102 protein-coding genes and 1 pseudogene (1 of these 103 only partly in view) are annotated in these 114210 nt (G+C 69.6%); 38 read left to right on the top strand and 65 right to left on the bottom strand.

The features are described 5' to 3' along the window. A partial coding sequence (locus ACWEQQ_RS09920) for a DUF222 domain-containing protein (protein WP_452347959.1) occupies positions 1 to 905 on the bottom strand: 905 nt, incomplete at its 3' end. 28 nt (positions 906 to 933) lie between these two features. Continuing rightward, positions 934 to 1548 (bottom strand): TetR/AcrR family transcriptional regulator, encoded by a 615-nt coding sequence (locus tag ACWEQQ_RS09925; RefSeq protein ID WP_452347960.1) that lies wholly within the window; start codon positions 1546 to 1548, stop codon positions 934 to 936. 53 nt (positions 1549 to 1601) lie between these two features. On the opposite strand from ACWEQQ_RS09925, the gene ACWEQQ_RS09930 reads away from it, so the two are divergent. Then, positions 1602 to 2450, top strand: a complete 849-nt coding sequence (locus ACWEQQ_RS09930; RefSeq protein WP_452347961.1) for an alpha/beta fold hydrolase — start codon at positions 1602 to 1604, stop codon at positions 2448 to 2450. Positions 2451 to 2510: 60 nt separating this feature from the next. Beyond that, complete coding sequence (locus tag ACWEQQ_RS09935) at positions 2511 to 3428, top strand: alpha/beta hydrolase fold domain-containing protein (protein ID WP_452347962.1); 918 nt, start codon at positions 2511 to 2513, stop codon at positions 3426 to 3428. A 3-nt stretch (positions 3429 to 3431) separates the two neighbouring features. On the opposite strand, the gene ACWEQQ_RS09940 is transcribed toward ACWEQQ_RS09935, so the two are convergent. Next, positions 3432 to 3812: a hypothetical protein gene (locus ACWEQQ_RS09940; protein ID WP_452338772.1), complete on the bottom strand. Its 381-nt coding sequence runs from the start codon at positions 3810 to 3812 to the stop codon at positions 3432 to 3434. 156 nt (positions 3813 to 3968) lie between these two features. Between ACWEQQ_RS09940 and ACWEQQ_RS09945 the strand changes: the two genes are divergently transcribed. Then, positions 3969 to 6272: a LuxR C-terminal-related transcriptional regulator gene (locus ACWEQQ_RS09945; protein WP_452347963.1), complete on the top strand. Its 2304-nt coding sequence runs from the start codon at positions 3969 to 3971 to the stop codon at positions 6270 to 6272. A gap of 76 nt (positions 6273 to 6348) precedes the next feature. Here the strand turns inward: ACWEQQ_RS09945 and ACWEQQ_RS09950 are convergent, their stop codons facing one another. The 6 genes from ACWEQQ_RS09950 to ACWEQQ_RS09975 all read right to left on the bottom strand — a co-directional run bounded on the left by ACWEQQ_RS09950 (position 6349) and on the right by ACWEQQ_RS09975 (position 14143). Further along, positions 6349 to 6873, bottom strand: coding sequence for a DinB family protein (locus ACWEQQ_RS09950; protein WP_452338616.1), 525 nt, complete (start codon positions 6871 to 6873; stop codon positions 6349 to 6351). Between the two features lie 83 nt (positions 6874 to 6956). Beyond that, positions 6957 to 7811 carry an alpha/beta fold hydrolase gene (locus tag ACWEQQ_RS09955; RefSeq protein ID WP_452347964.1) on the bottom strand — a complete coding sequence of 285 codons (855 nt, stop codon included), beginning with the start codon at positions 7809 to 7811 and terminating at the stop codon, positions 6957 to 6959. After that, positions 7811 to 8971, bottom strand: coding sequence for a 3-hydroxy-9,10-secoandrosta-1,3,5(10)-triene-9,17-dione monooxygenase oxygenase subunit (gene hsaA / locus ACWEQQ_RS09960; RefSeq protein WP_452338614.1), 1161 nt, complete (start codon positions 8969 to 8971; stop codon positions 7811 to 7813). Before hsaA ends, ACWEQQ_RS09955 begins: the two co-directional genes overlap by 1 nt. Before the next feature lie 129 nt (positions 8972 to 9100). Beyond that, a complete protein-coding gene (locus ACWEQQ_RS09965; protein WP_452347965.1) occupies positions 9101 to 11242 on the bottom strand; it encodes an alpha/beta hydrolase in 2142 nt (713 codons plus the stop codon). A 115-nt stretch (positions 11243 to 11357) separates the two neighbouring features. Beyond that, positions 11358 to 12308: a LysR substrate-binding domain-containing protein gene (locus ACWEQQ_RS09970; protein WP_452338612.1), complete on the bottom strand. Its 951-nt coding sequence runs from the start codon at positions 12306 to 12308 to the stop codon at positions 11358 to 11360. Between the two features lie 326 nt (positions 12309 to 12634). Then, positions 12635 to 14143 carry an FAD-dependent oxidoreductase gene (locus ACWEQQ_RS09975; RefSeq protein ID WP_452347966.1) on the bottom strand — a complete coding sequence of 503 codons (1509 nt, stop codon included), beginning with the start codon at positions 14141 to 14143 and terminating at the stop codon, positions 12635 to 12637. A gap of 166 nt (positions 14144 to 14309) precedes the next feature. Between ACWEQQ_RS09975 and ACWEQQ_RS09980 the strand changes: the two genes are divergently transcribed. From ACWEQQ_RS09980 to xylB, 5 genes are all read left to right on the top strand, one after another. Next, the gene (locus ACWEQQ_RS09980) at positions 14310 to 16700 is read left to right on the top strand and encodes a PEP-utilizing enzyme (RefSeq protein WP_452347967.1); all 2391 of its coding nucleotides are present in this window, start codon (positions 14310 to 14312) and stop codon (positions 16698 to 16700) included. Positions 16701 to 16869: 169 nt separating this feature from the next. Further along, complete coding sequence (locus ACWEQQ_RS09985) at positions 16870 to 17784, top strand: tyrosine-protein phosphatase (RefSeq protein WP_354834944.1); 915 nt, start codon at positions 16870 to 16872, stop codon at positions 17782 to 17784. 121 nt (positions 17785 to 17905) lie between these two features. Then, positions 17906 to 18910, top strand: coding sequence for a glycoside hydrolase family 172 protein (locus tag ACWEQQ_RS09990; RefSeq protein WP_452347968.1), 1005 nt, complete (start codon positions 17906 to 17908; stop codon positions 18908 to 18910). A gap of 103 nt (positions 18911 to 19013) precedes the next feature. Then, positions 19014 to 20024, top strand: a complete 1011-nt coding sequence (locus tag ACWEQQ_RS09995) for a zinc-dependent alcohol dehydrogenase family protein (protein WP_452347969.1) — start codon at positions 19014 to 19016, stop codon at positions 20022 to 20024. 17 nt (positions 20025 to 20041) lie between these two features. Continuing rightward, entirely contained in the window at positions 20042 to 21430 is a 1389-nt protein-coding gene (gene xylB / locus ACWEQQ_RS10000; protein ID WP_452338608.1) for a xylulokinase, read from the top strand. On the opposite strand, the gene ACWEQQ_RS10005 is transcribed toward xylB, so the two are convergent. Next, positions 21421 to 21591, bottom strand: a complete 171-nt coding sequence (locus ACWEQQ_RS10005) for a ribbon-helix-helix protein, CopG family (protein WP_379382431.1) — start codon at positions 21589 to 21591, stop codon at positions 21421 to 21423. The genes xylB and ACWEQQ_RS10005 overlap by 10 nt on opposite strands. Positions 21592 to 21758: 167 nt before the next feature. On the opposite strand from ACWEQQ_RS10005, the pseudogene ACWEQQ_RS10010 reads away from it, so the two are divergent. Together ACWEQQ_RS10010 and ACWEQQ_RS10015 are read left to right on the top strand one after the other, a co-directional pair. Further along, positions 21759 to 22276 (top strand): annotated as a pseudogene (locus ACWEQQ_RS10010) (OsmC family protein). 30 nt (positions 22277 to 22306) lie between these two features. Continuing rightward, positions 22307 to 23614, top strand: a complete 1308-nt coding sequence (locus tag ACWEQQ_RS10015) for a bifunctional o-acetylhomoserine/o-acetylserine sulfhydrylase (RefSeq protein ID WP_452347970.1) — start codon at positions 22307 to 22309, stop codon at positions 23612 to 23614. Between the two features lie 3 nt (positions 23615 to 23617). Here ACWEQQ_RS10015 and ACWEQQ_RS10020 read toward each other — a convergent pair whose 3' ends face one another. The 4 genes from ACWEQQ_RS10020 to ACWEQQ_RS10035 all read right to left on the bottom strand — a co-directional run bounded on the left by ACWEQQ_RS10020 (position 23618) and on the right by ACWEQQ_RS10035 (position 28159). Next, a complete protein-coding gene (locus ACWEQQ_RS10020; protein WP_379382436.1) occupies positions 23618 to 24277 on the bottom strand; it encodes a TMEM175 family protein in 660 nt (219 codons plus the stop codon). Positions 24278 to 24312: 35 nt separating this feature from the next. Beyond that, a complete protein-coding gene (locus ACWEQQ_RS10025) occupies positions 24313 to 25788 on the bottom strand; it encodes an FGGY-family carbohydrate kinase (RefSeq protein WP_452347971.1) in 1476 nt (491 codons plus the stop codon). A 1-nt stretch (position 25789) separates the two neighbouring features. Continuing rightward, positions 25790 to 27208, bottom strand: a complete 1419-nt coding sequence (locus tag ACWEQQ_RS10030) for an L-fucose/L-arabinose isomerase family protein (RefSeq protein WP_452338603.1) — start codon at positions 27206 to 27208, stop codon at positions 25790 to 25792. 111 nt (positions 27209 to 27319) lie between these two features. Beyond that, positions 27320 to 28159, bottom strand: a complete 840-nt coding sequence (locus ACWEQQ_RS10035; protein WP_452338602.1) for a glycosyl hydrolase family 32 — start codon at positions 28157 to 28159, stop codon at positions 27320 to 27322. 53 nt (positions 28160 to 28212) lie between these two features. Between ACWEQQ_RS10035 and ACWEQQ_RS10040 the strand changes: the two genes are divergently transcribed. Next, on the top strand, positions 28213 to 28710 hold the full coding sequence (locus ACWEQQ_RS10040; protein WP_452347972.1) for a DNA glycosylase AlkZ-like family protein: 498 nt from the start codon (positions 28213 to 28215) through the stop codon (positions 28708 to 28710). 32 nt (positions 28711 to 28742) lie between these two features. On the opposite strand, the gene ACWEQQ_RS10045 is transcribed toward ACWEQQ_RS10040, so the two are convergent. The 7 genes from ACWEQQ_RS10045 to ACWEQQ_RS10075 form a co-directional block, all read right to left on the bottom strand. Then, entirely contained in the window at positions 28743 to 29486 is a 744-nt protein-coding gene (locus ACWEQQ_RS10045) for a succinate dehydrogenase/fumarate reductase iron-sulfur subunit (protein ID WP_452338600.1), read from the bottom strand. A gap of 14 nt (positions 29487 to 29500) precedes the next feature. Beyond that, complete coding sequence (locus ACWEQQ_RS10050; protein WP_452347973.1) at positions 29501 to 31435, bottom strand: fumarate reductase/succinate dehydrogenase flavoprotein subunit; 1935 nt, start codon at positions 31433 to 31435, stop codon at positions 29501 to 29503. A gap of 2 nt (positions 31436 to 31437) precedes the next feature. Then, entirely contained in the window at positions 31438 to 31908 is a 471-nt protein-coding gene (locus ACWEQQ_RS10055; protein WP_452347974.1) for a succinate dehydrogenase, read from the bottom strand. Between the two features lie 54 nt (positions 31909 to 31962). Further along, a complete protein-coding gene (locus tag ACWEQQ_RS10060) occupies positions 31963 to 32118 on the bottom strand; it encodes a hypothetical protein (protein ID WP_452347975.1) in 156 nt (51 codons plus the stop codon). A 203-nt stretch (positions 32119 to 32321) separates the two neighbouring features. Then, positions 32322 to 32657, bottom strand: a complete 336-nt coding sequence (locus ACWEQQ_RS10065; protein WP_452338597.1) for a BP74-related protein — start codon at positions 32655 to 32657, stop codon at positions 32322 to 32324. Positions 32658 to 32819: 162 nt separating this feature from the next. Then, positions 32820 to 33851 (bottom strand): MauE/DoxX family redox-associated membrane protein, encoded by a 1032-nt coding sequence (locus ACWEQQ_RS10070; protein WP_452338596.1) that lies wholly within the window; start codon positions 33849 to 33851, stop codon positions 32820 to 32822. Positions 33852 to 34100: 249 nt separating this feature from the next. After that, on the bottom strand, positions 34101 to 34496 hold the full coding sequence (locus tag ACWEQQ_RS10075; RefSeq protein WP_452338595.1) for a phage tail protein: 396 nt from the start codon (positions 34494 to 34496) through the stop codon (positions 34101 to 34103). A gap of 245 nt (positions 34497 to 34741) precedes the next feature. On the opposite strand from ACWEQQ_RS10075, the gene ACWEQQ_RS10080 reads away from it, so the two are divergent. Then, the gene (locus tag ACWEQQ_RS10080) at positions 34742 to 35713 is read left to right on the top strand and encodes a LysR family transcriptional regulator (protein WP_379382471.1); all 972 of its coding nucleotides are present in this window, start codon (positions 34742 to 34744) and stop codon (positions 35711 to 35713) included. 22 nt (positions 35714 to 35735) lie between these two features. On the opposite strand, the gene ACWEQQ_RS10085 is transcribed toward ACWEQQ_RS10080, so the two are convergent. Both ACWEQQ_RS10085 and ACWEQQ_RS10090 read right to left on the bottom strand, forming a co-directional pair. Further along, positions 35736 to 36500, bottom strand: a complete 765-nt coding sequence (locus ACWEQQ_RS10085) for a tyrosine-protein phosphatase (protein WP_452338593.1) — start codon at positions 36498 to 36500, stop codon at positions 35736 to 35738. A gap of 7 nt (positions 36501 to 36507) precedes the next feature. Beyond that, the gene (locus ACWEQQ_RS10090) at positions 36508 to 38688 is read right to left on the bottom strand and encodes a pyruvate, phosphate dikinase (protein WP_452347976.1); all 2181 of its coding nucleotides are present in this window, start codon (positions 38686 to 38688) and stop codon (positions 36508 to 36510) included. A 384-nt stretch (positions 38689 to 39072) separates the two neighbouring features. On the opposite strand from ACWEQQ_RS10090, the gene ACWEQQ_RS10095 reads away from it, so the two are divergent. After that, positions 39073 to 40683, top strand: coding sequence for a FadD3 family acyl-CoA ligase (locus ACWEQQ_RS10095; protein ID WP_452347977.1), 1611 nt, complete (start codon positions 39073 to 39075; stop codon positions 40681 to 40683). A gap of 22 nt (positions 40684 to 40705) precedes the next feature. Here ACWEQQ_RS10095 and ACWEQQ_RS10100 read toward each other — a convergent pair whose 3' ends face one another. The 7 genes from ACWEQQ_RS10100 to ACWEQQ_RS10130 all read right to left on the bottom strand — a co-directional run bounded on the left by ACWEQQ_RS10100 (position 40706) and on the right by ACWEQQ_RS10130 (position 46933). After that, on the bottom strand, positions 40706 to 41308 hold the full coding sequence (locus ACWEQQ_RS10100; RefSeq protein WP_452347978.1) for a Dabb family protein: 603 nt from the start codon (positions 41306 to 41308) through the stop codon (positions 40706 to 40708). Next, positions 41305 to 41631 (bottom strand): hypothetical protein, encoded by a 327-nt coding sequence (locus ACWEQQ_RS10105; protein WP_452338589.1) that lies wholly within the window; start codon positions 41629 to 41631, stop codon positions 41305 to 41307. The genes ACWEQQ_RS10100 and ACWEQQ_RS10105 overlap by 4 nt, the downstream gene beginning before the upstream one ends. After that, the gene (locus tag ACWEQQ_RS10110) at positions 41628 to 42530 is read right to left on the bottom strand and encodes an LLM class F420-dependent oxidoreductase (RefSeq protein WP_379382483.1); all 903 of its coding nucleotides are present in this window, start codon (positions 42528 to 42530) and stop codon (positions 41628 to 41630) included. The genes ACWEQQ_RS10105 and ACWEQQ_RS10110 overlap by 4 nt, the downstream gene beginning before the upstream one ends. Before the next feature lie 368 nt (positions 42531 to 42898). Further along, positions 42899 to 43714, bottom strand: a complete 816-nt coding sequence (locus ACWEQQ_RS10115; RefSeq protein ID WP_379382484.1) for an SDR family NAD(P)-dependent oxidoreductase — start codon at positions 43712 to 43714, stop codon at positions 42899 to 42901. A 29-nt stretch (positions 43715 to 43743) separates the two neighbouring features. Continuing rightward, positions 43744 to 44475 (bottom strand): glucose 1-dehydrogenase, encoded by a 732-nt coding sequence (locus tag ACWEQQ_RS10120; RefSeq protein ID WP_354834892.1) that lies wholly within the window; start codon positions 44473 to 44475, stop codon positions 43744 to 43746. 1 nt (position 44476) lies between these two features. After that, entirely contained in the window at positions 44477 to 46156 is a 1680-nt protein-coding gene (kstD, locus tag ACWEQQ_RS10125) for a 3-oxosteroid 1-dehydrogenase (protein WP_452338587.1), read from the bottom strand. 12 nt (positions 46157 to 46168) lie between these two features. Continuing rightward, positions 46169 to 46933, bottom strand: a complete 765-nt coding sequence (locus tag ACWEQQ_RS10130; RefSeq protein ID WP_452338586.1) for a glucose 1-dehydrogenase — start codon at positions 46931 to 46933, stop codon at positions 46169 to 46171. A 167-nt stretch (positions 46934 to 47100) separates the two neighbouring features. On the opposite strand from ACWEQQ_RS10130, the gene ACWEQQ_RS10135 reads away from it, so the two are divergent. The 4 genes from ACWEQQ_RS10135 to ACWEQQ_RS10150 all read left to right on the top strand — a co-directional run bounded on the left by ACWEQQ_RS10135 (position 47101) and on the right by ACWEQQ_RS10150 (position 50522). Continuing rightward, complete coding sequence (locus ACWEQQ_RS10135; protein WP_452338585.1) at positions 47101 to 48228, top strand: LLM class flavin-dependent oxidoreductase; 1128 nt, start codon at positions 47101 to 47103, stop codon at positions 48226 to 48228. A 35-nt stretch (positions 48229 to 48263) separates the two neighbouring features. Beyond that, positions 48264 to 49019 carry an SDR family NAD(P)-dependent oxidoreductase gene (locus ACWEQQ_RS10140; protein ID WP_354834881.1) on the top strand — a complete coding sequence of 252 codons (756 nt, stop codon included), beginning with the start codon at positions 48264 to 48266 and terminating at the stop codon, positions 49017 to 49019. A gap of 26 nt (positions 49020 to 49045) precedes the next feature. Then, entirely contained in the window at positions 49046 to 49999 is a 954-nt protein-coding gene (locus ACWEQQ_RS10145) for an alpha/beta hydrolase (protein WP_452347979.1), read from the top strand. A 73-nt stretch (positions 50000 to 50072) separates the two neighbouring features. Then, the gene (locus ACWEQQ_RS10150) at positions 50073 to 50522 is read left to right on the top strand and encodes a DUF4189 domain-containing protein (protein ID WP_452338583.1); all 450 of its coding nucleotides are present in this window, start codon (positions 50073 to 50075) and stop codon (positions 50520 to 50522) included. A 16-nt stretch (positions 50523 to 50538) separates the two neighbouring features. On the opposite strand, the gene ACWEQQ_RS10155 is transcribed toward ACWEQQ_RS10150, so the two are convergent. From ACWEQQ_RS10155 to ACWEQQ_RS10165, 3 genes are all read right to left on the bottom strand, one after another. Next, positions 50539 to 50907: a DUF5313 family protein gene (locus tag ACWEQQ_RS10155; RefSeq protein WP_354834872.1), complete on the bottom strand. Its 369-nt coding sequence runs from the start codon at positions 50905 to 50907 to the stop codon at positions 50539 to 50541. Further along, entirely contained in the window at positions 50904 to 51389 is a 486-nt protein-coding gene (locus ACWEQQ_RS10160; RefSeq protein ID WP_379399025.1) for a MarR family winged helix-turn-helix transcriptional regulator, read from the bottom strand. The genes ACWEQQ_RS10155 and ACWEQQ_RS10160 overlap by 4 nt, the downstream gene beginning before the upstream one ends. 99 nt (positions 51390 to 51488) lie before the next feature. Further along, complete coding sequence (locus ACWEQQ_RS10165) at positions 51489 to 51914, bottom strand: nuclear transport factor 2 family protein (RefSeq protein WP_452338582.1); 426 nt, start codon at positions 51912 to 51914, stop codon at positions 51489 to 51491. A gap of 84 nt (positions 51915 to 51998) precedes the next feature. Here ACWEQQ_RS10165 and ACWEQQ_RS10170 point away from each other — a divergent pair, with 84 nt between their 5' ends. The 3 genes from ACWEQQ_RS10170 (at position 51999) to ACWEQQ_RS10180 (ending at position 55324) form a co-directional block, all read left to right on the top strand. Next, on the top strand, positions 51999 to 52556 hold the full coding sequence (locus ACWEQQ_RS10170) for a TetR/AcrR family transcriptional regulator (protein WP_452338581.1): 558 nt from the start codon (positions 51999 to 52001) through the stop codon (positions 52554 to 52556). Between the two features lie 245 nt (positions 52557 to 52801). Further along, positions 52802 to 54025 carry a glutamate ABC transporter substrate-binding protein gene (locus ACWEQQ_RS10175; RefSeq protein WP_452347980.1) on the top strand — a complete coding sequence of 408 codons (1224 nt, stop codon included), beginning with the start codon at positions 52802 to 52804 and terminating at the stop codon, positions 54023 to 54025. A gap of 75 nt (positions 54026 to 54100) precedes the next feature. Further along, entirely contained in the window at positions 54101 to 55324 is a 1224-nt protein-coding gene (locus ACWEQQ_RS10180) for an RtcB family protein (protein ID WP_452347981.1), read from the top strand. A 6-nt stretch (positions 55325 to 55330) separates the two neighbouring features. Here the strand turns inward: ACWEQQ_RS10180 and ACWEQQ_RS10185 are convergent, their stop codons facing one another. After that, positions 55331 to 55729, bottom strand: coding sequence for a hypothetical protein (locus ACWEQQ_RS10185; protein WP_452338578.1), 399 nt, complete (start codon positions 55727 to 55729; stop codon positions 55331 to 55333). Between the two features lie 284 nt (positions 55730 to 56013). Between ACWEQQ_RS10185 and ACWEQQ_RS10190 the strand changes: the two genes are divergently transcribed. Then, on the top strand, positions 56014 to 56199 hold the full coding sequence (locus ACWEQQ_RS10190; protein ID WP_452347982.1) for a hypothetical protein: 186 nt from the start codon (positions 56014 to 56016) through the stop codon (positions 56197 to 56199). 114 nt (positions 56200 to 56313) lie between these two features. Beyond that, complete coding sequence (locus ACWEQQ_RS10195) at positions 56314 to 58536, top strand: RecQ family ATP-dependent DNA helicase (RefSeq protein WP_452348129.1); 2223 nt, start codon at positions 56314 to 56316, stop codon at positions 58534 to 58536. A gap of 13 nt (positions 58537 to 58549) precedes the next feature. Here the strand turns inward: ACWEQQ_RS10195 and ACWEQQ_RS10200 are convergent, their stop codons facing one another. After that, complete coding sequence (locus ACWEQQ_RS10200; protein WP_452338577.1) at positions 58550 to 59056, bottom strand: MarR family winged helix-turn-helix transcriptional regulator; 507 nt, start codon at positions 59054 to 59056, stop codon at positions 58550 to 58552. A gap of 111 nt (positions 59057 to 59167) precedes the next feature. Here ACWEQQ_RS10200 and ACWEQQ_RS10205 point away from each other — a divergent pair, with 111 nt between their 5' ends. After that, complete coding sequence (locus ACWEQQ_RS10205; protein WP_452338576.1) at positions 59168 to 60010, top strand: SDR family oxidoreductase; 843 nt, start codon at positions 59168 to 59170, stop codon at positions 60008 to 60010. Positions 60011 to 60123: 113 nt separating this feature from the next. Beyond that, a complete protein-coding gene (locus ACWEQQ_RS10210) occupies positions 60124 to 61224 on the top strand; it encodes a methyltransferase (protein WP_452347983.1) in 1101 nt (366 codons plus the stop codon). 110 nt (positions 61225 to 61334) lie between these two features. Here ACWEQQ_RS10210 and ACWEQQ_RS10215 read toward each other — a convergent pair whose 3' ends face one another. The 10 genes from ACWEQQ_RS10215 to ACWEQQ_RS10260 all read right to left on the bottom strand — a co-directional run bounded on the left by ACWEQQ_RS10215 (position 61335) and on the right by ACWEQQ_RS10260 (position 74930). Continuing rightward, complete coding sequence (locus tag ACWEQQ_RS10215; protein WP_452347984.1) at positions 61335 to 61838, bottom strand: DUF4254 domain-containing protein; 504 nt, start codon at positions 61836 to 61838, stop codon at positions 61335 to 61337. Between the two features lie 322 nt (positions 61839 to 62160). Then, positions 62161 to 63240, bottom strand: coding sequence for a glutamate 5-kinase (proB, locus tag ACWEQQ_RS10220; protein WP_379382837.1), 1080 nt, complete (start codon positions 63238 to 63240; stop codon positions 62161 to 62163). A 202-nt stretch (positions 63241 to 63442) separates the two neighbouring features. Continuing rightward, positions 63443 to 64897: a GTPase ObgE gene (gene obgE, locus ACWEQQ_RS10225; RefSeq protein WP_452338573.1), complete on the bottom strand. Its 1455-nt coding sequence runs from the start codon at positions 64895 to 64897 to the stop codon at positions 63443 to 63445. 211 nt (positions 64898 to 65108) lie between these two features. Next, positions 65109 to 65375 (bottom strand): 50S ribosomal protein L27, encoded by a 267-nt coding sequence (gene rpmA, locus ACWEQQ_RS10230; protein WP_067828966.1) that lies wholly within the window; start codon positions 65373 to 65375, stop codon positions 65109 to 65111. Between the two features lie 40 nt (positions 65376 to 65415). After that, positions 65416 to 65727 carry a 50S ribosomal protein L21 gene (gene rplU / locus ACWEQQ_RS10235; protein ID WP_030512746.1) on the bottom strand — a complete coding sequence of 104 codons (312 nt, stop codon included), beginning with the start codon at positions 65725 to 65727 and terminating at the stop codon, positions 65416 to 65418. A gap of 339 nt (positions 65728 to 66066) precedes the next feature. Further along, the gene (locus ACWEQQ_RS10240) at positions 66067 to 69255 is read right to left on the bottom strand and encodes a translation initiation factor IF-2 N-terminal domain-containing protein (protein ID WP_452347985.1); all 3189 of its coding nucleotides are present in this window, start codon (positions 69253 to 69255) and stop codon (positions 66067 to 66069) included. A gap of 550 nt (positions 69256 to 69805) precedes the next feature. Beyond that, positions 69806 to 70222 carry a nucleoside-diphosphate kinase gene (ndk, locus tag ACWEQQ_RS10245; protein ID WP_354834836.1) on the bottom strand — a complete coding sequence of 139 codons (417 nt, stop codon included), beginning with the start codon at positions 70220 to 70222 and terminating at the stop codon, positions 69806 to 69808. A 159-nt stretch (positions 70223 to 70381) separates the two neighbouring features. Then, positions 70382 to 70789: a DUF4233 domain-containing protein gene (locus tag ACWEQQ_RS10250; protein WP_452347986.1), complete on the bottom strand. Its 408-nt coding sequence runs from the start codon at positions 70787 to 70789 to the stop codon at positions 70382 to 70384. Then, positions 70786 to 72234, bottom strand: a complete 1449-nt coding sequence (gene folC / locus ACWEQQ_RS10255) for a bifunctional tetrahydrofolate synthase/dihydrofolate synthase (RefSeq protein WP_452338570.1) — start codon at positions 72232 to 72234, stop codon at positions 70786 to 70788. The genes ACWEQQ_RS10250 and folC overlap by 4 nt, the downstream gene beginning before the upstream one ends. Further along, on the bottom strand, positions 72231 to 74930 hold the full coding sequence (locus ACWEQQ_RS10260; RefSeq protein WP_452338569.1) for a valine--tRNA ligase: 2700 nt from the start codon (positions 74928 to 74930) through the stop codon (positions 72231 to 72233). Before ACWEQQ_RS10260 ends, folC begins: the two co-directional genes overlap by 4 nt. 324 nt (positions 74931 to 75254) lie before the next feature. Here ACWEQQ_RS10260 and ACWEQQ_RS10265 point away from each other — a divergent pair, with 324 nt between their 5' ends. Next, entirely contained in the window at positions 75255 to 75890 is a 636-nt protein-coding gene (locus ACWEQQ_RS10265; protein WP_452338568.1) for a class I SAM-dependent methyltransferase, read from the top strand. Positions 75891 to 76103: 213 nt separating this feature from the next. Next, positions 76104 to 76472, top strand: a complete 369-nt coding sequence (locus tag ACWEQQ_RS10270) for a hypothetical protein (RefSeq protein ID WP_452338567.1) — start codon at positions 76104 to 76106, stop codon at positions 76470 to 76472. Positions 76473 to 76586: 114 nt separating this feature from the next. Here ACWEQQ_RS10270 and ACWEQQ_RS10275 read toward each other — a convergent pair whose 3' ends face one another. Both ACWEQQ_RS10275 and ACWEQQ_RS10280 read right to left on the bottom strand, forming a co-directional pair. Further along, positions 76587 to 77513: a diacylglycerol/lipid kinase family protein gene (locus tag ACWEQQ_RS10275; protein WP_452347987.1), complete on the bottom strand. Its 927-nt coding sequence runs from the start codon at positions 77511 to 77513 to the stop codon at positions 76587 to 76589. Further along, on the bottom strand, positions 77510 to 79087 hold the full coding sequence (locus tag ACWEQQ_RS10280; protein WP_452338769.1) for an FAD-binding oxidoreductase: 1578 nt from the start codon (positions 79085 to 79087) through the stop codon (positions 77510 to 77512). Before ACWEQQ_RS10280 ends, ACWEQQ_RS10275 begins: the two co-directional genes overlap by 4 nt. Before the next feature lie 131 nt (positions 79088 to 79218). On the opposite strand from ACWEQQ_RS10280, the gene ACWEQQ_RS10285 reads away from it, so the two are divergent. Further along, positions 79219 to 79821, top strand: a complete 603-nt coding sequence (locus ACWEQQ_RS10285) for a TetR/AcrR family transcriptional regulator (protein WP_452338565.1) — start codon at positions 79219 to 79221, stop codon at positions 79819 to 79821. Positions 79822 to 79869: 48 nt separating this feature from the next. Continuing rightward, the gene (locus ACWEQQ_RS10290; RefSeq protein WP_452338564.1) at positions 79870 to 81408 is read left to right on the top strand and encodes a glycerol-3-phosphate dehydrogenase/oxidase; all 1539 of its coding nucleotides are present in this window, start codon (positions 79870 to 79872) and stop codon (positions 81406 to 81408) included. Between the two features lie 68 nt (positions 81409 to 81476). Here ACWEQQ_RS10290 and ACWEQQ_RS10295 read toward each other — a convergent pair whose 3' ends face one another. Next, positions 81477 to 81890, bottom strand: a complete 414-nt coding sequence (locus ACWEQQ_RS10295) for a hypothetical protein (RefSeq protein WP_452338563.1) — start codon at positions 81888 to 81890, stop codon at positions 81477 to 81479. Positions 81891 to 82096: 206 nt separating this feature from the next. Between ACWEQQ_RS10295 and ACWEQQ_RS10300 the strand changes: the two genes are divergently transcribed. Beyond that, a complete protein-coding gene (locus tag ACWEQQ_RS10300) occupies positions 82097 to 83392 on the top strand; it encodes an FHA domain-containing protein (protein WP_452347988.1) in 1296 nt (431 codons plus the stop codon). A gap of 45 nt (positions 83393 to 83437) precedes the next feature. Here ACWEQQ_RS10300 and ACWEQQ_RS10305 read toward each other — a convergent pair whose 3' ends face one another. The 4 genes from ACWEQQ_RS10305 to ACWEQQ_RS10320 all read right to left on the bottom strand — a co-directional run bounded on the left by ACWEQQ_RS10305 (position 83438) and on the right by ACWEQQ_RS10320 (position 90861). After that, a complete protein-coding gene (locus tag ACWEQQ_RS10305) occupies positions 83438 to 86530 on the bottom strand; it encodes an FAD-dependent oxidoreductase (protein WP_452347989.1) in 3093 nt (1030 codons plus the stop codon). Positions 86531 to 86627: 97 nt separating this feature from the next. After that, positions 86628 to 88883, bottom strand: a complete 2256-nt coding sequence (locus ACWEQQ_RS10310) for a protein kinase domain-containing protein (RefSeq protein ID WP_452347990.1) — start codon at positions 88881 to 88883, stop codon at positions 86628 to 86630. Next, positions 88880 to 90586: a hypothetical protein gene (locus tag ACWEQQ_RS10315; protein WP_452347991.1), complete on the bottom strand. Its 1707-nt coding sequence runs from the start codon at positions 90584 to 90586 to the stop codon at positions 88880 to 88882. The genes ACWEQQ_RS10310 and ACWEQQ_RS10315 overlap by 4 nt, the downstream gene beginning before the upstream one ends. After that, positions 90583 to 90861, bottom strand: coding sequence for a hypothetical protein (locus tag ACWEQQ_RS10320; RefSeq protein ID WP_452347992.1), 279 nt, complete (start codon positions 90859 to 90861; stop codon positions 90583 to 90585). Before ACWEQQ_RS10320 ends, ACWEQQ_RS10315 begins: the two co-directional genes overlap by 4 nt. Position 90862: 1 nt before the next feature. Here ACWEQQ_RS10320 and ACWEQQ_RS10325 point away from each other — a divergent pair, with 1 nt between their 5' ends. The 6 genes from ACWEQQ_RS10325 (at position 90863) to ACWEQQ_RS10350 (ending at position 96379) form a co-directional block, all read left to right on the top strand. Further along, on the top strand, positions 90863 to 91087 hold the full coding sequence (locus ACWEQQ_RS10325) for a hypothetical protein (protein WP_452347993.1): 225 nt from the start codon (positions 90863 to 90865) through the stop codon (positions 91085 to 91087). A 36-nt stretch (positions 91088 to 91123) separates the two neighbouring features. Then, positions 91124 to 91723 (top strand): hypothetical protein, encoded by a 600-nt coding sequence (locus ACWEQQ_RS10330; protein WP_452347994.1) that lies wholly within the window; start codon positions 91124 to 91126, stop codon positions 91721 to 91723. 472 nt (positions 91724 to 92195) lie between these two features. Next, positions 92196 to 94499 (top strand): FdhF/YdeP family oxidoreductase, encoded by a 2304-nt coding sequence (locus tag ACWEQQ_RS10335; RefSeq protein WP_452347995.1) that lies wholly within the window; start codon positions 92196 to 92198, stop codon positions 94497 to 94499. Continuing rightward, positions 94496 to 95308 (top strand): formate dehydrogenase accessory sulfurtransferase FdhD, encoded by an 813-nt coding sequence (fdhD, locus tag ACWEQQ_RS10340; protein WP_452338556.1) that lies wholly within the window; start codon positions 94496 to 94498, stop codon positions 95306 to 95308. The genes ACWEQQ_RS10335 and fdhD overlap by 4 nt, the downstream gene beginning before the upstream one ends. A 101-nt stretch (positions 95309 to 95409) precedes the next feature. Further along, the gene (locus ACWEQQ_RS10345) at positions 95410 to 95781 is read left to right on the top strand and encodes a nuclear transport factor 2 family protein (protein WP_433565210.1); all 372 of its coding nucleotides are present in this window, start codon (positions 95410 to 95412) and stop codon (positions 95779 to 95781) included. A gap of 73 nt (positions 95782 to 95854) precedes the next feature. After that, positions 95855 to 96379 (top strand): hypothetical protein, encoded by a 525-nt coding sequence (locus ACWEQQ_RS10350; RefSeq protein WP_452347996.1) that lies wholly within the window; start codon positions 95855 to 95857, stop codon positions 96377 to 96379. A 407-nt stretch (positions 96380 to 96786) separates the two neighbouring features. Here the strand turns inward: ACWEQQ_RS10350 and clpX are convergent, their stop codons facing one another. The 6 genes from clpX to ACWEQQ_RS10380 all read right to left on the bottom strand — a co-directional run bounded on the left by clpX (position 96787) and on the right by ACWEQQ_RS10380 (position 103437). Next, positions 96787 to 98067, bottom strand: a complete 1281-nt coding sequence (gene clpX / locus ACWEQQ_RS10355; RefSeq protein WP_357006134.1) for an ATP-dependent Clp protease ATP-binding subunit ClpX — start codon at positions 98065 to 98067, stop codon at positions 96787 to 96789. 328 nt (positions 98068 to 98395) lie between these two features. Beyond that, entirely contained in the window at positions 98396 to 99070 is a 675-nt protein-coding gene (locus tag ACWEQQ_RS10360) for an ATP-dependent Clp protease proteolytic subunit (protein ID WP_452338554.1), read from the bottom strand. A gap of 38 nt (positions 99071 to 99108) precedes the next feature. Next, entirely contained in the window at positions 99109 to 99693 is a 585-nt protein-coding gene (locus tag ACWEQQ_RS10365) for an ATP-dependent Clp protease proteolytic subunit (protein ID WP_452338553.1), read from the bottom strand. A gap of 231 nt (positions 99694 to 99924) precedes the next feature. Continuing rightward, complete coding sequence (gene tig, locus ACWEQQ_RS10370; protein WP_452347997.1) at positions 99925 to 101340, bottom strand: trigger factor; 1416 nt, start codon at positions 101338 to 101340, stop codon at positions 99925 to 99927. 162 nt (positions 101341 to 101502) lie between these two features. After that, positions 101503 to 102072: an FKBP-type peptidyl-prolyl cis-trans isomerase gene (locus tag ACWEQQ_RS10375; RefSeq protein WP_452347998.1), complete on the bottom strand. Its 570-nt coding sequence runs from the start codon at positions 102070 to 102072 to the stop codon at positions 101503 to 101505. 126 nt (positions 102073 to 102198) lie between these two features. Further along, positions 102199 to 103437: a DUF7373 family lipoprotein gene (locus ACWEQQ_RS10380; RefSeq protein WP_452347999.1), complete on the bottom strand. Its 1239-nt coding sequence runs from the start codon at positions 103435 to 103437 to the stop codon at positions 102199 to 102201. A gap of 253 nt (positions 103438 to 103690) precedes the next feature. Here ACWEQQ_RS10380 and ACWEQQ_RS10385 point away from each other — a divergent pair, with 253 nt between their 5' ends. Both ACWEQQ_RS10385 and ACWEQQ_RS10390 read left to right on the top strand, forming a co-directional pair. Then, entirely contained in the window at positions 103691 to 105325 is a 1635-nt protein-coding gene (locus ACWEQQ_RS10385; protein WP_452348000.1) for a 3' terminal RNA ribose 2'-O-methyltransferase Hen1, read from the top strand. Next, positions 105325 to 107904, top strand: a complete 2580-nt coding sequence (locus ACWEQQ_RS10390; protein ID WP_452348001.1) for a polynucleotide kinase-phosphatase — start codon at positions 105325 to 105327, stop codon at positions 107902 to 107904. The genes ACWEQQ_RS10385 and ACWEQQ_RS10390 overlap by 1 nt, the downstream gene beginning before the upstream one ends. Before the next feature lie 21 nt (positions 107905 to 107925). Here the strand turns inward: ACWEQQ_RS10390 and ACWEQQ_RS10395 are convergent, their stop codons facing one another. The 6 genes from ACWEQQ_RS10395 to ACWEQQ_RS10420 form a co-directional block, all read right to left on the bottom strand. Then, positions 107926 to 108600: a response regulator gene (locus ACWEQQ_RS10395; RefSeq protein WP_452338548.1), complete on the bottom strand. Its 675-nt coding sequence runs from the start codon at positions 108598 to 108600 to the stop codon at positions 107926 to 107928. Then, positions 108597 to 109769 (bottom strand): sensor histidine kinase, encoded by a 1173-nt coding sequence (locus ACWEQQ_RS10400; RefSeq protein ID WP_452348130.1) that lies wholly within the window; start codon positions 109767 to 109769, stop codon positions 108597 to 108599. Before ACWEQQ_RS10400 ends, ACWEQQ_RS10395 begins: the two co-directional genes overlap by 4 nt. Before the next feature lie 19 nt (positions 109770 to 109788). Beyond that, on the bottom strand, positions 109789 to 110985 hold the full coding sequence (locus ACWEQQ_RS10405) for an NAD(P)/FAD-dependent oxidoreductase (protein WP_452348002.1): 1197 nt from the start codon (positions 110983 to 110985) through the stop codon (positions 109789 to 109791). After that, positions 110985 to 111179, bottom strand: coding sequence for a ferredoxin (locus tag ACWEQQ_RS10410; RefSeq protein WP_364617128.1), 195 nt, complete (start codon positions 111177 to 111179; stop codon positions 110985 to 110987). Before ACWEQQ_RS10410 ends, ACWEQQ_RS10405 begins: the two co-directional genes overlap by 1 nt. Positions 111180 to 111194: 15 nt before the next feature. Then, entirely contained in the window at positions 111195 to 112385 is a 1191-nt protein-coding gene (locus ACWEQQ_RS10415; protein WP_452348003.1) for a cytochrome P450, read from the bottom strand. A 123-nt stretch (positions 112386 to 112508) separates the two neighbouring features. After that, positions 112509 to 112988 carry an NUDIX domain-containing protein gene (locus tag ACWEQQ_RS10420; protein ID WP_452348004.1) on the bottom strand — a complete coding sequence of 160 codons (480 nt, stop codon included), beginning with the start codon at positions 112986 to 112988 and terminating at the stop codon, positions 112509 to 112511. 211 nt (positions 112989 to 113199) lie between these two features. Here ACWEQQ_RS10420 and ACWEQQ_RS10425 point away from each other — a divergent pair, with 211 nt between their 5' ends. Continuing rightward, positions 113200 to 113952: a hypothetical protein gene (locus ACWEQQ_RS10425; RefSeq protein ID WP_452348005.1), complete on the top strand. Its 753-nt coding sequence runs from the start codon at positions 113200 to 113202 to the stop codon at positions 113950 to 113952. A gap of 26 nt (positions 113953 to 113978) precedes the next feature. Here ACWEQQ_RS10425 and ACWEQQ_RS10430 read toward each other — a convergent pair whose 3' ends face one another. After that, positions 113979 to 114210: the 3' end of a GAF domain-containing sensor histidine kinase gene (locus tag ACWEQQ_RS10430; RefSeq protein WP_452348006.1), read on the bottom strand. It continues 980 nt past the right edge of the window; 232 of the gene's 1212 nt are visible here — the last part of the coding sequence; its start codon lies beyond the right edge, outside the window — the gene reads right to left on this strand; the stop codon is at positions 113979 to 113981.

Here is a 114210-nt window from a genome sequence, read left to right on the forward strand (position 1 = left end):
TGTACCGGCAGGCCGCGGTGTGAGCCGAGCTTGGCGGGGTCGACACCGGGCTGCAGCAGCGCGAACAGGGCGTCGTGGGTGCGCTGACCGGCATCACGACGGTCCCGACGCGCGGCCGCCTCCAACACCGTCGAATCGACCACCTTGACGGTGGCGGCAACGCTGTCGGCGTCGTCGATGTTGCACCTACCCGGACGCGCCAACTTGGCGAACACCGCATCCAACAGGGCCCGCAGTTCCGGAGTGATCCAGCCCTCGATCCACGACATCCCGTCCACCCCGGGACGGCCGAGGATCAAGCCGCGGCGGCGACGGCGGTCGGTGTCGGAGACGACCTTGCCGTCGGGGTCGATGCGGGCGAGGATGTCGCGACCGATCTTGGGCAGGTCATCAGGCCAGCCGACCCGCGAGTGGCCGACCAGAATGTCCTCGGCCTCGGCACGGGTCTCGGCGGGAATGTCAGCAGGCAGGTGGTTCATCACGTCGATGATGTTGCGGACATGATCACGCGAGATATCCCCTGCCTCAAAGGCTTCGGCGGTCCCGGCCAACACGGCCGGGCGCAGATGACCGGTGGGCTCGAAGAATTCTCCGCACTGGCGGGTGATCTTCACCCGCACCGACGCGTCGTATTTCGACAATCCCAGTGTCTGGCGCAGGAACGGCACCAGGTCCCCGGCTCCGCTGGTTTGAGGCAGGGAGCGATTCGCAGCCTCGATGATCAGGCGTGAATCCAGGGCGGACAGTTGGCGTTTGCAGGTTTCCAGGCGCTGCATCAGCTCCACGACATTACCGTCGGAGAACGGGGTGAGGTTGCCGTGGAGGACGGAATTCGACAGGGTTTCGACGGCGGTCGCCAGGTCGGCGATGCCGCATGCGTCGAGTGTCACCCCCGTCGAATTCATGCATTGATTTTACCGCTATAGCAACAACCTAGGAACCCGAAATGTCCAGTATCCCTTGTCTTTTCACAATTTCTGAGACACGGGCACCCATCGTTTTACCGGCGGACAAAAGCGGTTCTGTCGATCGCAGGGTCCGACTGAGAATGAAAGCTCCTTCCAGCGCACCGAGAATCGCAATCATCAGTTCCCGGGCGTCGGCCGCTTCCAGGCCACGGCGGATGAAATAGCTTGTGCCGTCGTCGATCCAGGAGTTCATGACTTCCGCTGCCACGTCGCGGATTCCGGGTTCGCTGTCGGCGACTTCCCCGGCCACGGTGCCGACCGGGCACATGTTCATCCAGCCGGCCTGCTCGATGGTTTCCGCGGCGGCGGTGAAGGCGGCCGGGACTGCTACGCGGAGGTCGTCGTGGACGTCCATCAGGAGCGGCAGCAGCTGGATGTAGGCGGCGCCCGAGACGCGGAGGGCTTCGGCGGCGATGGCCGACTTTCCGGCGGGGAAGTGGTGGTAGAGCGAACCCATCGGGGCGCCCGACGCCGAGGTGATCTGTTTGACGGTGATCGCGCTGTAGCCCTGGACACGCATGAGTTCGGCGACGGCGGTGACCAGGCGATCCCGGGTGGTGGTTGACAGCTTCTCGCTCACCCGTCCAGACTAGAGCAAACGCACTAGAGCGTGCGCTCTAGAGGGGAGATATCATGCCGGCTGTCGAACTGAGTGCGGGACGGGTGCACTACGCCGAGCGGGGCGAGGGGCCACCGGTGGTGCTGTTGCACGGGCTGCTGATGAACCACACGGTGTGGGACGAGGTGATCGGCAAGCTGCCCGAGGGCTTCCGGTATGTGTTGCCGGATCTGCCGCTCGGATCGCATCCGGAGCCCTTGCGTGAGGGCACGGATCTGACCTTGCGCGGGCTCAATCAGCTGATCGCGGATTTCCTTGCCGCCCTGGACCTGCGCGACGTCACGCTGGTGCACAGCGACTGGGGCGGCGGGCTCTTCCTCACCGCTTACGGCCTCGACGAGCGCGTCGGCCGGTTCATCGTGCTGCCCTGCGAGGCCTTCGCCAACTTCCCACCCGGCCTGCCGGGCAAGACGGCCATCGTGGGCGCGGCGCTGCCCGGCGGAATCACGATGGCGCTCAAGCAGTTACGCATCCGGTGGCTGCGCTCCTCACCGCTGCTGTTCGGCTGGATGGCACGCTATCCGCTCAGCGACGAGATTATCCGCGGCTGGACCGATCCCGGCCTGCGGGACAAGCGGATTCAGCGCGATCTGCTCGCCTACGCCCGATCCCGCCGCAACAAGGCCGAGCTCATCGCGAATACCGAAGCGCTGCGCGACTTCCGGGGCGAGGCCCTGATCCTGTGGTCGTCGGCCGGCAAGGTGATGCCGCGCGAGCACGGCCGCCGCCTGGCCGAACTGATTCCCGAGGCGCGCCTGGTGGAGATCGACGACGCCTACGTCCTGTCGATGCTCGATCAGCCGGATGCCGTCGCCGCCGCCATGTCCGCCTTCCTGACCGGCGCGGTCATCGAACACAGCTAGGGCATTGGTCCGATTCGGTATGGTCGAGGCCGCAGACGGACTATCGCACGGGAGGCGCTGATGCCCAGCTTGCTCAGTCGGGCGGTGCCCGCGTATCTGCGGGTCGTCCGGGCCAATCGGCCGTTCATCAGCGCCGAGGGTGCACGCGAGCACATTCGGGAGCGCAGCCTCCGGCCCCAGGCGTACGGCCCGCCGCGCCTGTTGCGTGCGGATGTGACCATCGAGGTGCGCCGGGAGAACGGCTGGCCGATCTACACCCTCACGCCCCGATCCGGGCGCGCCCGAGGCAATGTCGTGTACTGCCACGGCGGCGGCTGGGTCAATGAGGTCGCCCGGCAGCATTGGCAGCTGGCCGCCGATATCGCGGCCGAGGCGGGCACCACGGTCACGGTGCCGATCTATCCGCTCATCCCCTACGGCACCGCCGATGAGGTGATCCCCGCCTTCGCGAATCTTGTTCGCGCCAATCGAGAAAAGTACGGCGAGGTCTGCCTGGCGGGGGATTCGGCGGGCGGCCAGATCGCGTTGTCCACGGCGGTCCTGCTCCGCGACGAGCAGCAACCGGCAGTGCCTCGGACAGTGCTGATTTCACCCGCCCTGGACCTGAGCCTGAGCAATCCGGAGATCCTGACCGTCCAGGCCGACGATCCCTGGCTCGGACGCGATGGCGGCCTGGTCCTCGGCGACCACTGGCGCGGCCCGCTCTCGATCACCGACCCGCGGGTCAGCCCGCTGTTCGCCGACTTCACCGGCCTCGGCCCGCTCACCGTCTTTTGCGGCACCCGCGACATCCTCGTGCCCGACACCCGGATCATGGTGGGCAAGGCCCGGGCCGCCGGCGTCGAGGTCGACTATCACGAGGCGCCCGAACTGGTCCACGTCTATCCCCTGACACCGACTCCCGAAGGTACCGAGGCGCGCAAGCTGATCATCGACGCCCTGCGCGGCGCACTGACCCCGGCGGCCTCCCCGGCCTGAGCCTCAGCCGGATTTGCCTGTCCCCGGCGCGTTTTCGGCCAGCCACCGTCGCGCCCTGGCCGCCGAGGCGCGCGAAAGCCAGGCGTCCTGCACGACCTCGGTGAGCTCCTGCAGGCCGAGTTCGGGAATTCGACTGCCGCGCACCAGGACCGAGAGATGCCCCTGGAAGTGCGGGGTCGTGAAGAACGGTGAATCCGGGTCCTGGGCGAGGGCCAGCTTGTCGTCCTCCGACGGCACCCAGAAGATGATGACGTCGTCGTACCGCTCCCCGGTCACCGGGTCGGCGGCGTCGGGGCGCGGGGTCCGGAAGTAGACGAAGGACTTGCGGCCGACCTGGTAGACCGGGTTGCCCGCGGGCCCGTGCTCGATGGTCACGTGCGGCATACCGGCCGCCAATTCGTGGACGTCCGCCAGGCGGGCTCGGCGCGTTCGGCTCGGCACCCGGTCGAGTGTATCGCCGCACACATCAGCAGCGGCCGCGAGCTGCGTTTATGCGAACCTGCTGGCACAGAATGCGGCAAATCACATAGGTTTGACGCCATGGCGCGGCGTGTCAATGGAAACCTCCCCGAAGAGGTAACTAGCTTCGTCGGCCGCCGCGACGAGCTGGCTACTGCGAAGCGCCTGCTGCCCACCACCCGGGTGCTCACCCTGCTGGGTCCCGGCGGCATGGGAAAGACCCGCCTGTCACGACAGATCGGGCACCTCGTCGCGCGCGCGTTCCCCGACGGCGTATGGCTGGTCGAGCTGGCCGATGTGCAGGATCCAGCGCTGGTCACCCTGAGTGTCACCGAGGCGTTGAACCTGCGCGACGAATCCACCGCGCCGCTGCCCCGGCTCACCGAATTCCTGGCCGACAAGCGGCTGCTGCTCATTCTGGACAACTGTGAGCATCTGATCGAGGCGTGCGCCGCGCTGGTCGGCCGGATCATCGCCACCACACCGGATGTGCGGGTGCTGGCCACCAGCCGCGAGGTGCTCGGGATACCGGGCGAACAGGTCATGCCGGTGCCGCCGCTGACCGTGGCCCAGACCGCCGGCGAGGACAGCGACGCGCTGCAGCTGTTCATCGAGCGCGCCAGCGCCGCCAACCCGGGCTTCCAGGCCACCGCCGGCAACCGGCCGGTGCTGGCGGAGATCTGCCGCCGCCTCGAGGGCATGCCGCTCGCGCTGGAGCTGGCGGCGCTGCGGCTGCGCATGTTCACGCCGGAGCAGATTCTGGACCGTCTCGACGACACCATCGGGCTGCTCAGCGCCGGACCGCGCACCGCGCCGCAGCGCCAGCAGACCATCGAGGGCGCGATCCGCTGGAGCTACGACCTGTGCACCGCGGCGGAACAGGCCTTGTGGGAACAGCTTTCGGTGTTCGCGGGCGGTTTCGACATCGATGCCGCGGAGGCGGTGTGCGAGCTGGGGTCCGCGTCGCTGATGGAGGCGCTGACCGGGCTGGTGGACAAGTCGGTGGTGATGCTGCGCTTCGACGGGGATGTCGCCCGGTACTCGATGCTGGAGCCGATCCGTCAGTTCGCCGCCGACCGGCTCGCCGAGCGCCGCACGGACCAGGAGGTCCGGGCGCGGCACCGCGAGCACTACCGGCAGTTGGCCATGCGCGGGCAGACCGCGTACTGGACCGCGGAGGACGTGGCGTGGTTCCGGGAGCTGAGCCGCGAGCACGCGAATCTGCGTGCCGCCCTGCGCACGGGGCTGGAGGACGAGCCGCTGCGCACCATGGCCACGGTGACCGTGCTGCGCCCGTTCTGGGAGCACAACCGCTTCCTGTCCGAGGGCTACCGCTGGCTCACCGATTCGCTGGCCCGGAATCCGGAGCGGACCGCCGAGCGGGCCAAGGCGCTGTCCTCGGCCGCCTCGCTGGCCGCCCTGCTGGGTGATCAGGAGTCGGCGGCGCGGCTGGTGAGCGAGTGCATGGAATTGGCTGCCGCCCTGGGTGATACCGACATCATGGCCGAGGTGGCGCTGGACCGGTCGCTGCTGGCCTTCGCCGCCAGCGACCGCGAACGCTCACTGGAGCTGGGCCGCAGCGCCATCGAGCTGGCGGCCACACACGGCCAGCACGCCATCGAAATGGACTCGCACGCCTTCTCTTTCATGGCGGCCATGGTGCTGGAGGCGCCGGGGCGCACCGAATTGGCCCAGCGCTTCCTGGAACTCACCACCGACAGCGGTTCGCACCTGCTGGGCGGGCTGGCGCTGTGGACGGTCGGGATCGACCACTGGCGGCGCGGCGAACTCGAGGCCGCCGCCGAATTCCACGGCCGCGCCATCGAGGAGCTGGCCCTGTTCGAGCGCTGCATTTGGCTGTCGTCGGCCTTCGAGGGGCTGGCCTGGACGGTCTCCGCGGACGGCGACCACGAGCGGGCCGCCCGCCTGCTCGGTGCGGCGGAATCCCTGCAGCGCAGCACGATTCGGCTGGCCCACACCATCACCGTCGCGGTCGGTGAGAAGGAGCGGCTCAAGGTCCGGGACGCGCTGGGCGAGGAGGCGTTCCGCACCGCGTTCGGCGCGGGCGCGAGCCTGCCGCTGGAGGAGGCCATCGACTACGCCCTCGGCCGCACCGCCGCCGAGCCGGAACCCGTTGCGCCGCCGCCCGCCCTGAAGCGCGCTCCGCGGGCGGCCACCGCGACCCTGTCGGAAACCAGTGTGCTGACCCGCCGTCAGAAGGACGTCGCCCGCCTGGTCGCGGCCGGTCACAGCAACAAGCGCATCGCCGCCGACCTGGTCATCTCGGTCCGCACGGCCGAGACCCACGTCGAGCACATCCTCACCAAGCTCGGGCTCACCTCCCGCACGCAGCTGGCCGCCTGGGCGCACGAACACAATCTGTAGATCCGCCGGCTACGCGACCTGAATCTGTCACGGCCGAAGGCACATTCGGATCGTGCGCGTGTCGGGGAAAAGCGGGCTACTGGTAGCCGGTGGCCCCGTCGATGCGTTCGCGCAGCAGATCGGCATGGCCGGCATGACGGCCGTACTCCTCGATCATGTGCAGGTAGATCCAGCGCAGGGAGAGGTCGGTCCCGGTGCGCGGATGGGTGACGGTGTGGTCGAGAGGAAGATCGGCTATGGCCTTGTCGCACACGGCGATTTCCTCGAGGAATCGGGCGTAGTCGGCCTCGGCCTGCTCGGGAATGGTGTCGTCGAAGTCGGCGTCCTGGCTGGTATCGCTGGAGTAGAGGTAGCCGACCGACTCCCCCGCGGCCCGCATCCGGAACCAGCCGCGTTCGACCTCGGTCATGTGCCGGATCAGGCCCAGCAGGGACATGGTGGACGGCTCCACGCTGCGGGTCGCGAGCTGGGCGCCGGTGAGCCCCTGGCATTTCCAGAGCAGGATCTCGCGGCCGCGGGTGAGCAGAGAGTGCAGCATGGCCCGCTCGTCGCCGACGAGCACCTGGGCGGATCGGGTGATGTCCGGGGCTGTCCACGTCATGCTCGGACTGTAGCGCCGGGCCGAAACCGGGAAAACGAGTTCGGGGGTGGGAAATCCCACCCCCGAACATCGGAAACCGCTTGCTACAGGCCGTTGTTCAGGAAGTCGATCACGGACCGCTCGAAGGCGTCCTTGCGCTCCACCATGACCCAGTGGCCGCAGCGGGCGAAGGTGCGCAGGTCCGCGTTCGGCAGCTGCCGGGCGGCGAAGAGCGAGCCCTCCACCGGCGTGACCCGGTCATCGCGGCCCCACAGGATGAGCACCTCCTGCGTGATGCCCTTCAACCGTGCCCACAGCGGGACCGGTTCGGCCAGCTTGGGGTTGTAGAAGGTGGCGTAGGCGTCGCGCAGGGCGGCCTGGGCCTTGGGATCAGCCGCGGCCTTCAGGCGCTTGGCCACCAGTTCCTCGGTGAGGGTGGCCTGGTTGTAGACCATGGCCCGCAGGAAGCCCATGGCCTTCTCGTCGGTGGGGTTGGCGTTGAACTCCATGAGCCGCGTAATGCCCTCGGACGGTTCGGGTCCGAGCACGTTCACGCCGACGCCGCCGGGCGCCATCAGCACCACGCGATCGACGCGACCCGGGTGCTCGAGCGCGAGCAGGGTCGCGACGGTGCCGCCCATGGAATTGCCGAGCACGTGCGCCTTCTCGATGCCCAGTTCGTCGAGCAGCCCGATCACCGCGTCGGCGGCGATGCGCAGGTAGTTGCGCTCGTACACCTCCGGGCGGCCGCTCTCGCCGAAGCCGGGCTGATCCAGGATCAGGCAGCGGAAGTGCTGCGCCAGCACCGGCAGGTTGTCGCCGAAGTTGGCCCAGCCGGACACGCCCGCGCCGGAGCCGTGCAGCAGCACCAGCGCCGGGCCCTCGCCGGCCTCGTGATAGCGGAGCTCGTGGCCGTCGACCGTCACCCAGCGGGTGGTGTTCTCCGCGGTCAGGGTCATCAGAGCATCCGATCCGCGACCTCGAGGCCCATGGCGCCCTTGCCGTACATGGCCAGGGCCCGCTCCACATCGTTGATCACGTGCACGCTGCCCGCGTGCGCGTCACGCCAGTTGCGCTCGATGATGTTCGGGCGGCGGATGGCGTGGCCGCCGGAGTTCTTGAACAGCAGGTCGATCGCCTCGAGCGCCCGCTCGGTGCCGCGCACCTGATCGCGGCGAGTGGCCAGCCGCAGCTCGAACGGGATCTCCTCACCGGCCTCCGCATAGCGCAGCTGCTCGCCCATATTGCGCTCCATCTGGAGCACGGCGGCGTCGATTTCCGAAGCGGCACGGGCGATCCGGACGTGGGCGAAGGGATCCTCCGACACCTTCTGCCCGCCGTAGGACAGCCGCACCCGCTCGCGCTGGCGCTCGATGTGCGCCTCGTACGCGCCCTGGGCCGCACCGATGATCGGGGCGGTGATGGTGTTGGAGAACAGCGCGCCGAACGAAATCTTGTACAGCGGAGAGGTATTCACCTGCTGGCCGGGACCGACCAGGTTGGCCTGGTCCGCGGCCGAGTAGGCGCGGTGGGCCGGCACGAAGGCCTTCTCGATGACGATGTCGTTGGAACCGGTGCCCGCGAGGCCCGACACGTCCCAGGTGTCCTCGATACGGTAGTCGGTGCGCGGCACCAGGACCGTGTAGTAGTCCATGCCGGTCGCGGTGGGCACCAGCGCGCCCAGGAACACCCACTGGGCGTGGTCACAGCCGGAGGAGAACTGCCAGCGACCCGTCAGCTCGTAGCCGCCGTCGACCACGGTCAGCTTGCCGGTCGGCGCGTAGGAGGAGGACACCAGGGTGTCGGAGTTCTCGGCCCACACGTCCTGCTGGGCCTGGTCCTCGAACAGGGCCAGCTGCCACGGGTGCGCGCCCAGCACCGAGGACACCCAGGCGGTGGACGGGCAGACGGTGGCGATGGTGCGGATCACCTCGTAGAAGGCCACCGGCGACTCCTCCAGGCCGCCGAAGCGGGCCGGCTGGAGCATGCGGAACACGCCGGCCTCGGTGAGCTCGGCAATGCTGGCGTCGGGCACCCGCCGCTGCGCCTCGGCCTGAACCGCGCGTTCCCGGATCGCGGGCAGCAGATCGCGGACCCGATCGAGCACCTTGTTAGTCATGCGGGCGTTCCTCCTCGTGCCAGAGTTTCCTGCCCTCGAAGCTATGGCCAACGCGGTGTTTCGATCCGAAATAGTCCCGATGATCGGAACCCGGGTTCCGCTCGATACGGACCGCTCGCTGTGCAGCGGCTATTTGTGGGCGTATTCCCAGGTGATGTCCTCGTCGAGGGCCTTGCGGATGTTGCGTTCCAGGTCCGGGTTCCAGTCCTGCGGCTGGGCCACCGCGACCCAGCCGTCCAGGGGCAGGTCGCCGTAGCGGTGGCCGTGGCCCGACGGGACGCCCTGGGCGTTGGCCAGGTCCGCGCTGATCTGCCAGAAGGTGACGATCGGCCACCAGCGGATGGACTTGGAGACGTCCGCACCGCGCGGCTCCTTCAGCCAATCCGGCTGCGTGAACAGCAGATCCGGCGACCACCAGACGATCGGGTCGGAGGCGTGCTGCAGATACACCACGCGCGGGTCGAACCACGCCCGGTCCGGGCGGCCCAGTTCCGGTGCGGTGGCGGCGAAGCGGACGATCAGTCCGTCGGCGTAGACGGGCAGGATCTCCGGCGTTCCCGGATCGCGGCGCCGCTCGAGCTGACTCCAGATCCGGTTGGAGTTGGGCGGGCCGACCCACAGCACGCCGTCGACCATGGTGCGGATGTCGTCGAGTCCGGTGAAGGCGCCCTCGGAACCCTGCGAGCCCAGACTCTCCCCGTACACCAGCAGTTTCGGGCGCTGTCCCGGCGGCAGCTGCGCCCAGCGCTCATGGACGGCGTGGATCACCGCATTCCCGGACTCGGTGGCCTTCTCGCGGTCGGACAGGAACGACAGCACGCTCGGCAGGTAGGAGTACTGGGTGGCGGCGATGGCGGTGTCACCGCCGTACATGTACTCGATGGACGAGGCGGTGGTGGAGTCCACCCAGCCGGTTCCGGTGGTGGTGACCACGACCAGCACCTTGCGCTCGAAGGCGTGGGTGCGATCCAGTTCCCGCACCACCAGATCGGCGATGTCCTGCTGCGTGTTCGCCGAGTCCAGGCCCGCGTACACCCGAATCGGTTCGCGCGCGGGCCTTCCCGTGACCTGGGCGATCCGGTCCGCGGTCGGCGCGGTGGCGACGAACCAGCGGCCCTCCGACCCGAGGGTGTCCCAGGGCGCCAGTGACTGTGGGCTGCCGGACCTTTCGGGCAGCTGCGGCTGGACGATGCTCGGCGAGGTCTTGCCGTTGCGCAGGCTGAACGCCGAATTCGCCACGGAGAAGAAGGCTTTCGCCAGCACGCCCTGGAACAGCAGCACCGCGACCACCGCGACCACGATCACCGCGCCCGGGTAGGCGATGTTCCGCGGCACCCGCCATTCGATGTTGAGCAGCCGCACGATCAGCCGGATCAGCCACCGCATCAGGCGATACGCCACGATCACCAGCGCGAGGGTCGCCGCCGCCACCAGTTCGGCGCGCAGGTAGCTCGAGGTGGTGGTCGGCGTCATCCCCATCAGCACTTCGAGATCACGCTGCCAGCGCGCCGACCGGGCCAGCACCAGGGCCGCGCCGGCGATGGTCCCGACCACGATCACGGCCTTGCTGACCGCCCGGGTCGTCTCGCTCGGATGCCAGAGCTTGGCCAGGCCCTCGGCCGACTCCGGCAGCCGTGGCCGCACCCACTTCTTGAAGGCCCACTCCAGCACGCCACCCACGCCGTATCCGATGGCGGCACTGATCCCGCACACCAGACCCTCGAACAGCCAGGTGCGCGGAAGCAGTGAGGGCGACACCGCCCAGAGGAAGAAGATCCAGGCCACCACCAATCCCGGATAGCTCGGATTGACCGCCCGCTCCGCCCGATCCGCGACCGCCCACACCCGTGAACGCAGCGATGCCGGCCGTGCCGCGCCTGCGGCCTGCCCATTCGTCTCACCCGTGTCGGTCGATTCACCAGTCGCGGTTACCTTTTCGCCCGGTGTCGTCTCATCGCGACCGGTTGTCTCGGCACGCCCGGTTGTCTCGGTGCGCCCGGTTGTCTCGGCACGTTCGGTTGTCTCGGCACGTTCGGTCGTCTCGGCACGTTCGGTCGTCTCGGCACGTTCGGTCGTCTCGGCACGTTCGGTCGTCTCGGCGGGCTCGGTCGGCTGTTCCGGCTCGGTCGGCTGTTCCGGCTCGGTCGGCTGCTCGGGCTCGGCCGCAGGCTGAGATACGGGCGGCTGGGGTTCGGTCGTTTCGCCGCGCCCGGTAACCGCGTCGCGGGCGTCGTCCCCGTGCTCGTCACCCTGCTGTTCGTCCGCCGTCATGCCCCCGAGTCTGGTCGCACGACGGCGGCCACACGAGAGCGACACGCGCGCCGACACCGCCCGGACAACGGGGGCTCAGTCCGCCGCCCAGCCATTGACACGCCCCGGTTGTCGATCACAGATGCTGCGGCAGGGTGCAGTCGTCGAGATCGGGGTGTTCCAGGCGCGCGACCAGCTCGGGGTTGGCATCGCGAACGCGGCGCGCGACGTCCACGAACGACCGCACCAGCGGCGTCTCGTGGTCGACGCGCCAGCCGACCGTCACCTGGTTGTGCGGAGCGTCCGCGACCGGCAGCACCCGGACCCGGGGAAACGGCATCCACCGCGCCGACGCCACCGTCAGCACGACGCCGACCCCCACCGCGACCTTGTGCAGCTCCTCGAGCAGCGAACTCGACCGGGACACCACCGGCGCGGGCCGCCCGTCGCGGTGATCGTGCAACTCCCAGAAGGCATTCCACTCCGGATCGGTGGTGGCCGCCCCGAGCAGCGGCTCGTCGAGCAGGTCCCGCACCCGCACCTCGGGCAGTTCCGCCAGCCGGTGCTCGGCGGGCACCAGCGCCACCAGCGGCTCGGCGAACAGGGGCTCGAAGCGGATTCCGGCCGCGCGGAACGGGAGTCGCACGAACGCCACGTCGACGGTCCCACTCTCCAGTCCGGCCGCGGGCTCCTCGTAGGTGAACTGCCGCATGTCGACCGTCACCCCGGGATGCTGTTCACGGAAGGCCGCGAGGATCGGCTCGGTGAGGGTGAGCGCCGCGCCCTCCAGATAACCGAGCACCAGCCGATCCGACTCCCGCCGCTGCGCCACCCCCGCCCGCTCGACCGCCATTTCCAGTGTGGCCAAAGCGCTTCGGACGCCTTCGAGGAGGGCCGCCCCCGCCGCGGTGAGCTCGACGCTGCGGGTGGTCCGCGTGAACAGCACCAGATCCAGCGCCTTCTCCAGCTGCCGGATCTGCGCGCTCAGCCCCTGCTGCGCCACATGCAACCGCTGCGCGGCGCGCGTGAAGCTCAGCTCCTCCGCCACCGCAACGAAATACCGCAGCTGCCGCATGTGAATTTCCATAGCGGGCGAGTCTAGAACCCGTTCCAGTGGCAAAACGGCCATCGACCACCACAACTCACCCGACGCGGCAGCAACCCGGCCGCCGGATCGCCGCTGCGGACAAGGGGCAGCGACCACGGACGCCGAGCGGCGGCGGTGCCGGCGCGGCGGCAGCCATGGCCCTCGGCCCGGTGTGAGCGGTGTCACCCTCATCGCCTGCGAGTCCCGGCCACCTCGAAGCCTTCTCGCCTCGATCCTGGAGCGACTGGCCCGTTGCGCCGCCGAAACCCCGTTCCGCAGTGGCTTCCGTGCCCTGCCGCCCGAGAGTGTCGACGCAAAGCGATCGGCTATCCGCGGCGGGCGGCCGCGGTGCCCGCGCGGCGGCCGAAGAAGGTGCCGTCGCCCAGGGATGTCCCGGAGATATAGCCGAAGCCGTGCAGGCCGTTGGCGGCCCGGCCCGCGGCGTAGAGGCCCGGGATGGGGCGGCCGTCGAGGTCGAGGACGTGGCCGTCCAGGTCGGTGTGGAGGCCGCCCAGGGTGAAGACGGATGCGCCGGTGCCACGGCGGTCACCGGCCTCCGACGGCGGGCGCACGCCGGCCTTGACGTCGATGGCGGCGAACGGCGGGTTCAGCTCGCGCAGCCAGCGGGGCGACTTGTGGTGGTCGAGATCGGTTCCCTGCCGGGCGAATTCGTTGTAGCGGGTGATGGCCGCGGTCAGCGAGCCGGCGGGCAGGCCGGTCAGCTGTTCCAGTTCGGCGGGCGTCTCGGCGACGTGGGTGGGCCGCACACCCCAGCGCTGCGGCTCGGGGACGTCCTCGAAGCCGTCCTCGTCGACGACGACCCAGACCGCGGTGTCGTCGCCCGCCCAGCTGCCGCCCATGTTCTGGCGGTAGAGCGCGTGCTGGCCGATGCGGCCGGGGTAGGTGTCCTCATTGATGAAGCGGCGGCCGAGGGCGTTGACCACCAGGCCGCGCGCGGCCAGTCCGGGAATGAGGGACATGCCGACCTGACCGGCGGACATGTGGCGCACGGCCGCGCCGAGGGCCTGGGCCATGCGGATGCCGGAACCGTCGTCGGTGCCCGCGCTGACCTTGGTGTGGCCCAGCAGTTGCGGCGCGTGGGCGGCGAGCATGTCGTCGTTGTCGACGAAACCGCCGGTGGTGAGCACGATGCCGCGACGGGCGCGGATGGTGATCTCCTTGCCGTACCGCCGCGCGACCACTCCGGCCACGACACCGTCGCCGTCCACGATCAGGGTGCCGACGTGCGTGTCGAACAGTGCGGTGGCGCCGGCGGATTCGGCCGCGCCGGCCAGGCACTCCATCAGCAGCTTGCCGCCGAAGTCATTGGCGGTGGGCCGGTGCCCGCGCGGGGCCGGGTACGCCACTTCGGTGAAGGGCCAGCTGTTCTCGCCCAGCCACATGAGCCCGTCGTCGGTGGGCGGCACCCAGGTGGGGGCGTCCCACATGGTCGGCTTGAACGGCACGCCGCGGTCGACCAGCCAGTGGAAGTGCTCGACGCTGCCCGCGCAGTACTCGTCGATCTTGGCCGCGTCCGCACCCGCGCCGAGCGCCGCCTTCAGGAAGGCCGCCATCGCCTCGGGGGTGTCGTCGTAGCCGCAGGCCACCTGGATCGGGGTGCCGCCGCCCAGGTAGATCTCGCCGCCCGACATGGCCGACGCGCCGCCCGGACCGCCGGACCGGTCCACCACCAGCACCCGGGCGCCCGCGTAGGCCGCCTCGTACGCCGCCGAGGCGCCCGCGGCGCCGTACCCGACGACCAGCACATCGGTCTCGATGTCGTAGTGGCTCACCTCGCCGGCCGCCCGCGGCGTGACCGGATTCCGCACTGTCATGCCTCGACGGTGCCCGCTCCGACCGCTGTCACTTAGCGCTCCATCTTGCTGAGCGATTCACCGATCCCGTTGACCGGGACTGTGACCCGTCACCACCCGTTGCACTGGGGATGGTGTGTGAACGGCGTCACTGTGGTTGGGGATGCCTGCATGAGGAGGAGAGTCAATGCGGATTCTGGTCACCGGTGTCACCGAGCCGAGCGGCCGTGCCGTGGCGCGCATGCTGCTGGCGGCCGGCCACGAGGTGGTCGGCCTGGACCGGCAGCGGCACCGCTACGTGGACCCGCGGGTCGAGGTGATCGTCGGCGATCTGTCCGACGCCCAGGTCTGCGCGCGGGCCGTGGCCGGGGTGGACGCGGTCGTGCACCTGGCCGGTCCCGCGGTGGCGGCAATCGCCCAGGCGGCCAAGGATTCCGGTGCGCGCCTCGTGGTTCCCGTTGCGGCGGGCGGTGATTCGAGTGTCGAGAAGATCGTGACCGGCTCCGGCGCGGACGCGCTCGTCGTGCGCACCGCGCTGGTGGCCGGTCGGCGCATCGACCGCGGCAGCTGGCGCGCGCTGGAGAGCCTGACCGGCGGCGGCAAGGGCAGCATCCAGGTGCTGCACTACGACGACCTGGAGCGCTTCCTGGTGCTGGCGGCGCTGTCGCAGCGCGGCGGCGTGGTCGAGCTGGCCGCGCCCGGCAACGTGTCGAGCGCCGAGGTGAAGCGCATCCTCGCCGACGCGGGCGTGAAATACGGTGCGTGGCTGCCCAAGTCGTCGGCGTCGCAGACCCCGGTGGACGCGAGCGCCGCCCGGGAGGACTGGGGCTTCCGCTACGGCTGGACCGCCACCGAGGTGATCGCCGACGTGGCGCGCGCGCTGCACGGCCGCAAGAGCGGCGGCTCCGGTATCCGCGCTCGCCGCGGCGCGATTCCGCTGCCCACCCACGTGGTGCCCCAGAACGCCCCGACCTCCGACGGCTACGCGCTGAAATCGGCTGCGCCCGAGGGCCTGCAGGGCGAGTTCGACGACATGGTCGACGACCGCATCCCGGTCTACACCGCCACCAACACCTCCGAGGCGCTGCCCGGCCCGCTCACCCCGCTGACCATCGATCTGCAGGCGGGCGCCATCCGGCTCGGCAACGAGGCCATGGGCCACATGATCGCCATCGAGGGAATCGCGCTGGAGCACTGGGTGTCCCGCGTGACCAGCGTGCTCGGCCACAGCGTGTACATCAATGCCTCCATCGGCGTCTTCTCCGCGCAGAACATGCCCGGCTGGGACGAGGAGAGCGTGCGCCGCGACGTCTACGGCACCATCGGCGATGTCGAACTGCACCCCAAGGGCCGCCCGGCCATGCCGACCGGCCTGGCCGCCCGCGCCGGCACCTTCAAGGCCATGGGCCGGGTCGCCGCCACCGCGCTCGGCTACAGCAAGACCGCCGAGCACATCAATGCCGCCTCGCACGCGGAAGCGCTGACCCGCGACCAGATCTCGGAGCTCACCGACGAGCAGCTGCACGCCCGCGCCCTGCTCTGGCGCGACCGCCTCAACCAGGCGTGGCAGGCGGCCTCCATCGGCGTCATGATGACCGGCGCGGCCACCGCCGCGCACAAGGGCGAGGTCAAGATCGACCTGAATCGCCTGGAGTCGGCCAAGACGATGCTGGCCGTGGAACGGCTGGCGGCCCTGTGCCGCAAGGACGCCGGACTGCAGGCGCTGGCCAAGACCGGTGACGTGGCGGCCGCCCGCGAGAAGTCGCCGGAGTTCTCGCAGGCCCTCGACCAGGAGCTGGCCCGGATCGGCCACCGCGGGCCGGGCGAGTGCGAGCTCATCAACGCCACCTTCGGCGACCGTCCCGAGCTGCTGGTCACCGCCGCCGGGCGGGCCGCGGAAATGCCCGCGCCGCACCGCGAACCGGTGCCGGAGCCGACCAGCCGTACCGCCAAGATGGCCGTCGGCGCGACCGTCTACCGCGAGCGCGCCCGCGACGCCGTCGTGCGGGTCACCAACTGCCTGCGTCTGGCCACCCAGGAGCGGGCCGCGCGCCTGGTGCACGCGGGCAAGCTCACCGCGATCGAGGATTCGGCGTTCCTGAACCTCGACGAAATCCTCTGGGCCCCGGCCGATCTGCAGGAGCGGGTGGCGCGCCGCCGCGCCGAGCGCACCCGCTTCCAGGCCATCCGGATGCCCGACGTGGTCAACGGCCCGTGGGAGCCGGAGGAGATCTCCGGCGCGATCGCGGTCGGCGACACCATCTCCGGCCTGGGCGTGAGCCCGGGCGTGGTGGAGGGCACCGTCAAGCGCGTGCTGACCCTCGACGACGACATCGAGCCGGGCGACATCCTGGTGGCCGCGGTGACCGACACCGGCCACACCGCCATGTTCGGCTACGCGGGCGCGGTGGTCACCGATATCGGCGGCGCGGCCTCGCACGCCGCCATCGTGGCCCGCGAGTTCGGCGTCCCCTGCGTCGTCGATACCAAGACCGCCAGCACGGCGCTCCAGGACGGCCAGCGCGTCCGGGTCGACGGCGCCGCCGGAACCATCACGCTGCTGGCCGACGCGGAATAGCTCGGCCGGCAACCGCACCGTGCCTCGGGCGCGCTCCCGCGCTCGCGCCCGAGGCCGGTCGGTCATGCCCGGACCCGCGGGCCCACGCCGTATCCGGCAGCCGGGCCCGCGTCAGAAGCCCGGACCGGGACACCCCACCACCCGGTCCGTGACCGAAAGGAACCCCCTAGTGACGATCTCGCGCGCCGTACGCGGCACACTCACCGGTGTAGCCGCCGCGCTCATCGCCCTCACCCCGATCGCCGTCACCCCGGCGCTGGCGGCGCCCGTCCCGGTGCTACAGACGCCCAAGGGCGCGTCACTGGACCTGCCGTCCGCGCCGAACGCCCGGGACCTGAGCGGCATCCCGACCCAGGGCGGCGGGGGCAAGGTCAAGGACGGTTCGGTCTTCCGGTCCGACGCGCTGAACAAGCTGAGCGACGCCGAGCAGCAGCAGCTGGTGTCGGCGGGCATCGTCGAGATCATCGACTTCCGCAGCCCGACCGAGCGCGGCCAGAACCCGGACAAGCTGCCGGCCTCCATCCCGGAGAAGTCGCTGCCGGTCTACGACCCGAACAACGACTTCTACCTGTTCTTCGCCAAGGCCGTGCAGGGCGGCCCGGCCGTGCAGCAGCAGCTGCTCGGTGACGGCAAGGGCCATCAGTACATGGTCGACTACTACAAGTGGATGGTCACCGACCCGACCGCGCGCTCGCAGTTCAGCGCCGCGGTCAAGGAGATCGCCAACGCCAACGGCCCGGTGCTGTTCCACTGCACCGCCGGTAAGGACCGCACCGGCTGGATGTCGGCCATCCTGCTGAGCGCCCTGGGCGCGCCGAAGGGCCAGATCTACAACAACTACCTGGCGTCCAACGACAACCTGGCCGCGTCGAACAAGGCCACGCTGGACGGCCTGGTCGCCAAGGGCCTGGTCACCGATCCGTCGCTGTTCGAGCCGGTGCTCGGCGTGGACCGCGACTACCTGGACGCCTCCTTCGACGCGGTCCAGCAGAGCTTCGGCTCCTTCGACAACTTCCTGTCGCAGGGCCTGGGCGTCGACGACGCGACCGTCGCCGCGCTGAAGTCCAAGCTGGTCGGTAAGTAGCAGTTCCCGGAATGCCGGCGCCGTGGGCCCGGGGAGGCGGCGGCCATGGGACGGCGTCGGCATTCGTATGTCCGCCGCATGTCCGCTTCACATTCGTGATCGACATGCGAAAATTCGCATGGTGCACGATATCTGGCAGCTGGACGGGCGGCGCACCCGCTCGGTGAGCGCGGAGAACCCCACCGGCGCGGCCGGCGGGGGCGGGCGTGCCATCTCCGGAACCGGGGCCTTCGCGGCCGCGGGGCTGGGACGCGGGTGGAAGGTGTCGCCGTCCATCGATCTGCCGCCCGGCGAAACCGCCACGCTCGCCGACCTTTCCGGGCCCGGTGTGATCCGGCACCTGTGGCTCACCACCGATCGCGCGCTGCTGCGCGACTTCACCCTCCAGATGTATTGGGACGGTTCGCCCGAACCGGGCGTCGCGGTGCCGCTGGGCGACTTCTTCTGCAACGGCTGGGATCAGCTGGCGCTGATCAATTCCGCCATGGTGGTGGTCGCGCCCGCCGGCGGGCTGAACAGCTACTGGCCCATGCCCTTCCACACTCGCGCGCTCATCACCCTGCACAACGGGTCCGAGCGGGCCGCGCCGGTGTACTACCAGATCACCTATCTGGAGGAGGAATTACCCGGCGCCGCCGGGTATCTGCACGCCCGGTGGCGCTGCTCCGATCCGCTGGGCAACCCGGCGGAGCATCCGATCGTCGAGATCGACGGCGGTCCCGGACGGTATGCCGGGACGTATCTGGCCGTGCAGCCGCGGGCGGCGGGCTGGTGGGGCGAGGGCGAGCTGAAGTTCTATCTCGACGACGACACCGAATTCCCCACCCTGTGCGGAACCGGCACCGAGGACTATTTCGGCGGGGCCTGGAATTTCGAGCTCGACGGCGCTTATCGACCGTACTCCACCCCCTATCTGGGCATGCCGCAGGTGTTGCCGCCGCATCGAATCTACGAACCGCACCAGCGATTCGGCATGTACCGCTGGCACATTCCCGACCCGATCTGTTTCGACCACGGCCTGCGCGCCACCGTGCAGGCGCTGGGCTGGCGCGCGGACGGCCATTACCTACCGCTGGACCAGGCGCATGTGGCCTCCACCGCCTTCTGGTATCACGCCCTCCCCTGATCCCCCGCGTGTCCCCGTAACGATTGCGGGAAAACAGAAAGATTGCGATTGCTATTGCGTAAAACGCGTCGAACGAGTGGCACGCGGGTGCATGGTTATTGCTATGCGCGCCTTGGTGGTCGAGAAGCCCGGACAGTTCTCGGTCGAATCCGTGCCGGATCCTACTCCGGGCACCGGTGAGGTAGTGATCCGGGTGGATGCGGTCGGGATATGCGGTACCGATATCCATATCGTGGAGGGCGAATTCCCGCCCACGCCCTATCCGATCGTGCCGGGCCACGAATTCGCGGGGGAGGTGGTGGCGCTCGGCGCGGACGCGGCCGGGGTGCGGGCCGGTGACCGGGTGGCGGTGGATCCCTCGCTGTTCTGCGGGCGCTGTCACTACTGCGCGATCGGGCGCGGCAATCTCTGCGAGAACTGGGGCGCCATCGGCGACACCGTGGACGGCGCCATGGCCGAGTACGTGAAAGTGCCCGCCGCCAACTGTTATCGGCTGCCCGGGCATGTGCCGCCCGCGCACGGCGCACTGGTGGAACCACTCTCGTGCGCGGTGCACGGATTCGATGTGCTGCCACGGCGACTCGGATCGCACTACCTGATCTACGGCGCGGGCACCATGGGGCTGCTCATGCTGCAGCTGGCCATCGCGGCGGGCGCGGCGTCGGTGTCGATGGTGGACACCAATGCCGACCGGCTGGCCACCGCGCGCACGCTGGGCGCGGACGCGGCCACCGTGTCCGCCGAGGACATGGACCGGACCGAGGGCTGGGAGATCGTGATCGATTGCAGCGGAACGGTGGCCGCGATCGAGGACGGGCTGTCCCGGGTGCGGCGCGGCGGCACCTATCAGCAGTTCGGGGTGGCGCCGGCGGCGGCGCGGGCGAGCATCTCGCCGTTCCGCGTCTACAACGACGAGATAACCATCGTCGGCTCCATGGCCGTGCTGCACAGTTTCGGACGGGCCGTGGACCTGCTCGGTGAGGGCGTCATCGACGCCGACACCGTGATCACCCACGACTTCGCACTCGACGAATTCGGCGATGCCCTGCGGACCTTCCGCGCGGGCACCGGACGCAAGATCCAGCTGCATCCCGGACGGGCGGCGGCACGATAGAGGGTGGTGGCTGGCCAATGACGGTCGTTGCCGGAGTGGACTCGTCCACTCAGTCCTGCAAGATCGTGGTGTGCGATGCCGATACCGGAACGATATTGCGGCACCGCCAGATTCCGCACTACGACGGGACCGAGGTGCCGCCGCTCATGTGGTGGGAGGCGCTGCGGGCGGCGTGTGATCGCATGATGCGCGATGTGGAGGCCATCGCGGTGGCCGGGCAGCAGCACGGGCTGGTGGCGCTGGACGCGGCCGGGCATCCGGTGCGGGATGCGTTGCTGTGGAACGACACCCGGTCCGCGGAGGCGGCGACACAGCTGGTGGACGAGCTGGGCGGGCCGCAGGCGTGGGCGGACGCGGTGGGGAGTGTGCCGCTGGCCGCGCACACGGTGGCCAAGCTGCGCTGGTTCGCCGATCACGAACCCGAACTGGCCGACCGGACGGTCCGGGTTCTGCTGCCGCACGACTATCTGACCTGGCAGCTGCGCGGCGGTGATCCGGCCACCGAGCCGACCACCGATCGGGGTGACGCCTCCGGCACCGGGTACTGGTCACCGGCGGCGGGCGCCTACCGGCCGGATCTGCTGGCGCTGGCCTTCCGCGGCCGCAGTCCCGCGCTGCCGCGGGTGCTGGCGCCCGCCGAGATCGCCGGGCACACGCCGGGCGGGCGGCTGGTGGCGGCCGGCACCGGCGACAATGCCGCCGCCGCACTGGGTTTGGGCATCGGGGAGGGGGATGTGGTGGTCTCGCTCGGGACCAGCGGCACCGTCTTCACCCGCGCCGCGCACCCCAGCGCCGATCCCTCCGGCGCGGTGAACGGGTTCGCCGACGCCACCGGGGCGTTCCTGCCGCTGGTGTGCACGCTCAATGCCGCCCGGGTGCTGGACGCGACCGCGATGCTGCTGGGCATCGATGTGTCCGGCCTGGAGGTGCTGGCCGCGCAGTCGCCCGCGGGCGCGGACGGTCTCACCCTGCTCCCCTATCTCGCGGGTGAGCGGACCCCGAATCTGCCGTACGCCACCGGCAGCCTGCACGGCCTGCGCCCGCACACCATGCGTCCGCACCATCTGGCCCGCGCCGCCATCGAGGGCATGCTCTGCAATATCGCCGAGGCCCTGGACCGTCTGCCGACGGTGCCGCATCGAATCCTGTTGATCGGCGGGGCATCCCGCTCCCGCCTCATCGCGCACGCCGCCGCCACCATCTTCGGCCGCACCGTCACGGTGCCCAATCCGAACGAATACGTTGCCCTCGGCGCGGCCCGCCAGGCCGCGTGGGCCCTGCGCGGTGGGCCCCGCCCACCCCGCTGGCCGACCCCCGCGGGCACCGAATTCCATGCTCTGGCAGTGGGGATCGGCGCCGCTATTCGCCAGCGCTACACCGAGATACGCGACACCTACTACCCGTAGACGACCGGACCGTCGGACAGATAGTCGTCCCAGGTCTGGTGCCGGGTGATGTAGGTCCGGATGGCGTCCCGGGCAATGTCGTGTTTCGACCGCCCTTCCATCGCCGCCTGCGCACTCAGCGCAGCTTCTTCGTCCTCGCTGAGCCGCAAAGTCCATGCCACCGCGAATTCATACCACCCCCGAGCAACCCTGTCTGCCGAACGGTTGACCAGTTGGCAACCATCACATGACCGGTGAGTAGCTCCGGGCCGTGCGACCAGCCGCGATTGTGCTCACGGCGAGCGTAACCATCGTCGGTACCGGTGGCCGGGTCGTAGCTTCACGCGGTATGACAACCGAGCTGAGCACTCCGTTGAACGATATCGTCGAGGCGACCGGCCGGGCCGTGGCCGCGGATCCCGCACAGGCCGCGGTGGTGTTCCGGGCCGCAGGTACACCGGAGGGCACCGTCGGGAGCGCGATTGCCCTGGGGCGGTACACAGTTCGGGTGGACGAGCCGCCGGCACTCGGCGGCGCGGGGTCCGCGCCGAATCCCGTCGAGGTGTATCTGGCCTCGCTGATCGCCTGCCAGGTGGTGACACGTATCGGTTCTGGGCGCAGCGGCTCGGCGTGGCCATCGAGGAGCTGGCCGTCGACGCCGAGGGCGATCTCGATGTGCGCGGCTTCTTCGGACTCGACGACACGGTCCGCCCCGGATTCCAGGCGGTGCGCGTGACCGTGCGGATCAGCGGACCCGAGTCCGCCGAGCGCTACGCCGAATTGCAGCGGGCGGTCGACGAGCACTGCCCTGTCCTGGATCTCACCACCGGCCGGACCCCGGTCGAGACCACCCTCGTCACCCAGTAGGAACACGTCCCCAACCCACCGGAGGCCCCGATGACCGCATCCGCTCTGCCCGAAGACCCCACCGCCGCCTGGAGTTTCGAGACCAAGCAGATCCACGTGGGGCAGACGCCCGACGGCGCGACCGGCGCCCGCGCGCTGCCGATCTACCAGACCACCTCCTACGTCTTCCGCGACACCGACCACGCCGCCGCGCTGTTCGGGCTGGCCGAGCCGGGAAACATCTACACCCGCATCATGAATCCCACCCAGGACGCGGTGGAGCAGCGGATCGCCGCGCTGGAGGGCGGTGTGGCCGCGCTGCTGCTGGCCTCGGGTCAGGCGGCGGAGACCTTCGCGATCCTGAACCTCGCGGGGGCCGGGGACCACATCGTGTCCAGCCCGCGGCTGTACGGCGGCACCTACAATCTGTTCCGGTACACCCTGCCGCGGCTGGGCATCGAGGTGAGCTTCGTCGAGGATCCGGACGACCTCGACCAGTGGCGGGCGGCAATCCGCCCGAACACCAAGGCTTTCTACGGGGAGACGGTGTCCAACCCGCAGAACCACATTCTCGACATTCCCAGCATCGCGGAGGTCGCGCACGGTTCCGGGATCCCGCTCATCGTCGACAACACCGTCGCCACCCCGTATCTCATCCAGCCGCTCGCCCACGGGGCGGACATCGTCGTGCACTCCGCGACGAAGTACCTGGGCGGCCACGGCGCGGCCATCGCGGGCGTGATCGTCGACGGCGGCGCCTTCGATTGGCGCAGTGGACGTTTCCCCGGATTCACCGAGCCCGACCCGAGCTACCACGGTGTGGTCTACGCCGATCTCGGCGCACCCGCCTACGCGCTCAAGGCGCGGGTGCAGCTGCTGCGTGATCTGGGCTCGGCCATCTCGCCGTTCAACGCCTTCCTCATCAGCCAGGGCCTGGAGACCCTCAGCCTGCGCCTCGAACGGCACGTCGCCAATGCCCGGGCGGTGGCCGAATTCCTCACCGCGCGACCCGAGGTCACGGCCGTCTCCTATGCGGGCCTGCCGTCGTCACCGTGGTACGAACGTGGAAAGCAGCTGGCCCCCAAGGGCGTCGGCGCCATCATCGGCTTCGAGCTGGCCGGCGGAGTCGACGCGGGCAAGCGCTTCGTCGAAGCCCTCACCCTGCACAGCCACGTCGCCAATATCGGCGACGTCCGCTCCCTCGTCATCCACCCCGCCTCCACCACCCACTCTCAGCTGACCCCCGAGGAGCAGCTCGCGGCGGGCGTCACCCCCGGCCTGGTCCGCCTGGCCGTGGGAATCGAGGGCATCGACGACATCCTCGCCGATCTGCGCGCCGGATTCGCCGCCGCGCAGTAGCCCTCAGAAGCGATCGAACGGGCGAATCGGCGGGGAGACAGCCGAATTCACCTGGAGAGCGATGATCAGCCCGATGCTCAGGTAGGTGCTGATCGGGCAGAGGACCACCGCCGCCGCATACAGCAGTTGCACGATGCCGATGCGGCGGCGGATGGCCGTCAGGTCCTCGGGTCCGGTGTGCTCGGCGAGCAGACCGGCGCGGCGCGCATAGCGGAGCGCGGCGAGCTGGACCAGGCCCAGATACAGCAGGTCGGCCCAGTACACCAGCAGGGCCAGGCGGGACTGGGGGAAAGCGGCCAGCAGCGCGGTGGCGAAGGGCACCAGGCAGATGCCGAACAGGAACATGAGGTGGATCCAGGTCAGCGAGCGGTCCGCCCGGTCCATCAGGTTGAGCTGGGTCTGCTGGCCGATCCAGAACATGCCGAGGGTGAGGAAACCCAGCAGGCAGATGAGGAACTGCGGGCCCACGTGGGTGAGCGCATGCCAGACCGGTTGCTCATCGGAGACCGCGCCCGCACTCCACAGCGAGCGCTCGTGCCACGCCTCGCCCGCGGGCACGTGCAGATCCAGCACCAGCAATGTCATTGCCACAGCGAAGATTCCGTCGCTGAGCGCCCCGAGGCGGCCGAGATCCTGCGCCGCGATGCGATGATATCGAGTCATCCACCTGCCCTTCCCCCGCCGGACCCTAGCGGATGTCACGGGGCGGCGCGGTGTTGCTCCCGGGCGAGGAAGTGGGCGGTGGCTCTCGTTGCGTCGTAAAGGGATCGGTAGTGGCGGTAGTACGGGGCGTAGTGGGCGGTGACCGACGGGTCGGGTTCGACCGTGGTGATGATCGGGTTCCAGGCGGCGGTGTCCAGGCCCAGGGATTCGGCGGCCAGCAGGGCGTCGCCCAGGGCCGCACCGACCGTGTCGGCCGGAAGCTGCTGGGGCAGGCCGGTGATGTCGGAGACGATGCGGGTCCACAGCCCGCCCTTGGTGCCGCCGCCCACGGCCACCAGCCGGGTGGCGGGAGCCCCCGCGGCGGCCATGGCCTCGAGGTTGTGCCGCACGCCGTAGCCGATGCCCTCGAGGACCGCGCGGTAGAGGTCGGCGCGCTGGTGGGTGACGGTGAGACCGGCGATCACGCCGCGGGCGTCCGGATCGAACAGGGGCGTGCGTTCGCCCGCGAAGTAGGGCAGCACCAGCAGCCCGCGGCTGCCCGGCGGAACGTGGGCGGCCTCGTCGACGAGTTCGGAGAAATCGCTGCCGGTGAGGGTGCGCAGCCAGTCGGTGATCGCGCCGGAGGTGGCCATGCCGGCGGCGGACGTGTACGTGCCGGGCCAGGTTCCGCAGGTGGTCCACAGGCCGGGCTGGGGGCGGGGGTCGGTCAGCACCTGGGTGAGGAACATGGTGGTGCCGTACATGATCATGCAGTCGCCGGGGGCGCGGACGCCGACACCGGCGGCCTCGGCCCAGGCATCGATGGTGCCGGTGGTCACCGGCAGCCCGGCGGGCAGGCCGGTGGCCGCGGCGGCCTCGGCGGTGATCCGGCCGACTATCTCGGTGGGCCAGGCCAATTCGGGTAGTCGCAGGCCGGGTGCGACGGATTCGGCCCAGTCCACGGCCCATTCGCGGGCCATCAGGTCGTACATGGGCACGCACTGGCTGGCGGATTGATGGTCCAGGACGTAGCGGCCGGTGAGGCGATGGACCAGAAACGAGCTCGCCATCAACAGCATCCGGGTGGCCCGCCACACCTGCGGCTCATGGCGGATGAGCCAGCGCAGCTTCGGCCCGACCGCCTGACTGGTGAGCGGCGAGCCGCAGCGCTCCAGCACCGTCTGCGCGCCCAATTCCGCGTTCAGTTCCTCGATTTCGTCGCCGGCGCGCGTGTCGACCCCGTAGAGGATGGCGGGCCGCAAGGGGCGGCCCGCAGCGTCGGCGGGCAGCAGGCACGGCCCGATGCCGCTCACCGCGAGCCCCTCGAGGGGTTCGCCGTCGGCGGCCGCCACCAGTTCGCGGGCGATGGCCGCGAAGTCGGCCCACCACACGGTCTCCGCGTCGTGCTCCACCCAGCCCGGGCGCGGCGTCGAAACCCGGTGCGGTCGTTCGGCTCTCATCGCGACCGTGCCCGCGTGGTCGACCAGGACGCCCTTGGATCCGGAGGTGCCGATATCGATGCCGAGGAACATGTCAGCTCGCCCGGCTGAACTCGTCGAGCGTGACATCGAGCAGTTCGCAGGCCGCGCGGACGGTGGCGCGCTGGTCGCCCGGCACGGCGTGAATGTGATTGGCGCCGAAGCGGGACAGGAAGTCCCCGGCGTCGGCGTCCAGGCGGGCGAAGGCGTGCGGCCACTCCCAGGTGGACTGTTTCATCAGCGATTCGTTGGTGGCCGGGTCGTAGGTCTCGAACTCGCCGAGCATCAGCTGCATGCGGTAGGCGCCGTCGCGGCGGGTGAGCCGGGCCAGCGTCATCTGCCCGGGCGCGGCCAGGTGATGCACCGACGCGCCGCCGGCCGGGAAGAAGAACACCTCCGGATACAGGTGCACCCGGGCCAGATTCTCGGCCGGATCGTCGCTGCGCGCCGCGTACCAGGTGGCGTGCTGGCCGGAATTGCACAGATCCCAGATGTCACGGTCGGCGTGATAGTGCCGGACATCGGCGAAGAGCACCGGCGTGCCCGCGATCTGCTTGAGCAGCTGCATGGTGAGCGCCCCGTCCATATCCGCCTCGGTGGCGCACACGTGGGGCTGTTTGGGCCCGTTCCAGTCGTAGGGGTCGTTGAGGAACGCCTCGGTGATGTCCATGGTGGCGAAGTACTGGGTGAGCTCCGGCTGTCCTTTGATGCCGGAAAAGTCCAGCCGCCATTCCGCGATCAGATCCCGCATGGCCAGGTAGGAGCGCAGCTGCCGCTCCAGTAGCTCCGGCGTCAGCTTGCCGCCGTCGTAGTGGACCCCGGCGGTATTGCGCTCCAGCCATTCTCGCGCCGCCCGGGCCTCACCGGCGTCGGCGAGTTCGGCGCGGCGCACGATCTCCCACTGGTCGATCTCCTCGACATCGATGCCGAAGGCCCGCTGCCACTGATCGGTATTGGCGACCGCGGTGTTCATGCCCATGGGCCGCCCGCCGATGCGCCCGAAGGTGCTGCCCCGCAGGCCGGCCACCGCCGCCGCACCGCGAGCGCGTTCCCCGATGGCCGCGATCAGGTCCGGATCGGCGGGATCGCCCCACAGCCGGGCGTGCGCGCGGCCGATCTGATCCAGCGCGCCGCCCGCCGCCAGCATGCCCACCATGCCCGGCTGCACCGGGTCGATATTGGACAGCAGCAGCAGCGGCCCGCGCAGCGCGCCCGCGGCCAGCATGGTGAAGTGCGGGAACGCCCACACCGCGTAGTGCAGCACGGTCAGGTCCACCCCGGCCGCCTCCACCTGCCGGGCTACCCGCACCGCCTGGTCGTTGCCGCCGATGGGTTGCACACCGCGAATCACGATGTGCCCGGCCGCGGTCAGCTCGGTGACGAGCCGGTCCTCCGCGGTCCGGATGAATCCGACGATGCCGCCGTGCACATAGTCGCGGCCGTCGGAAAGACTGATCACGCCGATTCGGGCCATACTGCCTGCCTCCCCGCACTGGGTGGACTCTCGACTCCGTTCAGAATTCCAGTTCAGGCCGCACGCCGCGCCCGAAATCGGATTTTCGGGGTGAACGCGGGCCGGGCTGTCTCAGCGTGGGAAGTGCAAGCGGGCCAGCGCGACTCCGCCCTGCGCCCAGCCCGCGTGGGTGATCCAGAGGGCGTCCTCGTGGGTGATCACCTCGGCCGCGTGGGCGGGTACGTGCCCCACGCGGCCGGACGCGTCGAAGTGAAAAGGGTTGTCGCCGCGGAAGATCTCGGTGCCGACATAGCCGGGGCGCGGACCGATAAGCAGATACCAGGCGCCGGCGTGGCGGAGCACGAACGGCGATTCGGTATTGCCCGCGCCGGTTCCGGTCGACGGGTCGGTGTAGGCGATGCGGCGGTCGCTCCAGTGCACCAGGTCCGGGCTGGTGCGGTAGGCGACGACATGGTTGCCGCCGGTGGGGGCGCTGGTCGCGCAGTAGTACATGACCCACTGCCCGGCCACCCGCAGCACCATGGGGTCGCGGGCGTCGTAGCCGTCGCGGAAGACCGGGCCGCCCGGATGCCGGGTCCAGTGGAACAGGTCGGCGGAGGTGGCCAGGCCCATACCCGTTGCGGTGCGGTCGGTTCCGCCGCCGTCGTAGAACATGAAGTAGGCGTCGCCGTCGCGCACCACGAAGGGGGCCCACAGGTGGGTCTCGCCGCGCTCGCGGTCCACCGTCAGCGCGGCGGGATGCTTGGTCCACGGGCCGTGCGGGTCGTCGGCGGTGGCGTGCGCGAACTCGGTCTCGTCGAAGGGGTCGGCGGGCTCGGGATGGGTGATGCCGAACAGGTGCCAGCGCCCGCCGACGTCCTGGACCAGGGTGTGATCGTTGATGTACCAGCACTGATCCGGCTCGCTGGGGTCGTAGATGTGCCGGAACTCCCCCGCTGTCACCGTGCCCATACCGTCCTCCATATAGGACCTGACCTGTCCTATTTCCGTTCGACAATGGACCCATGCCGGAACTCTCGCTGCGAACCCTAAACCGCACGCTGCTACTGCGTCAGAAGTTGAACGAACGGGTCGCCATGCCCGCCGCCGAGCTGGTCCGGCATCTGGTCGCGGTGCAGGCGCAGGAACCGAACTGGCCGCATGTGGGGCTGTGGTCGCGCCTCACCGATTTCCGCCATGCGAATCTGACCACGTTGCTGCGTGATCGAACAGTGGTGCGCGCCACCACGATTCGCCGGACCGTCCACCTGACGGACGCCCAGGCCTACCGCTGGCTCTACCCGACGGTCCGACCGGCGATCGAGCCCACGCTCCGCTCGGTCCATCTCCGGGCTGCGGTCGAGGGCCTCGATATCGCCGAATTGGCCTCGGCCGGAACAGAACTGCTGACCGGCACCACCATTTCCCGCCGGGATCTCCCCGCTGTCCGCGACGAGGCCGAACGCCTGCTCCCGATCGTCGTACCCGGTGAAGAAGGCAAGATCATGATCGAGACGTGCTGATCGGCTCTCTCCCGCGTGGCCGCATCAGGGGGTCAGCGGGCCTTTCTCGCAGCGCGGAGGAAGTCCTTGTTCAGGCGGCCGATGACGTCCTGCGGGATCTCCTTCGGGCAGGCGAGGGTGCATTCGCCGGTGTTGGTGCAGCCGCCGAAGCCCGCATCGTCGTGGGCTTCGAGCATGCCGACGACGCGGGAGTGGCGCTCCGGCTGTCCCTGCGGCAGGAGGCCGAGGTGGGTGACCTTGGCGGCGGTGAAGAGCATGGCCGAACCATTGGGGCAGGCGGCCACGCACGCGCCGCAGCCGATGCATTCGGCGGCCTGGAAGGCCAGATCGGCGTCGGGTTTCGGGACCGGGATCGAGTGCGCCTCGGGTGCGGCGCCGGTCGGCGCGGTGATGTAGCCGCCCGCCCGGATGATCCGGTCGAAGGCCGAGCGGTCGACCATCAGGTCCTTGATGACCGGAAAAGCCTTGGCCCGCCACGGTTCCACGGTGATCGTGTCGCCGTCGGCGAATTTCCGCAGGTGGAGCTGGCAGGTGGTGGTGGCCTGCTCCGGGCCGTGCGGAGTGCCGTCGATGACGAGTGAGCACGCGCCGCAGATGCCCTCGCGGCAGTCGTGGTCGAAGGCGATGGGCTCCTCGCCGGCGCCGGTGAGCCGTTCGTTGAGGACATCGAGCATTTCCAGGAACGACGCGTCGGGCGAGACCTCCACGCCGTAGTCGACCATCCGACCCTTGTCGCGGGAGTTCCGCTGCCGCCAGATACGCAGGGTGAGTTTCATTCTCGATTCCGCTCTTACTTGTAGGACCGCGTGCTGGGCTGGACGTACTCGTAGCTCAGCGCTTCCCGGTGCAGCGTCGGTGGCTCGTCCTGGTTCCATTCCCACGCGGCGACATAGGAGAAGTTCGCGTCGTCGCGGCGGGCCTCACCGTCCTCGGTCTGCGACTCGGCCCGGAAGTGGCCGCCCGCGGATTCGGTGCGGTGCAGGGCATCGATGACCATGAGTTCGGCCAACTCCAGGAAGTCGGCCACCCGGCCCGCGCGTTCCAGCGACTGGTTGAGGTCGTCCCCGGAGCCCGGCACGTTGACGCGCTCCCAGAACTCCGCGCGCAGTGCGGGAATCAGGGCCAGCGCCTTGCGCAGTCCCGCCTCGGTCCGTTCCATGCCGCAGTACTCCCACATGAGGTGGCCGAGCTCGCGGTGGAAGGAGTCGACGGTGCGGTCGCCCCGGATGGACAGGAGTCTGTCGATCATCGCGGTGACCCGGGCCTCGGCGGCCGCGATCGCGGCGGCCGGCACCTCCCCGGCCGGACCGCGGGCGAGATAGTCGCCGAGGGTGGCCGGCAGGACGAAATACCCGTCGGCCAGGCCCTGCATGAGCGCGGAGGCCCCGAGCCGGTTGGCGCCGTGGTCGGAGAAATTGGCCTCCCCGATCACGAACAGTCCCGGAATGGTGGATTGCAGATCGTAGTCCACCCACAGCCCGCCCATGGTGTAGTGCACGGCGGGGTAGATACGCATCGGCATCTCGTACGGGTTCTCGCCCGTGATCCGCTCGTACATCGTGAAAAGGTTGCCGTACTTGGCTTTCACCGCATCGACGCCGAGCCGCCCGATGGCGTCGGCGAAATCGAGATAGACGCCGAGCCCGCCCGGCCCGACTCCGCGCCCCTCGTCGCAGACGTTCTTGGCCGCGCGGGAGGCGATGTCGCGCGGCACCAGATTGCCGAATGCCGGATAGATGCGTTCCAGGTAGTAGTCGCGCTCGTGCTCGGGCACATCGCCGGGCTTGCGTTGGTCCCCAGCGTTTTTGGGCACCCACACCCGGCCGTCGTTGCGCAGCGACTCCGACATGAGCGTCAACTTCGACTGATGCTCACCCGAGACCGGGATGCAGGTCGGATGAATCTGTGTGAAGCAGGGATTGGCGAAGTACGCGCCGTGCTTGTGCGCCCGCCAGGAGGCCGTGACATTCGAGCCCATGGCATTGGTCGACAGGAAGTAGACATTGCCGTACCCGCCGGAGGCCAGCACCACGGCGTCGGCCGTGTAGGACCGGATCGCGCCGGTGACCAGGTCGCGCACGACCACGCCCCGCGCCACCCCGTCCACCATGATCAGGTCGAGCATCTCGTGGCGCGCATGCAGTTCCACGGTGCCCGCGTCGACCTGCCGCAGCAGCGCCTGATACGCGCCCAGCAGTAGCTGCTGCCCCGTCTGGCCGCGGGCGTAGAAGGTGCGCGAGACCTGCGCGCCGCCGAACGACCGATTGTCGAGCAGGCCGCCGTACTCCCGTGCGAACGGAACACCCTGCGCCACACACTGATCGATGATCTGCGTCGAGATCTCCGCCAGCCGGTGCACATTCGACTCACGGGACCGGTAGTCACCGCCCTTGACCGTGTCGTAGAACAGCCGGTGCACGCTGTCACCGTCATTGCGGTAGTTCTTGGCGGCATTGATCCCGCCCTGCGCGGCGATCGAGTGCGCCCGCCGCGGCGAATCCTGGAAACAGAACTGGATCACGCGATAGCCCTGCTCCCCCAGCGTGGCCCCCGCCGAGCCGCCGGCCAGCCCGGTGCCGATGACGATGACCGTCTTCTTGCGCTTGTTCGCGGGATTGACCAGCTTGGCCTCGAACTTACGGGTGGTCCAGCGCTCGGCGATCGGCCCGCCCGGCGCTGTGGTGTCGGCGATCGGCTCGCCGACGCGGAAGAGACTGTCGTTCATGGCTATTTCACCCATCCGAAGGAGACAGCGATCGGGACGGCCAGGAAACCGGCGACCAGCAGGATCGAGACGGCGGCCGCGAGCAGGTCGTAGCCGCGAGCGCCCGCCAGACCCAGGGTCCGGGCGGCACTGCGAATACCGTGCCGCAGGTGCAGACCCACCATGACCACGGCGACAACGTAGAAGAGCGTGACGTACCAGTGGGACGGCGCGAAGTCGGCGACCACCTTCTCGTACGGAGTCGCGTTGCGGCCCAGAGGATTCACCGCCCCGAAGGTCAGATCCAGCAGATGCCAGACGAGATACAGCGCGATGATCACCCCGCCCCACCGCATGGTGTGAACGGCATAACCCTGCGCATGCGACTTCTTCTTCGCCGCGTACCCGACCGGCCTGGCGCGCCGCGCCGTACGCGCAAGCGAGACCGCCGACCACATGTGCAGGATCACGCTCACCGCGAGCACGACCTCCACAGCCGACAACAACCCCCGCCGAGGCACCGCGGGCTCACCAATCGTCCGCAACCACTAGGCGTAATGATTGAAATCCGACGCCCCCAGAAACACTTTGAGATTCCCGGCCATGTGGGCGATGAGGAAAAGGACCAGAATGCCCCCGGTCACCGCCATCACGGCCTTCTTGCCCACCGTCGTCCGGTAGAGCTCAGGTATTACGACAGCCACCAGCGGAAACTACGTCCGCTCCGCGCCCCCGGTCCAAGTCCCCAACGCTCTGGTCTCCATGACCCTGGCCTATGCACCGAGCTGCAACCGGAATTACTACGGCGAGTAGTGAATGCGGCCCGTGAACGATGTCACACGGAGACCGAACCAGCGGACCCCGGCCGAGTGCACTCGGCCGGGGTCCGCCGCCGACGGCGTCGCGATCAGCGGATCTCTCGGGTGAGTCGGGACGACCACGGACACCAGAAGCAACCCGGCAGGAAAGCGCCGCAAGCCTCGTCCAGGTTGTCCTCGACGTAGGAGATAGACGAGTCGCAGACCTCGATCGCCATAGTGAAGAAGCTGATCGTGTCCGGGTCGAGGTGGAAGCTCCAACCCGGGTTGTAGTCGGCCACCCGCTTCCTGATGCGTCCCATGACATGGATCGACATCTGCTCCTCGCCGGACAGGATCCGGCGCGCTTCCGCGATGCGCTGCTCGTCATTGAGCCGGATGATGAATTCCTTGCCGGAGTAATCGGTGAATGCGAAGTCCGCCATGACATCTCCCTGCCAGAAGTAGTGGATGGGATTCGTACGCGGTTCTGCATCGATGCACTCAGCATCGTATCGGCGCGAGAGCGCTGTGTACACGAAATTCTCTGTGCGCCAATCGATTTGGACCTCCCGCCGGTTTCCGGCGGCGGTAACCGGACCGACGGGTCAGTTCTGACCCTGGTTAGCGGCGTGGTGGCCGTTGCTTCGAGAGGAAAGCTGGGCTCGGATCGATCTCCCGGCGAATATCAACTCACGGATCGCGATAGCGCCCCGCGCAACGGGCGCGGCGACCCGGCCCTCGGCGTCGATCAGCACAGCCGACGGTGTACCGCGGACGCGATATCGCAGCGCCGCCTCATTGCCCTGCTGCACCAGCGACGGGATCTCGCCCAGACCCTGTTCGGCGCCCCAAACGGCCTGCTCATCGGCATCGCCGTTCCCGACGACGACCATGGTCATGGCCGTGCGCGCTCGCCACCGCGGCAGCTCACGGGCCAGCGCGGCGCACATCTCACAGCCCGGGTGCACGAACACCAGCAGCACTGCCCTGCCTCCCGAGAGCAGGTCCGCGAGGTTCGTGCGGGTGCCCGCGAGGTCGAGCAACTCGAACTCCGGCGCGACCGAGCCGACCGGCAGGCCCTCGGCGCCCAGCGTCGAGAGCGCCTGCTCGTCCAGCCGGCGCCGCAGTGCGCCGACCTGGCCGACCAGCCACGCCAGGACCCCGCACAGCAGCGCGCCGAGCGCGAGCCCGGTCGCGGCATCGGCAGCCAGTCCGGCGGGCACCGAGGGACGGGCCAACCCGCCCCACACGACCGACGCCGCGAGCACCATCAGCACACCGTTGCGCACGATGCTGCGCGCGCCGATCGGCGTCGTACTCGCCGCGCCGAAGCATGAGCACGAGGGGCGCTTGCCGCGCCGCAACAAACCGACCATGACCACCGTGAAGACCGTCAGCAGGAGCAGCGCGCCGACTGCCGCCGCGACGGCCGTCCACGGCAGCACGACGCCGACCGCCAACACCGCCTCGGCGACCGGCAGCCCCCACGCCACGGCGGGCACCCACCGCACCGGCACCTCGAACTCCCCCACCGCCTGCCGCGTACCGGCGCGATCGGCCAGTTTCCCCCAGGCCGACAACCCGAACACCACGGCGAGCGCCAATCGCGTAACCCACACCCCGTATTCGATCAGCATGGGCCGCACCCTCCCACATCAGCGATTATTCGAATCAGGAATCGCCGGAAGAGTATTCGAGGTGTTGCGAAGACCTGCCGGACACGTCATCGTCCGGCCGCGGCGACAAGAGCGGCGCCTGCACACCGATGCGATGGGTGGCCCGAGACCCCAGCTCGGCGGCCTCGTGGGGGTCGAGACCGCCGGCTGGGATCCGATCGTCGAGTTCGTGACCTTGCACAGCCCATGCGACGGTAGGTACGCCGCGGGCTAGAACTGCTCGATTTTCATCCTGTCGCAGGAGAGAGTGACGGTCTCGTTCGCCGGCCCGGCGTTGCCGGCCTCGAGCGAGGGAACGTTCCACGAGCGAGTCCAGGCATTTATCAGACTGATCGACAGAACGGGTTCCCCGTGACTGTCCAGCTCGGTGATCGTGATCGTCGCTCTCGCGCCGTGGGGGTCCTTCAGCGACTGCCGGATCCAGCGGTCGAATACCTCGCTCTTGTCCGGGCTCCGGGTGATGGTCACCTCACGCTGCTCGGCCTCCGGCTGGCGGTCATCGCGTCCATCGCCGAGACCGGACACCACGCGGCGCGCCTGCTCCATGAAGAACCTGTCCAGATCGATACGGAACATTCCCGTGCTGATCTTGTCCTGGGTTTGCATGTCGACCTCCTGAATTCGTAACCGGTTGGTTTCTCGCTCATGAGGCAATGCCATTCGAGAGTACGGCGTCGACCGGGCCGCCGGAATGGGAAATTGCGGTCTTCTCGATCAACGGCCGTCCGCCGTCCGCACCGCGCGGCGACCTCACGCCCGATACGCCACCAGCCCCCGCTCGAGAGCACGGGTGTTCGTGATCAGCGACTCGGAATCGGAATGGCGGAGTTCATAGTTCTAGGCTATCGACTGTGCAGTTGCAGCAGTTGTCGTATTTTTTGGCTGTGGCGCAGGCCAGGCATTTCACCAGGGCGGCCGATGCGCTGGGGGTCGCGCAGCCGTCGTTGTCGAAGCAGATTCGGACGCTGGAGAGCGAGCTCGGGGCATCGCTGTTCAGCCGGGCGCGGGGGAATATCACGCTGACTCCGGCGGGTGAGGCGTTGTTGCCGTTGGCTACCCGGATTCTGGCGGATGTGGATACTGCGCGGCTGGAGGTGCAGGAGCTCGCGGGGCTGCGGCGGGGGCGGGTTCGGCTCGGGGCGACGCCGTCGCTGTGTTCGGGGCTGCTGGCCGATGCGCTGCGGCGGTATCACGACGCGTATCCGGGGATCAGGCTGCTGGTGGAGGAGGGTGGGTCGCGGGATCTGGTGCGGCAATTGACCAGGGGCGCACTCGATTCGGCGCTGGTGATCCTGCCGCTGGGTGAGGACACCCCGCTGGCCACCACGCCGATCCTGCGCGAGGACCTGGTGGTCACCGCCAGGGTCGACGACAGTTCGCTGCCCCAGCGTCCGCATCTGCGGATCACGGATCTGCGGGATCGGCCGCTGGTGATGTTCCGGCCGGGCTACGACCTGCGGGAGGCGACGATCGGGGCCTGCCGGGAGGCGGGGTTCGAACCCCGTTTCGCGGTCGAGGGCGGCGAGATGGATGCCGTGCTGCGGTTCGTGGAGGTGGGGCTCGGGATCGCGGTCGTCCCGTCCACGGTGCTGGCCGGACGGCCCGGGCTGCGCGGGATTCCGCTGTCGGGCGACGGCGGGCGCGAGTCCCGCGGGCTGCACCGGACGGTCGCGCTCGCCCATCGCAAGGACGTCACACCCACGCACGCCGCCGGGGCGTTCCGGGCGACGCTGGAGAGTTTCGTCCGGGAGGCTGCCGCGAGCGGCGGCCTCCCGGCGGGGGTCCGGTCGCTGCTGCCGCAGGCTGGAACGACCGGGACCTGAGGCAGCGACCGGGACCTGAGGCCTAGGCGACGACCAGAACCTCGCGGAGCCGCTGGAGTTCGGACTCCGAAAGTCCGTTGGCGAGTAGCCAGTTGGCGGCCCCGCCGTGCTCGGCATGCAGATTCCGCAGGAAGCCGAGCATGACCTCCGGAGAGACGGCCAGGATGCCCGTATTGGTCTGCGGCAGGCCCTCGTAGGACGGGAGCGCGTCGAGTCGGTCGCGGACCTTCTGGATGCGCTCGTTGGTGAGGGCGTAGTCGTGGGCGATCGCCTCGGCGGGGACCCCGACCGCGTCCAGCAGGACCGCGGCGAGCACGCCGGTGCGGTCTTTGCCTGCGGCGCAATGGAACAGCACCGAATGGCGGTCCGGATCGACGATGAGACGAACCGCCTCGACGATGTGCTCACCACTGCCGCCGAGCAGCTGACCGTACAGCTCGGTCAGGTCGACGCGGGTCTTGTCGGGGACCAGATCCCGTGCGGCCAGCGAGGATTGCGGCGACTTGCGGATCGGCAGGTTGGCGATGCGCAGGCCGGAGTCGGCGATCAGCCCGTAGCCCTCGCGCTCCACCTCGTCGGGCAGGCGCAGGTCGATGACCGTGCGCAGGCCCAGCTTCTCGACCAGGTGCGACAGGTCGTCGCAGGTCGCCTGCTGCAGCGTGGAGGAGCGCAGGACGATGCCGAAACGTGTGGTGCCGCCGCCGGTTACGGGGAGCCCGCCCAGGTCGCGCACATTGTCGATCTGGGCGAAGTCGATCCAGCGGGTGGGCATGGAATCAGTGATCACAACAGGCTCAGTGGGCACGGCCGGCCGCCGCCTCTTCCGCGCGGGTCAGGCCGCACAGGCCGATCAGGTCTTCGTGCAGCTCGAACCAGACGGTGTGGTAGCTGTCCATGATGGGCCGGGCCACGTAGGTGTGGTCGCCCTCGGCGATGCGCTCGACGGCGCGGTCGAGGCGGTCCAGGTAGCGGGACAGGCGCGGGGCGAGCCCGCCCAGGCGGCCGATGAGCGGGCGCAGGCGCTGGTGAGTCTCGTTGAGCCGGCCAAGCACCGAGGTGTCGTACTCGGCGTCGGCGTGATCGTTGACCGTGGCCGGGTCCTTCATCTGCCAGTCGGTGATGATCACCTTGAGGTCGCCGTTGAAGACGCAGAACTCGTCGTAGGCGGCGGTCATGGCGGCCGCGTCGACGGTCGCGCGCTCCTCGGCCAGCAGCTGCTCCAGGCGCGGGCGGCCCTCGGGGGTGATGCGGAAGCCGGCCGGGGTGGTGGCGCAGTAGCCCGCGGTCACCAAACCCTCACAGCAGGACGCGATCTCGGCGGTGTCGGCGAACAGGCTGGCGGCCAGATTGTCGGCGTTCACCCGGCCCTTGATGCCGACCAGCCGCAGCACGGCCAGCTCGGTGACGGGAGCGTTCACGGAAACCTCTTCCTGCTCGGCGTTCTCGGTGGCGGCCTCGGCCTCTTCCGATGCGACAGCGCGGTTTTCGAGCCGGTCGGCGAGCTGCTCGCCGGTCACGCCCGCCCACTGGGCGAGCTGACGCACATCGTCGAGGACGGCCTGCTCGACCGGCTTGGCGACGACCTCGCCGGGCAGCACCAGCCCGGCCCCGCCGTCGACGGTGACGGACCTGCCGGTCAGCGCGGCGACCACGCCGGGCCCGCAGCCGACCACGCACGGGCGGCCGAGTTCCCGGCTGACCAGCGCGGCATGCGAGGTGGTGCCGCCCAATTCGGTGACGATGGCCCGCGCGGCGATCATGCCGTGCAGATCGTCGGGGCTGGTGGTGGGACGCACCAGGATGACGTCCTCACCCGCCTCGGCGCGCGCCTCGGCCTCGTCGGGATCGGTCACCACGACGCCGGAAGCCAGTCCGGGACAGGCGGATTCGCCGCGGGCGAGGGGCTCCTGACCGCCGGTGTCGCCGGACGCGGGGCGCAGCACCTCGCGCACCTGCTCGGCGGTGACCCGGTCCAGGGCCTCGTCGGCGCTGATCAGCCCCTCCTCGACCATGGCGACCGCGGTACGCACCGCGGCCCGCGCCGAGCGCTTGGCCGGACGCGACTGCAGCAGCCACAGCGTGCCGGATTCGACGGTGAACTCCACGTCCTGCAGATCGCGGCCGTCGCGCTCGAGCAACTGGGTGGCGGCGATCAGCCGCTCGTGCACCGCGGGCTGGGTGGCGGCCAGCTCGTCGAGCGGGCGCGGGGTCAGGCGGCCGGACACCACGTCCTCGCCCTGCCCGCCGACGAGCCACTCGCCATAGACGGGGCCGTCGCCGGTATTGGGGTTACGGCTGAAAAGCACACCGGTGCCGGACAATTCGTCGAGGTTGCCGAACACCATGGCCTGCACGGTGACCGCGGTGCCCAGGGTGTCGGGAACGCCGCGGTTGGCGCGATAGGTCTTGGCGCGCGCGGAATCCCAGGACCGGAACACGGCCTCGATCGCACCGCGCAGCTGGTCCCACGGATCGGCCGGGACCGCGCCGTTCGCGTCGCCGAGCACGGTCTCGCGGTACTGGTGCACGAAGCGCTGCCGGGTGTCCTGCGCGTAGGCGGGATTGCTGGTCTCCACGGCCAGCGCCTGCTGCACCGCGTCGGTCATGCCGAGGTTCAGGACGGTGTCCATCATGCCGGGCATGGAGATGGCCGCACCCGAGCGCACCGACACCAGCAGCGGGCGCTCCGCCGACCCGAAGCGACGGCCGGTGCCGCGCTCGATCATGGCGATGCCGTCGAGCACCTGCGCCCAGATCTCATCGGCGATGGCGCCGCGCCGCGTGTAGTCGGCCCAGCCGTCGGTGGTGATGACGAACGCGGGCGGCACCTGCAGGCCGAGGGCCCGCATGTGGTCGATGCTCCACGCCTTGCCGCCGATCTTCTCTCGCGACAGTCCGCACGCGCCGTCGAGTTCGACAACGGTCGCGCCCGCCGCAAGGTCCAGACGCTGCGCAAGCTCCGTTCCGGCCGTCATGTCACTCCTTCGAGGTCCTGGATTCATTCGCACTCCAGCGCTCCGCCGCTGCTCGAGCGGCCTGCCGGGCAATATCCATCCCGTCCCCCTACGGGACCACTGCAACGAGCGTGCCGGGTGAGCGCGCCCACACCCAACTCCCATCCCGATCAGCGGAATGAAAGGTACTGTTCCGCCTCCCCGAGACTTCAGCGCACGGCTCGAGGGCCGTTGCCGGTTTCGCACGCGTGCCGGCGGTGAGCCCCGGGGAGTTACCCCGGTCGGCGCGAGATCAGTTGTCGCGTTGGGCAACGAGGCCGGGTGTGAGTGTCGGTGCCGCCCGGTCAGCGGGATGGCACGTCGAAAATGGGCTACGCGGACTGCGGGTTGGGGCAGGATGGGCGGATGGATCGGCGGCACTCGGGCGGCAGCTCCGCGGTCGGGCCCGTGACGACCATTCCGGCGCTGGTGGCGGACCGGGCGCGGCGCTATCCGGAGGCGGTGGCCATTGCCGGGCCGGCGGGGCGGCTGACGTTCGCCGAACTCGCCGAGGATGTCGCCGCGGTGACCCGCGCGGCGATGGCGTCGGGGCTCGAACCCGGTGACCGGGTGGGCATGTGGGCCCCCAACAGCGTGCGCTGGATCGTGACCGCGCTCGGAATGCTCGGTGCGGGAGCGACTCTGGTGCCGATCAGCACCCGGCTGCGGGGCGCGGAGACCGCGGAGGTGCTGGCCCGCAGCCACGTCAAGGCGGTGTGCACGGTCCAGGAGTTCCTGGGCGCGGACTATCCGGCCATGCTGGCCGAATCCGGCCGTCCCCTACCCGATCTGGAACATGTCATCCTGCTCGACGACGCCCGCGGCGAGAACGCGGCCGACTGGGACATCAGCTCCTGGGCGGGATTTCTGGCCCCCGGCACCGTGATCGAGCCGCAGTCCGCGGTCGAGCGCAGCGCCCAGGTGGATCCGGAGTCGGTGTCCGACATCCTGTTCACCTCCGGCACCACCGGCGCTCCCAAGGGCGTGCTCGCCACGCACCGGCAGACCCTGGAGGTGCTCGCGCAGTGGGCCGATGCGGTGACACTGCGCCCGCGCGACCGGTATCTGCTGGTGAACCCGTTCTCGCACACCTTCGGGTACAAGGCCGGCATCCTGGCCTGCCTGCTGCGCACCGCCACCATGGTCCCGATGGAGCGCTTCGACGCCGTCCGGGCGCTGCAACTCATCGAGAGCGAGCGGATCACCGTGCTGGCCGGGCCGCCAACGCTTTTCACCGACCTGCTGGCCGCCGATCACGATCAGTATCTGCTGGGCTCGTTGCGCCTGGCCGGGACCGGCGGCGCGACCATCCCCACCGAACTGGTGCGGCGCATTCGCGAGGATCTGCGCGTCCCCTACGTCTTCACCGCCTACGGCCTCACCGAATCCATCGGCGTCGTCTCCATCTGCCCGCCCGACGCTCCGACCGAACTGGTCGCGGGCACGGTCGGAAAGACCCTGTCCGGCAGTGAGATCCGCGTCCTCGACCGCGGCGGCACACCGGTGTCGCCGGGCGAACCCGGCGAGATCACCGTCAAGGGCCCGAATGTCATGCTCGGCTACCTCGACGACCCCGAGGCCACCGCCGCCGCCATCGACGCGGACGGCTACCTGCACACCGGCGATGTCGGCACCCTCGACCACGACGGCTACCTGCGCATCACCGACCGGCTCAAGGACATGTTCATCGTCGGCGGCTTCAATGCCTACCCGGCCGAGATCGAGCGAGTCCTGCTGCAGCACCCGGATATTCGCGATGTCGCGGTGATCGGCATCCCCGACGAGCGGCTCGGCGAGGTCGGCCGCGCCGTCGTGGTGCCCGCCGACGGGGCGGCGACCGATCCCGCCACCCTCATCGAGTGGTCGCGCTCGCGCCTGGCCGGCTACAAGGTGCCGCGGGAGATCGTCTTCGTCGACGACCTCCCGCGCAATGCAGGTGGCAAGGTGCTCAAACAGCAGCTGCGCGATCCCAGCTGATCAGTTCGGCAGCACCGCTCGCTCAGTTCCCCAGCACCGGGCCGTCGGCCCAGCGGAACAGGTGCGCGATCGCCGGTTCCACGATGGAATCCGGGATCTCGCCGTCGAACCAGCGATCCACGTGCGTCCAGTGGTAGGGATGCAGCAGGTAATCGCCATTGAGCCCGTCCGGGTCGGCGAACTCCTGCTCCCACACATGGGTCCAGCGGCCGTGGCCCGGCACCCGGCTCAGCGACCAGGACCGGATGGCCGAGATGTGCGCGGGCATGGCCATCAGGTCGGATTCGAAGCGCGCCACCGTATCCGGAGCCGTGCCGGATCGCACCGTGAGCAGCAGGGTGCGCTTGATGCGGCGGGCGGAATCCAGCCGCACCATGCGCGCGTTCACCGGGGCCAGTGGCACCACGTCGGCGGTGGCGGGCAGGACGGGCAGGACGGTCGCGGGCGCCGAGTCGGCGGCCAGATCCCAGACCGCGCCGAGTCCGCCCGTGCTGCCGGGCAGATCGATACCGGCCGAGCAGTGCGTGACCCCGGGTGTCGCGGTCGCCGCCGCGGCCTGCGCGGCGAGCTGCCCGTCCGCGTCGTCTCCGGCGGGCGGGGCGGTGAGAATCACCCAGCGGCTCATGACAGTTCCTCCTGTACCGCCAGGACGTGCCGCTCCCGCGTCAGCGCGACGGCGTCGGTGTCCGACCAGAAGGCCGAGACGGCGGGATCGGCGGCGGCCGCGCCCCGCATGCCGTAGAAGTCGTAGATGCCGGGCAGTTCCCAGATGATCTGCACGGCAACCGAATCCGCACCGGTGTGCTCGTGCAGCAGCTGAGGCGAACGCAGTCCGCGGGCGGTGGCCCCCGGCAGATAGTCGCTGCGCCAGCGGGTCAGCCAGTCCTCCGCACGGTGGGCGGGCAGGACGATGCGGTCCACAACGCGGACAGCCGTCGCGGGATTCACAGCTTCGCCTCCACCTCGTTGCGATACCGATCCACGTAGGCCGCAAGGTTTTCCACGCCGTTGAGCAGGGACTCCGGGCCGAACATGGGCGGGGTGAGCACGACGCGGCTCGCGCCCGCCGTGACATAGGGGCGCACGTAGCCGGGGTCGAACTCGCGCGTGAAATCGAAGGAGCCCGGCCAGATGGTCATCTCGACCGCGTCCTCGGCCCGTCCTGCCTCCCGCGACAACTCACGGATCCGGTCCGCGCCGCGCGCGAAATCCTCCGACGAGATGGTGTACGGGAACCAGCCATCTCCGACCCGGGCGGCGCGCCGCACCGCCGGAGCGCTGTTGCCGCCCAGCACGATCGGGATCGACCGTTCGGGCTGCGGCAGGCAGAACTGCTTCTCGAACGACACGTGCTTGCCCTGATAGGTGGCCGGGGACTCAGTCCACAGCGCCCGCATGGCCCCGATGCAGTCGTCCAGGCGTCCGCCGCGATCCTCGAACGGCACCCCGATCGCCGCGTATTCCTCTTTCTGCCAGCCGATTCCGAGCCCGAGCAGCAACCGCCCGCCCGACTGCCGATCTATGGTGGCGGCCCGCTTGGCCAGCACCACCGGGCTGTGCAGCGGCGCCACCACCATGGCGGTGCCCAGCTTCAGGGTGCTCGACGCCGCCGCCACGAACGCCAGCGTCTCCAGCGGATCCGTCATCGGCACCCCGAGATCCCCGCCCGGCATTCGTCCGTCGGGCGAGTACGGGTACAGCGGCTCGTAATCCTGTGCCACCACAACGTGTTCCACGGTCCAGATCGAATCCAGCCCGCATTCCTCCGCCGCCGCCGCGAACTCCCGCAGAAATCCGCCCGAGGTCACCAGACCCTCGAGATATGGCATGAGCATGCCGATGCGCATCGGCCGCCTCCGTCCTTCCGGGTACGACCCGCCACTGGGTCACCCTCCGATCGTGGCGTGTTAGCGGGGTCACAAATCTCCCCGGTCCCGTTCACCGAGACCCACGAAATCCCAGGTCAGAGCGGTAAATTCACGCAACGACAGCTGGCCCCGCACCGTACGGTGCAGGGCTGACGCGGGCGCGGCCGGACAAGGCGAGCCGACGCAGCGGCGGGCCGTCGCAGCGATGGCGGCCTGTTCACCGCTATCGCTGAAAGGCCGGCGGTAGACCGCCCGCCGAGCAGCCGGGCCGACAGGGCACCGCTTACCACTCCTCGGTCCGTGTCCCGGTGCGGAACGCACCAGGACACGGGAGCTCCGAGAGTGGGTCAGATTTCCTTGCGCATCTGTGCGGTGAGGGGCTTCATGTAGCCCGAGCCGAGGAGGCGGCGCATGATGTTCATGGCCTTGGCGTCCTTGCCGATCAGGATGAGCGGCTTGTTCTTCCGGATGCCGTTGACGATGGTCTTGGCGCAGTCCTCGGGGCTGGTCTGGGCCAGGCGGTCGAAGTTGGCGGCCAGGTCGTCGCGGTCGCGGGTGGCGGCGGCGCGGGCCTTCCAGGCGATCTCGGTCTTGATCATGCCGGGGTGGATGCTGGAGACGCCGACGTTGTAGCCGGCGATGATCATCTCCTGGCGCAGGGCGTCGCTGATGGCGTGCATGGCGTACTTGGAGGAGCTGTAGCCGCCCTGGCTGGGGCAGGCCACCAGGCCGAACATGCTGGAGACATTGGCGATGTGCCCGTCACCGGAGGCGATCACGTGCGGCAGGAACGCCTTCACGCCGTGCAGGGTGCCCCAGTAGTTGATGCCGAAGATCCACTCCAGGTCTTCCCAGGAGACTTCCTCGATATTGGCGGTCAGCGAGACGCCCGCATTGTTGACGACGACATTGACCTTGCCGAAATCCGCGACCACCTCGTCGGCGTGCGCGTACACGGCCGCCCGGTCGGTCACGTCCAACTTGTAGGCGCGGGCCTTGGCGCCCTCCTTCTCGCACAGCGCCACGGTCTCCGCGACATTGTCGAGATTGCGTCCGGACAGCGCCAGCTGCGCGCCGTTCCGGGCCAGCTCCAGGGCCAGCGCCCGGCCGATGCCCGCTCCCGCACCGGTGATTACGGCGACTTTGCCGTGGAAGTCCTTCATGGGTGTTTCCTTGTCTCGCAGCGGAGTTGTTACTGGGTGGTGAAGCCGCCGTCGGCGATGAATTCCGCGCCGGTGCTGTAGGAGGAGTCGTCGGAGATGAGGAACAGCACCATGTTGGCGAGCTCCTCGGGGGTGGCCGGGCGGGCGATGGGCTGATTGGCGGCGATGTTCGCCGACCGCTCGGAGGCCGCGACCATCTCGGTCGCCACGATGCCCGGGTGCACGGAGTTGACGCGGACATTGTCGGCCGCGAATTCCTGTGCGGCCGTTTTGGTCATGCCGCGCACGGCCCACTTGGAGGCCACGTAACCCAGGATGTTGGAGTAACCGATGAGCCCGCCGGTCGAGGAGATGTTCACGATGGAACCCACCCCGGCCCGGCGCATGGACCCGATCACGGCCTTCATGCCCAGGAACACGCCGACCTGGTTGACGTCGATCACCTTGCGGTAGTCGGCCTCCGAGAGCTTCTCGATCGGGTCGACGTGCACGATGCCCGCATTGTTGACCAGGCCCGAGACCGGGCCGAACGCGGCCTCGGTCTGCGCGACCACGTCGTTCCAGGCCGCCTCGTCGGTCACGTCGAGCGGGAAGAACCGTGCGGCGTCACCGATTTCGGCCGCGACGGCCTCGCCTGCCTCGGTGAGCACGTCGGTGATCACCACCCGCGCGCCCTCGGCCGCGAGCTTGCGGGCGAAGGCCGCGCCCATGCCGCGCGCACCGCCGGTGACGACGACGACCTTCGAATCAACCCGTCCCATGTCAGTTCTCCTGTGCCGCTTCGGATTCCGCGTCGGCCAGGTGGTTGGCCGCGATGTAGCCGAACACCATGGCGGGTCCGATGGTGGCGCCCGCACCGGCGTAGTCGTTACCCATGACGGCGGCGGAGTTGTTGCCCGCCGCGTACAGGCCGTGGATGACCTCGCCCTGGTCGTTCAGCACCCGGGCGTGCTCGTCGGTGACCAGGCCGCCCTTGGTGCCCAGGTCGCCCGGCACCATCTCGACCGCGTAGAACGGGCCGCGCTCGAGCGGGGCCAGGGTCGGGTTGGGCTTGACGGTCGGGTCGCCGTAGTAGCGGTCGTAGGCCGAGTCGCCGCGCAGGAAGTCCTCGTCGCGGCCCTTGCGGGCGAAAACGTTGAAGCGCTCGACGGTGGCCGCCAGCTTGTTCGCCGGAATGCCCAGCTTGTCCGCCAGCTCGGCCAGGGTGTCGGCCTGCTTGATGATTCCCGCGTCGAAGTACTTCTGGGGCAGCGGCCGCTTGGGGAAGTTGCCCAGGAACAGGTACCGGTCGCGGAAGTTCTGGTCGAAGATGAAGTGCGCCGGAATGCTGCCCGGCACCTTCTTCTCCTCCTCGTACATGGTGTGCACGACGTTCACGTACGGCGCGGACTCGTTGACGAAGCGCTCACCCTTGGCATTGACCACGATGGCGCCCGGCTGCGAGCGCTCGGCCAGCATGAAGAACGGCGGGCCCTCGGGGTTGCGCACGGACGGACCCCACCAGGCGTCGTCCATGAGATCCACTGCGGCGCCGGCCTTCTGGCCCGCCACGATGCCCTCGCCGACATTCTCGGTCGCGCCGACGGTCCAGCCGGTGTTCTGCGGCCCGTCGATGTACTGCTTGCGCATCTCCAGGTTGTGCTCGAAGCCGCCCGCGGCCAGCACCACGCCGCGGCGCGCCTTGATGGTGACCGGACGGCCCTCGTGCTCGGCGCGAATGCCGACCACGGCGTCGCCCTCGACGATCAGGTCGGTGAGCGGAGTGTTCAGCCACACCGGCACGCCCGCGTCGCGCAGCGACAGCCACAGCCGGGCCGCGAGGGCCTTGCCCAGGCTGAGCGGCTTCGCGCCCTTGATCAGGTTGAGCGCGGTCTGCGCGCCGACCTTCATGGCGGTCTTCTTGCCGGTCCAGGTGCGCGCGATCATGTTCAGGTCGTGGAAGTCCTTGACCGTGATGGCGATGCCCTTGGGCGCGGACATGGTCGGCTGGTTGATCTTGTGCAGATCACCGCCGAGCAGGCGGCCGTCGATCGGCTTGGGCTCGATGCTGCGGCCCTGCGCCAGACCGCCCGGGAACTCCGGGTGGTAGTCGGAGTAGCCGCGGTCGTAGGCGAAGTCCCAGTGCTTGGAGCGAGCGCCGATGTAGCGGAACATCTCCGGGCCCTGCTCCAGGAACGCGCGCTGCTTGGCCTCCGGAACACGGTCGCCGACAACGGCTTTCAGGTAGGTGCGGGCCAGCTCCGGGCTGTCCGGCACGCCCGCGGCCTGCAGCACCGGATTGTTGGGCACCCAGATGCCACCGCCGGAGCGCGCGGTGGAGCCGCCGAACAGGCGGCTCTTCTCGATGAGGGTCACCGACAGGCCCCGGTAGGCGGCGGTCAACGCGGCGGTCATGCCCGCCGCGCCGGAACCCACCACAACGACGTCGAATTCGAATTCCATGAATCTCGTTCCTTAGTAGCCGCAGCTGGTCAGCATGCCGCCGTCGACGACGAATTCGCCTCCGGTGCAATAGCTCGAGGCGTCCGAGGCCAGGAACAACGCCACCTCGGAGACCTCGACCGGCTGACCCCAGCGCGGAATGGGCAATTCGGAGAAGAAGGTGTTGCCGTCCACCCCGGACGCGCCCGCGACGGACGCGGTCATGGGAGTGGCGATGCCGCCGGGATGAATCGAGTTCACCCGGATACCCGAGTGCCCCAGTTCCCGGGCGGCGGACTTGGTGAGCCCGCGCAGCGCGAATTTGCTCGCGCTGTAGGCGGAGAGACCGGCCGCACCGACGAAGCCCTCGACCGAGGAGACGTTCACGATGGACCCGCCACCGGCAGTGGTGAGCGCGGGCGCGGCCGTCTTGATGCCGAGGAAAGCGCCGGTGACGTTGATGTTCATGATGGTGTTGAACTCGTCCAAGCTCATCTCCACGATGCGCTTGAACCGCAGGATGCCGGCATTGTTGATCAGCACATCCAGCTTGCCGAACGTGGTGGTGGCCGCGGAAACCGCTGCCTGCCAGTCGCTTTCGATGGTGATGTCGTGGTGCACGTAGTGGACGGCGGCACCCAGCTCGGCGGCCAGCGCCTTGCCCTCGTCATCCAGCACATCACCGAACACGACCTTGGCGCCCTCGGCCACGAAGCGGCGCACGTGCTCCGCTCCCATGCCCCGGGCGCCGCCCGTCACCAGCGCCACCTTGCCGTCCAGCTGTCCCACCGATTCCATCCCTTCCTCTGCTCGTCAACCGACGCTAAGTCCCGATGCGGAACCCCGGCACGATGTGGTCCCGGCCACTGAGACAGACCCATGACCTGAGGCTATGGGTGCAGTTGTATTCCGGTTAGGCATAAGCGCCCGGACGGGTGAGGCAGCGTCGCGGCAAGGAGCCCCGGATGAAGTTCTCGATGATCTTCGAAGCGCAGATGACCGACCCCACCGCCGCGCACGAGGCCCAGGTGCTGCGCGATTGCGTCGAGCAGGCCGTGCTCGCGGATCAGGTCGGCTTCGACGCGGTGTGGGCCGTCGAGCATCACGGGCTCAAGTGGTACGCGCACATGAGCGCGCCGGAGATCTTCCTGACCTGGGTGGCCGCCAAGACCTCGCGGGTGCGCATCGGGCACGGCGTGGTGTGCATGCCGTTCGGCTTCAATCATCCGGTACGCACCGCTGAACGCGCGGCCATGCTCGACGTGCTCTCCGGCGGCCGTCTGAATCTGGGCGCCGGCCGCGGCGCGACCGCCGTCGAAACCTCCATGTGCGGAGTCGATCCCGACCGCACCTATCAGGAGGTCGAGGAATCGCTGCGCATGATCGCGGCCGCCTGGCAGGACCCCGAGGGCGAATTCGAGTACCACGGCGAGCTTTTGGACATCGACCCCCATCACCTGCTGCCGCGCCCGGTGCAGCGCCCGCATCCGCCGCTGTTCATGGCCTGCACCAAGAAGGACACCCTGAAGCTGGCCGCCGAGTACGGAATCGGCGCGCTGGTCCTGGGTTTCGCGGGCATCGAGGAGATCGCCGAACTACGCGGCATCTACGACGAGGCCATCGCGGCCCGCACCGGCGACCGCTTCGTCTCCACCGTCGTCAACGATCATTTCGCGGCGCTGTGCCCGACCATCGTCCTCGACGACCGGGAGAAGGCGCAGCAGATCGGCGCGCGCGGCCAGCGCTTCTTCGCCCAGTCCATCAAGTACTACTACGGCGCCGGTCCGGTCCCCGACGAGGCCGTGGACCCGGCCGTCGACGAGATCGCCAAGATGCAGCAGGTCGCCGACGAACACGTCGCCTACCTGCACGAGGCCAAGATCCCGGTGAAGACCGGATCCACCGCCATCTTCAACACCGAGCACGCCTACGGCACCGCCGACGACGCCATCGCCTACGTCGAGCGGCTGCAGGCGGCCGGGGCCGACGAGATCCTGTGCCTGATCCAGATGGGCACCGTGCCCCAGGACGCATGCCTGGAAACCATCCGCCAGTGGGGCGAGAAGGTCATCCCCCACTTCCGTAACCGATAGACGACCGACAAGTAGAGACACAGAAAGAAGTCGAAATGGCTGATCTGACAGGCAAAGTCGCTCTGATCACCGGCGCCGCCCGTGGCCAGGGTGCGGCCGAGGCACGACTCTTCGTGGAGCGCGGCGCCAAGGTGGTCATCACCGACGTGCTCGAGACCGAGGGCAAGGAGCTCGCCGAATCCCTCGGCGACGCCGCACGTTTCGTGCGCCACGACGTCACCGACGCCGAGAGCTGGGACGCCGCCGTCAAGGTCGCCGTCGACACCTTCGGCAAGCTGGACGTGTTGGTGAACAATGCGGCCATCTACATCATGAAGCCGCTCACCGAGACCACCGCCGAAGAGCTGGAACGCATCCTGAAGGTCAACCTGATCGGCGCGTTCCACGGCATCAAGGCCGTGCTGCCCGCCATGACCGCGGCCGGCGGCGGCTCCATCGTGAACATCTCCTCGCAGGCCGGGCTCGAGGGCCTGATGAACCACAGCGCCTACGGCTCCTCCAAGTGGGGTCTGCGCGGCCTGTCCAAGATCGCCGCCCTGGAACTGGGCCCGGCCCAGATCCGGGTCAACTCCGTGCATCCCGGCCCGATCGCCACCCCGATGGTGCCCTACCTGACCACCGGCCCCGGCAGCTTCCCGACCCTGCCGCTGGAGCGCACCGGCCTGCCCGAGGAGGTCGCCGAGCTGGTCGCATTCCTCGCCTCCGACGCCTCCGCCTACGTCACCGGCGCCGAGGTGACCGTCGACGGCGGTCTCGCCGCGGGCAAGTTCATCCCGCGGAACATGCAGTAAGACAGCGCGATCCAGGAAGGCCCGCAATGACCCTGTCCCCCGAATGGCAGACCTTCGTCGACGCCGCCACCGCGGCGTTCCCGGCGCTGGGCACCGAGGTGCTCGACGCCGCCGAAGCGCGGGCCTTCCTGGCCGCCCGCCCAGCCGCCGCCATCGAACCGATTCCCGTTGCGGGAGTGGAGGAATGGCTGGTGCCGGGGCCGGAGAACGCACCGGAAGTGCCGGTGCGCCTGTACCGGCCGCTGGACGCCGAACCCGTTCCGGCCGTGGTGGTCTTCTACCACGGCGGCGGATTCGTGCTGTGCAGCCTGGACTCCCACGATCGGTTCTGCCGCACCATGGCCAACGAGGCCGGGGTCATCGTGGTCTCGGTCGACTACCGCCGCGCCCCGGAGGCACGCTTCCCGGCCGCGGCCGACGACGCCTACGCCGTCCTGCGCTGGGTCGCCGACCACGCCGAATCCCTGGGCGGGGATCCCGATCGCATCGCGGTGGCCGGGGACAGCGCGGGCGGCAATCTCGCCACCGTCGCCGCCCTCACCGCGCGCGACAACGGCGGTCCCGACATCGCCTTCCAGCTGCTCATGTACCCGCTGCTGGACCCGAACTGCGACCGTCCCTCCCACACCGAGAACGCCGAGGGCTACTTCACCACCGCGGCCCACATCCGGTGGTACTGGGAGCAGTACCTGTTCTCGGACACCGAGAAGTCCGACCCCTACGCCAATCCCACCATCGCGGACCTGACCGGACTCCCGCCCGCCCACATCGCCACCGCGGAATTCGATCCGCTGCGCGACGAGGGCGAGGCCTACGGGCAGCGGCTGCGCGAGGCGGGCGTCGAGACCGAGATCCACCGCTGGAACGGCACCGTGCACGGGTTCATGTCGATGGCCTTCCATCTGCCAGAAACCCAGCGCGCCAATGCGACCGCGTTCAGCGCGCTGCGCCGGGCGCTGGCCCGGACACCCGTCGTCTGAAATTCCCCGTGAGTTCACGGGCGGACCGATTAGCATCACCTGCGTTCACACATCTGAAACGTCAGGAATTCTCTTGCCGGTCGCACGCCTCATCCCCTCGGCGACGAATCATGCCCGATTCGCCACGGGGGCAGCCGCTCTCACCGCGGCCATCACCCTCACCGCGCTGGCGGGATCCGCCGGGGCCGCACCCCAGTCCTTCGGCACGCTGGCCCTGTCCCGGCTGAAGAACGCCGCGGTCGCCGACATCGGCACCACCAAGGTGACCGCCGACGCCGCCGCCATCCGCGACTGCGCCAACTACGACTGCGAGATCGTGCTCCGCTTCACCGGCGGCTGCGGCGCGGTCGCCCAGGGCGCGGACGGCACCTGGGGCTGGGCCCAGGGCGCGAGCCTCGACGAGGCCGAACAGAACGCCGTGAACGGGCTCGGCCAGAGCGCTCCCCCGTTCCCCGACCTGGGCAGCGCGCAGCCCCGCGCCGCCCACGTCGTTGCGAGCACCTGCACCGAAAGCGGGCAGTAGCAACGGTTTTCGAGGCTCAGTGCGGGTACTGGGCCTCGTAGGCCGCGCGTTCGGCGGCCCGGCGGGCAGCCCGCGCCGGATTCTCCAGGTCCTCGGGGAAGCCGTGCTTCACCAGGCGGTGCGCCCGGTTCATCGGCATGTAGGCCACGATGTAGAACAGCGCCAGCAGCAGGCCCAGCAGGATCACCGCCAGCTTCAGCCACAGCTCGCCCGGCAGCAGGAATGCCAGCGCGAACACCGGGACCAGCGGCACCAGCTGCCGCACGAGGTGCCGCGGCACCGCCCAGGGGCCGGTGAGGTCGTTGCGCACCCACTCGTGCAGATCCTCGGGCAGCACACGCCCGCACGAGTAGCCGAGCCACTGAACAGGGTTGGGGCGCTTCATTTCCGGTTTCCCTTCGTCGATCCGGCCTGCTCGCCATCCGCCAAGACCGACCGCCGCGCCGCGGCGTTGACCCGGTTCAGCACCTCGCGCAGTTCCTCGAGATCCGCCAGGCTCACCCCCAGCCGCGCCACCACCGCCGGCGGAATCCGCTCCGCCTCCCTGCGCAATTCGCGCCCGGCCTCGGTCAGATCCACGACCAGATTGCGCTCGTCGTGACTGTCGCGCCGGCGAGTGATGAGCCCGGCCGTCTCCAGCCGCTTCAGCAGCGGCGAGAGCGTCGGCGAGTCGAGTTGGATGGCCTCGCCGATGTCCTTGACCGACATCGGCGCCTCACCCCACAGGGCCAGCATCACCAGATACTGCGGGTGCGTCAGGCCCATGGGCTCGAGCAGCGGCCGGTACACCGCCAGCACCGCCCGATTGGCCACCGCCAGTGCGAAGCACACCTGCCGGTCCAGCCGCAGCGGGTCCTCGACCTCCAACTCCACCGATCAGCCCTCCTCGATCGTCTTGGTTAGGGCAATAATAGTTAATGCACTAACCATTCGTCGACGATCTGATGGGTGATCGGTGCCACATGCTCAACCCTGCAGCGCCTGCCGCATGGTCAGGATCCGACCGGTGTCCATGTAGTCACGAAAGAGCGTGACCAGGCCGTTCCGCACGCGAATCACATTGACGGAGCTGCGAATCCAGGCGCGCGGCTGCCCCGGGCGGGTGATGTCGATATCGACCTCGGTGATGAGCAGTTCCGGATCGCCGGTCTCGTGCACGACCGGACGGATGCCGTGCAGCTCCAGACTCGGCATTCCCGACCAGCGGGAGGCCAGGTACTCGCGGATCGCCTCCCGGCCCTCGATGCGGGTGGGCTCACCGGGAATCAGGAACGGGATCTCGAATACGGCATCCGGATCGAAGAGCGCGACGAACCGGTCGGCATCGCGCGAGGGCAGGCTCTGAAACAGCTGTTCAACAAGGTCACGAGGGGTTTCGACGGAAGTGGACACGACTGCCTCCAAAAACGGAACGTTGGACCCGGTTAACATTCGGGGCGTCCGCCCCGTTTGTCAACGGGTGGGTAGGCTATCGGAGTGACGGATCGACCCCTGCGCGCCGATGCGCGCCGCAATCGCGAGCGGGTGCTGGCCGCCGCCCAGGAAGCCTTTGCCGCCGAAGGCCTTTCGGTGCCGCTGGACGAGATCGCCCGGCGGGCCGGCGTCGGGGCGGGCACGGTGTACCGCCACTTCCCCACCAAGGAGGCGCTTTTCGAGGCCGCCATCCTGGATCAGGTCGAAAAGATCACCGCGCACGCCCGCGACCTGACCAACTCCAACGATCCGGGGACGGCGTTCTTCGAATTCCTGGAAAAGCTGGTCCTGCAGGGCGGCGTCAAACGCGACCTCGCGGACGCGTTGCGCGCCAACGGCGGTGAATACCCGCGCACGGTCTCGCGCGACCTCGAAGCAGCACTGGGGACTCTGCTCTCCCGCGCCCAGCAGGCGGGCGCGGTGCGGCCCGACATCAGCGTCGGCGACCTGCTCACCATCATCAAGGGCATCTTCCTCGCCGCACACGACACGGGCGCGACCCCGGGACTGCGCGAGCGCACCTTCGCCGTGATGACCGACGGATTACGCACCTCGCGCTGACCGGCCGGAACAAACGGAGACCAGCCGGTCCAGACGTTCGCAAACCTGGGGCAATAATCGCTGAAATATTGCGGAATTGACTGAGGCACGGGCGAATCACGCGTCCAGTTCGGCGATGTCCGCACGTTTTCTCAACTCGGATGCTTTGATGCACCATGTGCTGACCGGTTGCCTCTCCGGCACCTCGGCCCGGGGCTGTTCTTCGACGTTCATCCGCACGAGTTGACGACAGGAGATCGGATTCGATGAAGCGTGCGATCCGCGCCGTCGCGGTTATGACCGGACTGGCACTCGCAGCCTGCGGTAACATCCCGAAACCCGACGACGCGCCGCGGTCGGCGCCGCCGCGGACGCTGACCATCGGCATCAAATTCGATCAACCCGGGCTATCGGTCCAGGGACCCGACGGCAAACCCTACGGCTTCGATGTCGACACCGCCGTCTACATCGCCGACAAGCTCGGCGTCACCCCCGACCACATCACCTGGCGCGAGGCCCGCACCGATCAGCGCGAGGACCTGTTGAACTCGGGCGCAGTCGATTTCGTCGTCGCCTCCTACTCCATCACCGCCGCCCGCCAGCAACTGGTCTCCTTCGCCGGGCCCTACCTGCTGGCCGGGCAGGACCTGCTGGTGCGGCAGAGCGAACGCGCCATCGACCAGCCCGAGGACCTGAACGGACGCACCGTCTGCACCGCCGACGGCTCGACCTCCGCGGACAAGATCCGGCGCAGCTTCGCCCAGAACGTGAAGCTCGCCACCCGCGACACCTACGCGGAATGCGTCGCCGACCTGATCGCGGGCACCATCGACGCCGTCACCACCGACGACGTCATTCTGGCCGGATACGCCCATGAACACCCGGGCGTGCTGCGCGTGGTCGGGCATCGCTTCACCCGCGAGCGCTACGGGGTCGGCGTGCGCAAGGGCGATCTCGAATTGCAGAGCCGCATCACCACGGTCATCCGCATGATGATCGACGACGGCAGCTGGCGGCGCGCCATGGACGCCGACCTCACCGCGAGCGGATATCAGCCGCTGCCCGCGCCGGTGGTGTTCAATGCGCCGGATAAAACGGTCACTCCCGGCGATCCGACCACCCTCGATCCGGAATTGGTGAATGCCGCCACGGCCGTCGCGGCCACCTCCAATGCTCGCGACTGGGAGGGCTTTCGTTCCCTGGTCTGCCCCGAAACAGCCGACGCCATCGACCAGATCGTCTTCCAATACACCCCGCAATTCGACAAATCACTCGGTGCGGAAGTGAAGAACGCCGGTTACACGAACACCGTCACCGGAGTCACCCAAAACGACCCGAACTCCGCCACCTTCGCATTCCACGAAGCCTTCACAAACGTCCCCGAGAAATACCGCAGCTACTTCAAGGACATCGATTACACCGGCACCATGGTCCGGCGCAACGGCGCCTGGAAGCTGTGCGGCCTCGCCGCGGATTTCGTCGAACCCTGACCGCCGGATAAATACGGTGCACCGGGACGGGCGGTGGACCTACCGTGGACGGCAGTCGAGAGGAAGGAAAGTCCCATGTTTCCCGTCGAGCTGCGCGGTACTCGGGCGCAGACGCTCATGTGGGCCCACGAGCACGAGGTCGAGCCGGCCGCGCTGCAGCAGCTGCGAAATATCGCGCAACTGAAGTGGGTATACGGGGTACGGGTGATGCCGGACGTGCACCTGGGCAAGGGCGCGACGGTCGGCTCGGTCATCGCCATGAAGGACGCGGTCGCGCCCGCGGCGGTCGGGGTGGACATCGGTTGTGGAATGGAGGCCGTGCTCACCTCGCTGACCGCGGCCGATCTGCCCGACAACCTGCACTCGCTGCGATCACGAATCGAGGCGGTGCTGCCGGTGGGATTCGCGGCCCACCACGACCCGGTGAACGTGAACCGGTTGAACGCGGAGGTTTTCGGTCAGCGCGCGGCGGGCACCACCCTGCGCGCGGGGTGGGACCGTTTCTGGAAGGCGTTCGATTCACTGGATCCGGCCGTGCAGGCCCGCGAGTCCAAGGCGCACAAGCAGATGGGAACGCTGGGCGGCGGCAACCACTTCCAGGAGCTGTGCATCGACACCGAGCAGCGTGTGTGGATCCTGCTGCATTCCGGAAGCCGCAATATCGGCAAGGAACTCGCCGAGCGGCACATGACCGTGGCCCGCAGACTGCCGCACAATGCGGATCTGCCGGACCGCGACCTGGCGGTATTCCTTTCCGGGACACCGGAAATGGATGCCTACCGCCATGACCTGACCTGGGCGCAGGAGTACGCGGCGCGCAACCGCGCCGTCATGGTCGCCCTGGTCTGCAAGGCAGTGCGCGACGAATTCCAGGGTCTGGACGTGCGATTCGACGATCCCATCTCCTGCCACCACAACTATGTGGCGGAAGAGGTCATCGACGGGATGCCCATGCTGGTCACCCGCAAGGGCGCGGTGCGCGCGGGCGCGGGCGACCTGGCGCTGATTCCGGGGTCGATGGGCACGCGCTCATATGTGGTGCGAGGCAAGGGGAATCCGGCCTCGTTCCAGTCGGCGGCGCACGGCGCGGGCCGGCGGATGAGCCGCAATGCGGCCAAGCGCCAGTTCACCGTGGCCGACCTGGTCGCGCAGACCGAGGGCGTGGAGTCCCGCAAGGACGCCGGGGTGATCGACGAGATTCCCGCGGCCTACAAGGACATCGACCAGGTCATCGCGGCCCAGTCCGACCTGGTCGACATTGTCGCCACGCTGCGGCAGGTGCTGTGTGTGAAGGGTTGACCGGGGTCAGCGGCGGCGGAAGGTCGCCGCTGCACCCGCACCCACCAGCAGGATGCCCACGATGAGCGGGAATCCCGTTTGCAGCCACTGGTACAGCGCGATGTGCATGTCGTCGGACACCGGCAGATCGCCGATCAGGCGGAAGGTGTCGTCCGGGAAGATGAAATGAATGATCCCGGGCAGCACCCCCCACACCAGCCCGGCGATGATGGTGCCCGCCGGCGAATAGGCGGCCAGGGCCGCCACCAGCAGGAACACCACCGCGGCGATGAGGATCTCGAAGGTGGAGCCGACGCGGTCGGCGAAGTCCCCGAGGATCGTCCACTGCCTGGTCCCGGCCGCGCCGCGGGCGGCGAGGACGATGCCGACCGGAGTCAGGATCAACCCCACCAGCGCGCCGGTCACGGTCCGCGAAGCACCTCCACTACTGCGAAACTCTGTACCCGGCGGAGTCCACCCCGCGGGCGACGGAAACTTCTCCGGCATCTGCGTCTCCCTGCGCACCCCCGGACGCCCTTCGTGCCCGGAACCCTATTGTCCGTCCGCACACGGGATTCCGCGCGATCTTGACCCCACCGCAACCAAGGCGGTCTCCACCGGTGTTGTGCAGGGCAGACGTTTGTCCGGTTCGGAGCATTTGCACGGTTGTCTCCGGGTCGAGATCCGCTGCGGCGGCAGGGCTCCCGACCATGCATCTCCTGATCGAGACCGCGGCCACCGCGGGCGCACCGGATCCCGAAGCCACGGCGCAATGCCTCTGGGCCGGCATGCACGGCCTCATCACGCTGCGTCAGGACCGGCCCAGCTTCCCCTCGCTTCCTCTCGATCGGCTGGTCGGCACGCTGGTCGACGCCCATCTGGCCGCCGGGCGCTGATCGGCTGCCTGCCCCGGCTACAGCGCAGGTCGCCTGCGCGGGCGGCAGGCGAGGGGTGCGAAGTTGGCCGAAAATCCGGGCGGCGGGCAGGTGGTGTCGGTGCGGTGGGGCACGATGGAGCGCGTGACCTCGACCGACCCTGCCACCTCGCCCGCCACCGACCCTTCGGCCTCGGCGGTGACCGGCACGTCCCGGCCGTCGCCCGATACCGCCGACGCCCGCTCGGCGGCCTCGGAGCCGGTTCGCGCGGGCGGCCTGCGGGCGGACGCCGAGTCGCTGCTGCGGGAGCTGGCCGGGCCGCAGGCGCGGCTGCGCGAGGATCAGTGGATCGCGATCGAGGCGCTCGTAGTGCAGCGGCGGCGGGCACTGGTGGTGCAGCGCACGGGGTGGGGCAAGTCGGCGGTGTACTTCATCTCCGCGAAGCTGCTGCGGGCGCAGGGCAGGGGGCCGACGGTGATCGTGTCGCCGCTGCTGGCCCTGATGCGCAACCAGGTCGCGGCGGCCGAACGCGCGGGAGTCGTTGCGGCGACCATCAATTCGGGGAATGTCACCGAGTGGGACGAGATCCACACGCGGGTGGCGGCCGGGGATGTCGACGTGCTGCTGGTGAGTCCGGAGCGCTTGAACAACCCGGACTTCCGCGATTCGGTGCTGCCGAAGCTGGCCGCGGACGCGGGGCTGGTGGTGATCGACGAGGCGCACTGTGTGTCCGACTGGGGTCACGACTTCCGGCCGGACTATCGGCGGATCCGCACGCTCATCGCCGATCTCGGGTCCGAGGTGCCGGTACTGGCGACCACCGCCACCGCCAACGACCGGGTGGTGACCGATGTGGCGACCCAGATCGGCACGGACACCTTGGTTTTGCGTGGCAGTCTGGACCGGGAGTCCCTGCATCTGTCGGTGGTGCGCATCCCCGATGCGGTGCAGCGCACGGCCTGGCTCAGCCGGCGGCTGCACCAACTGCCGGGCTCCGGCATCGTCTACACGCTCACGGTGGCCGCGGCCCACGATCTCGCCGACGTTCTCAACTCACACGGACACCACGTCGCCGCCTATACCGGGCAGACCGACCCCACCGAACGCGAAGCCCTCGAGGCCGCGCTGCTGAACAACGAGGTGAAGGCGCTCATCGCCACCTCCGCGCTCGGAATGGGTTTCGACAAGCCGGATCTCGGCTTCGTCGTGCACCTCGGCGCGCCCTCCTCCCCCATCTCCTACTACCAGCAGGTGGGCCGTGCGGGCCGCGGCACCGAGCGGGCGGAGGTGGTGCTGCTGCCCGGCCACGAGGACCGGCAGATCTGGAGTTACTTCGCGTCGGTGGCCTTCCCGCGCGAGCACATCGTGCGCTCGGTGCTCGCCGCCCTCGACACCGACCGGCCGCTGTCCACCGCCGCCCTCGAACCGCTGGTCGAGCTCAACCGCTCCCGTCTGGAGATGGTGCTCAAGGTGCTGGACGTGGACGGCGCGGTGCGCCGGGTGCGCGGCGGCTGGCTGGGCACCGGTCAGCCCTGGGCCTACGACACCGAGCGCTACGAGCGGCTCAGTGTGGCGCGCGAGGCCGAGCAGCAGGCCATGATCGACTACGAGTCCACCACCGAGTGCCGGATGACGTTCCTGCGCAGGCAACTCGACGATCCCGGCCTCACCGCGGACGCCCGCTGCGGCCGCTGCGACAACTGCACCGGCACCCGCCTGGACATCACCGTCGACGCCGCCGACCTGGCCGATATCCGCACCCGCCTGGACCGCCCCGGCATCGATCTCGCGCCCCGCAAGCAGTGGCCCACCGGCCTGGCCAAACTCGGAATCCCGTTGTCCGGCAAGATCACCGACGGCCCCGAGACCGGCCGCGTCCTGGGCCGCCTCAGCAACCTCGGCTGGGGTCAGCGCCTGCGCCCACTCCTCGACGGCCCCGACGCCCCGATCCCCGACGAGGTCTTCCGCGCCTGCACCACCGTGCTGCGCGAATGGAATTGGGCCCAGCGCCCCACCGCCGTCATGGCTCTGGACTCCGGCGCGCACCCGATCCTGACTCGCTCACTGGCCGCCCGCCTCGCCGAGGTCGGCCGCCTGACAGACCTCGGCGTCCTCCACCTGCGCCCCGACCTGCCACCGGTCTCCGCCGCCAACTCGGCCCACCGGGTGGCCGCCCTCCACAATGCCTGGGAGACACCGGATCTCACCGCGGTCGACGGCAAGCGCGGGGAGGCGGAGCGTATCCTGCTGGTCGACACCCTGACCGACACCGGCTGGACCTTCACCATGGCCGCCCGCATGCTGCGCGCCGCGGGCGCCGCCGCCGTCCTCCCCTTCGCGCTGGCCACCCCATCCTGACCACCCCGCGGGCTCAGGCGTCGGCGGGCGGGCGGCGGTTCTTGAGGTCGTCGATGGCGTCGACGTAGCGGAGCATCAAGCGGGCGAATTCGAGGCGGTCCTGTTCGGGCCATTCGGCAGTGATGTATTCGTACGTGGCACGCTGCCGGCGACGGAAGGTGCGCATGAACTCGAGGCCCTGCTCGCTCAGCTCGAGGACCGCGCGCCGGCCGTCCAGCTGGGACGGGACCCGCCGCAGGTAGCCGGCCTTGATGCTGTCGGCGACCATGCGGCTGGCCACCGAGGGATCGACGCACATACCCGCGGCGATACCGCCGACCGTCATCTCCTGCCCGGGATCATGGGGTTCTCGGCCGGTGCCCTGAGGGCAGCCGAGCACCATGCCCAGCAGCAGGGCGCGGGTCGAATCCTTGGTGCTGATGGGGTCTTCGACCTCCTGGAGGACACCGCGGCGGAGCTTGCCGAATGCCGGTCCGATGGCATCGAGCAGCTCGTCGGGGGTGCGGTCGTCCTGGGTCATGGGCACATCGTATCTGCATGCATTCAGGAACATATGTGTTGACTAACAAATGTGTGCATGACAGCATGCATTTGTCCATCTGCATGGATTCTCACTCGATCGGAGTACGCCATGACCATCCTCGTCACCGGCGCCCGCGGCCAGATCGGCCGCGCCGTCCTCACCACCCTGCACGCCCGGGGGCTGCCCGTCCGCGCGGCCAGCAAGGACCCGTCCGCCCTCGACCTCCCCGCCGGAATCGAGGCCGTCGCACTGCGCGGCGACGATCCCGAAAGCCTCACCGCCGCACTGGAAAACGTGCGCCAGGTCTTCCTCTACGCCGACCCCGGCACCGCGACCACCTTCGTGCGGGCCGCCGAGCAGGCCGGAGTCGAGCACGTCGTACTGCTGTCGTCCTCCGCGGTCGACTCCCCCGACGCCGCTTCCAATCCCATCGGCGCCAGCCACCTGGCGGTCGAAAAGGCGCTCGCCGCTTCGACTCTCGCCACCACCACGCTGCGACCGGGCGGATTCGACAGCAATGCCTTCGGCTGGATCCCGGCCGTCTCGGCGGGACAGCCCATCGAGCACGCCTACCCCGACGCCGCCCTGGCCATGATCCACCCACTGGATATCGCCGATATCGCCGTCGCCGCCCTCACCGGTCCCGAATTGCGCGGCCGCACAGTCAGTCTCACCGGCCCCGAGGCGATCAGCTTCCGCGCGCAGATCGCCGCGCTGTCGGAGGCCATCGGCCGGGAGATCCCGATCGTCACCATCACCCCGGAGCAGGCGCAGGCACAGCTGTCGCAAACCATGCCGCCGTACATCGTGGACGCCCTGCTGACCATCTGGGCGCTCACCACCGAGCAGCCCGAAACCCCGGCCGACACCACCGACACCCTGCTGGGCATCCCGGGCCGCACCTTCGCGCAGTGGGCCCGCGAGCACGCCGCCGCCTTCACCGCCGCCTGACCCGCGCCACGCCGGGCTGATTGCCCGGCGTCACGGAAACCACTGCCCACCAGGGACGCAGCGCGTAGGCTCAGGCAATCCCGCAGTCGCCGAACGATCCCGGGGAGTTCATCATGGCGTCCGCACCACTCAAAGCTCCACCGTTGCCGTTCCTGCGCGCCATCACCTGGCTCCGCGACGGCATGTACGCCCTGCATCGGCGGATGGTTCCCGGGCACATCGCGCTGCTGGAACTGGCCACGGCCGGATATCTCAGTCAGGCCACCTGCGCGGCGGCCGAGCTGGGCATCGCGGACGCGCTCGCCGAGGGCCCCAGGCAGCCGGCCGACCTCGCAGCGGCGGTCGGCGCGAACGAGGACGCGCTGCGGCGGCTCATGCGCCTGCTGATCAGTGCGGGTGTGTTCGCCCAGCGCCGGGACGGCGCGTACGAGCTGACCGGCATGTCGCAGGCGCTGCGCTCGGATGCGCAGGTCACGCTGCGGGATCTGCTCCTGTTCTTCGGGGCCGATCTGCATCGCAAGCACTGGACGCACCTCAGCGGCTCGGTCCGGTCCGGCGGATCACTCTGGCCCGAGCTGGAAGGCATGGAGTTCTTCGAGTTCGCCGACAAACACCCCGAGGCCGGGGAGATCTTCGACCGCGCCATGAGCAGTGTCAGCGGTCTGTCCAACGAGCCGTTGCAGGCCGCCTTCGACTTCGGCCGATTCGGCTCGATCGTGGATGTCGGCGGCGGGCGCGGCAGCCTGCTCGTCGATATCCTGCGACGCCACCCCGCCATGCGCGGCACCGTCTTCGACCTGCCCCGCGTGCGGGAAGGCCTCGAGGAAGAGCTCCGGATGCCGGGCCTGACCGGCCGTCTGACCTTCGAGCCGGGCAGCTTCTTCGACTCGGTCCCCAAGGGCGCCGACGCCTACCTGCTCAAACACATCCTGCACGACTGGTCGGACGAGGATGCCGAACGCATCCTGCGCACCATCCGCGCCGCCATGGAATCCGAGGCGCGCCTGCTCATCATCGAAATGGTCATGCCGCAACACCACCGCCCCCACCCGGGCAAGATCATCGACCTGGAGATGCTGATCCAGACCCGGGGCGGCCGGGAACGCACCCAGACCGAATTCGGAAACCTGCTCTCCCGCAGCGGATTCGTGCTCACCGGGGTGACCGCGTCCGCCGCCCCCGACTGCGTCATCGAGGCCCATCCGGCGTGGTGATCGGGCCTGACCGCCCCGATGAGTGAGGCGCCCGCGGGGCGTGTGCAGCACAAGGTCACACGCCCGGCGGGGGCCTCCCGCCACCCGGATGCGGTTGCCGCACCGGCACTTCAGGCGGAGCGGCGGATTCTCGGGCCGACAACCCCTGCGGCCCGATCGGTCCAGCCGTCCGCCATCTGCGCCAGCAGGAACCAGGCGGCGTGTACTTGTTCGTCCGTTACGTTCTCGGCCGTCCGGAGCAGATGCACGGCGCGCACATGGGCGGCCGCCATCGCATCCACCACGGCCCCGAGGGATTCGGCCCGCGCTGCACCCCTCGGCAGCGCCCGGCTCGTCACCCACTCGTCGATGAACGAGACCAGTTGAGCGCGTAGCTCGTCGATCCCGCCCGCGTCGCCGGACTGTTCCCGCCGCTGCAGGTGCAGTTCGGCCAGCGCCCGGGCCCAGCGGGTGACCGCGTGGTCCTCGGGCTGATCACCGATGTGGCCGCAGAAGGCGGCCAGCAGTTCATGCCAATCGGGCAGTAGTGGGCGTTCGGCGAACCTCTCCTCGAAACTCGTGTCACGTCCGCTCGCCCGCCACAGCTGTGTGCTATCAGGTTGCGGTACGTACATACCTACCTCCACGGGCGGTGCGGCGCACCCGGAGCCGCGGGCGATCACCGGACCGCGAGCCCGGCGCGGCAAGGGCGGACCGCGCCGGATCCAGGCGACCGCTATCGGCGAAGGGCACATCTCGATGCGGCACCGGGTGCTCCTCAAGCATGAACCTCCGGGCCGTCCCGCCCACTGCCCTTCCCCCGCCCTCCCCCTGCCCCTCGCCCGAGCGACCAACCGACCGGTTCGCGGCGTTACTTCGCCTCTCCCCCAATGCAATTCGCTCGTAACCGGCGCTTCGCCTCCGTGAGCCGCGGGCGAAACCGGACCTTCACCAGGGCTAGACCTTCACCAGATCGTCGGCATGCACGACCGGGCGCTGCATGCTGTCGGGGAGGGCGGTGGTGGAACGGCCCTTCATGGTCTCCAATTCGTCGCTGTCATAGGCGGCCACGCCGCGGGCGACGAGCCGGCCGTCGGGCGCGATCAGATCGATGACGTCACCGGCATAGAAGTGACCCGCCACCTCGGTGATGCCCGCCGCCAGCAGCGAGTGGCGGCGCTCCGACACGGCCGCGACCGCGCCCGCGTCCAGATGCACCGCGCCCCGGGCATCGGCAGCGTGCCGGACCCAGAACTTGCGAGCCGAGAGCCGCACCGGACGCGCGGCGAAGGCGGTGCCCACGGTCGCGCCCGAAAGCGCCGCCGCCGCATCCGAAGCCGCGGCCAGCAGCACCGGCACGCCGGCATCCGCGGCCAGGCGGGCCGCCGACAGCTTCGAGGCCATGCCGCCGGTGCCCAGCGCGCCACCGGATCCGGCGATGACGCCGTCCAGATCGGCGCTGCTGCGCACCTCGGGAATGAAGTTCGCCGCACCCTTGCGCGGATCGCCGTCGTAGAGGCCGTCGACATCCGACAGCAGGATCAGGGCATCCGCGCCGACCAGGTGGGCCACCAGCGCCGCCAGCCGGTCATTGTCGCCGAACCGGATCTCTTCCGTTGCGACAGTGTCGTTCTCGTTCACCACCGCGATGGCGTGCAGTGAGCGCAGGCGGTCGAGGGTGCGCTGGGCATTGCGATGCGGCTCCCGGCGGCCGAAGTCGCCCGCGCTCAACAGCACCTGGCCGACGACGCGATCGTAGCGGGCGAAGGAGGTGCCCCAGGCGTGCGCCAGCGCCAGCTGCCCGACACTCGCGGCGGCTTGCTTGGTGGCGAGATCCCTTGGGCGCTTGGACAATCCGAGCGGGGCCATGCCCGCGCCGATGGCGCCCGAGGACACCACCACCAGATCCGATCCCGCGCGCATGCGGGCCTCGACCGCATCGGCCAGCCGATCCAGCCGGCCGGTGTCGAGGCCGCCCTCCAGGGAGGTCAGCGCCGACGAGCCGATCTTCACCACGACACTGCGCGCCGACGCGATCGCCTGCCGCGCCGCACTGAACTCGCCGGATCCAGCACTGAGCTCTCCGAGTCCAGCGCCCTGTCCCGTCACCTGAGTGCCGCTCGAACCCACTTGCACCACACCTCAATTCGCCCGCGGCGCCGCAGCGCCGTCGCACCCGAATCCGTTACCCACCCGCATCGGCCGCCCGCTCCGACACGAACGGCCCTGCGGCACTGTATTACTCGTCGTCCTCGGTCACCAGACCGCGGCGCACGCGCGAGGCGTGCTTGCGCTCGGCGGCGCCGATGCGCTCGGTCTGATCCAGGCGTGGGTCCACGCCGCGGCGGGTCATCAGAGTCTCCACACCGGCGGAAATCGAAGGCTCCCAATCGAAGCAGTAATCCGCGATGGTGACCGACGCACCCGGCTCCGCACCGAGCTTGACCAGCTCGTCCTCGACACCGAGGCGGGCCAGCCGGTCGGCCAGGTAGCCCACGGCCTCGTCATTGTCGAACTGGGTCTGGTGCACCCACCGCTCGGGCCGCTCGCCGATGACGATGAAGCCGCCCTCGACCTCGGGATCCTGAATGACCCGGAAACCGCTGTCGCCCTTGGCGACCGGTCGGATGATCTGCCGCTTCGGCTCCGCCTTCGGATGCGCCGCCCGGTACTCGGCGACCATCTCCGCGAGCGCGAAAGTCAACGGCCGCAAGCCTTCCCGGCTCACCGCCGAGATCTTGTAGACCGGCCAGCCGCGCTTCTCGAACTCCGGCAGCACGAACTCGGCCAGCTCGTCGGCATCCGGGATATCGGCCTTGTTCAGGATGACCACGCGCGGGCGATCCGCCAGATCACCCAGACCGGCGTCGCCCACCAGCGCGGGCTGGTACGCGGCCAGCTCGGCCTCCAGCGCGTCCACATCCGACACCGGGTCACGGCCCGGCTCCAGCGTCGCGCAGTCCACCACGTGGGCCAGTACCGCGCAGCGCTCCAGATGCCGCAGGAAATCCAGGCCCAGGCCGCGGCCCTCGCTCGCACCCGGGATCAGACCGGGCACATCGGCCACGGTGAAAGTGGTGTCACCCGACAGCACCACACCGAGATTCGGCACCAGCGTGGTGAACGGGTAATCCGCGATCTTCGGCTTGGCCGCCGACAGCACCGACACCAGCGACGACTTGCCGGCCGACGGGAAGCCCACCAGGCCCACATCCGCAACCGACTTCAGCTCGAGCACCAGCTCGCGCTCCTGGCCGTCCTCGCCGAGCAGCGCGAAACCGGGCGCCTTGCGCGCCTTGGACACCAACGCCGCATTGCCCAGCCCGCCGCGACCGCCCTGGGCCGCCACATACTGCGCGCCCACGCCGATCAGGTCCGCCAGCACCTCGCCATCGGTACTCATCACCACAGTGCCGTCCGGCACCTTCAGCAGCAGCCCCTCGCCCTGCTTGCCATTGCGGTTGCTGCCCTCACCGGGCTTGCCATTGCCGCCCTTGGCATGCGGATGGAAGTGGAAGTCCAGCAGGGTGTGCACATTGGGGTCGACCTCGAGGATCACATCCCCGCCATTGCCGCCATTGCCGCCATCCGGGCCACCCAGGGGCATGAACTTCTCACGCCGCACCGAGGCACACCCGTGCCCACCCTTGCCCGCGCGCACGTGCAAAACGACACGGTCGATGAATTTGGACATATCGGTGATCATCCTCCTTCAGGACTAGTCGTCAGCAATGCCGCTCGGAGTAGCGGCATTTCAATACCTCATTGCTCGGTCCGCCCGGACCCACCGGGCCGGGCGGACCCTGCTGTGCTGGTTCACAGAACCCGCAAACAGCAAAGCGGGCCAGGGTTACTTCGAACCCTGACCCGCTCGGAAGCTTGTGGAGCGAACTCCGGTGCGCCGGTCAGGCGTTCACCGGCTCCGGAACCACGATGTTGACGGTCTTGCGACCACGCTTGGTGCCGAACTGCACCGCGCCCGCCTCGAGGGCGAACAGCGTGTCGTCGCCGCCACGGCCGACGTTGACGCCGGGGTGGAAGTGCGTGCCGCGCTGGCGAACCAGGATCTCGCCGGCCTTGACGGCCTGACCGCCGAAGCGCTTCACACCGAGCCGCTGGGCATTCGAATCGCGACCGTTGCGCGAGCTGGATGCACCCTTCTTATGTGCCATTTCAGAACTCCTCGTGCCGGGGTGCGAACCCCAAGTCGGATTACTTGATGCCGGTGACCTTCAGGACCGTCAGCTTCTGACGGTGGCCCTGACGCTTGTGGTAGCCGGTCTTGTTCTTGAACTTGTGGATGCGGATCTTCGGGCCCTTGGTCTGTTCGACGACCTCGGCGGACACGGAAACCTTCGCCAGCTTGTCAGCATCGGTGGTCAGCTCGGCGCCGTCAACGACCAGCACCGGCGACAGCGACACCGCGGTGCCCGGCTCACCCTCGATCTTCTCGACCTTCACCAGGTCACCGACCGCGACCTTGTACTGCTTTCCGCCGGTCTTGACGATCGCGTACGTTGCCATCGGTCGGCTGCCCTTCTTTCTCTTCAAGTGCGCGAAGTGCTCGGCACTCTGCTCACACGGCCGGTCGCCCGGTTCGCACCGGAAACCGCCGCAGACTGGTCTGGTGGTTTTCACCGCCGCCTCGGGCCTTTGGTTCTACCGAACCGAACCGGGCCCACTCACAGCACTAGTCACAACAGAGTGCCGTCGCAGGGGGCAGCGACTGACCAAGACTACAGGACACGGCCGACCCCCTCCAAACCGGGCCGCCGCCCACCACAGATGGTGTTCGTCACCGACCGAAAAGGCCGTGGCCCCGCCGGAATTCGGGCGGGGCCACGGCCTGTTGACGGGAGCCGGCTAGTTCTCGCCCTCCGGCGCACCGGCGGGACGGCCCGCGGCCCGGCGACGCGGGCGAGCCCGCGGCGGCACCACGGCCGGAGCCAGATCGTCCAGGTTGAAGCCCGGCTTGTCGGACTGATCCGCGTTGGAGAGCACGAACACCGCGCCCTGGCTGTCGGCGGCCGGGGCCGAGGCCGTGCGCGCCACCCGGCGACGGGTGGGACGACGACCGGGCTGCGCTTCCGCGGCGGCCACGGCCGCGTGGGCCTCCGCGATCGGCGATTCCGTTGCCACGGGCTCGGACTCGACCACGACGGTGTCCACGGCGGGCGCGGTGCCGTTGGTGGCCGGTGCGGTCTCGACCGCCGCCTCCTCGGTGGCGGTCTCGATCTCCGATACCGCGCGTTCGGCCAGGGCCGCCTCGGCGGCGGCGTTCTCGGCCTCGCGAACGATCACGGACTCGGCGGCCGTGACATCGGCCACGCTCGCCGATTCACCCTCGGCCAGCAGCGCATTCGCGGCATCGGCGGCCGCGATGGCGTCCTCGTCCGCCGCGTGCACGGCCTCGTCGGCGGCGTGCGCGGCCATGGCCATGGCCACCGGGTGGGCGCGCTTGGCCGCGGCCTGCTCGGCCTTGACCTCGTGCTTCTCGGCCTTCTCCTCGACCACCGGCTCGACGGCCGGGGCCTCGGCGGCGGCCGCGCTGCGGTCCTTGCGGCGGCGGCGCGAACCCTCACGACGGCTCACACCCTCGCCGCCGTCCCCGGCCGGAGCCGACGACTCGACGGGGTAATTGTGCACCAGGATGCCGCGGCCGTGGCAGGTCTCGCAGGTGGTGGAGAATGCCTCGACCAGGCCGGTGCCCAGCTTCTTGCGGGTCATCTGGACCAGACCCAGCGAGGTGACCTCGGAGACCTGGTGACGGGTGCGATCCCGGCCCAGCGCCTCGGTGAGGCGGCGCAGCACCAGATCCCGGTTCGACTCCAGGACCATGTCGATGAAGTCGACGACGATCATGCCGCCGATATCGCGCAGCCGCATCTGGCGCACGATCTCCTCGGCCGCCTCCAGGTTGTTGCGGGTCACGGTCTCTTCGAGATTCGACCCGCCCGACCCGGTGAACTTGCCGGTGTTGACGTCGATGACGGTCATGGCCTCGGTGCGGTCGATCACCAGGGTGCCGCCGGAGGGCAGCCACACCTTGCGGTCGAGCGCCTTGGCCAGCTGCTCGTCGATGCGCAGGGAACCGAACACGTCGACGCCGTTGTTCTCGTGCCGCTCGACCCGGGCCAGCATGTCCGGGGCGACCGTGCGGACGTAGTTCTCCACCGTGGTCCAGGCGCGCTCGCCCTCGATGACCAGCTTGGAGAAGTCCTCGTTGAACAGGTCGCGGACCACCTTGACCAGCAGGTCCGGCTCTTCGTACAGGGTCTTGGGCGCGCCCGAGCCGTTCTTGGACTGCTCCTCGATGGTGCGCCAGGTCGCCTGCAGCCGTTCCACATCGCGGGCCAGCTCGGCCTCGGAGACACCCTCCGACGCGGTGCGGATGATGACGCCCGCGTCCTGCGGCACGATGTCGCGCAGGATCTCCTTGAGCCGCTTGCGCTCGGTGTCGGGCAGCTTGCGGGAGATACCGGTCGAGGTGCCGCCCGGCACGTACACCAGGAAGCGACCGGCCAGGCTGATCTGCGTGGTCAGGCGGGCGCCCTTGTGGCCCACCGGATCCTTCGAGACCTGCACCAGCACGGTGTCACCGGGCTTGAGCGCCTGCTCGATCTTGCGCTCCTTGCCGCCCAGACCGGCGGCCTCCCAGTTCACCTCACCCGCGTACAACACGCCGTTGCGGCCGCGGCCGATGTCGACGAACGCCGCCTCCATCGACGGCAGCACGTTCTGCACCTTGCCGAGGTACACATTGCCGACCATCGACGCCGACCCGGTGGAGGTCACGAAGTGCTCGACCAGGATGTTGTCCTCGAGCACCGCGACCTGGGTGGTGGAGGTGGGGTGCTCGGAGAAGTGCTTCTCGCGCACCACCATCACCCGGTCCACCGCTTCGCGGCGGGCCAGGAACTCCGACTCGGTCAGGATGGGCGGACGCCGGCGGCCGGCCTCGCGACCGTCCCGGCGGCGCTGGCGCTTGGCCTCCAGGCGGGTCGAGCCGCTGATCCCCTGCACCTCGTCCACCTGCGCGGCGCGGCGCTTGCTGCGCGGCTCGCGCTCGTGCACGACGGTGTTCGGCGGATCGTCGTCGGCGGCCTCGGGCTCGTTGTCGTCCCCGCCCTTGCGGCGGCGACGGCGACGGCGGCGACGGCTGCTCGAGCCCTCGGGCACGGCCGCGCCCTCGTCCTCGTCCTCGCCGACGTCGGCGGATTCGGCCGACTCGTCGGCCTCGCCCTCTAGCTGCTCGTCGCCCTCGGCCTCATCGGTGTCGTTGTCGCCGTGCTGTTCGCCACGACCGCGGCCGCGACCCCGGCGACCCCGGCGGCGACGCCGCGAGGTGCCTTCACCGCGCTGGTCGCGGTCCTGGTCGCCGTCCCACTCGCCCTCGTCCTCGGTGTCCTCGGACGCGGCTTCCTCGGTGACGGCCTTGGCCTCGAGCTCCTGCTCCTCGGCGACCGGTTCCTCGGCCCGGGCCTTGCGACCGCCGCGCTCGGCGCGGCGCTGGCGGCGGGCGTCCTCGGCGGCCGCGGCATCCGGCGCCTGGAACAGCGGCGCGGCCACCACGGCGGACGGCTGATACTGGACCGGCTCCTCGAGCTGCGGCTCGGTCTGGAACGGGCTCGCGAACAGGGTGGTCTGCTTGACCGCGGGCGCGGCGCCCGCGGTGTCCTCGACGGCCTCCACCTCCTCGGCGGCGATCTCGTCGGCCGCCCGGTCGTCGCCGGCGGCGATGGCCGCGTCGACGGTGGCCTCGGCGATCGGCTCGGGCCCGGCCGGGGCAGGTTCGACGAGTTCGACGTCACGCGGGCCGAAGGCGTCGCGGACGGTTTCGGCGACGGTGCGGTCCAGACTCGATTGCGGGCTTCGCGCCTGCGCGCCCATCTCGGTCAGGTGGGCCAGAATACGTTTGCTGGTAGTGCCCAGCAGCTTCGCCAGTGCGTGCACTCGGATCCGTTCCGGCAATTGTTCGGCAGCCGGGGTGATCTGAGTGCCCTCCCCTTCACCGTTGCTCTGCGATGCTTCCAGCGGCTCTTGATCGGCCACGAAATCTCCTCGGGGCCCCCGGGCGCGTTCCTCCGAGGAGTGACGCGGCCGACGCGGGGGCGCTGTTTTGTTGGCCTCACGCCCGGGGGCGCGAGATCGTAAGTCTTCGCGCCGCGTGCCCCGTTATCACCGGTATCTCGTCGTTCGGGCTAACAGGTCACGTGGCGCCTGGTTGGTTTGGCTCAACGCCGTTTCACGAGCGTTCATCCAGCGTGCCTGCCCGGCGGCCGAGTCTTGGAAGCCGTCGGCGGCAGCGATGATCGTCCGTCGCTCCGCGGTGTCAATCGAAGGTGAACGCCCCCGGCCGCAAACGGCCGGCGTCGGTCACTTCCAGAGTCAGTATCCCACACCACGCCGGAGCGTCGTGCCCGCGCGGCCCGGAGCGGGCCTCGCGAGTCTGACGCGGACCGCGCCGCCTCCGACCGGTGTGCGGCGGAGGGCTGCCCGCCCGCGCCTGCCTTCCGGGGCGCAGGGGCGGGCGGCTGCCTCTGCCTTCCGGGTCTCCCCCGGACCTATCGAGTGTGTGCGGGGAGCGGTGCCCCGCACGGGTTCAGAGCGCGAATTCCGGGAACCAGAGCGAGATCTCGCGCTTGGCGGACTCGGGCGAGTCGGAGCCGTGCACGAGGTTGTACTGGGTCTCGAGGGCGTAGTCGCCGCGGATGCTGCCGGGGACGGCCTTCTCGACCGGGTCGGTGCCGCCCGCGATCTGACGGAACGCGGTGATGGCGCGCGGGCCCTCGAGCACGGCCGCGACCACCGGGCCGGAGGTGATGAATTCGATGAGCGATCCGAAGAACGGGCGCTCGGCATGCTCGGCGTAGTGCACGGCGGCCAGCTCGGGCGAGACGTTCACGAGCTTCAGCGCCGCGATCTTCAGACCCTTGCGCTCGATCCGGGTGATGATCTCCCCGACGAGGCCGCGGGCCACGCCGTCGGGCTTGATGAGTACCAACGTCTGCTCAGTCACGCCGACACAGTACCGCCTCCCCGAAACGCCAGCGCACGGCCGGGAGCCGTCGCCGGCCACATTCGCGTGCCGGCGGTCAGGATGCGAAGCAATTTTGGACGTACCCGACGAGTTATCCCGGGCGCAACGAAATCAGTTGTCGCCTGGGGTAACGAGAACTCATGCGCCGGACATGCGCTGACTGGGCAGCGTCCCCGCGTTCATCCGCTTCTGCACATCGGAGCGCAGGAACAGGATGAAGACCCAGACGGCGACGAAGACCACACCGATCACCAGGATCGACAGGTGGATGAAGCCGCCGAGCAGCATGGCCGCCTGCAGGGCCAGGTTGAACGGGATGGCCCAGGGCCGGCGCTGCAGGCCCGCGCCCAGGAACATGACCACGGCCAGGCCGACCACGTAGAGGACGGACCACCAGCGCAGGCCGCCGCCGACCGCGCCGATCACCGGCAGCGCCAGCAGCACGGTGATGGCCTCGAGGACCAGGGTGCCGGCCATGACGCCGCGCAGGCCCTTCCACGGGTCGGTGGCGGGCGGCGGGACGTCGGGCGTGGCGTCGGAGGTCATACGGGATCCTTTCCGAACAGGCTGCGGGCGGCCCCGGCGGTGACGACCGAGCCGGTGATGACTATGCCCGCACCGGAGACCAGTTCGCCGTCCTCCCCGCCCTCGGCGAGGGCGATGGCGGTCTCGATGGCGTCGGCCAGGTCGTGGGCGACGGCCACGCGTTCGTCGCCGAAGCGCTGGACCGCGAGGTTGGCCAGGTCGTCGACGGGCAGGGCGCGCGGGGAGCCGTTCTCGGTGACGACGATCTCGTCGAAGACCGGTTCCAGGGCGTCGAGGATGCCGCCCGCGTCCTTGTCGCCCAGCACCGCGATCACGCCGACCAGTTTGCGGAAGTCGAATTCGCTGGTCAGCGTGGCCGCCAGGGCCGCGGCCCCGTGCGGGTTGTGGGCGGCGTCGATGAAGATAGTGGGCGCGCTGCGCATGCGCTCCATCCGGCCGGGGCTGACGGCGGCCGCGAATCCGGCTCGTACGGCGTCGATGTCGAGCTGCCGGGACGCGCCCGCGCCGAAGAACGCCTCGACCGCGGCCAGCGCCAGCACCGCGTTGCGGGCCTGGTGCTCGCCGTGCATGGGCAGGAAGATCTCGTCGTAGACGCCGCCGAGCCCTTGCAGCTCCAGCATCTGGCCGCCGATGGCGACGCGACGGGACAGCACCTGGAACTCCGAGCCCTCGCGGGCGACGGCCGCGTCGACCTCGACCGCGCGGCGCAGCAGCACCTCCATGGCCTCGGGTTCCTGCTGGGCGATGACGGCGACGGTGTCGCGCGGGACGAGGTCGTCGGCGGGGGCCTTCTTGATGATCCCCGCCTTCTCCCCCGCGATGGAGGTGAGGTCGGGGCCCAGATAGTCGATGTGGTCCAACCCGATCGGGGTGATGACGGCGACCTCACCGTCGATCACATTGGTGGCGTCCCAGCGACCGCCCATCCCGGTTTCCACCACGGCCACGTCCACCGGCGCTTCGGCGAAGGCCGCGTAGGCCATCCCGGTGAGCACCTCGAACTTCGACATGGCCGGGCCGCCTGCGGCTTTCGACTGCGCGTCGATCATCTCCACGTACGGCAGCAGTTCGCGGTAGATCTCGACATAACGCCCGGGCGTGATGGGCGCGTTGTCGATGGCGATGCGCTCGGTGGCCAGCTGCAGGTGCGGGCTGGTGATGCGCCCGGTGCGCCGGTGCAGCGCGGTGAGCAGCGAGTCGATCATGCGGGTGACCGAGGTCTTGCCGTTGGTCCCGGCGACGTGGATGGCCGGATAGGACTGCTGGGGCGAGCCCAGCAGGTCCATCAGCGTCGCGATGCGGGTGAGCGACGGCTCGATCTTGGTTTCCGGCCAGCGCTGGTCGAGTTCGGCCTCGACCAGCGCCATCTCGGCCAGGTCCACCGGCGAGGTGCCGCTGCTCAGCGGGGCGCCCTCGGCGTACTGACGTTCCGGTTCGTCGTTCATTGGGCCGCCAGCTTGGCGATCTCGGCGAGGCGGGCGGTGATCCGCTCGACGTCGCCCTCGGCGATCTCCTTGCGCGCCTTGATCTTCGCGACCACGTCCTCGGGGGCCTTGGCCAGGAACGCCTCGTTGCCGAGCTTGCCGGTGGTGCCGGCCAGTTCCTTCTGGGCGGCGGCGAGGTCCTTCTCCAGGCGGCGGCGCTCGGCGTCGAGGTCGACCGTGCCGGAGGTGTCGATCTCGACGGTCACCGTGGCGGTGCTCAGGCGCACCTCGAGCGAGGCGGTGGCGGCGAAGCCGTCACCGGCCGGGGTGAGCTTGGCCAGGTTGGCGATACCGGCCTCCTGGGCGCGCAGGTCGGCGGTGTCGATGCCGTTGAGCTTGGCGGCCACCTTCTGGCTGTCGGCCAGGCCCTGGTCGGAGCGGAAGCGGCGGATCTCGGTGATCAGCTTCTGGGTGTCCGAAACCCGGCGGGCCGCAACCGCGTCGGCGGTGGCGCCGGAGACGGCCGGCCAGGCGGAGATGACGATGGACTCGCCCTCGGCGCCGTCGGTGAGGGCCTGCCACAGCGTCTCGGTGACGAACGGGACGGCCGGATGCAGCAGGCGCAGCACGGCGTCCAGGACGGTGCCGAGCACCAGGCGGGTGCTCGCCGCGCGCTCCTCGGACTCGGCGAACTGCACCTTCGCCAATTCCAGGTACCAGCTGCAGAATTCGTCCCACGCGAAGTGGTACAGACCCTCGAGGGCCTTGCTGAACTCGTAACGGTCCAGGGCCGCATCGACTTCGGTGACGACCTCGTCGAGGCGGTCCAGGATCCAGCGGTCGGTGTCGGTGAGGCTCGCGCGCGCGGGCAGTTCGCCCGGCTGCGCGCCGTTCATGAGCGCGAACTTGGTGGCGTTGAACAGCTTGGTGATGAAGCTGCGCGAGGCCGTCACGTGCGGGGTGCCGACCGAGAGGTCGCCGCCGGGCTGCGCGCCGCGGGCGAGGGTGAATCGGGTGGCGTCGGCGCCGTATTCGTTGATCCAGTCCAGCGGGTCGATGCCGTTGCCGCGCGATTTGGACATCTTCTTACCGAACTCGTCGCGAATCAGGCCGTGCAGGAACACGTCCTGGAACGGGACCTGCTTCTGGTTCGGGTCCTTGCCGACGGTGAGCACCGGGTCGTCGGAGACGAACATGCCGAACATCATCATCCGGGCGACCCAGAAGAAGAGGATGTCGTAGCCGGTGACCAGCACGCTGGTCGGATAGAACGTGCTCAGCTCGGGCGTCGCGTCCGGCCAGCCCATGGTGGAGAAGGGCCACAGGCCCGAGGAGAACCAGGTGTCGAGCACGTCCGGGTCCTGGACGTAGCCCTCGGGGGCCTGTTCGTCGGGTCCGACGCAGACGATCTCGCCCTCGGGGCCGTACCAGATCGGGATGCGGTGCCCCCACCACAGCTGGCGCGAGATGTTCCAGTCGTGCATGTTGTCGACCCACTCGAACCAGCGCGGTTCCTGGCTGGCGGGGTGGATCTTGACGTCGCCGTTGCGGACCGCGTCACCGGCGGCCTTGGCGATGCCCTCGACCTTCACCCACCACTGCATGGACAGGCGGGGTTCGATGGGTTCGCCGGAGCGCTCGGAGTGGCCGACCTGGTGGATGTAGGGATACTTGCGCCCGACCACCCGGCCCTCGGCCTCGAGCCGCTCGCGGATCTTGAGCCGGGCCTCGAAGCGGTCCATCCCGTCGAATTCGGTTCCGCTGTCGGCGATCTTGCCGGTCTTGTCCATGATGGTGGGCATGGGCAGGTTGTGGCGCAGGCCGAGCTCGAAGTCGTTGGGATCGTGCGCCGGGGTGATCTTGACCGCGCCGGAACCGAATTCGGGGTCGACGTAGTCGTCGGCGACGATCGGGATCTGGCGGCCGGTGATCGGGTGGTAGACCGTGGTGCCGATGAGGGCCTGGTACCGCTCGTCGTCGGGATGCACCGCGACGGCCGTGTCACCCAGCATCGTCTCCACCCGGGTGGTGGCCACGATCACGTGCGGCTCATCGTCGTTCAGCGAGCCGTAGCGCAGCGAGACGAGTTCGCCCTCGACCTCCTTGTGGTCCACCTCGAGGTCGGAGATGCCGGTCTGCAGCACCGGTGACCAGTTCACCAGGCGCTCGGCGCGGTAGATGAGGCCCGCGTCGTAGAGGCGCTTGAAGATGGTCTGCACGGCCCGGGAGAGCCCGTCGTCCATGGTGAAGCGGTCGCGGCTCCAGTCCACACCGTCGCCGAGGCGGCGCATCTGACCCTGGATCTGGCCCCCGGACTCGCGCTTCCAGTCCCAGACCTTGTCGACGAACAGCTCGCGGCCGAAGTCCTCCTTGGTCTTGCCATCGACGGCGAGCTGCTTCTCCACCACGGTCTGGGTGGCGATACCCGCGTGGTCCATGCCGGGCAGCCACAGCACCTCGAAGCCCTGCATGCGCTTGCGGCGGGTGAGCAGGTCCATGAGGGTGTGGTCGAGGGCGTGGCCCATGTGCAGGGTGCCGGTGACGTTCGGCGGGGGCAGCACGATCGAGTAGGCGGGCTTGGCGCTGCCCGGGTCGGCGGCGAAGTAACCGGCGGCTACCCAGCGCTCGTACAGGTCGGCCTCGACATCGCTGGGGTTCCAGCTCTTGGGGAGGGCATCGGCACGATTACGCGGGTTCTCAGAGGCTGCGCTGGTCACCGGTCGATTCTAAGGGCTGGGATTATCGCCGAACGACCGGGTTTTTCCTAGGCCCGATTTACCGGCGGAGCGAGCCCGGATGGATAGCCGAAGGGCGAGGCTTCCGACGGATGAGGGACACCGGAAGCCTCGCCCTCGATGGTCAGCCTACCGCCGTTTCGGGCCCCACTCCCGGATCCAAAGGCAATTCTCAGGTTCTGACCCAAATGGGCCAGGGTAGACCAGATTTCGTTGCATCAACGTTGCGTCCGCCGCATTGTTTTCGCGTCGTGACAAGCGCATTGCGAGGTCCCGGCGGAGCGACCGGCGGGTAACCTGTCGAGCATGAATCCGATTGTCTCGCGGGTGATGTCGACGGTCGCCGGGCAGCTGGGAAATCCGCACGGAGTGCTGGGCAAGGGCGTGGCGCGCCTCCTCAATCGCGGTAACCGGCCGATGATCGAGGCCGCGGTGGCGGCGACCGAGGTGGCCGCCGGTGACGCGGCCGCCGATATCGGATTCGGCGGGGGCATCGGGCTGACCCTGCTATTGGACCGGATCGGGTCCGGCACGGTGACCGGTGTCGAGCTCTCCCCCGACATGCTGGCGCGGGCGCGATCGGAGTTCGCGGCCGACGTCTCGTCCGACCGCCTGCGCCTGGCCGAGGGCTCCCTCACCGAGCTCCCGTTCCCGGACGCCGCCCTGGATGCCGTGATCACCTGCAACACTATCTATTTCGTGCCGGACCTGGATCGCGCCTGCACCGAGCTGGCACGGGTCCTCGCACCCCAGGGCCGCTTGGTGATCGGCATCGGCGACCCGGACGCCATGGCGAAAATGCCTTTCGCCCCATACGGATTCACCCTCCGCCCGGTCGCCGCGGTGAAGGATGCGCTGGAGCGGGCCGGGCTGACGGTTGCTCACCAGCTCCTGCCGCGGAAGCCGATTTCTGGAAACTTGCTCATCGCACGCCCGTCCTAGCCGGCGCTCCGACCGCCTGTCGCATTTGCCCGGTCAGAGCATGTGAGCTGAATCACTTTTACCTGTCAGAGTGACATAAATCACTCGAGCCTTGCCATGGTGACCTGCGGTGATGTGTTCTGGCTACCCGGCTGGATCCAGTCGCCACAGTTCACCGCAGTAATCGATACAGCTCCGCAGGACATCTCTCCCGCCGCTGGAAAGCGAGTCATCATGCGTGTTCGAACCTTTGCTCTTGCCGCGGCCGCCTGCGCGGGGCTCGGTCTGGCCGGATCTGCCTGGGCCGGAACCGCTTCCGCCGCAACCCCGTTCGTGATTCCGCAGATAGGCGCGGCGGGGGTGGAGCTCGATCACGGTGAGACGCAGGCCCTGGCCGAGAGCCCGATTCCGGCGCTGGTCGACCGGTATGCGCCGCATGATGCCGTTATCGTGGGGCTGCAACCCGATTCGACTCTCCTCGAGAACGGCCATGCCGTCTTCGCGGATATGCCCGCGATCGTCGGTGAGGCCGCGGCGCATCCCGGCGGCTCGGTGGATGTGGTGCTGAGCCCGAAGGGTTTGGGCGTCTTTCAGGTCTGGTGAGAATTCCAGCCCACCTTCCTCCGACCCGATATGACAGATGCGCCCCATGCCGAAAGGCATGGGGCGCACTGCTTTTGCCGGACGACCGGACGCGGTCGGGCGGTACGACAGGGGTCAGGGGACCAGCACGTCCAGGGCGCCCCGGGCGGCGCGGAAGTGCGCGGGGAGCAGTCCGGCCGGGTCGCCGTCGGCGGTGGCGGGCGCGCCGGGAGCGGTCAGGCGGATCTCCCGGGCCTGGTACTGGACCGCGGCGGGATGGTCGATGCGCTTGCCGGAGGACAGGGTCGGGAGCAGGCGCAGCATCTCCAGCCGGGACATGGCCCCGACCACGGTCAGGTCCAGCAGGCCGTCGTCGATGAGCGCGTCGGGGCAGATGAGCATGCCGCCGCCGTAGGTGCGGGTATTGCCGACGGCGACCATGACCGCGTCCAGTTCCAGGACGGTGCCGTCCGGATGGTCGGGTGAGCCGGTCAGTTCGATGCGGTAGGGCACGGCCAGCTTGCCCGCGAGTTCGAGCAGGGCGGCGACGGTGTAGCGCATCGGGCCGCTGGGCCAGCGGAGAGCGTTGGCGCGCAGGGTGACTCGCGCGTCGAGGCCGGTGCCGGTGACGGTGGCGAACCAGAGGGCGCGGCCCGACTCCTCGGTTTCCACGGTGCCGAGATCGATGGCGCGGGTCCGGCCGCCCACGACCGCGGCCACCGCGGCGTCGGTGTCGTCGGGGACGCCGAGTTCGCGGGCGAGGTCGTTGCCGGTGCCGCCGGGGATCAGGCCGAGGGGGACGCCGGTGCCGACCAGGGCCTGCAGCACCACGCCGACCAGTCCGTCACCGCCCGCCGCCACCACGGCGTCGGGGCGGGCGTCCGGGTCGGCCAGCGCCTTGCGCACCAGCCGTTCGCTCTCGGCGGCCGACTCACCGCGGATCTCGGTGACCTGGACACCGCGGGCGGCGAAGCGGTTCGCCGCCTCCACGGCGACCAGCGCGCCCTTGCCGTGACCGGACAGCGGGTTGGTCACCAGGGCGATGGAGCGGATCGTTGTCACGGAATCAGCTTCCCAGGGTTGAGGATTCCGGCGGGGTCGACGGCATTCTTCACCGCACGCAGCACCTGCACACCCAGATCGCCGATCTCGTCGGTCATCCACGGCCGATGGTCGGCGCCCACCGCGTGATGGTGGGTGATGGTGCCGCCCGCGGCCACGATGGCGTCGCCCGCGGCCCGCTTGGCGACGGCCCACTGCGCGATCGGGTCCGCGGCCTGCTTGCCGACGACGGTGAAGTACAGCGACGCGCCGGTCGGGTAGGTGTGCGAGATGTGGCACATGACCAGCGCGGGGGTGCCCTGGGCGGTGAGCGAATCGGTCAGCGCCGCAGTCACCTTCGCCTTGAGGTTGGCGAGATCGGCCCAGCTGGTGGCGGTTTCGAGGGTCTCGCAGAGCACGCCCACGTCCAGCAGCGCATCACGCAGGTAGGGGGCGGCGAAGCGGCCGTGTTCCCATTCCCGGGCGGGGGTTTCGCCGAGCGCGGTGCCGCCGGCGGCGGCCAGCAGGGCGGCGGCCTCGGCACTGCGGGCGGCCACGTGCGCGGCGGTGCCCTCGAAGGTGGTGACCGCGAGGCAGCCGCCGACGGGCGCGCCGCCGATGTCCCCGGCGCGGGCCAGGTTCAGGCCGGTCTCGGCCTCGTCGGACAGGCGCATGACGGTGGGGGCGGCGCCGGCCTGGATGACGGTGCGCAGCGCATTGGCGCCGGTGGCGAAGTCGGGGAACGACCAGGCATGGTAGCCGGTGGTTTCCGGGACCGGGTGCACGCGCAGGGTGACGCCGGTGATGATGCCGAGGGTGCCCTCCGAACCGGAGAACAGTTCGCGCAGGTCGGGTCCGGCGGCCGAGGCGGGCGCCCGGCCGAGGTCGAGATCGCCTGCGGGCGTGGCGATCCGGAGCCGCTGGATCATGTCGTCGAAGCGGCCGTAGCCGGCCGAGGCCTGGCCCGAGGAGCGGGTGGCCGCGAAGCCGCCGATGGTGGCGTATTCGAAGCTCTGCGGAAAGTGGCCGAGCGAAAGACCTTGGCGGGCAAGCAGTTCCTCTGCCTGCGGGCCGGACAGGCCCGCGCCCAGGGTGGCGGTGCCGCTGACCGGATCGACGTCGGTGAGGGTGTCGAGGCGGCGCAGATCGAGGGCGACGACGGCCGGGAAGCGGCCGCGCGCGGGATCCAGGCCGCCGACCACGCTGGTGCCGCCACCGAAGGGCACGACCGCGATGCCCTTGGCGGAGCAGTACTTCAGCAGCGCGAGGACCTGATCGTGATCGGCGGGGAAGACGACGGCGTCGGGCGCGTCCTGCTCACCGTCGGCGCGGCGGCGCAACAGGTCGGGCGTGGATTTGCCGCCGGCGCGCAGCAGGCGGTCGCGATGGTCGATCGACAGGTGCTCGGCTCCGACCACCGCGACGAGCCCGGCGTGCTGTTCCGGCGTGAGCGCCGAAGCGCGCAGCGGCACGTCGCCCTCATCGCGACGGGTCACCGGCTCACCGGACACCCCGAAAACCTGTGCGAGCAGTCCCCGAATCTGGTCGGACAGCGGTTTGTGTCCGGACGGGGAGCCCCAGGCGTCCCACACCATACTCGCGCGAACCTGCGGCTCGCCCGGGTTTTCCGTGGACGCGGTAGCTGCTTGTGTGTCGACCATGCGTTACAGTCTGACATAGAATGTCAAGCAGTAACGACAACGACTACTCTCCGGTGGTGGCAACCATGAGTTCGACCGAACCATCCTCCGCCGTCGATCGGGCCATCCTCGACGCGGCACGCGCCTGCGTGGCCGAATTCGGCGTCCGGCGCACCACCCTGACCGAGGTGGCCCGCCGCGCGGGCGTCAGCCGGCCGACGGTGTACCGCCGCTGGCCCGATACCGGGTCCCTGGTGGCGGACCTGCTGGTGCGGGAACTGCGCGAGATCATCACCGACACCGCGCCCAGCACGGGCAGCGCGCGCGAGCGGCTGGTCGGGGCCATTGTCGGCGGCGGCGCGGTGATGCGCCGGAATCCCCTGTTCGCCAAGATCTTCCGCGCCGACACCGACATCATGCTGACCTACGTGTTCGAGCGGCTGGGCCGCAATCAGCGCGCCCTCATCGACCTGTTCGCCGACGCCATCCGAGAAGGTCAGGCCGACAACTCGATTCGCGCCGGGGATCCCCGGCAGCTGGCCGCCATGCTGCTGCTGATGGCCCAGTCCGCGGTCCAGTCGGCGACCGCCTTCGCCCCGGTTCTGGATGGCGACCACCTCGATACCGAACTCGCCTACGCCCTGCACGGCTACCTGACCCCCACCGGCACCTCACCGGGGACCCGGTAGCTCCACATTCTCGACAACCGACAGCGGCACTGACCGAAAGGCCTTCCCATGACTTCGAATACGGCTCGCCCCGACTCGTCGCTCAACGCGGCGCGGCGGCGGCGAGAGCTGTCGGCACTCGGTGACGACGCGGCGATCGATGTGCTGGTGATCGGTGGCGGCATCACCGGTGTGGGTGTGGCGCTGGATGCCGCCGCCCGTGGGTTGCGGACGGTACTGGTGGAGAAGCACGACTTCGCGTTCGGCACCAGCCGCTGGAGTTCCAAGCTGGTGCACGGCGGGCTGCGGTATCTGGCCAGCGGCGGGGTCGGGATCGCGCACGAGAGCGCGGTCGAGCGCGACATCCTGCTCACCCGCACCGCGCCGCATCTGACCCGGGCGCTGCCGCAGGTGGTGCCGCTGCTGCCGAATATCGGTGCGGCGCAGAAGCTGCTGGTGCGGACCGGCTTCCTGGCCGGGGACGTACTGCGCCGGGCGGCGGGGACGCCGGCATCGGTGCTGCCGCGGTCGCGGCGGGTGGCGGCGGCCGAGGCGCTGCGGCTGGCCCCGACGGTGCGCCGGGCCGGGCTGCGAGGCGGGCTGCTGGCCTGGGACGGGCAGCTGGTGGACGATGCGCGGCTGGTGGTGGCCATCGCCCGCACGGCGGCCCGGGAGGGCGCGACGGTACTGACCCGGGTCGAGGCCATGAATGTCACCGGTGGGAAGGCCACGCTGACCGACACACTCACCGGCGAAACCCTGGACGTGACAGCGCGTTCGGTCGTGAACGCCACCGGCGTGTGGGCCGATCAGGTGGATCCGAGCATCGAACTGCGGCCCTCGCGCGGCACGCACCTGGTGTTCGACGCCGCCGCGTTCGGCGGCCTCACCGCCTCGCTGACCGTGCCGATTCCGGGCAGCACCAGTCGTTTCATCTTCGCGTTCCCGGCCGCGCACAACCGGGTCTATCTGGGTCTCACCGACGAGGAGGCGCCCGGCCCGGTGCCGGACGTCCCGCACGCCACCGACGGCGAGATCGACTTCCTGCTCGACACCGTGAATACCGTGCTGCGGGAGCCGTTGCGCCGCAGCGATATTCGCGGCAGCTTCGCAGGCCTGCGGCCGCTGCTGCGCACCGGCGACGACAGCACCGCCGACATCTCGCGCGAGCACGCCGTGCTCACCTCCCCCACCGGCGTCATCACCGTGGTGGGCGGCAAGCTCACGACCTACCGGAAGATGGCCGAGGACGCGGTGGATGCCGCGGTGGCGCACGCGCACCTGGCCGCCGCACCGTGCCGCACCCGCAGCCTGCCCCTGGTGGGCGCGGTGTCCGGCGCGGCCCGCGATGCCATCCAGGCCCCGCCGCGCCTGGTCGAGCGCTACGGCAGCGAGGCCGCCGAGGTGCTCGCGCTCGCGGAACAGGATCCGGCCCTGGCGGCCGAGGTGGCGCCCGGCATGGACGTCACGGCAGCCGAATTCGCCTTCGCGGTGGCGGCCGAGGGCGCGCTGGACGTCTGCGACCTGCTCGACCGCCGCACCCGGATCGGCCTGGTCGCCGAGGATCGCAAGGCCGCGGAACCGGCCGCGCAGGCCGCTTTCGAGTAGGGCCGGGCGCCCACCGCCGAGAGATCTGTCAGCCCACCGCCGAGAGAATTGACCGTTCGGCGCCGTGCCTAGTTGGCGACGCCGCAGCCGGAGCCGGTCGGCACGCCGTTGCCGACCTGGATGTCGACGTACGGCAAGACGTCCTGCCAGTCGGGGCGGTGCTGCCAGACCTGCAGGCGGTGCGGTCCGGCGGTGACGGGCGTCCACCGGGTCTGGGCCAGCGAGCCGGAGGGAGTGGCGTAGGCGAAGGGAACCCCGTTGTCGTAGAAGACGACCGGGGTGACCGGGTCGTCGACAATGCCGTCGATGGCGTAGCTGCAGCCAGTGCCGTAGTTGGTGGCCGAGCCGAAGCTGATGCCCGGGTCGATGCCGACCCGGGTCGCGGTCGCGCCGGCGGGCGCGGCCAATCCGGCGATGGTCGCGAGCGCGGCACAGCCGATCGCGGCGGCGGTGGTGGTGGTCGTGATGATCGTGCCTCTCATGGTTCGGTCCTCATCGGTGACGCCGGAGCCGTATGCACCGGCACGATGCCTCGATCCTCGTGCCCGGATCCCGGCCATGGGCGGCATTCCCGCAAACCGGTGGACACGTGTCGCCGGGCGCCCCGACGGATCGGTCATATGCCCGGGCCGCGGAACGGTCCTATGCTTGGCTGCGATGTTGTGGGCGCCGGGAGAGGGAGGCGCGGATGGGTCGGATTCCGACGACGGTCGGGTTGGTACCGGGGGCAGGACTGGTCGCCCGGTTCGGGAATGTGGTCATCTTCTTGCACGGTGAAAGTCCGTCCACGGAACGGATAATCGGCGCGGCGGAGACCGCGGCGAGCGCCGCGGATCCCGGTGTGGCGATCGCGCAGCGGCTGGCGGCGACCGTGTTCACCAGCAGTTCCGCACAGCCGCCGGCCTTCGGGGTGGTCGCGCCGACGGCGGGCGGGATCCTGATCCTGCTGCGCGGCGCGGTGACGGCAGCGGTCGACGGGCCCGAGGGCGCCCGCCTGCTGTCCGGGGAACGCGCCCTGACCTGGGCCGACGAAATCGTGCGCGATCCGATCCGGCGGCTCACCGTGGTCGCCGACGACGCGGGCAGCGAACTGCCGCACACCGATCTGCGGGCCGGAGTCGTGGCGGGCGGCGGTTTCGTCCTGCACGCCCCGGTCTCGGGACTGACGGCCCCGCGCGCCAGTGAGACCCCGCCGAAAGCCGCGCCGGAGTCCCCTCCGGTCGCCGACCTCACCCGCCGGGCCCCGACCCCGACGCCCTCCCATCCGCGTTTCTCAGGACCCGTTCCGGCCCCGAGCGCGGAATCTGCTGCCGGACAGCAGGTTTCCCCGAATCCGCCGGAGCCCGCCGCCGAACCCGTGAATCCCCGCAATGCCGCCACGACTCCTGCTCCGGGCTCACGGCTCGCGGGTGACTCTGGTCCGGACCAACCTGCGCCGGCGCTCGACAAGCGGGTGCGGATCGAGGCGCAGGCCGACTCCGGACCCGATTCCGGCCGTCCGGCCGGGCGAAAGGATCGCCCCGCCCCGGAGGATCAACCGCCGACCGCTGCGTACAGCCCGGGCGCCGAAGACATCGCCGAGCCCGGAACCCGCGCCACCGCCGGGCCGCAGCCGCCCGCGACCTCCGCCATGGCCGCGGCAGGTGGGGCGCTCACCAGCACCGAGGGCGCGGTGTATCCGCTGGATCGGCCGTATGTGATCGGGCGGGATCCGATGATCGACGAGGCGGTGCGGCGGGCGGTGGCCTCGCCCATCGTGATCGCGCGGGATCGGCACGTGTCGCGGGTGCACGCGCGGGTGTTCGTCGAGAACGGCCTGGTGTACGTGCGGGACGCGGGGACGCCCGGCGGGACCTTCGTGGCCGCTCCCGGTGCGGCGGACTGGGTTCGGGTGGGGCAGCGGCCGACGGAGTTGAAGGCGGGGTGGAGTCTGCGTATCGGTGAGCGGGTTCTGACCTATCGCACGGCGCAGGCCGCCCAGTAGGTCGCAGTGCCGACCAGGTGGCCACCGCGCAGCCGACATCCCGCGCTACTGCAATGCGGACCAGTCCCCTCGCTGCAGGGCATTCCGAGCCGCCCCGGGTATCGCCTTCCGGGCGCGGACGGCCTGCTGCGCGGCGGCCACATCGGTGGGGTGATGGCCGAGCACGATCGCCCCGACCGCACGGTCGCCGGAAATGACCAGCCGCCGATAGGACGGCCGGGGTGATTCGTCCACCACGATCACCTCGTCGCGCTGTCCCGGCTCGACCTGCCCGATGCTGAACAGCTCCAGGCCGACTCCCTTGAGGATGGTGGCGGGCGTCTCCGCCGTCAGCACCTGATCGCCGCCGAGCGCGTTCACCGCCGCGGCCTGCGCCTGTTCGGCGGCGATGGGCCACAGGCCGAGTACGCGGTCGCGATGTTCGGCCACGTCTCCGGCCGCGTACACGTGCGGCACGGCGGTGCGCATGCGGTCGTCCACGAGAATGCCGCGCCGGACCGGGATTCCGGCGCGGGCGGCCAGGTCGGTATTGGGGCGGATGCCGGTGGCGGTGAGGAATACCTCGCACGGCAGCACCGTCCCGTCCTTCAGGACCACGGACCGGACCGGATCGGAGTCGCGGCCGGGCCCGCGCTGCCCGCCGGGTGCGACCGCCCCGGAATCGGCGGTCAGCGCGGCGGTCTCGGCCCGGTGCCGGACCTCGATCCCGGCCCGGGTGATGTGGTCCAGCACGATGGCCGACGCCCGCGGATCGAGCTGCTTGCCGAGCAGCCGCGGCCCGCGTTCCAGCACGGTGACACGTAATCCCAACTGGTGCAGGGCATATGCGGCCTCGAGACCGAGCAGACCACCGCCGGCGACCACGGCGCGGACGCAGGACCGCTGCTGGGCGTAGGCGCGAATGGTCATGGCGTCCCCCGCCTCGCGGAGCACGAAGCTGCCGGGCCGGTGCAGTCCGGCGATCTCGGGCAGCGCGGCGGACGCACCCGTCGCGAGGATGAGCCGGTCGTAGGGCAGGACGTCGCCAGTGCCGAGGTGGACCCGCTGCGACCGTGGATCCAGGTGTGTGGCAAGGGTATTGAGCCACGGCGTGATGCGGTGGTCCTCGTACCACTGTTCGGGCAGCAGGTGCAGGCCCTGCATGGCGGACCGACCGGGGATGAGGCGCGAGATGCCCATGCGGTTGTAGAAGTCGTGGGATTCCCGGCCGACCAGGTGGATTTCGCAGTCGGGGTGGCCGCGGCGCAGGAAGTCGGCGGCGGTGACGCCCGCGATGCCGGTGCCGATGACGACCAGGCTCATCAGGGAGCGATCGAAGTGGGCGGGGCGGTCGCCGGTGCCGTGCCCCGGTTCGGGGGTGAGCGAGACCCGGACGCCGCCGCCGTTCACGCGGGCGCCGCAGGCCATGCGGGTGTTGTCGGCGAATCCCAACCGCCGCAGAGTGTTTCGCTCGTCGGCGGTCGGATCGCACAGCTGCTCGCCACCCTCGAGGATCGCGACCGGGTCGGCGCCGCAGACGCCCATGCGGCAGCCCGACTCCAGGGGCAGGTTCGCCTGCTCGGCGAGATCGAGCAGGCTCACGCCGAGTTCGGCGGCCACGGTCCGGCCGTCGAAGTCCACCGAAGCCGCTGGGGCGGTGGCATTGTCGTCGTCGATGCGCGGCCGCGGGAAGGGCAGCAGGACGGGTTCGGTGCGGGCGCCGGTGCTGAGCGCGTACTGGAGTTCGCTGACCCGGGTGCGGGCCAGGAACAGCAGGGTCGCGGCCAGGACGAAAAAGCTGATCGGCCAGCGCAACCAGGCCACGCCGCCGACCCCGGTGATGGTGGTGAACGAGCCGAGCAGCACCGGTCCCGCGAACCAGTAGAAGCCGTTGAGGGCCACCACCGCGTACACCGCCGACAGCATGGCCGGGCCCACCCCGGTCAGCGCCTCGACGGCGAAGTAGACGCCCACCGCGACCAGCAGAACCAGGCCCAGCGTCAGATACCGTTGCGGCACCGGCACTCCCGGATATCCGGCCAGCACCATGAACCCGAGCACGAATCCGGGCAGCGCGGCGGCGAACAGCTTGCGGGGCGCGCTCCAGCCGGGGTCCGGATCGGCCATATCGGCCTGGTAGGCGGCGCGCGGCTTGAAGTCGAAGCAGTTCTTGGCGCAGCCCACACACGGGCGGCAGTGATTGTTGGCGATGGTGACGAACGGCGTCTGCCCGTAGGCGCGCTGCAGCGGGAACAGCGGGCAGATGCTGCTGCACCAGCCGCTCTTGCCCTTGAACACGACACCTCCGGTGAACGCCGCCAGCAGGACCGCGGACAGCACGAGACCCGTGGCGACGCCGCTGCGGTCCAGGCCCGCTAGGCGCGATCCGGCGATGCCGAAGAACAGCGCGACGGCGATCAGATAGCCGCGCTGCTGCAGCCAGGCCGGCGGCGTGAGCGCGCGGGTGAAGCGGAACAGCCGCGGCAGCTGATTGGTGGCGGCCAGCGGACAGGTGTTGCGCCACAGGCCCGGTGCGATGAGGAACAGTCCGGGCAGCAGCGGGACGACGATCCCGAAGAAGACGAACAGGCCACCCGCGGGCCGCACGAACAGCGTGACGATGAGCGCCAGGTAGGCGGTGATGCTCAGGAAGCGCGCCGCCTGCCAGACCGGCAGCGGTATCCGGCTCGGCAGTTCGGTGAAGGCGGGGAACAGGTTTCGCTCACCGGTCGGGTCGAGGCCGAGGATCCGGTTGGCGAGGGCCACCCAGCGCGCGGGCGTCGGCTCGCCGCCGGGCGGGCGGGGTATCGCGCCGGACGGCCCGAGCACGGTCTCGGCGGGGCCGTGCTCGTCCGGTTCGCCGGTCGGGGTGTGCAGCACCAGGATCTCGCTGCGGCCCAGGCGCACCACGTCACCGGTGACGAGTTCCCGCCGGCCGGTCAGGGCCACGCCATTGACGGTGGTGCCGTTGCGGCTGCCCAGGTCGACCACGGACAGGGCCGTCGGGGTGGGCACCAGCCGCAGGTGCTGCCGCGAGACCCCGCCGTCGGCCAACACCTCGTGACTACCGTCGCGCCCGAAGACGATGGGCCCGTCCAGCAGCCGCCGCCGCGCGGGCCGTCCCCATTCCCGGATCTCGATGACCGGCCGCCCCGCCATGTTCCCGCCCCTTCCCCGGCGCAGTCGTCGATCTCGCTGCGCTCGTGCGTATATCGCCGGAAGCCCGGTTCACCATTACCGCCGCGCTGCCTCGAGGTCAGGCGCGCTCCCGGAGCAGTTGCACCCGCAGATAGCGGTACCGCTTGCCGACCCGGCGGCAGCCGACGGCCAGGGCCAGTCCGGCCGCGACACCGCCTGCGGCGCACACGATCACACCGGGCAGGGTGGGTTCGCGGCCGAGCAGCACCCACGCCGCCCCGGCCGCCGCGATCCCGAGCAGTCCCGTGCTGATGGCCAGCCCGACGGTCGCCGCGAAGCGGGCACTGCCACGCCGCAGCGTGCGGGCGTTCGATTCGGCGTATGCGGCGGCGAACAGCAGGAGCAGCAGGATTCCGACGGCCGTCGCGGTGGTCGTGGCCCGCTGCCGCGTCCGCACCCCGAACCGATAGGTGGCCGTCTCGGAACCCGCACGGGACAGCGACAATTCACCGGTCAGCCGACCCGCGAGCACGTACTGGTTCACCGGCGCGGACAACTCCCCCGACCCACCCGGCAAAGCCGCACCCTGTCCCCCGGCCCGCACACCCAGCACATCCACCGACAGCTTCGCCTCATCGGCGTCCGCCCCGCTGACAGTGATCGGCACCGGCCTGGACAGATCGAGATCCACGGTCCCCGAGGCGGGATCCATCCCGTCGATCCGAATCATCCCCGCAGGAGGCACATTCCGCCCCGGCGCACCCACGCCGAGCACCGCAACCGCCACCGTCACCACCACCAACAACGCCGCCACCAGCAACGGCACCCGAGGCGACGGCAGCGTGACCACCTGCTGCACCGGCACCAGCTCCGCCCGATCCACCTCCGCCAGCCGCGCCCCACCACGCTGAATCGGCTCGCGCGGCCGTATCCGCTCCATCGGCGCGGAAGCCCCGGGCCCGAAACCTCCGCCCGGTCGCGGACCGCTTTCATGCCCGAATCCTGCTGGACCACTGCCGAACCCGTGTCCGGCCGGTATTCCGGCTCCACCCTTTCGCTGGGGCACAGCGGGCCCGCCGTGCGAGGCGGCTGCTGACACGCCTCGGTCGGCTCGCCGTGTCGGTTCCGAGCGGGGGTCGGCGGGTGGCGGCGCAGCGCTACCCTGCCCCGCGCTCGGGCTCGAGGGCGATCCGTGCGGCGTGGCGGGCCCGCCGGAGGTGCGGCGCAGCTCTTCCCGGGACATCGAGTCGGCGATGGGTACGTTCGGCGGGTGGTGCTGGCGAATCGGTTGTGGCGGAGGTGTTATCGGCCCGGAGCCGCGGTCGCGGGTCACCGCGCCGGGCGGTGGGGGCATCGCACCGGGCGGCGGGGTGTAGGGATCGTGGGAGCCGGGTCTCGGGGGTGGGGTCTGTGGAGTGAAAGGGCCGGGGGTGCGCGGGCTGCGGGTGGCGGCGGCCACGATGGTGTCCGCGCCGATGACCGGGATGCCCACGGGGGTGAGCCAATTCGCGCCCCAGAAGTGGGCGGCGGGCTCGGCGATGGCGACGCCGAAGGTTTCGGCGGTGTCGTAGCGGTCGGCGGGGTCGGAGGCCAGGCCGCGCATGACCGCCTCGGCGATGGGCTGGGGGACGAACGGAGCCACCTCGGTCAGCGGGATCGGGTCGCCGTAGGCGTGGGCGAACAGCAGGGACAGGGCGTCGGGGCCGGGCGGGAAGGGCAGTACGCCGGAGAGCAACTGGTAGAGCATGGTGGCCAGGGCATAGACGTCGGTAGCGGGTGAAAGCCCTTGGCCGCGCACCTGTTCCGGCGCGATGTAGGAGGGCGTGCCGATGATCTCGCCCGCCCGCGTCACCAGCGTGTCCGCGCCGCCGACGATCTTGGCGATCCCGAAGTCGGTGAGTTTGAGCGCGCCATTGGCCGCGAACATGAGGTTGGACGGCTTCACATCCCGGTGCAGGATGCCGCTGCGATGCGCGGCGTCGAGCCCGGCCGCGCACGACAGCGCTACCGCCACCGCCGCGGTCGCCTCGAATCCCGCTGTGATGAAACGGTTCTCGACGGTGCCGCCGGGCAGGTACTCCAGTACCAGCAGGCACAGTTCGTCGTGCTCGATGTAGTCGTAGACCGGCACCACGTGCGGGTGGTCGAGCGCCGCCATCATCCGTGCCTCGTCGACGAACCGCCGCCGCACCTGCATATCGTCGGCGAACTGCGGCGGGATCTGCTTGATCGCGACCCGCCGGTGCAAGCCGCGATGCACGCCGGCCAGCACCACCCCGCAGCCGCCGCGCCCGATCTGCCCGCCGACCTCGTACCCCGGCAGCGCCGCCCGCACCCGGGCCAGCTCGGCGGTGCCGGCATTCCCCACGCTCATCGGCCCGCTCCCTCCGGCTGGAAGCCCGGTCCGCCGGGCCCGCTGCGCAGTGTCGGCTCGTCCCCCGGATCCGCCGCCTGGACTGCCGGTCCCAGGTCATCCTTTCCACCGGCGGGATCCCGCCCGATCGTCGTCTCCCCGAGCCCGGCCCCGGACCGCGGCCGCTGCACCCCGCCGGGATATCCGACCGTCGAATCATCCACGCCCGCCGCCGAGTACCGGAATGCTTCGCCGCCCGGTCTGCTGACCGTCGGCAGCCCGCCCGACCCTGTGGCATGTGGACCGGTTCCGGCCTGCATCTCGGGCAGACTTCCCGAGCCCGGAGAATCCGTTGCCGCAGTCGTGCTTTCATCGGTGTCGGGCTGCATGGCCGATGCCAGCGGCCCACCGCCCGGATATAGGCCGCCACCGATTCCCGGACGCGCGATCCGGGTCGTCTCACCGCTCGGGTCACCGCCGGAAATCGGGCCGGAAGCGGGTCCACCCGGGAAGACCCGCATCGCGCCCGGGGCCCCGGCGGGACCGACCTGCGTCGCGGCCTCTCCCGAACCTGGTCCGCCGGGCGGGTGATACGGCACGAACTCCGTTGCACCGGAGTCTGATTGAGCCCGAACATCCAGGTCCGGGTAGGTACCGCCCGGGATTCCCACCGCACCGAGGTCGCGGAAGGTGCCACCATAGGGCGGATTGGGCCCTGCCGCGCCGGCATTGGCATCGAGTTCCTTCGCGGCAGCGAGATCCTCGGGGTCGAGGCCGAGATCGTCGGACTGCCGCGGGGTCGGCGAGAGGTATCCGGCCACGAAGAAGAGGGCGGCAGTGGCGCCCGCCAGGGCGAGCCACAGGGCGGTGCCCGGCACCCACCAGCGCGCCACCGACCCGGTGAACCCGATCATCAGGCCGAGGCCGAGGCCGGGCGCGAGCAGGCGCAGGCCGCGCTGCCAGCGATTGGCCGAGAGGCGGTGGCGCGCAACGGTCAGGGCCGCGTCGACAATGGCCAGGGCGGTCAGGACCGCGATGATGATGCCGAACAGCCCGTACACCGACGCCAGCGAACCGCGCACATCGACGACGGTGTGCACCGCGGTCAGCGGCTTGCCGTCCGCACCGATGAGCGTGAGGTCGGAGCCGATGAGCCCGGTCGCCTGCCCGTCCAGCCCGGCCGGATCCAAACGGTAGGTGAGCTTCTCGGTCTTGCCCGCCGCGACCGTCAATTCGACTGTCGTGGAATACGAATAGAAGTTCAGGCCGAGCACGTGCCCGGCGAGATCGACGCGACGGACCGACACCGGATTCGCGGTCCCATTGGTCACCTCGACGACGACCTGCGCGACCCGCTTCGGATCCAGACGCACCGGATTCCCGGCATTGGCGCCGGCAATGGCCCGGCCGTCGAGGGTCGCGGTCGCGCTCACCCCGGTGGCGGCGCGAGCGGGTCCGGCCACGAAGACGACCGCCACCACCACGAGGGCGACCATGAGCAGGGCGCCGAGCACGGTCCCGCCGGTCGCCCGGCGGCCGCGGGCGCGAGCGACCGGCCGCGATTCGCCCTCGGCGCCAACAGGTTCGGCGGGTCGCCCGGCGGCCGACCAGCCGTCGTCCCATCCGGTATCGCGTTCCCACCGGACGCATCGGTCACTCGCACACCGGAATTCCGGCAAGCTGGGCAGCTGCACCTGGTGCGGCGCGGTTGTGCGACTGGTCATCGGAGCCTCCGTGCCGGGAGATGGGAGATCAGGCGGTGGCCGTAGAACCACCCGCCTACGAGTAGGAAGAACAGCAGCACCGTCATCGTCGCCGCGCCGCCGCCGACCTGGCTGACCAGCACGATGTCCAAGGGCGCGGCCAGCTTTCGCCCGCACTCGGCGGTCACCTCGTGCTGGCCGATATCGGTGCCGCCGGTGGCGAGGGTGGCCGCGAAGCCGCCATCGGCCCAGGCCGTGGTGTCGGCGGCGGTGGTCCCGCCGATCGACAGCTTCACGGTGGCACCGGGATCACAGCCGGTGCCGCTGGCCTGCACCGGCGCCCCGGGCGCCACCGCGGGCGGCTCGAGGGAAAGCCCGGAGGTCTGCGCGGGAACGGGAGTGGTCGATGCGGGCGGCTTGGCTTCCGCACTCGGCGGCACCGCCTCGGTGGTGGTCGGCGGCGGTACGGCGGTCGTCGGCACCGGCGTCGTCGGCACCGGACTGGGTTGCGGCTGCGGCTGATTCCCGCCCGGCGTGGTGCCAGGAGGTATGACAGCAGTGACGCAAGTTCCGCTCGCGGGCTTGACCGAACCGTCCGGACAATACTGCGGCTGCGCCGACGGACAGACCCCGCTCGACGGCTCGACCGAACCATCTGGGCAATACTGCGGCTGCGCGGAGGGGCACACCCCGCTGGAGGGTTTCACCGAGCCGTCGGGGCAGTACTGCGGCTGTGCGGACGGACAGACTCCGCTCGCGGGTTTCACCGAACCATCCGGACAGTACTGCGGCTGCGCCGACGGACAGACTCCGCTCGCGGGTTTCACCGAACCATCCGGACAGTACTGCGGCTGCGCCGACGGACACACCCCGCTCGCAGGTTTCACCGAACCATCCGGACAGTACTGCGGCTGCGCCGACGGACACACCCCGCTCGCAGGTTTCACCGAACCATCCGGGCAATACTGCGGCTGCGTCGGCGGACACATCCCGCTGGGGGGTTTCACCGAACCGTCCGAGCAGTACTGCGGCTGGGTGCAGGGGGTCCAGCCGCAGCCGGTGTCGCCGCCGCTGTCGCACGAGGCGCCGCACTGGCCGCCGGGATTCGTCTTGCCGTGGCTGGGCGGGCCGTCGTGGGTGCCGGTGCAATCGGTGTAGGTGCAGTCGTTGCCCGGCTGCTGGGTGCTGACCGGCGGCGGATTCACCGTGCTGGGAGGAACTTTCACCGGTGCGCGCTCCTGCGGCGCCGGGACGGAGACGGTGGTGAGCGGAACGGGTTGGGTGGCACCCGGATTCGCCCAGCCGATGCCGGCCGGCAGTGCGAGCGCGATGGCCGCCACGAACAGCAGAACAAGGTGTAGGGTCCGGGGTGAAAGTCTCACCGCGCGGGCCAGTTTCGCATGCCGGTCCCCACCGGCACGCCGAGCAGAATGCGCACATGTCTTCATTCGGCGTGACCTCGCTTGTTCGATGGTAAGGCCATCCACGTGCCCGCTGCCTTGTCTATCGCGGTAGTGATCACCCGCGTTCACACCCGAGACCGACCAGTCCGCTGGCCCGCGCGTTTCGCGCCCTACGATGCGGGTATCGACTGGGACGCCCCATCGCGCCGGAGAGGACAATCGGGACCATGTATCGTGCCGCGCCGAAGAGCGATATCGACGAGTCCGCGCTGACCGTCACCGCACCGAAGACCGAGGCCGCGGGCGTCAAGGCGGTCACCGTCGCACTGGAGCGCGCCGTCGAGGAGATGGGTGTGGTGCGCACCGCGCGCACGCTGGCCCGGGTGAATCAGCGGCACGGGTTCGACTGTCCGGGCTGTGCCTGGCCGGAACCGACCGGTCGGCGTCGCCCCGCGGAGTTCTGCGAGAACGGGGCCAAGGCCGTCGCCGAGGAGGCGACCCTGCGCACCGTCACCCCGGCGTTCTTCGCCCAGCACTCCCTCGAGGACCTGGCCGGCAAGTCCGGCTACTGGCTCGGCCAGCAGGGCCGCCTCACCCACCCGATGGTGCTGCGCGAGGGCGAGGACCACTACTCCCCGATCGGCTGGGACGATGCCTACCGCCTCATCGCCGACACCCTGCGCGGCCTGGACTCTCCCGACCAGGCCGTCTTCTACACCTCCGGCCGCACCGCCAACGAGACCGCGTTCCTCTACCAGTTGCTGGTCCGCAGCTTCGGCACCAACAACCTGCCCGACTGCTCCAACATGTGCCACGAATCCTCGGGCACCGCGCTCACCGGCTCGATCGGCATCGGCAAGGGCTCGGTCACCATCGACGACTTCGCCAAGGCCGACCTGATCATCGTGGCCGGGCAGAACCCCGGCACCAACCATCCGCGCATGCTGTCCGCGCTCGGCGAGGCCAAGGCACACGGGGCCACCGTGATCGCGGTCAACCCGCTGCCGGAGACCGGGCTCATCGGCTTCAAGGACCCGCAGACCGTCAAGGGCTTCACCGGCGGCATCACCATCGCCGACGATCTCCTGCAGATCCGCCTCGGCGGCGATATGGCCTTGTTCCAGGGCCTGGCCAAGCTGCTGTTCGAGGCCGAGGACCGCGCGCCCGGCACGATCGTGGACCGCGCCTTCGTCGATACGCACACCGCGAGCTTCGCCGAATACGAAAAGCAGATGCGCGCGGTCGATCTCGGCATCGTCGAGCAGGCCACCGGCCTGCGCCGCGCAGACCTGGACCGCACCGCGAAGCTGCTGGCCGAATCGAAGGCCACCATCATCTGCTGGGCCATGGGCCTCACCCAGCAGGTGCACGGCGTCGCCACCATCGAGGAGGCCACCAACCTGCTGTTGCTGCGCGGCATGATCGGCAAGCCCGGCGCGGGCGTGTGCCCGGTGCGCGGCCACTCCAATGTCCAGGGCGACCGCACCATGGGCATCTGGGAGAAGATGCCCGACGCCTTCCTCGACGCCCTGGACCGTGAATTCGCCATCACCAGCCCGCGCGAACACGGCTGGGACACCGTCAATGCCATCCGGGCCATGCGCGACGGCCGCGGCACGGTGTTCTTCGGCATGGGCGGCAACTTCGTCTCCGCCACCCCCGACACCGAGGTCACCGAGGCCGCACTGCGCAATTGCGCACTGACCGTGCAGGTGTCGACCAAACTCAACCGCAGCCACGTGGTACACGGGCGCACCGCCCTGATCCTGCCCACCCTGGGCCGCACCGACGCCGACCTGCAGGACGGTGTGCGCCAGCAGGTTTCGGTCGAGGACTCGATGTCCATGGTGCACCTGTCCACCGGCCGGCTGGACCCGGTGAGCGACCAGCTGCGCAGCGAGGTCGCCATCGTGTGCGAGCTGGCCCAGGCCGTGTTCGGTCCGGACCACTCCGTACCGTGGGGCGAGTTCCGGCGCGACTACGACAAGATCCGCGACGCCATCGCCCGGGTGGTACCCGGCTGCACCGACTACAACCGGAAAGTACGCGGCCGCAACGGCTTCCAGCTCCCGCACCCGCCACGCGACGCCCGTGAATTCCGGACCGCCACCGGCAAGGCCAATTTCGCGGTCAACGACCTGCACTGGCTGCCGGTCCCCGAGGGCCGGCTCATCCTGCAGACCCTGCGCAGCCACGACCAGTACAACACCACCATCTACGGCCTCGACGACCGCTACCGCGGCATCCACAACGGGCGACGCGTGGTGCTGGTCCATCCCGAAGACATCACCGCCCTCGGTTTCGCCGAGGACGATCTGGTGGACGTCATCTCCGAATTCGACGACGGCACCGAGCGCAGCGTGACCGGCTTCCGCCTGGTCGCCTACCCGACCCCGCGCGGCAATGCCGCCGCCTACTACCCCGAGACCAACCCCCTGATCCCGCTGGACCACGTCGCCCGGCGCTCCAATACGCCCGTTTCCAAGGCGGTCACCATCCGCCTGGAACGCCACACCCACACGGTCGCATGAGCAGGGTCACCGCGCGCCGCCGCACCCTGCGCATCTCGCCCAGCGGCACCGTCACCCGGCCCGACACCCTGGCTGTGGAGGAACCGCTCGAAATCCGTACGGGCGGGCAGTCGCTGACGATCACCATGCGCACCCCCGGCGCGGATATCGACCTCGTGCACGGCTTCCTCTACGCCGAGGGCGTCATCGACTCGGCCGAGGACATCGTCAGCGCCCGCTACTGCGCCGGCACCGACGAGAACGGGCAGAACACCTACAACGTGCTGGACATCCAGCTCCGGGCCCCGGTCCCGGTGCAGCCCAGACCCTTTCTGACCAACAGTTCCTGCGGATTGTGCGGCAAGACCGCCCTCGACGAGGTACGCACCCGGATCCGGCACGCCATGCCTGCGGATTCGCCCCGCGTCGACGTGCACACTCTCGCCAAGCTGCCCGACGAGCTGCGTTCCCGCCAGCAGGTTTTCGACGCCACCGGCGGGCTGCACGCCGCGGGCCTGTTCACCCCCGAGGGCGAGGCGCTGGCCGTGCGCGAGGACATCGGCCGGCACAATGCCGTCGACAAGCTGGTCGGCTGGGCGATTCGCGAGAATCGGCTTCCCGCACACGATCTCGTCCTCATGGTCAGCGGCCGCGCCTCCTTCGAGCTGGTGCAGAAGGCCATCATGGCGGGCATTCCGATCATGGGCGCGGTGTCCGCCCCCAGCTCGCTGGCCGTGGATCTCGCCGCCGACGCCGGCCTCACCCTGGTCGGCTTCCTGCGCGGCGAAACCATGAATGTGTACACCGGTGAGGACCGTCTGGCGATGTGATCGTCGCCCGTTCCACAGGGTGGGGCAGCGGGGTTCCTTTGCACGTTCCGGCTGTTACTCTCCGCAATAGAACACGTTTCAATTCTTGATGGGAGTCATCCATGGCAGCGCAGCCCCGCGATGTGGTCGAGCAGTACGTGAAGCTGGTGGCCACCGGGCCCACGTCGGCGATCGTGGACCTGTACGCCGAGGACGCGGTGATCGAGGATCCGATCGGGACGCCGGAGCGCCGCGGCCACGAGGCCATCGGCGAGCTCTACAAGGCCCTGGAGAACCTCGACCGCGAGACCGAACTGCACACCGTCAAGGTGGCGGGCAACAAGGTGGCGGCGTCCTTCACCCTCGTCACCGTGTCCAACGGGCACCGCATGACCCTCTCGCCCATCGACGTGATGGAGCTCAACGACGAGGGCAAGATCATCAGCATGAAGGCCTACTGGGGTCCGGACGACATGAAGATGGAGCAGATCTGACCCACGGGGTTGTCCCCTCCCGCTCCCCGAATTACGGTGGCAGCACAGTGATTCGGCGAGGGCGGGAGGGCCTGTGCGGATCTCGTTGCGCGGCACCGGTGACGGGGTGCGGGTCAGCATGCGGCTGGAGATCAACCGGCGGCGCTGGATCGCCCTGCTCATCATGCTCGGCGTGCTCACCGCCACGGGGGTGATCACCGGCCTGTGGGCCGTCGTGGCGCCCGAATCGTTCTACACCAGCTTCCCCGGATTCGGCCTGCACTGGGTGCGCGCCGACGGCCCGTACAACCATCACCTGGCCGGCGACGTGGGGGCCTTCTTCCTGGCCCTGGGCGCCATCTCCGGCGCCGCGCTCTACTACCGCGACAGCGTCATCGCCCGAGTCACCGGGCTGGCGTGGCTGGTCTTCGGCGTGCCGCACTTCATCTACCACGCCTTCCACCGCCCGCCGACACTGAGCGGACTCAACTTCACCCTCGAACTGCTGGCGGCCCTGGCCATGCCCGCCCTCGGCCTGGCCATTCTGCTCGTCGCCCCGCGCGAGCGTTTCCCGGTCCCCGAGCCCGCCCCCTTCACCTTCAAATTCCCCCGCCGCTGACCCCGCCGCGAAACTCTCTTTCCCGGTCCCGATGAAATCGGGGACGCCGCCCCGTCGTAACAGGTGACCCAGCCACACCGATTTCTCTGGAGTAACGGAGTAAAGGTTCAACGGCGAACCACGGGGGATCAACGGCGATCCTCGCGACGGGCGCGATCGGCTCCACCGACCGTCACCGACTCCCTGGCTTTCCGGAAACGGACAGCCCACAGGAGAACAAGCATGAACTGTCGGTTGCCCTCGACGGTTTCTATCAAGCACTCGGTGCCACAAGGTTGTCCGCGCGTCTACCTTCCACGGTGATCAGCTGGAGCAGGTAACTCCTCCGCGGCCGCGTGGCGAGAGAACGAAACCGGCCCCGCGAGAGGGATTCTCGCGGGGCCGGTTTCTTTGCCTGTGGAAGGGCCTTACGCCGACTTCTCGCGGCGCTCCGGGGTCTGGCGCTTGCGCGGGACGATCGTCGGGAGGACGTTGTCGTTCACGGTGTCGGCATTGACGACCACCTTGGCGACATCGTCGCGGCTGGGGATGTCGTACATGACCGGGAGGAGCACCTCCTCCATGATGGCGCGCAGGCCGCGGGCGCCGGTGCCGCGCAGGATCGCCTGATCCGCAACGGCTTCCAGGGCGTCCTGGGTGAACTCCAGATCCACGCCGTCCATTTCGAACAGGCGCACGTACTGCTTCACCAGCGCGTTCTTCGGCTCACCGAGGATACGGACCAGCGAGTCCTTGTCCAGGTTGGTGACCGAGGCGACGACGGGGAGGCGGCCGATGAACTCGGGGATCAGACCGAACTTGATCAGATCCTCGGGCATCACGTCGGCGAAGTGGTCGGCGGTGTCGATCTCGGCCTTGGACCGGACCTCCGCGCCGAAACCGATGCCGCGCTTGCCGACTCGATCCTGGACGATCTTCTCCAGACCGGCGAACGCGCCCGCCACGATGAACAGCACATTGGTGGTGTCGATCTGGATGAACTCCTGGTGCGGGTGCTTGCGACCGCCCTGCGGCGGCACCGACGCCTGCGTGCCTTCCAGGATCTTCAGCAGCGCCTGCTGCACGCCCTCACCGGACACGTCACGGGTGATGGACGGGTTCTCCGACTTGCGGGCGATCTTGTCGACCTCGTCGATGTAGATGATGCCGGTCTCGGCGCGCTTCACGTCGTAGTCGGCGGCCTGGATCAGCTTCAGCAGGATGTTCTCGACATCCTCGCCGACGTAGCCGGCCTCGGTGAGCGCGGTGGCGTCCGCGATGGCGAACGGCACGTTCAGCATCTTGGCCAGCGTCTGTGCCAGGTAGGTCTTGCCACAGCCGGTCGGGCCGAGCATGAGGATGTTGGACTTGGCCAGCTCGACCGGTTCGCCCCGGGAGTCGCGGCCCTTGTCGCCGGCCTGAATCCGCTTGTAGTGGTTGTAGACCGCCACTGCGAGGGTTCGCTTCGCGGCGTCCTGCCCGATCACGTACTGCTCCAGGAAATCCCGGATTTCCGCGGGTTTGGGCAATTCGTCGAGCTTGACCTCGCTGGATTCGGCGAGCTCTTCCTCGATGATCTCATTGCAGAGGTCGATGCACTCGTCGCAGATGTACACCCCCGGTCCCGCAATGAGCTTCTTGACCTGCTTCTGGCTCTTTCCGCAGAACGAGCACTTCAACAGATCGCCGCCATCACCGATGCGCGCCATCTCCTGGGTCCCTACTTCCTTGTCCGCGTGCAACCGTCTGTCCCCGGCTGCCGGCGAGCTGCCTTCTTCGAGCGTAAGCCGTGACCCCTGAGTTTGCGGATCCGGCAATTCGGCTGTGTGTATCCACGGTGCCCATTACAAACACCTGTGTTGGATGCAGAGGCAGAGCCGACAACCACGAGCAAAGGTCCCTAGAGTGACCGTACCTGTTTCGGCTGACCGAGGTCGACAACTTGGGCACGTTTCTCGCCGGACATGTGCGTGGACTCACCCCTGCCGGGGTGGCGGGGACGCCTTGGGACACACAGAACCCCGCCACCCGCCCAGCTCACTTCTGGGCGCTGAGCTTGCGGTACTGGAAAACCTGATCGACGATCCCGTACTCCTGCGCCTCGTCGGCGGTGAGGATCTTGTCCCGGTCGGTGTCCTTGCGGATGGTGTCCGCGTCCTTGCCGGTGTGGCGCGCCAGCGTGGTCTCCATGAGGCGACGCATGCGCTCGATCTCGGCGGCCTGGATCTCGAGGTCGGAGACCTGGCCCTGGATGCCGCCCGAGGTGGACGGCTGGTGGATCAGGACGCGGGCGTTGGGCAGCGCGGCACGCTTGCCGGGGGCGCCGGCGGCGAGCAGCACGGCCGCGGCCGAGGCGGCCTGGCCCAGGCAGACGGTGGCGACGTCGGCGCGCACGTACTGCATGGTGTCGTAGATGGCCATCAGCGCGGTGAAGGAACCACCGGGCGAGTTGATGTACATGGTGATGTCGCGGTCCGGATCCATCGACTCGAGCACCAGCAGCTGGGCCATGATGTCGTTGGCCGACACATCGTCAACCTGGTTGCCCAGGAAGATGATCCGCTCCTCGAAGAGCTTGTTGTACGGGTCCGAGACCTTCTGGCCGAAGCTGGTCTGCTCGGTGAACTGCGGCAGGATGTAGCGCGACTGAGGCAGGCTGCCGGCGGCGGCGAAGGTGATGCCCGCGGCCCGCGGATCGATCATGTTGGACATACGCGTCTCTCCAAAGTCTGTGTGGGTGGGCTGCGGAACTACTTGCTGCCGTTCGCCTGGCTCGCGTGGGTGATCACGTGGTCGATGAAGCCGTAGTCGAGCGCCTCGGCGGCGGTGAACCAGCGGTCGCGGTCGGCGTCGGCGGTCACCTGCTCGACCGACTTGCCGGTGTGCAGCGACTGCAGCTCGTTGAGTTCGCGCTTGGTGTAGGCGAACTGCTCGGCCTGAATGGCGATGTCCGCAGCGGAACCGCCCAGACCCGCGGAGGGCTGATGCATCATGATCCGCGCGTGCGGCAGTGCGTAGCGCTTGCCCTTGGCGCCGGCGGCGAGCAGGAACTGGCCCATCGAGGCAGCCAGGCCCATGCCATACGTGGCGACGTCGCAGTCGGCGAACTGCATGGTGTCGTAGATGGCCATGCCCGCGGTGACCGAACCACCCGGGGAGTTGATGTAGAGCGAGATGTCCTTGGTCGGGTCCTCGGCCGACAGCAGAAGGATCTGCGCGCACAGCTTGTTGGCGATGTCGTCGTCGACCTGAGTGCCCAGGAAGATGATGCGCTCGCGCAGCAGGCGCTCGTACACCGAATCACTGAGGTTCAGACCAGCAGTCGCGGATGTCATGCGCACCCCTGCCTGATGAATTGTCACGGATACCTGCCCTCTCTCAACGGCTCGGTTAACAAGCCCCTACTGATTCGCTGACACAAACCCTAACGAAGCAGGGCGGCACCGAACTCCCGGTACCGCCCTGCTTCGCTCACAGCGCAAACTTACGTCAACACCTCACGTTCCCGCGTTCGGGGTTCTCGGGGTGTCACCCGAGACCCCGGACACCGGGGTGCCGGCATTTATTTACTTGGCGTCGGCGTCGGCGTCGGCCTCGGCGGCCTCGGTCGCGTCGGCGACGGTGGCGAGCTCCTCGGCGGAAACCTCCTCGGCCTCCGCAGCCGGGTTGCCGAACATCTCGGCGGTGTCCACGACGTTGCCGGCGGTGTCGGTGACGGCGGCCTGGACCACGACACCGGCCAGGGCCTTGCCGCGGCGCACGTCGGCGAAGACCGCGCCCAGCTGACCGGCCTGCTGGATCTGCTGGATGAACTGATCGGGCGACATGCCGTAGCGCTGCGCCTGGAAGATGATCCGCTCGTACAGCTCGTCCTGGCCGACCTGGGTGTTCTCGGCCTCGGCGACGGCGTCCAGCAGCAGCTGGGTCTTGACCGACTTCTCGGCGGCTTCCTTGGTGTCCTTCTTGAACTCCTCGAGGGAGGAGCCCTGGGCCTCGAGGGCCTCGGCCAGCTTGGCCTCGTCGTGGTCGAAGCCGTGGACGGCGTCGTGCTCGACCGCGTCGACCTCGGCCTTGACGACACCCTCGGGCAGCGGGATCTCGACGGTCTCGAGCAGCTGCTCGAGCACCTTGTCGCGGATCTCGCCGGCCTGCTGGACCTTCTTGACACGCTCGACGCGGGTCTTCAGGTCTTCCTTCAGCTCGTCGATGGTGTCGAATTCGCTTGCCAGCTGGGCGAACTCGTCGTCGGCCTCGGGCAGCTCGCGCTCCTTGACCGACTGCACGGTCACGGTGATGACGGATTCCTTGCCGGCGTGCTCACCGGCGACCAGCGTGGAGGTGAAGTCCTTGGACTCGCCCTCCTTCAGGCCGATCAGGGCCTCGTCCAGGCCCTCGATGAGCTGGCCGGAGCCGACCTCGTGGGACAGGCCGGTGGTGGAGGCCTCCTCGACGGTCTCGCCGTCGACGGTGGCGGACAGGTCGATGGAGACGAAGTCGCCGTTCTCGATGGCGCGCTCGACCGACTTCAGGGTGCCGAAGCGCTGACGCAGCGACTGCAGCTGCTCGTCGATATCCTCGTCGGTGATCTCGATCGGGTCGACCGAGACGGCGATGGAGGAGAACTCCGGCAGGGTGATCTCCGGGCGGATGTCGACCTCGGCGGTGAAGGCCAGCTCCTCGCCGTCCTCGATCTTGGTGATCTCGATTTCCGGCTGGCCGATGACCTTGGCCTCGGTGGCGATGACAGCCTCGCTGTAGCGCTTGGGCAGCACATCGTTGACGACCTGCTCCAGCACGGCGCCGCGGCCGATACGGGCCTCGAGAAGCTTGGCCGGCGCCTTGCCCGGACGGAAGCCCGGGATCCGGACCTGCTGCGCGAGAGCCTTGTACGCGCGGTCGAAGTCCGGCTTCAGCTCCTCGAAGGGCACCTCGACATTGATGCGGACCCGAGTCGGGCTCAGCTGCTCGACGGTGCTCTTCACGGACATGCTCCTTGTTCGTAGTTCATGGTTGACGTCTAGGTTCCCCCCGAACGCATCCCGACCAGGTTAGTTGACGGCCCCTCGGGCCGTGTAACCGGTCGCTGCACGGGGCATCGCGACGCCGGTCGGTCGACCGGTCGCCCTGGTACCCGGGGTTCGGGTCTAGCTACCGACCTTGACGGCGTCGGTGACGAAGACCAGCGTCTCGTACGGTTTCATGCCGTGGCCGCCCGCGCCGTAGCCGAGGTCCGGCGGGACGATGAGCAGCCGGCGGGCGCCCTGCTGGACGCCGACCAGGCCCTGGTCCCAGCCCTTGATGACCTCGCCCGCGCCCAGCGGCAGCTCGAAGGGCTCACCGCGGGTGAAGGACGAGTCGAGGACCTTCCTGTCCGACCAGGTGACCAGCGTGTAGTTCATGGTCAGCTGATCCCCGGCCTTGGCGGCCGGGCCGCTGCCCGCGACCAGGTCCTTGACGATGAGCTGCTTGGGCGGGTCGCAGTCGTCCGGGATGGTGATCTTGGGGGCCTGCCCGAAGCCGCCGTCGACCTTGATGTCGTCGGCCGTGCACTCGCGGCCCTTGCTCTGGGTCGTGGTGGCGACGGCCGCGCTGGTCGTGGCCTTGCCAGTGGTGGTCGACGCCGCCTTGTTGTCACTGCTGCTGCCGCACCCCGCGGCCAGCACCGTGGCGGCCGCGACCGCACCGATCACACCGACCTTGCCCACCAAGCGCATTCCCGCTCCTGTCCGTCAGTCCGGATTGCCGCACGGATTGCGACGCCGCGCCGAACCTACACGCCGGGATCGTTCTTCGCCGGGGAGGACGCGGCCGAGCGGATGCCGAATCGGCGATCCGCGAACTCAGCGATCGGTGACCAGCAGCGCGTACTGTGCCGCGGCCATGCGGTGGACGAGTTGCTCGGTCGGGGCGGAGACCTGCGCCAGATAGCGGCCGGCCAGGACGAGGCAGGTGTATTCGCTCTCGCGCGCTGCGGGATTCGAGCCGGGACTCCGCAGGCAGACCGCGTCCGGGACGCCGGCCGGCGGGGCCGTGACGGACCCGCCGGCACTGGGCTCGGACAGTCGGTTCAGCGCGTGCCGGGCGGCCACGGCGTCGGGGAAGCGCAGCAGCCGAGCCGAATCCGTGACGGCGATGCTCTCGACCGGGATGCGAGGGTCCGTGCCGGACCTGTTGACCCACAGCTCGGCGAGGACGGGGCCGTAGACGATGCCGCGGGCGCTGCGGTGTCCGCCCCAACCGGCGATGGGTTGCTGCACGTCGTGAAAGAGCTCGGGATAGGGCCATTTCCCGGGGTCGGCGGGCAGCAGGCGGCTCAGCATGCCGCCGGGATCCAGTGGGAGCGCGGACAGTTCCTCGGCCGGTGTCGGCGTGAAGGCGTCCAGCTTCGGCAATTCGGCGTCGAGGGTGGCCTCGGCCAGCTGCTTCAGGGCCGCCAGATCCGTGGCCGGATGGGTGACGAACAGCGTCACCACGAACGGGCCGTGGGCGAGGGTGACCGCCATCGTCGGCACGAAGGTGCGCCAATGACCGTGTGTCGCAAAGTATTCGGAGAACGGTACGACGACATTGTCGTGGTTGACGTCGAAGTCGCGCCCATCTATCTCGCGGGCCGCGTCGATGGCCGTCATATTGTCCCGCATGCGCAGGACGGTGAGGCGCACCGAACGGGCCGTGCCGATCTCCGGGATGCCGGTCGGATCGTCGGTGCCGCCGATGCTGAATCCGGCCAGCATGCCGTGCGCGGCCAGGGTGGCGCGGGTGGCGTCGGCGAGGATTCCGACGGCGTCCTCCGGGGTGGGAACCGGAATGGCCGCGGTCTGCGCCAGGGTCGGATCGACGGCGCGCGGCGCGATGACGGCGTCCGCCATCCGCACCGATTCCATCAGCCGCCCATAAGCTTCCCCGGCCGCCCCCGGCGCGACGAGCGGCCGCCCGCTGTAGCCGCCGAGATCCAGTGCCCCCACCTGCGGCGTCGCCGCCCGTGGTGCCCCGGCGATCGCGCAGGCACTGACCAGTGCCGCGACCGCCACGAGCGATCCGGCGTGCACACGCCGACGGGTCGAATCGAATCGGTGCATGCCGCCACCGCCTGTCGCACAGCTCCCCGCCCGGGTCCCAGCTCTCCGATCACGGTGAGCCCGAACGGTGTTTCGCCCCGGCCCTCGGATCGCCGGCGAAAACCTCCCCCGGACACCTGTTTTCGAGTGTGAGCGCGATCGCGTTGCCCAGCAAGCCCCCTACACTGAGGGGTCCGCGCCCGTCGCTGATATCGGCGCAGGTCGAGAAGGAAATGTATTTGCAGGCGCTCTCGGCCTACGGGAGCATCTCAGGATGCTGTTGACGATTTCTTGTACGCGACCCGAGGGCGCCGCCTGGCCGGCCTCCGATCTGGGGTACCTGCTGCACAAGAATCCTTCGCGCATGCAGACTTTCGAGCAGTCCTACGGTGTCGCACACGTCCTCTACCCGGAGGTGGAAGACGACCGGTGCACGGCCGCGCTGCTGCTGGAGATCGATCCGGTCCGGCAAGCGCGGGGAGGCGGAGCGGTGCGCGGAAAGTCCAAGGGCACGCCCGAATTCAGCCTGGGGCAGTATGTGAACGACCGCCCGTATGCGGCGTCTTCGCTGGTGTCCGTGGCTATTTCGACGGTGTTCGGCACCGCCTTGCACGGCCGCTGCAAGCAGCGTCCCGAGCTGGCCGAGACCGCGCTGCCGCTGCGCATCGAGCTCCCGGCCGTCCCCTGCAAGGGCGGGGCGGAGTACGCCGAGCGGGTCTTCGCGCCCCTGGGCTGGACCGTCGTGGCCACTCCCCTCCCCCTGGACCCGGCCTTCCCGGACTGGGGCGATTCCCATTACCTGCGGCTCGAGCTCACCGGAACGCAGCGCCTGTCCGATGCGCTGTCGCACCTCTATGTCCTGCTGCCCGTCCTCGACGGCAGCAAGCACTACTGGCTCGACACCGCCGAAATCGACAAACTCCTCCGCTTCGGCGAGGGCTGGCTCACCACCCACCCCGAACGCGAGTGGATCACCCGCCGCTACCTCACCCGTCGCCACACCCTGGTCCGCGCCGCCCTCGCCCGCCTCGCCGAGCTGGACGACGGCGACCCGGAGGAACTCGGCGCGATCGAGCACGATAGCGACGACGAGGGGGCCGGTGTCGAGACCACGCCGCCCGCGCCCGACCTCGGCGGCGAAGTCTCCTCGGCCGCAACGGAGCTGATATCAGCGCAGGCAACCGGCCTCGGCCCGGCCTCCGGGGGGACCGGCGATCCGGTCCCGGCGACCGATCCGCGGGCGGAGACTTCCTGTTCCGCGGAGGCGGGCGAACGCGGCCCATCGCTGGCCGTATTGCGGCGGGCGGCAGTGCATCGCGCGCTGCTGTCGGCCGGGGCGAGCCGGGTGCTCGATCTCGGGTGCGGGCAGGGGGCGTTGCTGCTGGAGCTGGTGGCGGACCGGGCGTTCACGGAGATCGTCGGGATCGATGTGTCGATGCGCGAGTTGAAGATCGCGGCGCGGCGGCTGCGGCGGGCGCCGGAGTGGCAGTCGCGGCGGGTGACGCTGCGGCAGGGGGCGCTGACCTATACCGACGCCGCTTTGCGGGGTTATGACGCGGCGGTGCTCATGGAGGTGATCGAGCACGTGGACGCGCCGCGGTTGCAGGCGCTGGAGCACGCGGTGTTCGGGGCTGCCGCTCCGGGCGCCGTGGTCGTGACGACGCCGAACAGCGAGTACAACGTGCGCTACGACGGGCTCGACGCGGGCGCGTTCCGGCATTCGGATCACCGATTCGAGTGGAACCGGGCAGAATTCGCGGACTGGGCGGACCGGGTCGGTGGGACGTACGGGTATGCCGTGCGGTTCGAGCCGATCGGGCCCGAGGATGCGGAAGTGGGGGCGTCGACGCAGATGGCTGTGTTCACCAAACGGGACGGGCAGAACGGCGATGAGAAAGGAGTCGCGTGATGGCAGAGCTGTCGGTTCCGGTGCTGTCGCTGGTCGTGTTGATCGGCAGCAGCGGCTCCGGGAAATCCACGTTCGCGCACAAGCACTTCCGCTCAACGGCGGTGCTGTCGTCGGATGCCTACCGGGGGCTGGTGAGCGATGACGAGGCCGATCAGTCGGTGACGGCCGAGGCGTTCGAGCTGCTGCACCACGTGGCGGGGGTGCGCCTGCGGCGCGGGCTGCGCACCGTCATCGACGCCACCAATGTGCAGCCCAAGGCGCGGCAGGCGCTGGTGGAGCTGGCGCGGGCGCACGATGTCCTGCCGGTGGCGATCGTGCTGGACGTGCCGGAAGCGGTGTGCGTGCAGCGCAATGCACTGCGGGTGGATCGCGCGGATCTGGGGCCGCACGTGGTGGGGCGCCACCAGCGCGATCTGCGGCGTTCGCTGAAGTTCCTGGAGCGCGAGGGTTTCCGCAAGGTGCACGTGCTGAGAGGCGTCGAGGAGATCGAGGCCGCCACCATCGTGGACGAGCGCCTGTGGAACGACAAGACCGATCTCGCCGGGCCTTTCGATGTGATCGGTGACGTGCACGGCTGCCGGAGCGAGCTGGAGACGCTGCTGGGCGAACTCGGCTATGTCATCGCCCGGGACGCGCAGGGACGGGCGGTCGACGCGCGGCACCCCGAGGGTCGCACCGCGGTGTTCGTCGGCGACCTGGTCGATCGCGGGCCGGATACGCCCGGCGTGCTGCGGCTGGTGATGGGCATGGCCGGATCCGGAAACGCCCTGTGCGTCACCGGAAACCACGAGTTCAAGCTGGTGCGCGCGCTCGACGGCCGCCGCGTCACGGTGGCGCACGGCCTGGCCGAGTCGCTCGCCCAGCTGGAGGCCGAGGACGCCGAATTCCGTAAGACCGCACAGGAATTCATGCGCGGCCTGGTCAGCCACTATGTGCTCGACGGCGGCAAGCTGGTGGTCGCGCACGCCGGTCTGAAGGAGGAGTACCAGGGCCGTACCTCGGGCCGGGTGCGCGAGTTCGCCATGTACGGCGAATCTACCGGCGAGACAGACGAATACGGGCTGCCGGTGCGGTACCCGTGGGCGAACGACTACCGCGGCCGGGCGCTGGTGCTCTACGGCCACACGCCGATGACCGAACTGGTGTGGGTGAACAACACCCTGTGCCTGGATACCGGTGCGGTGTTCGGCGGCCGTCTGACCGCGCTGCGCTACCCGGAGCGGGAGCCGGTGTCGGTGCCTGCCGAACAGGTCTGGTTCGAGCCCGTGCGCCCGCTCGCGGCCGCCACCTTCGCCACCGGGGAGGCGGTGGTGCGGCGGGATCCGGGCGTGCTCGACCTGGACGACGTGCTGGGCCGGCGGGTGGTGGAGACCCGCCACCTCGGCCGCGTCACCGTGCAGGAGGACGCCGCGAGCGCCGCGCTCGAGGTGATGAGCCGCTTCGCCGTGGACCCGCGCTGGCTGGTGTACCTGCCGCCGACCATGTCGCCGTGCGCCACCTCCACCCTGGACGGCTATCTCGAGCACCCGGCCCAGGCCTTCGAGTACTACCGCTCCGAGGGCGTGGACACCGTGGTGTGCGAGGAGAAGCACATGGGTTCGCGTGCGGTCGTGGTGGTTTCGCGGTCGGCCCAGGCGGCGCGGGACCGGTTCGGCGTCGAGGACGGCAGCACCGGCGCGGTGTACACCCGCACCGGCCGCCCGTTCTTCGACGATTCGGCGCGCGCCGAATCGCTGCTGACCCGGGTGCGGGCGGCGGCCGAAACCGCCGGGCTGTTCGAGGAATTGGGCACCGACTGGCTGCTGCTGGACACCGAGCTGCTGCCGTGGTCGGCCAAGGCGCTGGGGCTGCTGCGCAACCAGTACGCCGCGGTCGGCGCGGCGGCCCGGGCCTCGCTCGGCCGGGCCGCCGAGGTCTTGGCGGCCGCGATCGAACGCGGTTTGGACGCAGGCGATCTCGCCGCACGCACGGGAGCGCGCCGGGCCGACGCCGACGCCTTCACCGCCGCCTACGGCCGCTACTGCTGGCCCACCGACGGCCTCGACGGCGTGCGCCTGGCCCCGTTCCAGTTGCTGGCCGCCTCCGGCGCGAATTACGCAGGGCGCGACCATAACTGGCACCTGGAGCGCATCGACCGCCTGGTCGCCGCCGACCCGGAGTTCTTCACCTCGACCGGCCGCCGCCTGGTCGACCTCGCCTCCCCGGAGGCCGAGGCCGCCGCGACGGCGTGGTGGACCGAGCTCACCGCGGCCGGCGGCGAGGGCATGGTGGTGAAGCCGCTCGGCTCGCTGGTGTCCGGCACCGGCACCCGCAGTGGCCGGCCGGTGCAGCCAGGCGTGAAATGCCGTGGCCCGGAATACCTCCGGATCATCTACGGCCCGGAGTACCTGCGGCCCGACCAGCTGCACCGTCTGCGCTCCCGCGGCCTCGGCGGCAAGCGCTCGATGGCGCTGCGCGAGTACGCCCTGGGCCTGGAGGCCCTGGACCGCTTCGTGGCCCGGGAGCCGCTGTGGCGCGTCCACGAGGCGGTGTTCGCGATCCTGGCCCTGGAAACCGAGCCGGTCGACCCTCGGCTGTAGCCGACCGGAAGGCTGCCCGGTTCAGCTCGGAGTGTCGGGGCGCACCAGGCCGGTGCGGTAGGCGATGACGACGAGCTGGGCCCGGTCGCGCGCATCGAGTTTGGCCATGGCGCGATTGACGTGGGTCTTGGCGGTGAGGGCGGTGATGAAGAGGCGTTCGGCGATCTCGTCGTTGGACAGGCCCAGCGCGACCAGCGTGACCACCTCGCGTTCGCGCGGGGTGAGTGCCGCCAGTGCGGGCGGCGGCTCCCAGCGCACCGGGTCCGGCTGGGCCAGGAAGCGGCCGATCAGCGCCTTGGTCGCGGTGGGCGACAGCAGGGCGTCGCCGGCGACGACCGTGCGGATGGCGGCGAGCAGTTCGTCGGCGTTCATCCCCTTGCCGAGGAATCCACTCGCCCCGGCGTGCAGGGCCTCGACGACGTGCTCCTCGTGCTCGAAGGTGGTGAGCACCAGCACCTTCACGCCGGCGAGGTCCTCGTCCGCACTGATCAGCCGGGTCGCGGCCAGGCCGTCCAGCTCGGGCATGCGAATGTCCATCAGCACGATGTCGGCCCGGTGGGTGCGGGCGAGTTCGACCGCTTCGCGGCCGGTGGCGGCCTCGCCGACCACCCGCATGTCCTCGGTGGAGTCGATGAGCATGCGGAAGGTGTCGCGCAGCAGCGCCTGGTCGTCGGCCAGCACTACCCGAATCGTCATGACCCGCCCTTTCGGCCGTTGCGATGCGGCAGTTCGGCGTCCACCCGGAAACCACTGTGCGGGCCCGGGCCCGCATCGAGCGTGCCGCCCACGGCCTTCACGCGTTCCCGCATGCCGATCATCCCGTAGCCGGTGCCGGTCTCCGCACGCGGGCGGCCGTCGTCCTCCACGGTGATCCGCACCCGGTCGGGTCGATAGTCCAGCCGCACCCGCGCGGTCCGCACCCCGGCGTGCTTACGGGTATTGGTCAACGCCTCCTGAATGATTCGGTAGGCGGTGAGGTCGGTCAGCGAGGACAGCTCGAACGGCTCTCCGGAACGCTCGACGATGACGTCCAGCCCGGCGTGCCGGAAGGACTCCACCAGCTCGGTCAGCTCCCCGAGGCCGGGTGAGGGGGCGCGCGATAGCCCCGACTCGTCCTCCGCGCGCAGCACTCCGACGGTCGCGCGGAGATCGTCGAGGGCGGTCCGGCTGGTGTCGCGAATGCGTTCCAGCGCCTCGTAGGCGTGGTCCGGATCGGTGCGCATCAGATGGTGCGCGACACTGGCCTGCGCGTTCACCAGCGTGATGTGGTGGGCGACCACGTCGTGCAGTTCCCGGGCGATCCGCAGGCGTTCCTCGGCGACCCGGCGGGCGGCCTCCGCCTCCCGGTCACGTTCGGCGGTTTCGGCCCGTTCGAGGGCCGCCGCCAGCAGCTTCCGATGGCTGCGCACCGCATCGCCCGCGGCGACGCCGAGCAGGGTCCAGGCGATCTGGGACAGCGCCTGGGGCAGATCCGCCGGACTCGGCTGCGAAATGAGGATGGCGGCGACCAGCGGCACCGCGGCGCACACGCCGGCCAGCCAGGCGGTCCGCCGATCCATCCGGTTCGCCACCGTGAAGAGCGCGACCGCGGTGGCCGCGGGCGGCGGTGTGGAGTACGGAATCACCAGGTAGCGGGCGACTTCCACCAGCACGGTGGCCGCGACCACCGGGATCGGCCACCGGCTGCGGACCAGCAGCGGCACACAGGTGAGCGCGAGCCCGCTGACCGCCCGGTCCATCGGGCTGTGCCGCAGGTACGCCATGCTCGCGGCCACCGGGGTGGCGACCAGGAAGCATCCGATCGCGACCGCGAGGTCGGCGGCCCACGGCCGGACTCGCAGCCAGCACCGCAGCCGGGCGATCATCCGCACGTCGTCAAGGTACCTACCCGCCGCACGCATCGGCGTGACCCGGCACGGTGACGCGGCCACGGTATTCCCGCAGGGTGCGGGCGCTGTTCCAGCCCACCGCCCCGACGACCCGGTCGCCGACGCGGTAGAGCGCGACGAACTTGCGTTCGCGGGGGTCTCCCGCGACGATCTCGGTCCGGGCGCCGGCGGGACACCAGCCGTGGATCTGGATCTTGCTGTCGTAGTGGTCGGTCCAGCCGTAAGGGGTTGGCGCATAGGGTGTTTCCCGTCCCGGTTCGGCGAGCAGATTGCGGGCCGCGGCCATGGCCTGCTCGCCCGCGTTGGTGCGCTGCTCGAACCGGACCCGGGCGCCGAGGCCCGGATGCGGCCAGTTGGCGACATCACCGGCGGCGTACACGCCCGGCGCGGCCCGGCAGTATTCGTCGCAGAGCACCCCGTCGCCGACCGGGACGCCGGATCCAGCCAGCCAGTCGACGGCGGGGACCGAGCCGATGGCGACCACCACGACATCGGCCGCCAGCCGGGTCCCGTCGTCGAGCACCACGGCGGTGACCCGGCCGTCCGCGCCCTCGATATCGGAAACCTTGCGGCCCATCCGCATTCGCACGCCGTGGTCGCGATGCGTAGCGGCCACCAGGTCCGCGACCTCAGCACCGAACTGGCGGATCAGCGGCGCGGGCTCGGCGTCCACGAGGGTGACGTCCACTCCGAGTTCCCGTGCGGACGCGGCGATCTCGCTGCCGAGGAAGCCCGCGCCGAGCACCACCACCCGCGGTCCGGCCGCCAGTTCCGCGCGCAGGGCGAGGGCGTCGTCGAGGGTCCGCAGCACGTGCATTCCGGCCAGGTCGTGCCCGAAGGGCAGACGGCGGGGGCGCAGGCCGGTCGCGATGATCAGGCCGTCATAGCGCACCCGGTGGCCGTCGGCGAGGGTGACGGTGCGCGCATCGGTGTCCAGACCCGTTGCGCGGCAACCCGATCGCAGTTCGAGATCGAGCCCCGCGAGCGCCGCATCATCGCGCAGCGCGATGTCCGGCGGCTGCCGGTCGCCGGTGAGCAGCTGCTTCGACAGCGGCGGCCGATCATAGGGCGCGTGGGTCTCCTCGCCGATCAGGGTGAGCGTGCCGGTGAAGCCCTCGCGCCGCAGGGCCTCGGCCGCGCTCAGCCCGGCGGCCGAAGCGCCCACCACCACAAGGTGATCGGGGCCGGGCACTACTGCTCCACCCGGATGGCCAGGGCCGGGCAGCGCGCGGCGGCGTCGAGCACCCGCGGCAGCAGCTCCTCGGCCGGGCGGGGATCGAGCAGGAGGACAATGCCGTCCTCGTCGCGCTGGTCGAACACCTCCGGTGCGGCCACCACGCACTGACCGCCGCCGCAGCATCTGTTCTCGTCGATGTGGATCTTCATGGAATATCTCCCCTCCTACCAGGTCACCGGCAGCTCGTGGACGCCGTAGACGACCATCTCGTCGCGCATCGGAACCGCCTCCAGCGGCACCGCGAGCCGCAGCTCCGGGAAGCGTTCGAACAGGGCGGTCAGCGCGATGCGCAGCTCCAGCCGGGCCAGCTGCTGGCCGATGCACTGATGGATACCGAAGCCGAACGCCACGTGCGGCCGGTGAGGGCGCAGCAGGTCCAGGCTTTCCGGATCGTCGGGGAACAGCTCCGGGTCGCGGTTGGCCGCGGGCAGGTGCGCGACCACCGTGCCACCCGCCGGGATCAGCTGACCGCCCACCTCGACATCCTCCAAAGCCGTTCGGCGGATACCGAATTGGATGACACTCAGGAAGCGCAGCAACTCCTCCACCACGGCGTCGGCATGCTCGGGCTCGGCGCGCAGCAGGGCCAGCTGGGCGGGGTCGCGTAGCAGGCACAGGGTACTCAGGGCGATCATGTTGGCCGTGGTCTCGTGCCCGGCGACCAGCAGCAGTACACCGATGCCCGCCAGCTCCTCATCGGTGAGGTCCCCGTCCCGGACCAGGGCGCTGAGGATGTCGTCGGCGGGCTCGGTCCGCTTCTGGACGGCGAGGCGGTGGATCAGCTGGTTCAGTTCCAGCTGGGCCCGCGCCACCTCGTCGGCCGGTGCGCCGAGCCGCAGCAGCGTGGCCGAATTGTGCTGGAACTCCGCACGATCGGCGTACGGCACCCCGAGCAGCTCGCAGATGACCAGCGAGGGAATCGGCAGCGCGAAGTCCTGCACGAGGTCGACCGGACCGGTAGCCGCCGCCATGGCGTCCAGGTGATCGGCGACGATCCGCTCCACCGCCGGGGCCAGCTCGCGCATGCGCCGCACGGTGAACTGGCCGGTGAGCATCTTGCGCAGGCGGCTGTGCTCCGGCGCGTCCATGAAGATGAACCAGCCCGGCGGTGGCGGCGGAATCTCTTGCGAGCCACGGTGATTGCCGGTGACACCGCGGCGTCTCGAGCTGAAACGCGGGTCGGACAGCACGGCCCGCACGTCGGCGTATCGCGTGATCAGCCAGCCGTCGATGCCGTCCGGCAGGGTGACGTGCGCGACCGGATCCTGCTCGCGCAATTCCCGGTATTCCCCGGGCGGGCTGAACGGACAGGTCCGGACCACGGGCTGGCTCCCGGCGAGCTGTGTATGGGTCATCGACGTCCTTTCCGAACGGTGGCGATCCGCTGATCGCGGTAACAACCACCCTGCCGCCGGGACCGGGTGGCCGTCGTCGTCCGGACGTGGACTTTCGGCATACCGCGAACGCGGTATGCCGGGCTACGCGCCGGCGAGGTGCTCGCGCAGGCGGTCGAGGTAGGGGCGCTGGCCCTTGCCGAGTTTCTCGTGGGCGGTGTCCAGGTCGAACCAGGCGACCCGGTCGATTTCGGGGAATTCGGCGATTCGCCCGGATCGTGGCGGCCACTCCATGTCGAACGTGCCCGGCACCACCCGTTCCGGATCCAGGTCGCCCTCGACGGCCCACACCGTGACCTGCTTCTTGCTGCTTCCGCTGCCGTACTGGACGTCGCCGAGCGGAATCCATTCGCCATCGGGCACGGGCAGGCCGAGCTCTTCGCCGAATTCGCGGCGGGCCGCGTCGCGCGGCTGCTCTTCGGCGGGCTCGTACTCGCCCTTGGGGATGGACCAGGCGGCGGCGTCCTTCTTCGCCCACAACGGTCCGCCCATGTGCCCGATCAGCACTTCGAGGCCGGTAGTACGGCGGAACAGCAGGACTCCGGCGCTGAATCTGAGGCTCATGGCAAGGAGTTTGCCGAATCGGCGCGCGGGCGCACACCGCGGGCGCTACTGTGAGCGACGCTGCGGCAATTCGGACGTTAGGGATATTTTCCCGATAACGGACGAATATTTCCCGTGCGGTGTCTTGCGCCCGAAACCTGTTCGGCACCATCGAATTCCATTAAGCTCCTGGGTTCGGACGGCCCACACCTGTTGACGGATTGGATACCGCATGGAGTTCCGCAACACCTGCGCGACTGCCACCCTGGTGATCGGCGCACTCGTGACCCAGGCCACCGCACTGTCGGTGGCAGCCGGCCCGGCGAACGCCGAGCCCGCCGCCCCCGGCCTGGTGTACTCGGCCAAGCTGGTGGACAAGACCGTCGTCACCACGCTCAAGGGCGGCACCTTCGAGTTGTCGCAGGCGGCCGAGGATTCCGCGCCGGCGGCCCCCGATTCGGACCCGGCGGCCAAGCCCGCCGACGTGGTGAACGTGAAGGACGCCGACGGCAAGGTGCTGCTCACGCTGCCGCTGAAATTCCATCTGGGACCCATCGATATTCCGGTCAAGTCCGAGGTGCAGAAGGACGGCACCGTGCTGGCCCTCACTCCCGACAAACCGGCCGGGGTGTCGGTGTCGCAGCCGCTGGTCGTGAAACCGGTTGCCTCGCAAATGGAGAACGACCGCGCGCTGAGCAGCTTCGTCACCCAGTTCAGCCTGGCCACCACCGTCGGCACCTTCGTCGGCACCGCCATCGGCGCGACCATCGGCTGCATCGTCACCCTGGTGGCGGGCTGTATCCCGGGCCTCACCACCGGCGCCGCGGCGGGCGGCATCATCGGCACCATCGCCCTCGGCGGCCCGACCCTTATCGCGGCAGGCATCGATCTGCTGTCCACCATGCAGGCCGCCGACGGCACCACCAAGTGGGCGGACAAGACCACGGCCCCGGCGGCTGCGCAGCCTGCGCAGCCGAGCAACTGACGCACCCGGCCGGAAGCGGCCGCCGCTCAGACCTGCGGAATCGGCACCCGCCAGACCAGCGTGGTGCCGTATCCGTCCAGACCCGGCCCAAGTTCGAGCGCGCCGGCGAGGTTAGTGGCGCGTTCGGCGATCTTGCGCAGCCCGCCCCGCCGGGGCGCGTCGCCCACGCCGATACCGTTGTCCGCCACCGAGATTCGCAGTTCCCCCCGGGCCGCGGTGACGTCCACGTCGATGCGGGTGGCCTCGGCGTGGCGCGCC

This window comes from Nocardia sp. NPDC004123 (assembly GCF_053603795.1).

Coding starts and splice junctions, on each gene's coding strand:
- ACWEQQ_RS09935 (WP_452347962.1), top strand. CDS start 2,511: ATGCCCAGCTTGCTCAGTCGGGCGGTGCCCGCGTATCTGCGGGTCGTC.
- ACWEQQ_RS10270 (WP_452338567.1), top strand. CDS start 76,104: ATGCGTGTTCGAACCTTTGCTCTTGCCGCGGCCGCCTGCGCGGGGCTC.
- ACWEQQ_RS10410 (WP_364617128.1), bottom strand. CDS start 111,179: ATGAAGATCCACATCGACGAGAACAGATGCTGCGGCGGCGGTCAGTGC.
- ACWEQQ_RS10090 (WP_452347976.1), bottom strand. CDS start 38,688: ATGACGGCCGGAACGGAGCTTGCGCAGCGTCTGGACCTTGCGGCGGGC.
- ACWEQQ_RS10395 (WP_452338548.1), bottom strand. CDS start 108,600: ATGACGATTCGGGTAGTGCTGGCCGACGACCAGGCGCTGCTGCGCGAC.
- ACWEQQ_RS10415 (WP_452348003.1), bottom strand. CDS start 112,385: ATGACCCATACACAGCTCGCCGGGAGCCAGCCCGTGGTCCGGACCTGT.
- ACWEQQ_RS10385 (WP_452348000.1), top strand. CDS start 103,691: ATGCTGTTGACGATTTCTTGTACGCGACCCGAGGGCGCCGCCTGGCCG.
- rplU (WP_030512746.1), bottom strand. CDS start 65,727: ATGGCAACGTACGCGATCGTCAAGACCGGCGGAAAGCAGTACAAGGTC.
- ACWEQQ_RS10035 (WP_452338602.1), bottom strand. CDS start 28,159: ATGGGCACGGTGACAGCGGGGGAGTTCCGGCACATCTACGACCCCAGC.
- ACWEQQ_RS10335 (WP_452347995.1), top strand. CDS start 92,196: ATGTATCGTGCCGCGCCGAAGAGCGATATCGACGAGTCCGCGCTGACC.
- ACWEQQ_RS10115 (WP_379382484.1), bottom strand. CDS start 43,714: ATGAAGGACTTCCACGGCAAAGTCGCCGTAATCACCGGTGCGGGAGCG.
- ACWEQQ_RS10365 (WP_452338553.1), bottom strand. CDS start 99,693: ATGACATCCGCGACTGCTGGTCTGAACCTCAGTGATTCGGTGTACGAG.
- fdhD (WP_452338556.1), top strand. CDS start 94,496: ATGAGCAGGGTCACCGCGCGCCGCCGCACCCTGCGCATCTCGCCCAGC.
- ACWEQQ_RS10050 (WP_452347973.1), bottom strand. CDS start 31,435: ATGAACGACAGTCTCTTCCGCGTCGGCGAGCCGATCGCCGACACCACA.
- ACWEQQ_RS09995 (WP_452347969.1), top strand. CDS start 19,014: ATGCGCGCCTTGGTGGTCGAGAAGCCCGGACAGTTCTCGGTCGAATCC.
- ACWEQQ_RS10040 (WP_452347972.1), top strand. CDS start 28,213: ATGCCGGAACTCTCGCTGCGAACCCTAAACCGCACGCTGCTACTGCGT.
- ACWEQQ_RS09940 (WP_452338772.1), bottom strand. CDS start 3,812: ATGCCGCACGTGACCATCGAGCACGGGCCCGCGGGCAACCCGGTCTAC.
- ACWEQQ_RS10190 (WP_452347982.1), top strand. CDS start 56,014: ATGCATCTCCTGATCGAGACCGCGGCCACCGCGGGCGCACCGGATCCC.
- ACWEQQ_RS10345 (WP_433565210.1), top strand. CDS start 95,410: ATGGCAGCGCAGCCCCGCGATGTGGTCGAGCAGTACGTGAAGCTGGTG.
- ACWEQQ_RS10020 (WP_379382436.1), bottom strand. CDS start 24,277: ATGACTCGATATCATCGCATCGCGGCGCAGGATCTCGGCCGCCTCGGG.
- ACWEQQ_RS10205 (WP_452338576.1), top strand. CDS start 59,168: ATGACCATCCTCGTCACCGGCGCCCGCGGCCAGATCGGCCGCGCCGTC.
- ACWEQQ_RS10210 (WP_452347983.1), top strand. CDS start 60,124: ATGGCGTCCGCACCACTCAAAGCTCCACCGTTGCCGTTCCTGCGCGCC.
- ACWEQQ_RS09930 (WP_452347961.1), top strand. CDS start 1,602: ATGCCGGCTGTCGAACTGAGTGCGGGACGGGTGCACTACGCCGAGCGG.
- ACWEQQ_RS10310 (WP_452347990.1), bottom strand. CDS start 88,883: ATGAGCGTGGGGAATGCCGGCACCGCCGAGCTGGCCCGGGTGCGGGCG.
- kstD (WP_452338587.1), bottom strand. CDS start 46,156: ATGGAATTCGAATTCGACGTCGTTGTGGTGGGTTCCGGCGCGGCGGGC.
- ACWEQQ_RS10265 (WP_452338568.1), top strand. CDS start 75,255: ATGAATCCGATTGTCTCGCGGGTGATGTCGACGGTCGCCGGGCAGCTG.
- xylB (WP_452338608.1), top strand. CDS start 20,042: ATGACGGTCGTTGCCGGAGTGGACTCGTCCACTCAGTCCTGCAAGATC.
- ACWEQQ_RS10280 (WP_452338769.1), bottom strand. CDS start 79,087: ATGGTGTGGGACGCCTGGGGCTCCCCGTCCGGACACAAACCGCTGTCC.
- ACWEQQ_RS10025 (WP_452347971.1), bottom strand. CDS start 25,788: ATGTTCCTCGGCATCGATATCGGCACCTCCGGATCCAAGGGCGTCCTG.
- ACWEQQ_RS10120 (WP_354834892.1), bottom strand. CDS start 44,475: ATGGGACGGGTTGATTCGAAGGTCGTCGTCGTCACCGGCGGTGCGCGC.
- ACWEQQ_RS10420 (WP_452348004.1), bottom strand. CDS start 112,988: ATGAGCCTCAGATTCAGCGCCGGAGTCCTGCTGTTCCGCCGTACTACC.
- ACWEQQ_RS10315 (WP_452347991.1), bottom strand. CDS start 90,586: ATGACCAGTCGCACAACCGCGCCGCACCAGGTGCAGCTGCCCAGCTTG.
- ACWEQQ_RS10130 (WP_452338586.1), bottom strand. CDS start 46,933: ATGGAATCGGTGGGACAGCTGGACGGCAAGGTGGCGCTGGTGACGGGC.
- ACWEQQ_RS09970 (WP_452338612.1), bottom strand. CDS start 12,308: ATGGAAATTCACATGCGGCAGCTGCGGTATTTCGTTGCGGTGGCGGAG.
- obgE (WP_452338573.1), bottom strand. CDS start 64,897: ATGTCCAAATTCATCGACCGTGTCGTTTTGCACGTGCGCGCGGGCAAG.
- ACWEQQ_RS10360 (WP_452338554.1), bottom strand. CDS start 99,070: ATGTCCAACATGATCGATCCGCGGGCCGCGGGCATCACCTTCGCCGCC.
- ACWEQQ_RS10070 (WP_452338596.1), bottom strand. CDS start 33,851: ATGCTGATCGAATACGGGGTGTGGGTTACGCGATTGGCGCTCGCCGTG.
- ACWEQQ_RS09950 (WP_452338616.1), bottom strand. CDS start 6,873: ATGACGTGGACAGCCCCGGACATCACCCGATCCGCCCAGGTGCTCGTC.
- ACWEQQ_RS10380 (WP_452347999.1), bottom strand. CDS start 103,437: ATGCACCGATTCGATTCGACCCGTCGGCGTGTGCACGCCGGATCGCTC.
- ACWEQQ_RS10375 (WP_452347998.1), bottom strand. CDS start 102,072: ATGCGCTTGGTGGGCAAGGTCGGTGTGATCGGTGCGGTCGCGGCCGCC.
- ACWEQQ_RS10175 (WP_452347980.1), top strand. CDS start 52,802: ATGAAGCGTGCGATCCGCGCCGTCGCGGTTATGACCGGACTGGCACTC.
- ACWEQQ_RS10140 (WP_354834881.1), top strand. CDS start 48,264: ATGGCTGATCTGACAGGCAAAGTCGCTCTGATCACCGGCGCCGCCCGT.
- rpmA (WP_067828966.1), bottom strand. CDS start 65,375: ATGGCACATAAGAAGGGTGCATCCAGCTCGCGCAACGGTCGCGATTCG.
- ACWEQQ_RS10305 (WP_452347989.1), bottom strand. CDS start 86,530: ATGGCGGGGCGGCCGGTCATCGAGATCCGGGAATGGGGACGGCCCGCG.
- ACWEQQ_RS10180 (WP_452347981.1), top strand. CDS start 54,101: ATGTTTCCCGTCGAGCTGCGCGGTACTCGGGCGCAGACGCTCATGTGG.
- ACWEQQ_RS09965 (WP_452347965.1), bottom strand. CDS start 11,242: ATGACGGCGGACGAACAGCAGGGTGACGAGCACGGGGACGACGCCCGC.
- ACWEQQ_RS10200 (WP_452338577.1), bottom strand. CDS start 59,056: ATGACCCAGGACGACCGCACCCCCGACGAGCTGCTCGATGCCATCGGA.
- ACWEQQ_RS10425 (WP_452348005.1), top strand. CDS start 113,200: ATGGAGTTCCGCAACACCTGCGCGACTGCCACCCTGGTGATCGGCGCA.
- ACWEQQ_RS09955 (WP_452347964.1), bottom strand. CDS start 7,811: ATGACCCTGACCGCGGAGAACACCACCCGCTGGGTGACGGTCGACGGC.
- ACWEQQ_RS10110 (WP_379382483.1), bottom strand. CDS start 42,530: ATGCGCATCGGCATGCTCATGCCATATCTCGAGGGTCTGGTGACCTCG.
- ACWEQQ_RS10135 (WP_452338585.1), top strand. CDS start 47,101: ATGAAGTTCTCGATGATCTTCGAAGCGCAGATGACCGACCCCACCGCC.
- ACWEQQ_RS10045 (WP_452338600.1), bottom strand. CDS start 29,486: ATGAAACTCACCCTGCGTATCTGGCGGCAGCGGAACTCCCGCGACAAG.
- ACWEQQ_RS09975 (WP_452347966.1), bottom strand. CDS start 14,143: ATGACAGTGCGGAATCCGGTCACGCCGCGGGCGGCCGGCGAGGTGAGC.
- ACWEQQ_RS10075 (WP_452338595.1), bottom strand. CDS start 34,496: ATGCAAACCCAGGACAAGATCAGCACGGGAATGTTCCGTATCGATCTG.
- hsaA (WP_452338614.1), bottom strand. CDS start 8,971: ATGACTAACAAGGTGCTCGATCGGGTCCGCGATCTGCTGCCCGCGATC.
- ACWEQQ_RS10390 (WP_452348001.1), top strand. CDS start 105,325: ATGGCAGAGCTGTCGGTTCCGGTGCTGTCGCTGGTCGTGTTGATCGGC.
- ACWEQQ_RS10095 (WP_452347977.1), top strand. CDS start 39,073: ATGGATCGGCGGCACTCGGGCGGCAGCTCCGCGGTCGGGCCCGTGACG.
- folC (WP_452338570.1), bottom strand. CDS start 72,234: ATGAACGACGAACCGGAACGTCAGTACGCCGAGGGCGCCCCGCTGAGC.
- ACWEQQ_RS10300 (WP_452347988.1), top strand. CDS start 82,097: ATGGGTCGGATTCCGACGACGGTCGGGTTGGTACCGGGGGCAGGACTG.
- ACWEQQ_RS10015 (WP_452347970.1), top strand. CDS start 22,307: ATGACCGCATCCGCTCTGCCCGAAGACCCCACCGCCGCCTGGAGTTTC.
- ACWEQQ_RS10400 (WP_452348130.1), bottom strand. CDS start 109,769: ATGATCGCCCGGCTGCGGTGCTGGCTGCGAGTCCGGCCGTGGGCCGCC.
- ACWEQQ_RS10030 (WP_452338603.1), bottom strand. CDS start 27,208: ATGGCCCGAATCGGCGTGATCAGTCTTTCCGACGGCCGCGACTATGTG.
- ACWEQQ_RS10100 (WP_452347978.1), bottom strand. CDS start 41,308: ATGAGCCGCTGGGTGATTCTCACCGCCCCGCCCGCCGGAGACGACGCG.
- ACWEQQ_RS10215 (WP_452347984.1), bottom strand. CDS start 61,838: ATGTACGTACCGCAACCTGATAGCACACAGCTGTGGCGGGCGAGCGGA.
- ACWEQQ_RS10295 (WP_452338563.1), bottom strand. CDS start 81,890: ATGAGAGGCACGATCATCACGACCACCACCACCGCCGCCGCGATCGGC.
- ACWEQQ_RS09945 (WP_452347963.1), top strand. CDS start 3,969: ATGGCGCGGCGTGTCAATGGAAACCTCCCCGAAGAGGTAACTAGCTTC.
- ACWEQQ_RS10195 (WP_452348129.1), top strand. CDS start 56,314: ATGGAGCGCGTGACCTCGACCGACCCTGCCACCTCGCCCGCCACCGAC.
- ACWEQQ_RS10155 (WP_354834872.1), bottom strand. CDS start 50,907: ATGAAGCGCCCCAACCCTGTTCAGTGGCTCGGCTACTCGTGCGGGCGT.
- ACWEQQ_RS10290 (WP_452338564.1), top strand. CDS start 79,870: ATGACTTCGAATACGGCTCGCCCCGACTCGTCGCTCAACGCGGCGCGG.
- ACWEQQ_RS10285 (WP_452338565.1), top strand. CDS start 79,219: ATGAGTTCGACCGAACCATCCTCCGCCGTCGATCGGGCCATCCTCGAC.
- ACWEQQ_RS10065 (WP_452338597.1), bottom strand. CDS start 32,657: ATGGCGGACTTCGCATTCACCGATTACTCCGGCAAGGAATTCATCATC.
- ACWEQQ_RS10145 (WP_452347979.1), top strand. CDS start 49,046: ATGACCCTGTCCCCCGAATGGCAGACCTTCGTCGACGCCGCCACCGCG.
- clpX (WP_357006134.1), bottom strand. CDS start 98,067: ATGGCGCGCATCGGTGATGGCGGCGATCTGTTGAAGTGCTCGTTCTGC.
- ACWEQQ_RS10250 (WP_452347986.1), bottom strand. CDS start 70,789: ATGACCTCCGACGCCACGCCCGACGTCCCGCCGCCCGCCACCGACCCG.
- ACWEQQ_RS09980 (WP_452347967.1), top strand. CDS start 14,310: ATGCGGATTCTGGTCACCGGTGTCACCGAGCCGAGCGGCCGTGCCGTG.